Genomic DNA, 115,343 nt, shown 5'->3' with positions numbered 1-115,343 from the left:
ACTGGCTGTTCAGCAGTTCCGTTGACGGAGCGAATGCCAGCGCAGTGGTCTACACAATGGTTGAGATGGCAAAAGCACATGGGCCGAATATTTACGGATATCTTAAATTTCTGCTGGAGCACCGGCCAGATAAAGAGATGACCGATGAACAGCTGGCGGATCTGGCACCCTGGAGTGAAAAACTCCAATCTATCAAAGATCGCATGTGAATTATAGTGAATTACTCCAACTCGCAAGGGGCTGGGGTAATTTTAATTTATACCGCGGTATTATTTAGCGGTTACTTTCATTCACTGTGAATCCCCAATAAAAAAGTAGCCAATCCATAAGGTTAACTACTTGTAAATCCGTATTTTCTTGTTTGCCCCCTCAACGCCCAACATTACAGAGAATGCTGAATCCCAACCAAAGCCAACCAGCTTTTTTACCTTATGAAAAATGAAAATCCCCCATAAAATGGGGGATAAATCGGAGTGACGTGATTCGAACACGCGACCTCTACGTCCCGAACGTAGCGCTCTACCAAGCTGAGCCACACTCCGACATTTTATTTAGTTAACCGGATTCTCTGTAAAAGAGAAATCCGGCGCCCCTGCCAAGGAACTACGGATAGAGGATTTGAACCTCTACTAACAGAGTCAGAGTCTGCTGTGCTGCCATTACACCAATCCGCAATACAGCTCGTCATTTCTTTGACGGAACATGTATTATTATACCAAATCGAACACAAAAATCAAGCCTTTTTTACAACTTTTTAATTTTCTTTTTTCCAACCCTTTTTATAGCGTATAAACAGGCCAATAGTCAGGATGAACGTTAAGCATTCTGCCAAAGTCGGGCTCCACCATATGCCGCTTCCTCCAAACAGAGCAGTCAGCAGTCCAAGGCTCAGTACAAGCATGACGATGCTTCTGGCCACCGATATCACCATAGCTGATACCGGCTTCTCTACTGCTGTAAAATAACCGCCAATCACTATATTATAGCCAGCTACGAGGAAGGACAGCACGAATATGCACATCACATGTACGGAATAAGCACTCAGCTCCGTGAGTTCTTTTGCAACGAACATCCCTACTATCCCCTTGGCGCCGATGACGCTACCCGCCGTGAATACGACAGATACGACAACCGCCGCCGTTATTCCGTACCGCATCAGCTTCCGGCAGCGTTCGATTCGTTTCTGCCCGTAATAGTAGCTGATTAAAGGCTGGTAACCTTGTGCAATTCCGACCATGGACATGATAGCAATAGAATTTACGTATGATATAATCGTATAGCTTACGAGCGCGTCCTCATTCAGGTAACGTAGTATAGCCTGGTTAAACAGGAATATGATCAGCCCCGTCGACAGCTCAGTGATTCCGGACGGCAGACCGTTCTTGAACTCCCTCCAGACAAGCGGCAGATCCATCTTGAACTTCCGGAATTTGATGGTTCCTTTCCCCGCCAGAAAATGCATCAGATAAAGCCCGATGAGCGCTACATTAGACAAGCCCGTGGCAAGCGCGGCACCTTCGATTCCCATGTCCCATTCCATAACCATGAAGTAATCCAGCACAACGTTCATGAGCGACCCTGTCGTCACGATGATGGTCGCGCGCTTTGGATATCCGTCTGTCTTGATTAACGTCTCAAAGGAATATGCCAGGATAAACAGCCCGGAGAACGGTGCAAGCGTTCCGAGATAGTCCAGCACGTACTCCCGGTTGTGGGCCGTTGCCCCCAGGAAATCTGCGAACCGTTCCAGGTTCAGCATCACGACTACCGTTACAATGATAGAAAGGATACAGAGCAGTACGATATTCTGTGTAAACACCTCGTTAGCCCGCTTGATATTCTTCTCCCCGAGCATAATCGCTACCACTGTAGAAGTACCCACTGCGAATAAAATAGATATCGCATACAGCGCCATGACATAGGGCATAGATATATTTACTGCAGTCAGAGCCACCTCCGATACACCTCTTGCCACAAAGATACCGTCTACCATCGTATAAAGCGCAAAAACCCACTGCGCGACGATAGATGGTATGATAAATCTTATAAAATCACCTTTCAGCGATTTACCTTCCAATCTCATAATTAATCTCTCCTTAATTCTTTTACCTTGTAATTATAGATTAAACCTTGGTATAATACTAAGGTCAAGGGTTTTATTTGGGGACGTAACATAATTCAAAAGGATCACGTCCCAAATTAACAATTGCCCTGTACCCAAATTAACAATTGCCCTGTACCTAAATGAGGGGAAGGTCTTTATGAAGCATTATTATCGCATCGGCGAAATATCACAATTATACAATATCGGCCCAGATTCTCTGCGTTATTATGAGAAGCTTGGTATCTTAAAGCCGCACAGGGGGGAGAATGATTACCGCATGTATCATATCCATGACTTGTGGCGGCTGAATGTTATCCGGGATCTGCGGGAGCTTGGTTTTTCTATGGAGCGCATCCGGGAATACCTGGATAATCGAAGCCTGTCCAACACGGAAAATATGCTGCAGGAGGAACTGGATATCATCCGGGAGCGTATGAAGTCCCTGGAAACGCTGCAGTCGAATATCGAAGACCGTCTGGATATCATCCGGGACGCGATAAGGCAGCCAATCGGAGTGATTGAAGAGAAGACGCTGCCCGCACGACGGTGCCACACGATACACGCCGGCTACAGCCAGGACGAGGAGATGGATATGCTTATCAAGCAGCTCCTGAATAAGAACAAGGATAAGCTTTATATCATCGGGAATAACCGAATCGGTTCCGTCATCCCTGTAGACAGTGCCGCCGCGGGCGATTATAGGAACTATACCGATGTCTTTATCATTGACAAAAGCGGTGAAGATGTTATCGAACCAGGTAATTATCTCTCTGTCAGCTACCGGGGCGACTGTGCGCAGAATGCCGACTATATCCCGAAGCTTCTGGCATATGCCAAAGAGCACGGCTACAGCCTTCAAGGGCCATTCCTGGAGCTGCTCTGGACAGATATACATCAGGCTGTCGAGGAAAAGGAGCACATTACGGAGCTACAGATTAAGATAGGCCATGACTGACCGCAGACCATAGAAAAGCCGCCGGAGATGTAATCTTCTTCTGCCGGCGGCTTTATCTTATCCTTTCAGTATCCTTACCTTTCCAGGCTCTATATCTCCTGGATCCTCTTGATTGCTGCAACCGTATTCTCATAAGAGCCAAATGCCGTCAGCCGGAAGTACCCTTCACCGCTTGGCCCAAACCCGGAACCTGGCGTACCGACTACGCCTGCACGTTCCAGCAGATAGTCGAAAAATTCCCATGAAGTCATGCCTTTTGGTGTCTCCAGCCATATATACGGTGCATTTACGCCACCGGACACACTATATCCTGCGCTTTTCAATCCCTCATAGATAATTCCGGCATTTTTCATATAGTATGCTACCTGTTCTTTAAGCTGTGCCCGACCCGCATCTGAATAAACCGCCTCCCCTGCCCTCTGGACAATATATGGCGCTCCGTTGTATTTAGTCCCGTGCCGCCGTGCCCACAGCGAATGAAGCATGACATCCCCGCATTTCAAATCTTTTGGAACCACGGCGGCACCCAGGCGGACTCCTGTGAAACCGGCATTTTTAGAAAAGCTGCGCAGCTCTATGGCACACGTCCTGGCCCCTTCACATTCATAAATCGTGTGTGGCACATCCTTCTCTGAAATGTATGCTTCATACGCAGCATCGTAAATAATCACGGCCCCGTTCTTATTGGCATAATCTACCCATTCCTGAAGCTGAGGCTTCGTTATCGTGGCACCGGTCGGATTGTTCGGGAAGCATAGATAGATGATATCCGGCACCTCCTTTGGCAACTCAGGCGCGAAATTGGTCTCCTTCGTACATGGCATATAGATGACGCTGCTCCACGTCTCTGTACGTGCATCATAAGTCCCGGTACGGCCGGCCATCACATTCGTGTCCACATAAACCGGATAGACAGGGTCACACACCGCTATCCTGTTATCCTTGGCAAAGATTTCCTGGATATTCCCGGAGTCGCACTTTGCCCCGTCTGAGATAAATATCTCGTCCGCATTAATGTCGCACCCTTTGGCCACATAATCATTTAAAGCCATGGCGTTTCTCAAGAAATCGTATCCCAGATCTGGTGCATAACCGTGAAATGTCTCCGCATGCGCCATCTCGTCCACCGCACCGTGAAGCGCGTCGATGATAGACGGCGCCAGCGGCCGGGTCACGTCTCCGATTCCGAGCCGTATGATAGATGTATTCGGATGTTCTGCCTGGAAGGCCGCTACCTTCTTGCCGATAGTAGAGAACAGATAGCTGCCCGGCAGCTTCAAGTAGTCTTCATTTATTTTAAACATATACGTTCCTCCTCGTTATCTATAATTTAATGCTGGGGTCGAAATACCTTTTGACCCATGATACCTACGGATTGCTACGCACTTTGTGCTCATGCAATCATGAAACGCATGACCTTTTGACCCTGGTATCATAATATGTCTATATGTCAATCTCACCGTCATATACAACAGTGGCAGGCCCCGTCATATACACATTATCCGATTCACGGTCCCACCTGATAAGCAGGTCGCCGCCCAGCAGCTTTACAGTAACCTCGTCTTCCGTATAACCGTTCAGTATGCTCGCCACTGCCACCGCACATGCTCCGGTGCCGCACGCGAGGGTCTCGCCGGTACCGCGCTCCCACACGCGCATTTCCACTGTAGTCCTGTCAATCACATGAGCGAATTCCGTATTGATACGTTTCGGAAAGCGTTCATGGTTTTCAAACTTCGGACCTACCTCTTCCATATCGAGTCCGCCCAGATCATCCACATATATTACAGCGTGGGGGTTCCCCATAGATACGCCTGTCATCCGGTACTCTGTCCCGTCTACGACGACAGGCTCGTCGATAACGGCATCACCCCCGGATACGATTGGTATCTGTCCTGAATCAAGTATCGGCGTCCCCATATCCACTTTGACAAGTACGGCTTTCCCATCCTCTACGGTCAGATCCAGATATTTGATGCCTCCAAGCGTCTCTACAGAAATGCTCGTCTTATCTGTAAGCCCGTAGTCATACACGTATTTTGCAACGCACCGGATACCATTGCCGCACATCTCTCCCCGCGAACCATCGGCATTGTACATCTCCATCTCAAAGTCGGCGGCCTCTGACGGGTTAATCATTATAAGCCCGTCTGAGCCTACCCCGAAGTGCCGGTCGCTTACGTATCTGGCCGTTTCCGAAGGATTCGCGATTCTTTCTTCAAAACAGTTCACATACACGTAATCATTTCCAAGCCCATGCATTTTCGTAAATCTCATATCATTCCTCTCTTTCCACAACTGCTATTCAGCCATGATGCTCAATACCATCTCAGCCGTCTCCACCATATTCGTCCCGCTGTCCATGCTGTTTTTCTGCAGATATCTGTGTGCTTCCCCCTCTGACATGTTGTTGCGTTCCATCAGAAGCTGTTTTGCTTTTTGGATGGCCTGCTGCTGATCCGGGCTCCGTCCCTTTCTTTCCTGCCTCCTCTTCCTTCTCCTGCGGTTCATGTTCTGAAGCATCATCTCCACCGTATTCATCAGGTCGTAAACCTTAATCGGCATGTCCAGCCCCACTACCCCTTCCGCAAGTCCGCTGCTCCATTTGTCAGGAGACGCTATTAACAGCATCTCAAAATCAGCAGGAAGATATTCACGAAGTTCAGAATACAGCATATCTTTCAGCTTATACCCGCACACGACGATGCCTTCGTCAACCGTATCCGCATAGTTCATAGCCTGTGCACCTGTAGTGCATGCCCCGGTGACAGCCATGCCTTGGCGGGCTAACAGGTTACGGATATTGGCTGCATTGTCCCTATTCGGAAATACAACAATAATACCAACCAAACTGACACCTCCTGTAATGTGTTTCTACTGGTTATGACATGCTGGCGTCAGATTCTGTGCAGGTATTTTTCAATCTCCCACTCTGTGACCTGTCCACGGTAATCCCTGTACTCTTCTGTCTTTGCCTTGATGAGCTTTTCAGAAAGGTCTTCTCCAAGCACTCCTTTGATGAACGCATCTTCTTCAAATGCACGCACCGCTTCCAGAAGGCTTCCGGGCAGCGCATCGATACCGGCTTCCCTCCTGTGTTCCTCCGTCATCTTGTATATATTGCAGTCAACGCTCTGAGGCGGCATAATCTCGTTGTGGATGCCATCCATCCCTGCCGCCAGGCAGACGGACAGGGCAAGGTACGGATTAGCCGAAGGGTCAGGGCTTCTGAGTTCCACTCTCACATCGCCGTCCCGCGCCGCCGGTATGCGTATGAGCGGCGTACGGTTCTTCGTCGACCATGCGATATACGCCGGTGCCTCATAGCCTGGCACAAGTCTTTTAAAAGAATTGACGGAAGGGTTGGTAATAAAGCTGATTGCCTTTATGTGCTTTATGATGCCCCCTACAAAATGATACGCTTCCCTGCTCAGCCCCTTTTCATCCTCAGTGTCTGAAAACACATTGATACCGCCCTTGTCAAGCGACATGTTCAGATGCATGCCCGAACCGTTCGTACCGTATTTCGGCTTCGGCATAAACGTGGCATGCAGGCCATGGCGCTTTGCAATGGTCTTGACGACCAGCTTGAATGTCATGATATTATCTGCCGTCGTCAACGCTTCATCATATTTGAAATCTATCTCATGCTGTGCCGGGGCCATCTCATGGTGGGAGGCTTCTATCTCAAATCCCATATCCTCCAGCGTGAGCACCATGTCTCTGCGGGCATTTTCGCCCAGGTCAAGAGGGCCCAGGTCAAAGTAGCCGGCACATTCATGCGTGAGCGTAGTCGGCAGCCCGTCATCATCCGTGTGGAACAGGAAGAACTCACATTCGGGACCTACATTGAGCTCGTAGCCTTCCTCCCGGACCTGGCCCACTACCTGCTGCAATATGAAGCGCGGATCGCTTTCAAATGCAGTCCCGTCTGCCTTATATACATCACAGATTAGCCTTGCCACTTTACCTTGCTGGGGCCTCCAGGGAAATATGGCAAATGTGCTCAGGTCCGGACGCAGATACATATCTGAATCCTCCACATCTGCAAAGCCATCGATAGCCGAACCATCGAACATGCAGCCGCCGTCAAGCGCTTTTTCAAGCTGGCTTGCCGTAACCGCTACATTTTTCAATGTACCAAAGATATCGGTAAACTGAAGGCGTATAAATCCCACGTCCTCGTCGCGGACCATCTTCAAAATGTCTTCTCTCGTGTAATTATTCATCATCATTTCCCTCCTCATTACGGATATGCAGCATTTTTGTATGTTTAGTATGTATATTTATGCACTTTTATGTATAATCAAAGGCGTTCCCATATTCGTGAAAACGCCTTTGTCTTATACAATATAAAATTATAAATAGAAAATGGCGCTTTGTCAACGTACCAAAGTGCCGAACATTGCCAGAAATACGATTTAATCTTCGTCATCCAGCCAATAGTCATCGTCAAGCTCGTTATATACATTGCCATTATTATTGCCGCAGCTGATGCCTTTCTTGACAGGTGACAGCAAAAAGCCTTTCACGACGCCGATGAGGATACAGCATATTATGAGCAGCACCTTCTCCGTCGGCGTCCAGTCCCGCTTGAAAAATTCCCTGACCGCTTCCCAAATGTTTCTCATCCTTCTTCCTCCTTATATCATCTATACTCCAAGTGGTGATGTTCCCTGTTCCTATTATATGCCATTTACGTGCTATTCTCAAGCACGTAATCTAAAATATCTGAAGATTGAAAAAAGCACTCCGCTTTGTTACAATAAGCATATATCAAGTCTGATGATATTCTATTTCATGTACAGAAAGGTGTGGAGAGTTATGGGGATTGCTATACCAATCGAGACAAGTGCACGCCATATGCACATCAGCGAGGCAGATTTTAAAATTCTATTCGGAGAGGACAAGGCCCTGTCATATAAAGCTCCTTTAAGCCAGCCGGGGCAGTATGTATCCAATGAGCGGGTCACCGTCAAAGGCCCGAAAGGCAGTTTTGAAAATATTGCAGTGCTCGGGCCTTACCGCCGCGAGACACAGGTGGAAATCTCCATGACCGACTCCCGGAAGCTCGGCGTGCCTGGAATGATCCGGCAGTCCGGAGACACGCAGGGCACTCCCGGGTGTACGCTCATCGGTCCGAAGGGGACGCTGGAGCTCGGACACGGCGTCATAGTCGCCAAACGCCACATCCATATGACACCCGTCCAGGCCGGCCAGCTGAACGTCCAGGACAATGATGAGGTATTTGTCATCATGGAAAGCTATGAACGGTCACTCATCTTCGCGGATGTCGTCGTACGCGTAAGCCCTGACTTCGCGCTCGCCATGCACGTAGACACCGACGAGGCCAATGCCTTTGCCAATGCAAACAACCCAACCGGGGTCATCCTGAAGCTCTTCGGCGGCAGGACGTATAACCTGCAGAAATGGGCGGAAGAGCTCCAAAGCGGAATCAACCGGTTATAAAAGGGACGTAGGAAAACGAAAAAAGATCACGTCCCTGTTCACAATTTCGCTGTCAGCGTCTTGGCGGTAACGCCCGGCTGCATCCCGAGCTTGCCGGAGAGCGCGCTTGTCACATCGCCGGGGGCGTCCAGCACCACGCTGATGATGGACACGCCTCTGTCACGGTAAGGAATGCCCATCCGGCCCACGACATGCTCCCGGAATTCGTGCAGCAGCTCATTGATCGCTGTCACGGATTCTTCTTCTTTTATGATGATGCTGATTACGGATACTCTGTTGTCCATATGTCTTTTCCTCTGATTTTCTCTTGCCGGCCTTATGCCTACATTGCTTCCACAATTTTCCGGGCAAATGTTTCCAGGTCCTCTGCCCGATCTTCTCTAAGGACAGATTTGATAGACAGCTGCTCCAGGACGGTAATGTCTTTCATCTCTTCCAGCCGCTTCACAATCATCCTGCCTGCCGCCGGGGCCCATGTCCCGTTATCCATAAGCGCAACGGTACGCTTCTGTACGGATAGCGCCTTCATGTCGCTCAACAGGTTCTCTATCGGCGGGTAGATGCCTCCATTATACGTCGCGCAGGCAAGCACGACATGGCTGCATCGGAATATTTCTGCAATCAGGTCTGACACGTGGGTAGATGATGCGTCATATACCTTGATTCCCTTCACCCCCGCGTCTGCCAGACGGCATGCAAGCGAATTCACCGCCGCCTCGGTATGACCGTATATGGACCCGTAGATGAGGACGACGGAATCCTCTTCCGGTTCGTATCTGCTCCACTTGTCATACTTGTCAATGAAAAAGCCAAGGCTGGATCTCCACACCGGCCCGTGCAGGGGGCATATCATCGCCACGTCAAGTGCGGCAGCCTTCTTCAGCAGGCTCTGCACCTGTACGCCGTATTTTCCGACGATATTGGAATAATATCTTCTCGCCTCAGAAAGCCAGTCCTTTTCGAAGTCAATCTCATCGTTGAATATATTGCCGTCCAGCGCGCCAAATGTGCCAAAGGCATCCGCGGAAAATAGAATCTTGTCCTTTTCATCATAAGTCACCATGACCTCCGGCCAGTGGACCATAGGCGCCATCACGAAACGGAGCGTGTGCTCTCCCGTCGAAAGCGTGTCCCCTTCTTTGACAAGTGTAACCCTTCCGTCAGATTCAACGTCAAAAAACTGATGGATCATCTGCACCGTCTTTGTGTTCGCGACCACCTGCATGTCAGGATACCTCTTCATCAGCTCCTCGATATTGGCACAGTGGTCGGGCTCCATATGCTGTACGACAAGATAATCGATGCCACGTCCCGCAAGCACATATTCCAGGTTCTCCATAAACTGGCCCGTGACAGATGCGTCCACCGTGTCCATCAATGCCACCTTCTCGTCCATGATAAGGTAGGAATTATAGGAAACTCCCCTCGGTATCGGAAATAGATTTTCAAACAAAGCAAGCCGTCTGTCGTTGCAGCCGACCCATACGATATCATCCGTTACTTTTCTTGTACCCTGCATTTTTTGCATCCCTCCTGTAATCATTTCCACTCATCATTTTCCGAACTGGCATCCTCTATTCCTGAATACCAGCATAATAATGATACCAGGGTCAAAAGGCCACGCGTTTCATGCCTGCATGAAAAAGTGTGACTTTGGGACCCGTAAAACATGAGAAAGTAGCCCGATTAGGGCTGATTTCGATTGTTTTAGGATTGCGGGAGCATGAAAATGCGGAGCAATCCGTAGGTATCAAGGGGTCAAATAGATTTTGACCCCAACATCATAATTATAACACAAACACAAAATCAGGTATAAAAAAAATTACCCTGTCTTTGCATTTTTCCTCATACAATATGATATTCTCTTTCAATAATGTGCCGTCTTTTACAATCCAATGAACACTGCCGCTCCAAACAGATAGACAGCGCTGTAATACAGCAGCAGGATGGCGGCCCCGTATATAAGCTCATCCTTCCCCTTCGTAGTCCTGTACGCGATAATCCCGTCTGAGATGACGAAGCAGACCGCCCCTGCCGCAGCCATGGCCGACGCTTCTGTTCTATAAGAGATCCAAAGGGTAACGGCCGAGGCCGCCATATAACAGAGCACTGCCATGTATATGACTGCCGCGGCTTTCAGCTTACCAAGGTGTTTCAATTCATTTTTAAACAGGACGAATACCACCAGATACGCCAGCGACGCCCCTGCAAAGGTATACCATACCGGATGTGCCAGCCTGTTGTAGGATGCGATGAAGCATATATGCGCGGTCCCGAACAGCAGGATCCCCTTTACAAAGTCCAGTTCCAGCGCAACATCAGCGGCCATGCACAATACGAGCCCAAGCGACATGAAGGTGCCAGTCATGCCGCCGAACCTGATAGCCCCGTGCATGCCAAGATACACGGCCATAAATGTGGCAAGCGCTTTAAATGCAAGCGACCTGCACCCGATTCTTCCCCTCGATGCTCCATATATGATTGCAAATACCAGCATGAGAACTGCTGTGATAACCAATACCCTCATGTCTCCCTCTATGTTCTCCTTATCCCTCTCTAAAACGTACAAGTATATAATCCGAGTATAGCACAGTAGTTAAGGATTTAACAGGGCCATTTCAGTCTTTTATCTGCCGTCCGTTGACATCCATATGGTATCCGTCCTTATAGATGAGCTGTGAGACTGGCACAATCTCATATCCTTTCTTCTTAAGGCCTTCGATAAGCTGATCCAGCGCGTCTGCCGTGTATTTGGCGCCGTTATGGCAGAGGATGACAGAGCCGTTGCCAAGTTCCTGATTATCCAGCACCGTCGATAGTATGCTTTTCACACCATAGTCTTTCCAGTCCAAGCTGTCCACATTCCACTGGATCGTATAGTAGCCGTTTTCTTTGGCAGTCAGAATCACTGCATCGTCATAGTCTCCATAAGGCGCCCGGAACAAATACATGTCTGTTCCCGTAAGTGCCTTTACTTTCTTGTGCACGGACAGCAGTTCCTGCTTTTTCTCCTCATCGCTTAGCTGCGACATATTCTTATGGCTTTCGCTGTGGCTGCCCAGATCATGTCCTGCCTCATATATGGACTTCACGTCATCCGGATATTTGTCAACCCACCCGCCAGTCATGAAGAACGTTACATGGACGTCGTGTTTCTTTAATATGTCCAGTATCTTCTGCGTGTCTTCATTTCCCCACGCCGCGTCAAACGTGAGGGCCACCTTTTTCTCCTTTGTATCTACCGAGTATATCGGAAGCTCTCTGCCATTTACATTGCTTGATACCTTCACATACTGCGACACATACTTGTATGAACCGGCGATTGCAACAGCTGTTACAAGGACCAGCACCACGTAATTTTTAATCCTTTTGACTGTTTCCTGCTTCATAAGGCAATACTCCAGAATCGATGCACTTATTCCATTATATGCCTGTGACATTCGTCCTACATCCAGAATGAGGCAATAATTCTCACAATCTGTACGTTCGTCTTGCTGATTCTGCAGAAATTAAAAGCAGCTTTTACGGCTGCTTTTTCTTTCTTTTATTTATCCGCTCGCAGGCAGTCAGATACTTGGCGTCCGGCTTGCCGTGTTGCTCCCGGCAGGCGGCACATCTGCCATGCCGCTTACATTTTACCCTTTTGCAGGGACAGTCTTTATTGATTTCTTCCACAATCCACCTCTTTTCCCGGGACACGCCTGCTCACGGCTGTCCGTCCTATCTCCTATCCTTCGATGGCGATATATCTGCCTTCTTCTATCTTTGGCTCGTTCTCTTCCTTTGGTACAAGAACCGTCAGGGTTCCATCTTCAAACTTCGCTTTGATATCTTCCTCCCTGACAGATTCCCCGACATAGAAGCTCCTGCTGCATGAGCCGCTGTAGCGCTCCCTTCGGATATATCTGCCGTTCTCATCCTTCTTGTCATTGCTTCTGTCCGTGACGGCGCTAATGGTAAGATAACCGTCCTTCAATGAAGCTTTGATATCTTCCTTCCTGAATCCCGGAAGGTCCATCGCCAGCTCATACTTGCCGTCAGCCTCTTTTACATCTGTTCTCATCATGCTGTCAGACGCAAATCTTCTCATCGGGAAATCCCAGAAATCATCAAAGGTCCTTTCTCCAAAAATTCTCGGCATCAACATAGGTCATCTCTCCTTTTCTATGATAAATGTTTTATTTGTTCTATACGTAATATAACACATGCCATCAAAAAAGTCAACAGCCATGATAACTTTTTTACAGCACAGGCCGTAACATAACAGGCGGCGCCAAAGCCGGATCAGATAACCGTGCTTTGGCGCCGCATATTATTTGGAATTGATATTTAATATAAACAGAGTGGACAATACGAGTACAAAACCTGCTACATCTATCATGCGGAACGTGGTTCCCAGAAAAGCCGCAGCGAGCACGGTGGCGGCCACTGGTTCCACGCTCGAAAGCAGTCCCGCATACACGGACCCCACGCTTTTCAGCGAAGCCAGGTAAAAGCAGAACGGAAATATCGTTCCTAATATGACGATTGCTAAAAACGCGATTGCTACCGCCCAGTCGATATGTACGTAGAGTCTCCATGGCCTGGTCACTATGGTCAGTACAAGCCCGCCGATAATCATGGCCCAGGCACACACCATCTCTGCCGGATAATTCTTCAGCAATGGTCCCGGCAGGACACCGTAAAAGCAAGTCGTGAGCGCCACCAGAAGACCGAGCAGGATACCCTTGGGAGATACAGAAAGAGCATGGATATTCCCGTGGGTTACCACAAGAAAAATGCCTGCCAGCGAACATAATACTGCCGTTATCTCTTTTGCTTTTGGCATCACTTTATAGATGACGGCAAAATAGATGATAAGCATTGCAGGATTCAGGTACTGGAATATGGTAGCGGTCCCTGCGTTCGTCTCCTGCACTGCCGCGAAAAACGTATACTGCATCCCCATCATGCCCAGGATTGAGAATACGATCTGGCGGATACCGTCCTGCTTCTCTTTCCACACCACAGGGCTCTGCTTCTTGATAAGAACTGCATACAGGAATAATAGGATGCCAGCCATAACGAGGCGGTAAGGCACGAGCCATTCCGACGTCACTCCCTTGTCCTCGAACAAGAACTGCGCGATAGGGCTTGAAGCCCCCCATAGGAGCCCTGCCATAAAGGCGGCAAAAAAACCTCTTTTCCTCTGCCTGTCTTTCACTTTTCTTTCATCATCTTCAGACGGCTCTACTGTAACCGGCTCTTCTGTAACGGGCTCTTTTGCACCCAACTCTTCTTTGATTAATTCTTCTCCACTCATCTTCTTTCTTTCCTGATTGTCATCAATCGTTGGCATTCAGCCATTCTTTCATAAGCTCTACATATCTGTCATTGTCCTCGACAAAGCACATATGGCGGCAGAACTGGAACAGCTCCCACCTGGAGTTTGGAATCCGGTCGTACATGTACTTTGCAATGTACGGCGTGCACAGGTCGTTCCCTCCGTTGATGACGAGAGACGGCTCTTTGATATCTTTGAGCTGCTCCGTCACATCATAGTCTTTCAGCGTTCCCATCGGCGTAAATTCATTCGGTCCCCATCCGGTTACATATGCTTCTCCGCCTTTCTGCACCGGACGTCTCAGGCATTCCGGAGAATCATCTGTCACCGCACCTGCGGCATGGCGCAGCATGTATTCGGTCTCCGCTGCTGCATATACCGGATCGCTGTAGTCTCCTGACGTCGTCGCTTTCTCAATAGCGTCCTGCATCTCCTGCGGCAGCTCCTTGATCATCCGATGCTGCTCTACTCCCCACATCCAGGATGCCGGCAGCGTACTCGACAGGATAAGGCTCTTAAGGCCCGCAGGCTTATGGTTGCACACATAGTCCAGAAGAAGCATGCCTCCCCATGACTGGCCGAGCAGATGCATCTCGTCAAGTCCCAGATGCTCTCTGAGTGCTGCAAGCTCTTCAATCCAGGTCTTTGCCGTCCACAAGTCCGGGCGGTTCTCTACGTAAGACTCGCCGCAGCCGATCTGGTCATACATGACAAGCTCCCGACCGTCTTCTTCAGCGAGGCGGTCCAGCACTTCAAAATAATTATGTGTGGATCCGGGTCCGCCGTGGAGCAGAACCAGCGGTTTCTTTTTCCCTGTCTTCTTTCCTACAATCCGGTAATACGTCTTGTACTCTTTAAATGGCATATAGCCTTCTCTGATTTCCATCTCTAGAAAAACCTCCTTGCCGCTTGACGCGGATATTATTGTCATACCGCACACCCCTATGCGGATAACTGCATAATAATTATATCGAAATCACCGCCCATTGTACAGTGCTTATTGTACAATCCATGAATTCTTCCCTCTGCTTTTGGCCTCATACATGGCCTCATCCGCATGTTTCAGACATTCACGGAAGCTGCTGCCTTCCTCACAACTTACGATCCCTATGCTGCAGGTAAAGTGCAGGTCCGGCGCCTCCTCGAGCGTAATCTTTTCAACCGCTCTGATGACATCTGCCGCCCGTCCGTCTATAATATCCCGGCTCATCCTGCCCGGTACGAATGCAAAAAAATCAACCCCCCCGTAGCGTCCTATCACATCCCTCGCACTGAAGCAGGCCCGGAGCACCTCCCCGACCTTCCGGATGCTTTCATCTCCGGCAAGGTGTCCGTATCTGTCGTTGATATCTTTGAAATTATCCAAGTCTATCAAAAACAGGCAGCCTCCCTGGCTCTGCCTGATATATTCAGACACCTGATCCTTGAATGCCCCTCTGTTCAGCAGACCGGACAACGTATCCCTCTGTGCCTTCCGCATAAGCGCCATCTCCTTCTTCTTCTCACCGGAGATGTCCGTAACTTTAATTACCAGAATCCGTTTCCTTTTGCTTCCTATACTTACGATATCAAGCCTGCACCAGATATATGCATTCCCCTTTGCCTTAAGCCGTACTTCGTACTTTTCCGTCTCCCCTTCCTTCAGATGCCGCTTGATCATATCTTCCAGCACAAGATGGTCCTGAGGATGGACGAGCCCCGAATCAGCTATAAACTGCTTAAAATCAGTTATCTGCGTCTGCTCCACCGCCAACACCCTGGATATATTCGAGGTACATCTGAGCACATCTTTGTTCCTGTCGTATTCGCACAGGATCATATCGCTGAAATTAGTCAGAAGCGCTGTACGTATCCGTTCAAAACGGTGCTCCTTATTGCCGTGGTAGACGATGCCCGCCACAAGCAATACCGTAACTGCCGCCAGGCCGATCAACAGGGCGGTCATCTTTTTTCCGTTATCTTCCAGCGTCAAGACATACTTGTTCATCTCTTTGGAATGGAATACATTCAGGATAATCCAGTCATTGTAAGCTGTTTCTTTTCCGCGATATTTTCTTTCAAAGCTTCTACTTTGTCCTCATTGCTGCTCACCGCATCAAAATATTCTTCCAGACCTTCCGTACCTTCTCCTGCCTCTTCCCGCTGCCGTATCATCTCGGCTATCGTTTTCAACGTTGTCCTGACATTCTCTACCCTGGCTGTGACTTCCGTATTCTGGCTGTCGGAATATGCCTTTATATTCTCCGCTGCCAGCTCGTCGAAAGCCTGGTTGGTCCATGACTGATATCTTTCAAAGATAACAGTTACTCCCGTACAGCATAATAATGCACAGATTATACTGACCACTATATTTCTTCTACTCATTAAGACACTTCCCCAGGTACCCGTACATGTAAACGGTTTTTTATTATAAATCTTTAGCGCTGCCTGGCAAATACACTTTGCGCCAAAATGCATACCAGTATCGTCGCCGCTCCGATATACCCTTTTACAGTAAGCAGTTCGCCCAGTATGAGAAAGGAGAATACCGCAGTCGCGACAGGCTGTGATGTCTGGAGCATAGAGACCGTCTGTGAGGAAACCTAGGCAACTGCGGTATTCTGCAGCAGATAGGCGATGCATGTACAGCCGATTGCGAGATAGGCCACGACGCCCCATGCAGCCGGCGGCCATCCGCTGGCCAGTAACGCCACACAGCCGCCCTCGCCCTTGTTAAGTGAAGTAGATAGCGGACGGGGAGCTGGGTGGGAGATGCGCAGGTGTAAGCGTAAGAGGCGGAGAATCCGTCCCGGAATCCCTGGTTTGTGGGAGATGAGCTGCTATCAGCGACTCTGCCGCAAAGTTAGGAGGCCGTGGACTAGTCGAAGCCTCGTACGCATCGGAGCAGATGCCACCCGGCTCCCAGCCCGCAGCCACTTTGCTAACCCCCCAGTTACTCCGCAAACCTGATACGGTCTATAAGGCTCTGTTTCTTGAAGCTGTTGTTTACCATATAGGTTATCAATACCTGGACCACAAGGATAATGACTGCCAGTATTATGACCGGCACGGTCGGGTATTCATATGTCCTGATGGACATGATGCTCTCTGCTTTGGCCCAGAGGAAGCAGCCATATCCTGCGATGCTGCCGGCTCCAACGGATAGCAGTAGCGTACCTGCCGTGTAGAACAGCCCCTCCAGCTGCAGCATACGCACCGTCTGCCTTCCGGACAGTCCGATTGCCTGAAGGACTCCAAGCTCCCGGCGTCTTATATAGACACTGTTAATCATCGTATTGACAAGATTCAGTATGCTGACAAGGCCGAATACAAACAGCAGGCCGTAGCAGCCGTACAGCATATAGCCGATGTTCTTTTCCGACTGTTCATATGCATCCTTCCACGTGTTCATCGCAAGGAATTCCTGGCCTTCTACAATCGCTCTTATCTCCTTCGTCACCGCGTCTACCTTACTTTTTTCCGTAAATATAATAAAGTCATCTGTCACGTTATTTTTACAGAGGTCCTCCAGCACGGACGACGGCAGCGTAAAGCCGCTCCCGGCCAGGCCGTTCGGTGCATCCACGATAGCCGCTATCTTATATTCTTTTTTTATGATATCGTCGCCGTCTTTTATGTTCAGATGCACCTTATCACCTGCCTTCCAGTCGGCACCCGGATATGCTATTATATATGACCCGCTCAAGATGATGCCTGTGCCGTCCATCAGACTTTCGTCATCCAGAGACCCGTCCGTTACATAGCGTTCCAATTCTCCCATCGCCGCTTCGCTCAGTCCGCCCAGAGCTGTATCAAGGGGCCTTCCGTCATCTTCTTGGAGCTCTTCCAGGCTTGCGCTTACGCCTGTATAAGTTTCTACTCGTTCCACTCCATCCAATGTTTCAATCTGCTTTTTCAATTCTTCGGTAAGCGGATTATTTTTCTGGATATTCTTCCGTTCCCGCTCCGGGTGCATCTCATTGCCGCTCTCACTGTTAAGCGTAATCTCCACATCTCCGCGGATGGAGTCCATGGTCATTGACTTTGGATTCATACAGCTTAATATCGTCGCAACGACTACGAACAGGATTCCGGTTATGCCGAGCGTGACGATGGTAGCGGTCGTACGTTTCTTGTTTCTGCCCAGATTGGAGGACGTAAGCTTTCGGATATTCAGCTCTGCATAGCCTTTCCGGCGCTTTTTCTTATTCTTCTTATCCGTCCCCTGGAAACGGATTGCCTCGATGGCAGATATCTTGGCTGCCTTCCGCATCGGAAGAAGCAGGGAGATATAGACGGAGACAAGTGCGACGGCGGCGGCCAGAAGCAGTATCCATGGCTTGATAAGCGAGATATCCCCGGCCGCCATCACACGTTTCATCTCATTCGCCATCTCATTTTCAGACGCAAGTCCTGACCTGACCATTCCATGCACAAGAAGCATACCCGTCCCCAGGCCGAGTATCAGTCCCACGGGTATCGCTGCCGCTGCTACCGCAAAGCCCTCACGGAACACGAGCTGCCTGATCTGCCGTCTGGTGGAGCCAATTGCCTTTAATTTGCCATATTCCTGCACCTTGTTCATCATAGATACATAGTAGATGCTGCAAATCGTAAGAACCCCGGCCAGAACGATGACGGCCATCAGGATGATCATCCCCCCGTACATAGCGGGATCTACATAGTTGGCCATCAAGTATTCCGAATTGTCAACGATATCTTCTTTACCGATGCCATAGCTCTTTCCTACTTCCTCCATGCTGTCTTTTATGACATCCGTCGTCTTACCTTTTGCATCCGCGATGGAGAAATATACCCTGTACTCATGCTCTCCTTCGGAGATGATTTCTTCCGTAAATGCCCCTGAGACTAGCGAAGAATAGATATTTCTGCTCTCTGCCTCTTCCGAGTCTTTCGTCAGGCCTGTTATCGTAAACTCCTTTTTCATCGCCTGGCCAAGCCCTCCGGCTTTGACCGGCTGGAAAGGAACGGTAATCTTGTCCCCGATTCCTCCCGTCAATCCCATCACTTTTAATAGTCCTTCGGAAACGACTATCTCATCCGCCCTTTCCGGCATCTTTCCTTCTTCGAGCTTGAGCCGGTTCAGCTTAACCGTATTATCATCGCAGTAGACCATAGATATATTGGCATCCGTGCCGTCGCATATCATATATGCGGCGTCCTCCCTCAGCCCTGTATCGGTAAGCCGTGCATCATCAAGCATCTTGTCTGCCGACTTCTCGTCTACATTACGGAACATGCCGTGGAATGTCGGATATACATTATCCACAGCCGCAAACCGGAGGTCAATCGTACCGAATACGACAGTCGGTACGGTAGTGAGCAGCATGGCGGTCAGTGCGATAGCGACACCTATCAGTATGTTCCTGCTCCGGTTGCTCCTAAAATTGGCAAGTGCTGTCTTCGTAATAATGTTCATCTACTTCACCACCTTGCCGTCAGCGATAATGATTACCCGGTCCGCCATCTGGGCAATCGTCTCGTCATGGGTTATCATGACGAGTGTCTGTCCGTATTTATTGACACAGTTTTTCAGAATGGATATGACCTCCATCTCCGTCTTGGAATCCAGATTCCCCGTTGGTTCGTCTGCAAGGATGATGGCCGGCTTTGAAGCCAGCGCACGCGCAATGGCAACACGCTGCTTCTGTCCTCCTGACAGCGTGTTCGGAAGGGAATGAAGCTTATCTTCCATCCCTATGCTTTTGACGATATCCATCACGAAATCCTGGTTCACCTTCTTGCCGTCAAGACCGATGGGGAGCACGATATTCTCCCACACGTTCAGGGCCGGCATCAGATTATAGTCCTGGAATATGAATCCGATCTTTCTTCTTCTGAACACTGCAAGACGTTCATCCTTCAATGCAAAGATATCCCTGCCTTCGATATATACTTTTCCGGAATCCGGACGATCCAGGCCGCCGAGCATATGGAGGAGCGTACTCTTGCCGGAACCGGACCGTCCAACGATGGCCGTGAATTCTCCTCCCTGTACGCTAAGGCTCGTATGGTCGATTGCCCGGACCGTATTCTCACCTTCTCCATAATATTTTACCAGATCTACTGTCTCTAAGATTGCTCTCATAATATAACTCCTTCCTGCCTTATTATCAATGCCAGCCAGCTTCTGCGCTATCTGTTCTCTACACATCATAATACAGGAACCTTACGAGAACCTTTCAGAAAACATAACAGTTTTGTTATTCTTGCCGGTAAGTCTTCTTCGGCAGCGTCATCTGGAATATGGTCCCGCATGTCTTCCCCGCCATGGCTCTTATGCTTCCTCCCTGTTCTTCCAGAATCTGCCTTACAATATACAGGCCTACGCCTGCCCCTTCGCACGACTCCACTTCAGGCCTGCTGCCACGGTAGAACCTCTTGAAGATGTTCTGGTACTCTTCTTTTGGAATGCCGATACCTTCATCCTCTATCTCTACGAACACATAGGACAGCTGTGGATATACGCTGATTCGGACCTTCGTTCCGCCCGGTGAATACTTCACCGCGTTGTCCAGTACATTTGCAAATGCTTCCGCCGTCCATTTTGTATCGTGGGGAAGCTGCATGTCTTCAAAGTCTTCCATTTCTATCCCGATATCTTTTGTATTCGCTTTCAGATATACGCCGTTCACCGCGCGCACGAGCGTCTCTTTGAGGCTTGCCTGTGCCGGATGTATCTGTATCATGCCCGCCTCCATTCTGGAAAGGTTTGTCAGCGTTTCGGTCAGATACTTGAGCTTCTTAATCTCTCTGGAACCTCTTGACGAGAACTCCGCGCGCTCCTCGTCTGTAACATCTGAATCCTCCAGCAGCTCGAAGCACATGGAAAGCGCCGCTACCGGTGTCTTCAGCTGATGAGAGATATCCGTCACGAACGCCTTCGTATTTTCCTTTTCTTCTACTAGGCCGGACCTCAGCCTTCCAAATGCACTGCCCATCCGTTCCAGCTGCTCCGTAATCTGAGAATGGATTCCTGCTTTCATGTAATCCGTCTCTGTGCGGTACTCATAGTTCCCTTCTTCAAATTGTTCCAGATAACCGGCTATATGGATATAATTCAGGTATTCTTTTCTGTATTTGATATATTGCCATATTCCATTTGCCACGACGGCTCCGGTCAGGAACTGCCAGAAGTACCTGATCTGGGGGCTTAACATATACATCAATGCGAAGAACGCCAATAGGAGCAGCGTCGTTATCAGCATGTTGAGGCGAAGTTCCTTTTCCAGCCAGATATATCCTCTCTCTCTTCGTCCCATTACTTTTTCAATACGTCTGTCGTCCATAGGTATCCGATTCCCCTTATATTTTTGATATAGTCGTCACCGCCGTTTCCGGCAAGCTTCTTTTTCAGCCTGCTTATGTTGACCGGCACCGTATTGTCGTCTACGAACTGGCCGTCCACATCCCAGACGGCCTCCAGCAGCTGTTCTTTTGAGATAATCTGCTTCGGATGCTCCAGGAAATGTGCCAGAAGCTGCATCTCCTTTCTGCTCAGAGAAGCCTCCTGCCCCTCGACATACACCTTCATCTCCTTACAGTCTAAAGTGACGCCGCCGGCTGTCAATACGGTCCGCTCGGTATCTGTGCGCTCCTTCCTGCGCATAAAAGCGTGGACTTTTGAGATAAGCACCATCAGGCTGAACGGCTTGGTGATATAGTCATCCGCACCCGTATCATATCCGTTCACGATATCCACCTCCTGGTCCAGCGCAGTAAGAAAGAGAATGAATACATCGCTGACCCTGCGTATTTCCCGGCAGAAGTCAAGGCCGTTTCCATCCTCCAGCGTTATATCGCTGATGATAAGGTCTATCTCATTACCTGCAAACAGCTTGTGCGCTTCCCCTGCTCCGGAAGCGCACAGCACATGATATCCTTCTTTCTGAAGCTTTAAGCTGATGCCCCTGCTCAGGCTCTCATCATCTTCCAGCAGTAATATGTTACCCATTAGCAATACTCCTTCCCGTTGGCAGGGATGAACCGGGACTGTTAAAATGTCAGCTCCATCTTCGTCCCTTTTCCTGGCTCGCTCTCGACACGGATGCCGGCCTCATGTATCATTGCGCCATGCTTTACGATAGATAGGCCGAGACCGGTGCCTCCGCTCTCTTTGGAATGGCTTTTGTCCACTCTGTAGAACCGTTCAAATATACGTTCCTGCTCCTCTTTCGGAATGCCGATTCCGGTATCCGTCACTATGACTTTCTTTCCTTTCAGCGTGCTGCCGACCCACACGGCTACGGAGCCGCCCTCCCGGTTATATTTTACAGCATTCTCACATATGTTGTAAATCATTTCGTCGAGTATCTGGCGGATCCCCCGGCAGATGACCGGTTCACCGGTCACTTCTATATGGACATTCCGGGACGATGCCTGTGGAGAGAGCCTGCTGCAGATTTCCCTTGTGAGCTCATACAGGTTGACATCTTCCTTCTCTATCTCCACTTTGCCTTCATCCAGCCTGGACAGCTTGATGATATCTTCCACAAGCGTGATGAGCCTGCTTGCCTCATTATATATCCGTTCAGAAAAGACTCCGATGTCTTCCGGCTTTACCAGTCCGTTTTTCATAATCTCGGCGTAGCCGGATATGGACGTCAATGGTGTCTTCAGCTCATGGGACACATTAGCAGAAAACTCTTTGCGCATATTGGCGACGGCATCTTTTTCTTTGTTCTGTCTGTCAATGCTTTCAAGCAACGGTCTCAGCTCCTCATACACATCATTATCCAGCGGGTGTTCCAGATTCAGCTCGTTCACCGGGCGGATCAGCCTGTGCACCTGCCATCTGGACAGTCCCCAGGCAAAGAGCAGCATGGCAGCGGCAAGGCCTCCCATCACAGGCAGTACGTGGACTGCCATACGGAATGCATTGTCAATCGTCTTGGATACTCTGAGCACCGTACCGTCCGGCATCCGAAGGGCGTAGTAGAACATTTCCTTGCCGAGCGTATCCGACTGCCGGATATCCTGCCCGCTTCCATCACGAAGGGCTTCCTTTACCTCCGGCCTGTCCTTGTGGTTCTCAAGCGTGTACTCATCTTCCTTGGAATCGTAGAGCACATGCCCGTCGCCGCCTATGAGCGTCACGCGCGTATTCTTTCTGACGGCGTCCATCTCCTCGAGATATGCCGTGCCGGCAGTCTTGACCGCAGCCCGTATATAATCCGCTTCCTGCCTCGTCTCGTCCTCAAGGAGGTCCACCGTCTGCCGGTATACGACCGCGGTCATCACCGCATAGGATATGAGCAGCGTTGTGAATATCACCAGTATCATGCTCTTCTGTATTCGTCTTCTCATGCGCCCTTCTCCTGTTCACACATCCGGTACCCCACTCCACGCACGGTTTCTATCAGCTCGCCGCACGTTCCGAGCTTCTGGCGCAGCGTCCTCACATGCACATCCACGGTGCGTGTCTCGCCGTCGAAGTCATACCCCCATATGTCTTCCAGCAGCTGGTCTCTCGTCAGCACTATATTCGGGTTATGCATCAGCCGTTTCAGCAGTTCATATTCTTTCAACGTGAGGTTTACCGTATTGCCGTCAGAACGCACTTCATGCTTCTTAATGTCTATCTCAATATTGCCGAGGGCAATCTTGTCTTCCCTTTTATAGTCATATTTTGCTGTCCTTCTCAGGACCGCCTTGACTCTTGATACGAGCTCCATCATGCCGAATGGCTTCGTCACATAGTCGTCGGCTCCGGCGTCAAGCCCCATCACCTTGTCATATTCCGCCCCCTTGGCCGTTACCATGATAACGGGGATCTCCCTCGTCTTTACAGAGGATTTCAGCCTTCTGAGCAGTTCCATCCCATCTTCTCCCGGCAGCATGATATCAAGCAGAACAAGCTCCGGCGTCTCAAGCGCCAGAGCCTCCAGAAATTCTCTTCCATCTTCAAAACCGCGGGCCTTCATGCCCGTACTTTCCAGCGTATATACTACCAGCTCACGTATGTTGCTGTCATCTTCTACACAATATATCATCTTGACACTCCTTTGGCCTCTTATATCCTGCTCTCTTTGTGGATGCCCGTGATGGAAAATTCCACCCACTCGGCGATATTGGTCGCATGGTCTGCAATCCTCTCCAGATACTTCGCCACCATAATCAGGTCAATCGCCCTCTTTCCCTTGTCCCCTTTGTTTTCGGCTATGAAGTCTATCAGCTCCTGCTTGTTCTCTACAAACATCATGTCTACTTCATCATCGGACTCCATCACCTTGCGGGACAGTTCCAGATCTTTTTCCACATAAGCAGATACACTGTCTCTTACCATCCTGGCGGCGGCTTCTGACATCTGTCCGATCTTCGGAATCTCGGTGGCTTCCGACATTTTCTCGGATATGATTATCTCCGCGATATCCGATGCCTGGTCGCCGATACGTTCCATGTCTGTAATCATCTTCAGCGCTGCCGATATCTGCCTCAGATCCTTGGCCACCGGCTGCTGCTGAAGCAGGAGTTTCAGGCAGAGCCTTTCTATGTCCTTTTCCATCTGGTCGATCTCTTCATCTGCCCGGATGACATCTCTTGCTTTTGAGGTGCTCCCTTCCTGAAGCGCTGCTGTCGCCCTGTTGATTGCTATCTCGCACAATTCCCCCATATGGGTCAGCTGTTCCTTTAACATATCCAGCTGCATATCAAATTTATTCCGCATTCTATCCGAACCTCCCTGTTATATAGTCTTCCGTGCGTTTATCCGACGGTATGGAGAACAGCTTCTCCGTATCGTTGTACTCGATCACTTCTCCGAGCAGGAAAAACGCAGTATTGTCAGATACACGGACAGCCTGCTGCATATTGTGCGTCACCATGACAATAGTATAATCTTTTTTCAGTTCCGTCGCAAGGTCCTCTATCTTGGATGTAGAAATCGGATCAAGCGCGGAAGTCGGCTCATCCATCAGCAGCACTTCCGGCTGTACCGCCAGTGCCCGCGCGATGCACAGCCGCTGCTGCTGCCCTCCGGACATGCCGAGCGCACTCTTCTTCAGCCTGTCTTTGCATTCCTCCCAGATGGCAGCGTCGCGCAGCGACTTCTCCACGATATCATCCAGCTTCGCCTTTGACCGGATGCCATGTGTCCTCGGTCCGAACGCGATGTTGTCGTATATGCTCATCGGAAACGGATTCGGCTTCTGGAACACCATCCCGACCCGTTTTCTCAGCAGATTCACATCCATTCCATTAAAGATATTCTGTCCGTCCAGGAAGATGTCCCCCTCTATCCTGCACCCCTCGACGAGATCGTTCATCCTGTTGATGGACTTCAGAAGCGTAGACTTGCCACAGCCGGACGGACCGATAAACGCGGTGATCTTGTTCTTCTCAATATCCAGGTTCACATCTTTGAGCGCATGGAAACCATCATAGAACAGCTCCAGATTCTTAATACTTAATTTTTCCATTTTTATATACAATTCCTTTCTTTTTTGAAGGGGGTCTGACCCCCCTTTCAAAATTTACGCTTTTGTCAGTCTTTTTGCCACTATGCTTGACAATGTATTGATTCCCACCACGAGCACGAGCAGTATCACCGCTGTCGCGTATGCCTGGTTCATGTACAGGCCTTCGCTCGCCAGATTATACATGTGCACTGCCAGCGTCCTTCCTGACCCCATCACGCTCGACGGCACATCTGCCACGGATCCGGCCGTGTATATGAGGGCCGCCGTCTCTCCGACGATACGCCCTACCGCCAGGATAACACCCGCGAGTATGCCGGGCACCGCGGAAGGCAGCACGATACGGAATACGGTACGAAGCTTCCCGGCTCCAAGCCCGAAGCTTCCTTCTCTGTACGAGTCGGGGACAGACTTCAGCGCCTCCTCCGTCGTGCGCATGATGAGGGGCAGTATCATGATTGCAAGTGTGAATGCGCCTGCAAGCAGGGAAAAGCCCCATCCGCATGTCGTCACGAAAAAGAGCATTCCGAACAATCCATAGACGATGGACGGTATTCCGGACAATGTTTCTGTCGTCAGCCGGATGATTTCCACGAAGCGGTTGCCCCGGCCCGCATATTCCACAAGGAAGATGGCTGAAAAGATTCCGAACGGGACTGCGATGAGCAGCGACAGCAGCGTCATGACGACGGTATTGATAAGTGCCGGCATCAGGGACGCGTTTTCGGAAGTATATGTGAATGAAAATAATGACGGTGTTATATAGGGGACGCCCCGTATCAATATATAGGCGATCAAAAATATCAGCACCGTGAATGTCAGTATGGCGGAAAGCATGACAAGCAGCATGACGAGGAAGGAGCCTGGCGTTCTTCTGTATGCTTTAAGCTTCTGCTTGAATGTGACCTGATTGCTACTCATGGCTGGACCTCCTGTTCAGTAGTGCTACGCAGAAATTGATGAGCAGGATAAATACGAACAGAACCACACCGGTCGCGATGAGCGCCTCCCTGTGGAGATCTGCGGCATATCCCATCTCAAGGACGATATTGGCCGTCAGCGTGCGTATCCCCCGGAAGATACCGGACGGCATCCTGGCCTGGTTGCCTGCAACCATGATGACTGCCATCGTCTCACCGATCGCACGCCCGACACCGAGCACAACGCCGGCGACGACACCGGACTTTGCAGCCGGGAGGATGACCCGGAAGATTGCACGCTCATGCGTGGCTCCAAGTGCCACCGCGCCCTCGTAGTAATGGTCTGGTACAGCCCTGATGGCTGATTCTGTCACCCCGATAACCGTCGGGAGTATCATCATGCCGAGCAGCAGCGATGCCGTCAGTATGCCGTTTCCATTTCCGCTCGAGGAGATGAGCCCCATGCCCTTCAGCGTTCTCCCCAGTTCCCGTATCCATGGCACGAGGACAACGAGCCCGAAAAAGCCATATACGACGGATGGTATTCCCGCCAGCAGCTCTGTGGCAGACTTGAGAGGCTTATAGATTCTTTTCGGGCAGTATTTTGCCATGAACACCGATGTCAGTATTCCGATAGGGACACCGAACAATATGGCCCCGGCAGTGACATAGAGGCTTCCGATGATCATAGGGAATATTCCGTAGATGTTGTTCTTCGGCCTCCACATCTCGCCAGACAGAAATTTCATAAATCCGATTTCCTTCATTGCAGGGACGCCATTTGCAAACAGAAAGATGCAAATGAGAGCTACCGCCAGCACCGAAGCGCAGGCGGCAATGAAGAACACTCCCCGCATGAAATTTTCTTTCCATGCCTTTGCTTTCATCTATTCAATTACCTCATCCCATGTAAGCGCTTCGCCTGTGTAGATTGATTTCACCTGTTCGCTGCTTAGCTCATCAACTGTGCTGCTGTTGTTGACGATGACTGCAATACCATCTGTCGCGATAACCTGAGCTTTCAGGCCTTTTGAAATCTCCGTATCCTTCAGCTCTCTTGATGCCATACCGATATCGTAGCTTCCGTCTACCGCTGATGTCATGCCTGTGGTAGAATCTGTCGTCTGCAGTTCGATTTCCGCATTTGCATTGACTGCTTTATATGCCTCGATCAGCTTCTCCATCACCGGTGATATAGAAGATGAGCCGCCTACGACCGCTTTTCCGCTCGGAGAGGTCCCTTCATACAGCTTTACATCATCTGTTGCGATATATCCGTTATCTTCCACGACCTTCTGTCCTTCTTCGCTCAAAATGAAGTTGATGAAATCTGCTGCCACTTCATTGTCAAGGTCTTCTTTTGTCGCGATGTTAAAGGGCCTGGATACTTTATACTCTCCGCTCTTAACATTTTCAGCCGTTGCCTCCGCGCCGTCGATTTTGAGCGCTTTTACACTGTCGTCTAGCGAGCCGAGCGATACGTAGCCGATTGCATAGTCGTCTCCTGCAACTGTTGTGAGCATGACGGACGTACTGTTTGTTATCTGGGCCTCCTCTGTCGTCATATCTACCTTTTCACCGTCTTTTTCCTCTTCAATCCCAAAGAGTTCTATGAAAGCTCCTCTTGTACCGGAGCCGTCTTCTCTTGATACGATTGTAATATCTCCAGATGCATCCCAGTCGGAAGCCGCTTCTGTACTATTATCTGAATCTTTATTCGAATCTGTCTTCTCATCATTGCTGCCACATCCTGCCGCAAGTCCTGCAACCATCCCGACAACTGCCAATACTGCAATAAACTTTTTCATCTTCATAATCTCTTTCTCCTTTAATCCTTGCTAAAATCGTTTGTTTACTATGTTTTCTTCACAAGTGCAATCATAAAGGATGAATGTTAAATCTGAAATCAGTTCAATGTTAAATCTATGTAAAACCATTGAAACCGTAATTTATCAAGCTATATATCTACAATTTGCTTGACAAAACGACATGTATGTCGCATAATATTCAAAAAAGAGACACTCATGTCGCAAAGGAGGCAGGCAAAGATGAGCGCAAAGGGAGACAAGACGAAGAAGTTCATCTGTTCTGAGGCACATAAGCTTTTTGCCGAAAAAGGTTTCAAAAAGGTTACGATGCAGGATATATGCGAGAGGACAAGACTAAGCCGCGGAGGGCTTTACCGCCATTATGAAAACACTGCTCAGATCTTTTCTGCAATTGTATCCGCCATGCTGGCAGACCAGGAAGATGAGTTTTCAGAGAAAATACGTAACAATGTGCGTGCGTCAGAGATACTTGACGATGTCCTGAACCGGTACGAGGAGGAAATGATAGACAGCGGCAGCTCTTTGAGCGTCGCAATATATGAATACTTCAGCAGCCCGGACCTGTCACAAGGAGATGGTACTATCCTGCAGCAGTATCTGCATTCCAAGAAAATGTGGACGGAGCTCATAGAATGTGGAATGTGTACAAAGGAATTTAAAACCGTGGATCCAGCGGCCGTATTTGACCTGATCGTCTTCTCCTACCAGGGGGTACGGATGTACAGCAGGCTGATGCCAATCGGAAAAGATATCCCACGAAGAATAACAGGGCAGATTAGGCAATTATTATTGCCGGAAAGAGAGTGAAATTATATGAAAACAGTATTTTATGAAAGCAGAACATCTTCCCCCGCATATATCAATCCGACAGATTCTGTCAGTCCTGTCGAAGGTTTTCCGGAGATATGCATATCTACTTTCTCCAGGCAGATCATAGAAAGGATTGCGGCTTTGGACCATGTAGAAAAAATAGCTGATATGTACACCGCCAACGGAACGAATCCTATATACAAGATTATGTACAGAGGTAGGGAATTTGCCTTCTTCCTCTCTCTTGTCGGGGCGCCGGCCGCCGTCTGCTGCCTTGAAGAGATGATAGCGCTTGGGGCAAGAAAGTTCGTCTACTTCGGGTGCTGCGGCGTACTTGATGATGACAAGGCAGAAGGCCGCCTCATCATACCGACGGCAGCGATAAGAGAAGAAGGAACAAGCTACCATTATCTTCCCCCGGACATGGAGATTACGCCCGATTCCTGTGATACGGAACTTTTGAAAAGCTGTATGGAAACGTGCGGTTATCCGTATGTATGCGGAAAAATATGGACGACGGACGCCATATACCGGGAGACGAAAGATGCCATCCGCAGTTACAGGGAGCTTGGCTGTGTAGGGACTGATATGGAATATTCCGCACTGCTCGCGGCGGCCAGGTACAGAGGTGTGCGCTTTGTCCAGTTTCTATACGGGGCTGACAGCCTGTCCGGCGAGGAATGGCAGCAGCGGGACCTGACGGACTACGGCCTTGGCAGTTGTGACAGATATATGGCGCTGGCTCTGGAATGCGGGCTGGCAATGTAAGCAAAGCAGAACATGCGGCAGACTTGGGTACCAAGTCTGCCGCATGTTGCCGTCTTATAACATCATTCCCATCACATATATATCATAATATTTTCCATCCAGCAAAGTAGCGTTGCGCCTGCACCCTTCCACGATGAATCCCAGCTTCATGTACAGTTCTACAGCCTTGACGTTGTCCGCACGTGTGTCCAGGCTGATCCTTCTCGTAATGCCGTTTCCTTTTGCCCATTCGATGAGACGGCGTATCAATTCTGTGCCGATCCCCTGTCCCTGATATCTTTTCGCGACTACGATCCCAAGGCCCCCATCATGTCGGGCCTTGACCTTATGGGATGAACTGATTGTGGCTATCCCCGCAATCTCCTCCCCGTCCATCGCCATGAGCATGATATTCGTCTCGTTCCCTTCCAGACCTCTTATAGACTCTGCCTGGGCTTCCACGTCCATCGGATACTCATCCTTCTCAAAACTCAGGTAGCTCGTCTCTCCCCCTACATAATTGTAGAAGGCTACGATCTTTTCCGCATCACTTTCCTTCGCCGTGCAATAAGTAATCTGCCCCATAACCTGTCTCCTTTCTTTTTTCGTTGGGGACGGGGTTTTTTCAAAAAAACCCCGTCCCCGACAAGCTTTCAACGTGTCCCTTTTTACAGCCGCTTTTCAAAATTCCCTTCAACGGCGCATCCTTCTGTAAATATCATGAATGCATCCGGGTCTATGCCGTGTACGATTCTTTTTATCTGTCCGACTTCATATTTTGATATCATCACGAATAGTATGTAGGATGTCTTGTTCGTGTACGCGCCTTCTCCGTCCCAGTTCGTCACGCCGCGCCCGGTCTGTTCAATGATTGCCTTGGATATTCCGAGCTTCTTCGTAAATATCATGACACTCGTGTTGATATTCTGGATGTGCACACGGTCGAGCGCCATCGCCAGCACCGTCGTATATATCAGCGAATAGATTACTATCTCTATATTGAACATGAACAGGCAGATAACGTAGACAAGTATATTCATCATGATGTTAATTCTGCCCACGCTGAAATTAGGATATTTCTTGGCACAACACAGGCCGATGATATCCTGCCCGCCGCCTGAGCTCCTGCCACGCAGTACAAGTCCTGTCCCCGTTCCCGCTATCAGTCCGCCGATGATACATGACGTCAGTAAATCTTCAATGATGGGAGCCGCCGGAATAGGTACGACGACAAGAAATATACTCTGTATGGTGACCGTAATCAAGGTCTTCACGGCAAATTCCTTGCCCAGTATGCGAAGGCCCATATAGAACAGCGGAATATTGATGATAAAGTAAATGATACCAGACATATCTATCCCTGAAGGTATCGGAATCCGGCAGACCTCTACAAAAAAGGTACGCAGCAGCTGGGCGACACCCATAAAGCCTCCGTTATACAGGCCGAGCGGTACGATAATCAGGTTTACGCCTAATGCGAATAATAGGCTTCCCATGACAGCATAGACTGCCTGTATCAGTAATTCCTTCTTGTTCTCCTTAAACCCGCTCATGGCATGACCTCCTGCATATGACTGTAAATTCTCAAATGATCAAGACCCATTCTAGCACTTGCTTTAGCGATTTACAACAATAATCTAAAATATAACGAAAAAAGCCTGAGCAAAAGCTCAGGCCTGTATGATACTGCTGTTATTCCTGCTGATTCCGGCATCATTCTTTGTACGTTTATTAAACTCTTCCTGTTCTTCCAGACACGCCTGAATCGCTTCGTTCAGTGACAGCATCTTCTCGTCAAGAGTGGTTACCATCTCCGCACATTCCCGCAGTTCCCTGCTGATGTAATCAGGCGCGTTCCCTTCAAATTTATAATATATCTTATGTTCCAGACTCGCCCAGAAATCCATGGCAATCGTCCGTATCTGTATCTCTACTTTCGTATCCACCACACTGTCTGACAAGAAGATCGGAACCGATACAAGCATATGATAACTTTTATACCCGCTCTCCTTCGGATTCTTGATGTAATCCTTGATAGAAAGTACCTTAAGGTCACTCTGGTTCCCAATCATCTCTGCCAGCCTGTAGATGTCAGATGTAAAGGAACAGATCAGCCTGACCCCCGCAATGTCGTTCACATACTTTACCATATTCTCAATGGATGTCTCATATCCATATCTTCTTAACTTCTTAACTATGCTCTCCGGTGTCTTCACTCTGGTCTTGATATGTTCAATTGGGTTATACTGATGCACATGCTGAAATTCATCATTTAGGATCTCCAGCTTAGTACCAACTTCTTTTAACGCTGAAGTGTACAAAAACATAATTGTCTTCCAACTGTCAACATCCTCGTAGTTTTTAATCGTTGCCGTCATGCTACTCCTCTCCTCTCACTTGCGAAGAGTTATTTTCGTACACCGTTATTATATCATAATCTTTTTATATTGTCATAAACTTCACAGTTATTTAAGAAAGTACGCGTGAGGCATGCTAATATTCGATGCCCTCCCGGGCCATCTTGCCCTCATCATATGGATGCCGTATCTTACGCATCTCTGTCACATAATCCGCCAGCCCGAGCATGCGTTCAGATATTTCATGTCCAGTCATGACGATCTCGAGCCCCCTCGGCTTGTGTTCCAGAAAACGTATCAGCTTTTCTTCACTCAGCACTCCGAGCTGTACCGCGCACAATATCTCGTCAAGCACGAGCATATCAAAAGGGCTGCAGAACTTCACGATCTCATCCAGCGCTTTTGTATTGTAATGCCGCAGTTCGGCCTTCTCATCTCCATTCATCTGGCTGACGAACTTCACATGCTCTCTTCCCGGCAGACAGGTGATATTATCTATTTTCTCCAATATGTTCCTTTCATTGGAAGCGTTGTTTTTCAGGAACTGGAAAACGAGCACCTTAAGTCCACAGCCCGCAGCGCGCACAGCCAGCCCTATTGCTGCCGTCGTCTTTCCCTTGCCGTTTCCATGATAAATGTGTATTCTCCCCGTACCTGTCATAAGTCTCCCTCGCTCTTCTCTCATGTTTGTATTACAGCTGATACTTATATTATAATATCCGTTCGGGCAAATGTATAGCACGGTTTCAAACTATTTACCTCACCGCCCGCAGACACAGCAACGCTACGGGGATATACATTACTGACATGTCAATTACGACGACATACGGCCGCGAACCACAGACAAGTGGATCGCGGCCGTATGTATCTTCTATAGCTCCAGCTTCATGTCTCCAAATCTGATCCACTGCTTTTTCCGCATGAATTCAGAGACTGCCAGCGTGACTGCCGCCGGAAGGATAATCTGGATAATCAGAATTTTGATCAGGACGATGGATGCCGGTTCCGTCTCGATCATCGTCTGCCATGTCATAATCTGTCCTACAAGTCCTGCGGTTCCCATGCCCGATCCAGTCGCATTGCTTGTCATATGTAATACCATCGTACCTACCGGGCCAAGTATGGCGCTGGACACGATTGCAGGCAGCCATATGACCGGCCTGCGTACGATATTGGGTACCTGGAGCATGGAAGTCCCTATCCCCTGTGCCAGCAGGCCTCCGATTTTATTCTCCCGGTAGCTGGCGACGGCAAAGCCTACCATATTGCAGCAGCAGCCTACCGTAGCGGCCCCCGCAGCAAGTCCCGAAAGATTGAGTATGATTCCAATTGCCGCAGAGCTGATCGGCAGCGTAAGTATCATGCCCATCAGCACCGATACCACGATTCCCATCAGAAACGGCTGCTGTTCTGTCCCCCAGTTGATCAGGGAGCCGAGCCACGCCATAAATCCAGATATGGGCGGTCCGAGCACAAGGCCTACGGCCGAACCCGTACCTATCGCAACGATAGGAGTGACCAGTATATCCACCTTCGTCTTACCGGACACAAGATGTCCAAATATGATTCCTACATAAGCGGCTATAAATGCCCCGAGCGGCTCACCGGGCCCTGCGTATACCATAGCGCCGTCGACCAGCACCGCCCCGGCCAGAAGTTTGCTTGCAAATGCTCCGACCATACCGGCCGTCGCCGCAGATACGACCACGAGCGGTCCCTCCTTGAAACGATATGCTACTGCAGCGCCGATCCCCGCACCGGTCAATGATGCGGCCACCTTGCCGAGCGCATATATCATATCTCCCGCAGGCCCCCCGACAAGCGTACCAATCTGCTGAATAATCGTACCGATGATCAGGGTGGCAAAAAGCCCCTGAGCCATGGCGCTTAAGCCGTCAATAAATATCCGGTCCAGTATTTTCTTTAATCTTTCCATATGTAATCTCCCATTCCGCCCTCATTGCAATTACAACTGTCTTGTCACTTGCAAAGTCTATCACAATACTGTATTGAAATCAAGTATTGATTCCGTGGCTTGCAAGCCAGATGGTACATTGCAAATTTAATAATAGTTAATAATTATTTACTTTTTTTCTGCACCTTCTTCATGATATACTAAATTATATGTTGCTATTTCCAGCTGCCACAACATGGTACAGGCATCAGCCTGCAGCTGAAATACCGACAGGGAATGGAGGTGCACAGACTATATGAATTGGCAGGATGAATTAAGACAGAACATGACAACCCTGGATGAATTGGCCGCATGCATTCCCGGTATTGACACGAGCGACGATAATGCGCGCAGTATTCTGGAGAAATATCCTATGTCCGTCCCCAGATATTATTTGTCGTTAATTGATCCGGGTGATGAAAGCGACTGCATCCGCAAGATGAGTATTCCTTCTTTTTCAGAGATGGATATATCCGGTACCTTTGATACGAGCGGAGAATCTTCCAACACGAAGCTCAAAGGGCTGCAGCACAAGTATCCCCAGACCGTACTGCTGCTTTCCACAAACCGGTGTGCCATGTACTGCCGGTACTGTTTCCGAAAACGGATGGTCGGAAGCCATACGGAAGAGATCGTGGAAGACCTGGATCAAGTATTAGCTTATATTGAGGAGCACACGGAGATAAGCAATGTGCTCATCTCGGGAGGCGATTCCTTTCTTCTTGACAACTCTGCAATCGAACGGTATCTGTCCGCATTATGCTCCATCAGCCATATAGACTACATACGCTTCGGAACGAAGATACCTGTCGTCTTTCCTGAGAGGATTACAAGTGACGGGGAGCTTCAGGACATATTCCGGCAATACAGTTCAAAGAAGCAGATTTATATCATGACACAGTTCAATCATCCGTCCGAGCTTACCGCAGACTCTGTAAAAGCAGTCAGATGCCTGCAGAGCCTTGGCCTGATTGTCAAGAACCAGACGGTGCTTCTGAAAGGCATCAATGACAATCCGGATGTGCTTGCCGGTCTGATGAAAGGGTTTACAAAGGTGGGCATCATACCGTATTACGTATTCCAGTGCCGGCCGGTAACCGGTGTAAAGAACCAGTTCCAGGTACCTCTGCAGACCGGGTACGATATCGTAGAACAGGTGAAAAGGATGCAGAACGGCAACGGAAAGTGCTTCCGGTATGCCTTGTCTAATCCGGACGGCAAAGTAGAGATCCTCGGCAGATCAGACGACAGCCATATGGTATTCAAGTACCACCAGGCAAAGAATCCGGCAGATATCGGAAGAATCTTCGTAAAAGAAGTGCCCGCAGACGCCTGCTGGGTAGAAGAATAAAACAGACATGAAAAACGGCAGAAGCCGGAGCAACGGGCAGACATCAGTCAACCAGCACTCCGGCTTTTCTCAGCCTTTTTTCAGCCTCGTCCAGAACTTCCCTGTCCGGGGCCTCTATCGTATGATAATGAATATTGCCCGTCAGCTCTTTTAGCGGCTTGGCCGTATCCGAAAGAATCCTCTCCATGAATTCATCCACATCTTTCCTGCTGTTGATGCACAGATCCACAGCTATCTGGCCATATACTTCGTGCTCTACGATCACGTCCAGGACTTTGGCCCCTGCATCTACAATGCAGTATAGCTCTTCTGCCATCTTCCTGTTATCATGCTTGACCATGACCACCCGCTTATACGTGCCTGCCCCATCATCCCTGCCATACAGGATATATCCCTTATTCGTAGACAGTATATTCTTATTCGTGGCGCGCAGCAGGGCGATATCCTGCACGATAATCTGTCTGCTTACGCCCATCTGCCTCGCAAGAGCTGTACCGGAAAGAGGCTCCTCCTCTGTCTTGAGCAGCTCCAGTATTGCTTCTCTTCTTCTAGCTCCATCCATGCTTCTTATCCTTTCGCTGTCATCTGAACTTCCCCAAGCTGACAGGGGTATGTATATTTCATACACCAAACTGCCCTAAAATGCAAGTCCGGCTGCAGATTTTTTTATATTTACAATTGGTTTATATAGTTTATAAGTTTATAATCATATCTTCATCTTTTCTTTAGACAGCCGTCACATGTTAGACACAATTGTCTTATATACTTAAATCATCAAATGAAGCTGACGTTAGTACAGAGCAGATGATACTTGTATTTCCGCCAGCTTCGCCTAAAGACATTAAGTTCCATTTATGATAGATTGTTTTTTTCATTCCCTTTTCTCAAGGTGCAGCTTTTACCGGCTGCATCTTTTTTTGATGGCATCGGGCATTTACATCTTCCTTATCTGATGATATACTCAACTTTACCGGCACGGTACAGAGATATGATACAAAGGAGGGACGCGCCATGTTCCGATTATGGGGAAAGGAATTCAAAGATAACAAGATGCTCCGGGACACGGTCATCTGTGATGACAGTGACGATACCCGTACACATAAGATATTCAACGCTTTGGATGCCATCTGCTATGAATTCGACTTGAGCAAGCCGATATGGCTCGACGCTACGGTCCAGGAATTCAAACGACATGACAAAGCGAGGTTCTACCAGGACAATTTCGTTGATTCCATAGACTTTGATTATCTGGAAATCCATGTAATTGAAGAATAGAGGCAGGTGATAGTAGATATCACCTGCCCCTGTCCTGCATCATATATCCTGCTATTCGTTGCGTATCGCCGCCAGAGGGCTGAGGCGCATGGCCCTAAGCGAAGGAAAATATCCTGCCGCCACACCGACAAATACTGCAAATCCCATGGACAGAAGGACGAGCCACCACGGAATGAACGAGATGTTCCCGTCGATTCCCATCGCCGGACCGTTTCCGGTCAGGAAATTGATGATTCCCGACATGAGAAAGCTCAATAAATTTCCTGCCACTCCACCTATCAGTCCGATGAATGCCGCTTCCATCAGGAACATCTGCTTGATATTCTTCAGGCTGCATCCAAGGACCTTTATCACTCCTATCTCCTTCGTGCGCTCATAGATGGACATCATCATCGTGTTGGCTATCCCTATCGCTGTAACGAGAAGGGACACCGCACCGATTCCTCCAAGCACCGCCTGTACGATGGCGAACTGGCTTTTCATGCTTTCCAGATACTCTGCGTTCGTCTGCGTATTGTAGCCCATCTCGCGTAATCGCAATATGCACTGTAGGCGTTGGCATTATATTCATCCGGCCCGCCGGCAACGATGCCGCTGGCAGTCACCGCATGTTTCTTGACCGACTGTGATGACTGGCTTTCCCCCGGATTACCCGATCCGTCACCGTTGCCGGCTGCATTTCCGAAAGACTGCTCCTGGCTCTTATAATACCCTTCCTGGTCAAGGATAAGGAATACGGAGTCTTTCATCAGATTGATATCCGGTAGTTCCCCCGTCTCCCAATAGCTGCTCTGGGAATTCCTCTCTGTAAAGTTCGTTATTACTGCGTTGCCGTACAATATGTCCAGCTGGCTTCCTCCCTGCTTTGGAAAGCTCCCTTCCCCTAGTTCTATGTTCTTTGCCTTAAGCCCGTCTGGTGTCAGCGCGGTCAGCTGTACATATGCCTCATATTTGCCTTTCAGCATGATGACCGACATATCATACGCCGGAGCCGCCGTTTTGACATGCTCCAGTTCCGACAGCTTCTTTATCGTCTCGTCTGTCACATATTGGGTAGATTCTTCCGAGCTCTCCTGCCCGGAATACCCCATCATAGACTCTCCCGCCTCTTTGCCCGTTACCGTTATGGCCGTGAGCCCTCCGGACTGTTCAACTTCCTTATAGAGCGACTGCTGCATCCCCAGTCCAAGAGAAATCATTACTACGATGGATGCTGTACCGATGACGACTCCCAGAACCGTCAGATATGTCCTGAGTTTTCTTCTTTTGAGGTTACTCCCGCTCATCCTCAGCAGATCCATCCAATTCATTCAGCAATTCCTCCTCTTCATCTGCCATCTGCTTCTTCTTCTTTTTCTTTATAATGATAACCGCTGCAGCGGCCGCTGCAATGATGACGGCAATGACGATAACCGGGATGACAGGGAAGCCGCCTTGCTCCATCTCTTCCATCTCAGCCGCAGGCATATCACCCATCCCTTCCGGCCCCACCTCGAGCTGGAATTCCTTTGTCATGGATGAGACTTTGCCTGCCTCATCTTCATAGCTCAGCGTCATCGTCACTTTTTCACTCCCCGTGCTTTCTTTCGTTCCTTCCAGCGTGGCGTCGATAGAGGCCGTCGCGCCCGATTCGACATTTCCTATAAAGGTCTCTGCCTTTTTGACACACTTGCCTTCAAATGCAGCTTTCACGTTGTACAGCTTGATACGTCCGAGATTGTACAGGCTGCACATTACATTTGCCTCTTCTCCAACCGTTATGGCCTCCGGGCTTATTTCGAATTCACTGAATTCAAATCTGGCATCCTGCTTCACCGGTATGGATATGCTGGAGACCCCTTCTATCTGGGCCGCATCCGCATCTTCATATTTCATGCTCAAATCGATGCTGTACGGCTTCTGCAGCAGGTCTGCCTTGGCATTCAGCTGTATGGATATGTCTGCTGTGCCGTTCGCCTTGATACCATCTAGATAGATGGAACTGGAGCCGGATGCCGGCAGGAAAGCCGGTGCCGTCGTCTGCTCGTCAGAGCCTTCCGTCGGGGCGTTCAGATCAAAAAGCATATTGCCGACCCTGGTTGCTTTGGATGTGTTCTTCAGGTGAATGGTCAGCGTAAAGTTGCTGCCCGCCCGCATCTGCCGCTAACGGTATCGCATCTGCGCCGCCGGAACCACTGTCCTCCTGCTTCTTCGCCGGCTTGTTGCTCTCGTCCTGTCCGGACGCCTTCTTATCTGCGGGCTTCGCCGTCGTGAGCACATAAAAAGACTGGCTTCCAGTGATGCTTCCGCTTACGCCTCCGTCCCCCGTATACTTAAAAAGCAGCGTAAAACGGGTACTCGGCACATCGTCACGCTCGGTAAAGTTAAATTCCACCGGCTTCGTCTCACCCGCTGCCAGCGTATCTATCTTCGCCTCGTATTTCTGGTAATCCGTCTTAAATGGCCACTGGCTCACGTCGTCCTTCATATCCGGGGACACGACGATATTGCTAATATCATTCGTCGTATTATTCTTCACGTTCACCACGAACTTCTGCGGCTTCTGGTACTGGTACGTCAGCACCCCCGGAACCGATAATGTGATGTCCCCGTCTGCTGCTTTTGCCGGCATCGGCATGAAGGCAGCCGCCGTTACGGCGGATACGATCGGCACGGCCAGTAATCTCTTCATTGTCTTCATTGTGTTAATCCTCCCTCAACAGTTTCTTTTTCTCTGTTCTCTTCTATCTTTATGATATTGCCATCCCTTATGTGGAATATCCGGTCAGCGTATGTAGCCAGATGAGCGTCATGTGTAACCATCACAAGCGTCTTCTTCTGTTCCCGCACGACCTGCTGCATCAGCCCCATGACATCTTCCGATGTGTGGGAATCCAGGTTCCCTGTCGGCTCGTCGGCAAATATAATCTTTGGATCCACGACAAGCGCCCTCGCGACTCCGACCCGCTGCTGCTGCCCGCCGGACATCTGGTTCGGCCTGTGGTTCTTGTGCTTATTCAGATTCATAAGATCAAGCATCTCATCTGCCTTTTTCATCCTCTCCTCTTTCGGCATTCCGCGGAAACTTAGCGGAAGCGCCACGTTCTCCAGCGCATTCAATGTGCCAAGCAGATGAAACGACGGGATATGAACCCCACATTTTCACGACGGAACTTTACGAGCTGTTCTTCATTCAGCTTCTCTATGTGCCGGCCTCCTATGACCACGCAGCCCTTGGTGGGCTTCTCAAGTCCGGCCAGCATGTTAAGCAATGTGGACTTTCCAGAACCCGACGTGCCGACGATTGCACAGAACTCCCCTTCATAGATGCTGAAATCAAGGCCGTCAAGAGCCCGTACAACTTCATCTCCCACACGGTATAAGGAAAGACTTACCATATGAAATTATGATTTATTTCTTAATATGACTTAAAAACCAACGCTCATACGCTGTTTAAACAGCATGATCATATAAAATCTATATAATTATATACTTTTTCCTTATATATATGTTGACATTATATATTATATTGTATATAATATGCTTATCAAAAACATATAGAAAGGGTGAGGAAATGATATTCCCAATGAATACACCGATGTTTGATCTTCTTGTCCTCGCAGTGGTAGACAAGGAAGATTCCTACGGTTACCAGATAAGCCAGGTAATCAAGCAAGTATCGAACACGAAAGATTCTACGCTGTATCCGGTACTGCGAAGGCTGCAGGAACAGAATTACCTGACGGCATACGACCAGCCATATCAGGGGAGGAACCGAAAATATTACAGAATCACTGACGAAGGAAAACAGACTTTTGAAATGCTCAGCAGGGAATGGTCACTGTACAAAGATGCAGTAGACCAGGTTGTAAAGGGAGGTATGGACATTGAATAGGGCAGATTATATGAAAAGCCTGGAGCATGGGCTCAGACGGCTTCCGAAAGAAGACTATGACCGTGCTATCAGCTATTTTGAAGAATATTTTGAAGACGCCGGATCTGAAAATGAGGAGCAGGCAATTGAAGACTTAGGGTCTCCGGCACTCGCGGCGGACCAGATAATCCGCGATTTTGCGGTAGAAAACGCACAGAAACCTACTAAAAATATGAAAAGAAGCTTCTCCGCCGTATGGGTTGGCATCCTGGCTTTATTTGCAGCGCCGATAGGTCTGCCGCTTGCGTTTGCCGCCGCCGCGCTCGGACTTTCCTTTGTCCTCGTCATCGTATCGCTCATATTTGCCGTGTTCTGTACGGCTCTGGCATTTGCGGCATCCTCGGTGCCTGCTGTAGTAATCGGCATCTGGTTTCTGTTCACCTCGCCCGCTAACGGAATCGCCACGATAGGAGCCGGTCTTGTCGGTGCAGGAATCGCTATCTGGGTCGTCATGGGCTGCATAGCGCTCTGCAGATGGTTCTTGAACACTATGACGAAATTATTCGGAAGAATTGCCAAGGGGGGTAACAGACATGAAAAATAAGAAGAAAATATGGTTGATCTCTTTTATCTGTTTCGGAGCAGGAATTGTTATACTGATTCTCGGAATGCTCCTGGGGGGCCGCCCGGGATTCTACTTCGACAGTGACGGGTTGCACTCCGGTACCGATGATGCAGATCAGAAAAGCTATGTCCGTGGCGAAAGTGAACTTCAGGAATTTACCAGCATCGACATAGACCTGGACTACGCAGACCTTCAGATAATCCCGTCAGATTCTTTTCGGATCGAATACTGCCTGGAAGGTCCGAAGAAGCCTGTATGTACGGTAAAGGAGGGGCATCTGACGATAAGAGAGGCGGAATATAGGCGCTTCTTCAACTTTACCTTTATGATACCTCAGACCGGGGACTTTACAGATACCTATGTTAAGCTCTATATCCCGGAGAATACCGTGTTCAATACCGTTCATTTAGAGGCGCAAGACGGGGATATCAAGCTGCCGTCCCTGAAAGCCGACACTTTGGATATCAGGTCGGAGTATGGGGATGTCACTCTGAAAGATTTCGAGGGGACAGAGTTTGCCGCCTCACTTGACGACGGCTATTTTTCTGGTCAGAAGATCAAGTCTGAACGGATTGAGATGACGAATGAATATGGCGATATCTTGTGGAAAGAATTAGAAAGCAATACACTTGACGCTGAACTCAACGACGGCGACTTTACCGTGGAGCGTCTCATTACCGGCAGCGCGGAGATTGAGGATGAATACGGTGATGTTCATCTCGGAATGTCCGCCTCTTACAAAGATTATTCTTTGGACCTTGTCACAGAATATGGCAATATACAGATACCGGAATATGACGTTATATCTGGCGATGACGGCAGCCAATGCCGCGTGACGAGCACTTCCAGGAATATGGTAAAGGTCAGCTGCGAAGATGGGGATATCCGTATCTTTGATGCGAGGTGAGTCGAAAGTCCAGCGAAGCGTAATCCTGACGAAAAGTAATGTATAGGGTGGAAGAGCCGGAATCAGGACGAGGATGTTATGTAAAGCAACATCCCCGTTGCCTGATTCCGGCTCTTCTTGCTCAGACGGCTTCCACTCCTCGCTGCGATAGCTTCGCCACGTCCATATGCGCCAGCCCTCTGGTGCGAACCGCTTACAGCGGGTGCTGCCTCCAACGTGGTTATGCTATCTGTTCTAATACTTCTTCTGCAATATTCCTTGCATGGTCTGAGATACGTTCCAGGCAGACAAGTGTATCCAGGAACACGATACCTGCCTCCGTATTGCACTGGTTGTTTGTCAGACGCTTGATATGCTTGCTGCGAAGTGCAATCTCCAGATCATCAGCCTTTGTCTCTTTTTCAATCACCTTCAGTGCCATCTCCCTGCTGCCTTCATTGAAGGCTTTGAGCGCATATTTATAGCTGTCGATACATACGTCGAGCATCTCTTCCAGCTGTTCTTTTCCTACATCAGAGAATGTCACCTTTTTCTCGTACAACGTCTCCGCAAACTCGGAAATATTTTCACAGTAATCGCTGATCCTTTCTATATCTGACACCATCTGCAGCAGGTGCGCCACGTCCTGGTGTTCCCGTTCGCTTATCTGCAGGGAGCTCAGCTTGATGGAATATGCCGTGATGCCTGCACTAAGCCTGTCCACCGTGGACTCTTCATCCTTCAGGAACTGGATGTCGTCGCGGCTCTTGGTAAACAGGACATTCCTCGCGACCTCAAGGGAATCCTCTACAATTTGCCCCATACGGGCGACTTCCTTTACCGTTGACTGCAACGCCATTACCGGAGTCTCCAGAATACGGTCGTCCAGCAGCACCTTGCTCTTGTCCTGTTCTGCTTCTTCCACCCGGCCAATCTTTTTTGCCAGCCTGATTATCCAGTTGGACATAGGGAACAGAAGCACTGTGGTTCCAATGTTGAAGGCCGTATGAACCATACTTATCTGCGTCTGTGTTATCACTCCGGTACCGGCAAGCGGATTCAGCACTTCAAAGTACAAGATAGCAATCAGGCTGAATATCACCGTACCGATTATGTTAAACAGAAGATGCATGAGTGCCGCCGTCTTGGCATTCTTTTTGGCCCCCATACTGGACAGCATGGCAGTCACACATGTTCCAATGTTCTGCCCCATGATAATATAGATTGCCGCGCTAAACGGTACGAGGCCTGCAGCAGCAAGGCTCTGCAGTATACCGACAGACGCGGATGAACTCTGGATGATTGCCGTGACCAGTGCACCCGCAAGTATGCCGAGAAGCGGGCTGCCCCCCAATGTCACGAATATATTGCGAAATCCTTCGGAATCCTGTAACGGCGCGACCGCAGAGGACATCGTGGTGATACCGATGAACAGCAGACCGAAACCTACGATAATACTTGCTATTTCCTTTGAGGAACGTCTCTTTCCGATGAGCATGATGACGACACCGAGCATGACTGCAATCGGGGCAATCTTTGACGGGCTTAGAAATTCCGCCCACTCTACAGACGAGACGAGCCAGCCGGTCACCGTCGTACCGACATTGGCACCCATGATGACCCCCATTGCCTGGGTCAGATTCATGATGCCGGCATTTACAAAGCCTACGACCATGACTGTCGTAGCAGATGAGCTTTGGATTACTGCCGTAATCGCCGCACCGAGAAGCACGCCCATCAGCTTATTCTTCGTCAGCACTTCCAGCAGGGATTTCATCTTATTGCCTGCCGCGTTTTCCAGTCCCTGCGCCATAATCTGCATGCCGTAGATGAACATGCCGAGACCGCCGACAAAGGGAATTATAATATTTACGTAGTCCATTGATTTCCTCCTAATGTACTCATATCCTTCAAAACCATCATTTTTACAATACCATTATCATAAGGAGAAAACAACAAGATTTTTTATTTTTTCATTTTAGGTTCAAATATCAAAGATGCCAGATATCCAAAGATGAGAGCCGCAGAGATTCCCACTGCGCTGGCCTTGAATCCCCCCATGAAGATTCCGATGAATCCGTGACTGTCTACCGCTTCTTTAACGCCTTTCCACAACACATTGCCGAATCCCAGCAGCGGCACGCTTGCACCGGCACCGGCAAACTTAAGAAATGGCTCATATATCTGAAGTGCACCGAGCACCGCGCCGGAACATACGAGCAGTACCATAATGCGGCCCGGCATAAGCTTCGTCCTGTCCAGCAGTATCTGTACAAGTGCACAGATCAGTCCCCCAATCCAGAATGCATTAACATAATCCATATCCTACCTCCTTGTAAATTGGGGACGGGGGATTTTTAAAAAAACTCCGTCCCAAATTAAATTTTCCCTGTCCCTTTTTCGTTTTGCCGTGTCCCTTCTCAGCAGTGTTCGAGCACTATGCCGTGTGCAATACCCGGCACGCTTTCTCCTTCGTTGAAGCTGACGGTGGACATGAGGGCGCCCGTTGGCACGAAGAGTATCCGTTTCCACTCTCCCCGTTCCAGCTTGGGCAGTATATAAGACGAAAGTGTAACGGCCGCACACCCGCAGCCGCTCCCCCCGGCATGGGTGTCCTGTGTCTTCTGGTCATAAATCGTCATTCCGCAGTCCATATGATTTTTCTTTATATCAACGTTTTTTCCCCTCATCAGGTCGAACAGGATGCTTTGTCCGACGTATCCCAAGTCACCTGTCACGATACGGTTGTAGTCATCCGGCGTACGTCCGAAATCTTCCAGATTCCTCAATATCGTGTCGCAGGCAGCGGGTGCCATGCATGCTCCCATGTTCTGCGAATCTTTCAGTCCGTAATCTACAATCTTACCGACGGTGATGCCCGTCACACGTACATGGCTGCGCTTCGTTCCGACCACGAATGCTCCGCTGCCCGTCACAGTCCAGTGTGCGGAGAGCGGCCTCTGGTTCGCATATCCGAGCGGAAAACGGAATTCTTTTTCTGCACTTCCAAAATGGCTGGATGTAACTGCCAGCATGTTATCGCCATATCCCGCGGCTACGCTCATGGATGCCAGCGCGATAGCTTCTCCCGATGTAGAGCAGGCACCGTAAAGGCCGAACATCGGTATACTCAGCTCCTCGACGCCCATAGAAGTGGCTACCCCCTGCCTGAGAAGATCCCCGCCAAACAGATATCTTATATCCCGTACGTCCATATGTGCTTTGCCAAGGGCAAGTACGCACGCCTCTTTCTGCATGGTACTCTCTGCCGCCTCCCACGTCTCTTCGCCGAATAGGTCATTTTCTTCCACCATATCGAACATGCTTCCGAGCGGCCCTTCTCCTTCTTTTTTTCCAACAACGGATGCGCTGCCGACTATATAAGGTGAGTTTTCAAACGCAATGCTTTGTAATCCCTGAATCATCCTTGTTTCCCTTCCTATCTTACTATTCCTTAATAACATAAAAGAACCGATAGGATTACCTATCGATTCTTATGCTTTCCATTTTCACTTGATTGCATACATCCTTTTCCGGTTTTTGCAAAAACACCATAAGCTCATGGGCCAGTATAGGAAATGCAGCCAGTATCGTCAGCCGGATCCATTCATGGAGCTCGAGATGGACCGTGCCGAAAGCCTGGATGAGTACCGGAATCTCCGTCACAGATATCTGAAGCACAAATCCAAGTATAAAGGCTACAATCATCCATTTATTTTCCAGGTGGTTCATGCGGAACACCGACCTGTGGATATCCCGCATCCCAACCGCATGGAACAGCTGCGACATCCCCAATACCGTAAATGCGTATGTCTGGGCTCTCATGAGTATCTCTTCGCTCTGGAGCGCAAGCGCGATATTGGAAATCGAAAACGGGGCGCCTTTGCTCATGAGCAATTCATAAGGAACTGTAAAAAATGCAGTCAGGCTGATTCCCGCAATGAGCAGCCCGTAGAAACATGTACACGCCAGCCCTCCTCTCGCGAACAGGCTTTCCTTGGCTTTTCTCGGAGGTTCTTCCATCAGGCTGTCTCCGTCATTCTCATCCACACCAAGCGCCAGCGCCGGCAGGGAGTCTGTAATCAGGTTAATCCAAAGGATATGGCTTGATTTCAGCGGCGAAGCGATGTCACAGAGTACAGCGAGAAACATCGTCATAATCTCGCCAAGATTGGAGGACAGGAGAAATATTACCGTCTTTCTGATGTTCTCGTACACCCCTCTGCCTTCTTCAATCGCTTTCTCGATTGTTGCAAAATTATCGTCTGTCAATGTGATGTCCGATGCCTGCCTGGCTACATCGGTCCCTGTCATTCCCATCGCGATTCCCACATCTGCGGATTTAAGTGAAGGGGCATCATTTACACCGTCGCCCGTCATTGCAACTATATTTCCCCTTGTCTTAAATCCTTTTACAATACGTACCTTATGTTCCGGCGATACCCGGGCAAATACGCGGACATCGTCCAGCTTTTTCAAAAACTTCTCCTCCGGCAGGTTCTGTACCTCTTCCCCTGTCATGCACTGTTCCTGGCGTTCTACAATTCCGAGCTGCCTGGCTATTGCAAATGCAGTGTCAACATGGTCCCCGGTAATCATAACGGTGGTGACCCCTGCCTGCTTAAATCTGGCTACCGCACCTCTTGCCTCTGGCCGGGCCGGGTCTCTCATCCCCACCATTCCGATGAAGGTCAGTTCCCGCTCTACCGGTGCCGTGCCACCGACGCGCATAGCCACTGCCAGCGTTCTCAGCGCCTGCGAAGACATTTTCTCGATTGCTTCTTGAATCTGGCGGCGGTGCGTTTCCGTCATGGCCGTTACATTGCCTCGTATCAGTATGCGGCTGCATCTTTTGAGCACTACATCTGGAGCACCTTTTGTATACGTCACGTTAGAAGATCCGTTCTTGTGCATGGTGGACATCATCTTGCGCCCAGAGTCAAAGGGCAGTTCCTTTTTCCTCGGCATCTCCTTCTCCAGCGCCTCCCTTCGGATGCCATACTGTTCCGCAAGATTCAAAAGGGCCAGTTCTGTCGGGTCGCCGATGCTGCTTCCATCCTTCTGGACAGCGTCGTTACACAACGTCAATCCCTGAAGCAGTTCTTTATGTTCCCTTACGTCTAGTTCCTTCCTGTCTAAGATTCTCTGGTTGATATAGCAGCCTTCCACAGTCATCTTATTCTGTGTCAGCGTCCCCGTCTTGTCAGAGCAGACAACGCTTACTGCTCCGAGTGTTTCTACTGAGGGCAGCCTCCTCACTATCGTATGTACCTTCACCATCCGTGTCACGCTTAGTGCCAGACAGATCGTAACGACGGCCGGAAGCCCTTCCGGCACCGCTGCCACTGCCAGTGATATGGCCGTGATAAGCATCTCTGCCATGTTACGGTGCTGTAGTACCGCAATCACAAATAAGGCGGCGCACAGTCCAAGCGACAGTATGCTCAGCATCTTGCCAAGTTCTCCCAGGCGCTTCTGCAGTGGCGTTATCTCCTCCTGGCTGTCATTGATCAGTGCCGCTATCTTCCCGATTTCTGTATGCATCCCTGTGGCTGTCACGATTCCTAGCCCACGCCCGTTTGTCACTATTGTGGACATATAGGCCATGTTTCTGCGGTCTCCGAGTGGTACGGATGACGCTTTGTATCCTTGTCCCTTCCCTTTTCCGGCAATAAAGTCTACATTTTTTTCAATCGGCAGCGATTCTCCGGTCAGCGCAGATTCTTCTACCTTTAGATTATTTGCCTTGACAAGCCTCATATCGGCAGGTACCTGGCAGCCGGCGTCCAGACATACGATGTCACCTGGCACTAGCGAAGATGCCTGTACCTCCTGCTCTTTTCCTTCACGGATTACGATTGCCCTTGGGCTTGTCAGCTTCTTCAGGGAATCTAACGCTTTTTGCGCCTTTCCTTCTTGGATGATACCGACAAACGCGTTCATCAGCACTACGACAATTATAATGATGGCATCGCTGACTTCCTGTAACAGTATAGAAACCGCCGCCGCGGCAAGCAGGACATATATGAGCGGGTCATTAAGCTGCTCAAAGAACGACTCGATCTTCGTCTTCTTTCTGGCAGACTTGAGCTCATTTGCGCCATTCTCCTGCAGGCGCTGCGCTGCTTCCGTATAGGAAAGGCCATGCTCTGAATTGGTTTTCAATTCTTCGCATGCTTCCCTGACTGTCTTGTTCTCAAACATAATATTCCCTCTCCTTATCCGCATTAACCCCTTAAAATGGAATTCAACAGGCCTGTACTTCCTGTCCTAGTACAACCTTATGCGGTAAGAATCGGGAATATGTTGTCTATCGTAAAAATCTATTTGATGATGTCTGCAAGTTTCAGAATCCAATATCCGAGCCCTATGGCCCAGCTCGTGAAGATACCATACAGGATGACCGGGCCTGCGATTGTGAAAATCTTGCAGCCGATACCCATGACCTGGCCTTCCTTCTTATATTCTATAGCAGGCGCTGCCACAGAGTTAGCAAAACCGGTAATCGGCACAAGCGCACCGGCTCCGCCCCATTTGGCGATGCTCGGGTATACATTGATCCCAGTCAGCAGTACGCTGAGCAGGATAAGTATGAGAGAAGTCCATCCGGCGCTCGTATCCTTATCAAGACCCACCTTCTCACAATAGTTCAAAATTGCCTGTCCTATGACGCAGATGATGCCCCCGACAACGAAAGCCTTAGCCATATTTGCCGGAAGGTTGTGTACCGGCGTTTTTTGTTTTACGTAATTTTCATAAGCCTGCTGCTGTTTTTGCTTATCCACAATTATTCCTCCTTTTGGGGATAACTCGGGCGGGTGAGGTTGGGGACGGAGGTTTTTTAAAAAACCTCCGTCCCCAACCTCACTTTCCCCTGTCCCCGATTGATTTTGCCGTGTCCCTTTTTACCAACGGTTGAAAAAGAATATCAGTGAGCCGATTCCTTTGCCCAACGCCATCCCGGCGATTAGATAAGGGATATATCTCAATAGCTTTACCCGCCGGATAAAAATTGGAAATACGTTTAAGATTTCTGCCAGCGCCATGGACCAGCAGCCAACAAATATGCCTGCAAACAGCCCGAATATAGGCAGCAGGAAGCCGCCGTGCGGAATGGCAATCCTGTAGATAAAAAATATATTGCCAAGCATGCCGCCAAGTGCGACGCAGTCCTCATACAATAAGATGTGTTCTCCGGTGTGCGTACGGTCTGCAAAATCGGATACGACTCCAAGTCCGATGATAAAGGAAAACAGACCGCCTGCAACAACTACTCCGGCGCTAAGTCCGATGAGTGCCAGAAGGATTTGTGTTGCCCACATCCTGCTCTTTGCCCTTTCTGGAATATGTTTCTATCAATGTCGTCTGGATATCATTTTCATACAGACGCATCTCAACTTCCATTGGAGTCGGATCTACGGTGAATTTTTTCTTTCCAAAATGATTAAAGAATATGAGAATACCTATAATCAGCCCGATACAATACGTAAGCTCCAGAATCGTAAAGCCACTAGACTTCTGCCCTGTCACAAGCTTATATATCTGAGAGAACAGCTTGACCGTATCAACGTCATTGTTAAAGGCCATAATAGAAAATGCAGCACCTATGAACGTAATGACGATAACACATGATGCTTTCAGGGCATGTACAAGTCCACCGGCCGTCTGCTGCTGTTCGTATGTTACGATAAAGTCTTGCTCCCCCAGGTTCTGTATATCCATATTGGGAAACTGCTCGTGGATAATTTCTATCACTTTTAAGATGGATACTGCAACTCTGTTCTGGTTTTTCTTATCTGTGTGATGAAATTTCAGCAGCTTCAGTGTATTCAGTTTCGGAACGACCGACGGATTGGAACATTCCATCGTAAGCACGTCCCCTAACGTCACATCGGGCTTGGTGACCTCTACGTTCCTGTCCGCTTTTATATATACTGTCTCGCTGTTTGCCGCCATGCCTACACCCTGCTTTCCGTTCCAGTCATGATTAATGTTCCCTCGCTGATGTCGCTTTTGCTTCTTACATCATTAAAGTAGTAGATACAGCCGATTATCACGGCTGCCGCCACAACACAAATTAAGCATACCCGGAGTTTTTTCCTGGCCTCATCCATACTGACACCCTCCTTATACTTCTTTTGTGGGTTAGTATGGATATATTTCGGGAAAATATACACGGGTATGCTTTTTATATTCTTTCACGCAGACGTTTTAATATTTTCTTTTCCAGACGCGATACCTGAACCTGGGATATGCCCAGTTCCTGACCTACCTGCGACTGCGTCTGGTTGGCAAAATACCGCAGATAGATAAGCTGTCGTTCATCTTTGTTCAGATATTCCAGCAGCTGCTGGAGCAGCATATGGTTCAGGATTTTCTCCTCTCCGCCTTCTTTTTCCGGCAGCTTGTCCATAAGGCGGATTTCCTGTCCTTCCTTTTGATATATCGGTTTGTGCAGCGATTCGATATCACCGCTTGCATCCAGAGCCATCGTAAGCTCTTCCCGGTCGACCTCAAGATATTCTGCTATCTCCGTGATGGTCGGTTCCCGTCCAAGTGCCTCCTGAAGCCTTTCCTGACAGAGATATGCTTTATAGGCAAGCTCCTTTAACGAACGGCTTACCTTGATCATGCCGTCATCTCTCAGGAAACGTTTTATCTCTCCTGATATCATCGGAACAGCATAGGTCGAGAATTTCACTTCATACGACATGTCAAACTTGTCGATTGCCTTTAAAAGCCCGATATTCCCGACCTGGAACAAATCCTCAGCCTCAGCGCCCCGGTTATAAAAGCGTTTGACAATGCACCATACAAGTCCTGCATTTTCCTCCACTAACTGTGCTCTCGCTTCTTCATCCCCCTGGTGAGATTTTTGAATCAAAGCGATTGTGTGGTCCATAACTTACGTCCTTTACCAATAGTTTTTTCCATTTTTACGGTTGTTCCTTGTCCTGGTTCAGATTCAACTTCCAGATGGTCCATGAAAGCTTCCATGAACGAAAAGCCCATGCCGGAGCGGTCCAGTTCCGGCTTTGTCGTAAACAGCGGTTCCATAGCCTTTTTTACATCCGGAATCCCTTTTCCCTTGTCCTCAATCTCCAGGTACAATGTCTTTCCTTCTGTCCTGCAGCGGATATAGATATTATGTACTTCGTTCTCATATCCATGGATAATTGCGTTGGTGACCGCCTCTGATACGGCAGTCTTGACATCTGAGACTTCTTCCACCGTTGGATTCAGAGAGGTCATAAAAGCTGCCACCGTCACCCTGGCAAACGACTCATTCGATGATCGGCTGTCAAATATTAATTGCATTTCATTCGTATTTTCCATCTATTTATCCTCCTCATATATCTTCATAATTTTTGTTGCTCCTGACATCGTTAATATTTTCTTCATTCTCTCATTGGTGTGGACTGCACACACCTCTCCTCCTAACATATAGATTCGCTTGTAGCGTCCCATAATCACGCCAATCCCCGAACTGTCGCAGAAAACCGTATCCTCAAAATCAAAAATCACATATCGGATATGGTTCTTTTCAATGAGATGGTCAGCCTCTCGCCTGATGCTCTCTGCATTGTGATGGTCCAGTTCTGTCGGCAGGAATATGGTAAGACAATTCTCCTGCACTTCATACTTCATGTTACTCCTCCTCTTTTCTATGTTTTATATCGGGACAGGGCAAATTCAATTTGGGACAGGGATTTTTTAATTGGGGACGGAGGAAATCTAAAAAACCTCCGTCCCCAACCCCTTCTTCGTTGTCACCAAAAAAGGACATGCAATCTAATTGCATATCCTTTATCTTCTGTAACCCTGTTTAATTCCTTATTCAGTTTGATTGTCTGCGCTGCCATCGTCTTTGCTATCTCCGCCGGCCTTCTGTTCATCCAGCGCGCTTTGCGCCTCGGATGCCGCCTCGGTGTTCGGATAGTTCTCGATGATCTTCTGATACTCGATATTCGCCTTGTCCTGGTCGCCTTTCTTTTCATAAGACCGGGCAAGCAGCAGCTTGGCGCCGCCGTCAGAATATCCTTCGTCCATCTGCATTACTTTTTCAAGGTTGCTGATGGCCGTATCATAGTTGGCAACTTCAAAATTATTCTTAGATGTAGAGTACAGGTCCTCGCACATCCTAGGATAGAGCTCTCCGGTTATCTCGTCAAAGCGTTCCCGCCCAACGGTGCCAAGAGACTCGGCATTTACTTTCAGAAGTTCCTCCAGCATGGCATCGTTGCTCATATCTTTCGCATTGTAATGCTTGGAGATATTCATGACGATCTCGTAGCTTTCCTGGGTGGAAGTAGCCGTGGCTTTGGCATTCTCCGTCTCCTCGCTCGTGGAACGGTAATCCTCAAGTTCTTTCTTCAAAGCACTTATCTGTGCTTTCTGAGTTGCGATCTGGTCGCTGAACGCCACGGTCTGCTTGTTGAGCTTATCCTGCCTTGAAGCGTTAATCGCGGGCATGATCATAAACCACATGACCGCAACTCCGACAAGCACTCCGATTGCTATATTCACAATCGTATGCAGCCCTGTGTGTTCTTTATAGCTTGATGACACCGGCTGTATGATTGTTTCATTTCCAATATTATAAGTAACGGTCTGCTGCTGTTCCTCAGTATCCTTCTCCTTGATCCTGGCATTTTTAGATCTGCGCACCTGGTTCAGCTCATGCATATACCTGAGCGTGATGTCATCCGTCGTGTCCAGCTTGTGTGCTATCCTCAGGCACTGCCTCGCTTTAGAATACTGCTCCGTCTGTAGATATAAAAGTGCAAGAAGCTGATATGCTTTCACAAATGTCGGATGGGCAGCGACGACCTTCTTAAGCTGTATGATTGCCAGGTCCTCACCGTTCTGACGGGCATAGCCAAGAGCCTGGTTGAACTTCTTAATCGCCTGATTCAACGTATCAAGCTCTCCCGGCGTCTCCTGAAGCTTCTGGATGTAATAGTTGGATATGTTTTCATGAGACTGGAAATTCTTGCTGAGGATCCACTCTACCAGAGCCTCGCCGATATCCCCCCTGCCGTAATACGCAAGGCCAAGAAGGTTTCTGGCTGCAATGTTCGCTCTATTGTATTGTAAACTGCGCCTCAAGGATGTTATCGCACCGGATAAATCCCGGATATTGGCTTTCTTAAGTCCATCGTTATACCAATAATTGGACTGGTATAAGAGTTTCATTGAATAATCCATATATCGTCGTAACCCTTCTTCTACTTCGTCTGCTCTATCATTTCCTTGAGTATATCTGTCATATCAGTCAAATCCTCCTGATAGACCGCATCTTCTATATCTTCCACTTCCACACTGGGCTGGAATTTCTTTAATTCTTCTTCAAAATCAAGCATGTTCATCGCCTCCTGCCAACAGCTTCTTAACCATTCCCGCCAGATACAGAGAACCAAGACAGTATATCTCTGCCTCCCCCCTGATATCCCGGGCCGTGTCGAGTGCATCCCTCAACTCTTTTTTTACAATAACTCTTTTATCTGTATATCGCTCAAATACCTGTCCCAATTCCCGGGCCGGCAGTTTCCGTCTGTCATCAATCTCCGTGACAATATAGGCCGATGCCTCCAGGTTCCCGCACAGATAAGATATCATCTGTTCATAACTCTTATCCGCCACTGTGGAAAATATGATTACAGGCCTGGCAGCTTTACCTTCTTCCAATATCCGCACGGTCTCTGTAAATGCTTCCACCGCGCCAAGATTGTGGGCTCCGTCAATCGTCACATGAGGCGCCGCTTCTTCCATCCTGCCCTGCCACTTTACCGCAGCCAATGACTCATGCCACCGGCCTCTGTGGACGTGTTCGTCTGCGAGAAGGTAATCCGCAGCTTCCAGCGCAAGAACCGCATTCCTAACCTGATAGACGCCACAGACAGGCATCTGCCACGTAACATCTTTATCATACGCATTCACCCTGCAAAAAGCAATAGATTTACGTCCAACTTCCAGGATTTCGTACGCATTTTTCGAGATTTCTCTACAGGGAGCATCCTTCTCTTGTGCCGTCTTACGTATCACTTCCGCCGCAGGACGGCAGTTCCCGTCGAAGATCAGAGGCACCCCTGTCTTGATGATTCCTGCTTTTTCAGCAGCTATCTTCTCTATCGTATCTCCTAGTATGTCCATGTGATCCAGACTGATAGATGTTATGACAGTCAGGCACGGATGTTCCGCAGAATTCGTCGCATCAAGCCTTCCGCCCAGCCCGGTCTCCAGGATGATGTACTCGACGTCTGCCGCAGCAAACGCCTTCATCCCCATGCCATAGAGAAATTCAAAATATGACGGATGGGATATGCCATCCCTCCCCATCTCTTCAACTACTTCCATGACCTGGCAGAATACATCAAGAAATGTCTCATCATCCACCGGTATGTTATCAACCCGGATCCGTTCATTGATGGATATAAGATGAGGGGACGTAAAGAACCCCGTCCTTTTCCCCTCAGCCATCAGTATCGCTTGCATATATGCACATACCGAACCTTTACCGTTTGTCCCCGCCACGTGGATAATCTTCCGGTCTTCACCTGGATTTCCAAGCCGCCTTAAGAACTCCCTCGTATGGTCCAGCGTGTGCTTTTTCGTAAATTTGGGCAGCTCTTCAATATAGGCTGCAGCCTCATCATAATTCACTGCTCTCACCACTATTCTTCTGTAATATCGGTCTGTTCCGTCCATGATATGTCAGGGTCTGTTCCGGTTCCTTCCCGCACTGTCAGCATACCGTTCTGGTATACGTATTCATTTGAAGTCCGGAAGGTAGTATCGCTGGAGCCCATCTGGACGACCGTAATGACGTCTCCGTCTGACGGCGTAGTCTCCGGCAGGTCAATACGGGTATTATTCAGAAATGTACTCTTTTGTTTTTCCCCGTTTATAAATATCTTGCTATGCCTTGTAAAGTTCTCCCCGTACAGGCTGCAGCCCTCCTCAAGATGCTTCACTACATTCGTGAGCGTGACATCTTTGACTCCCATCTGCATATGGCCTTCCGTGATAGGCACGTTTCCGTTATAAACGTATTGCTTGCCGTACAGGATGTCATATTGCAGAAGCTCCAGATCTGACAGGTAATTCTTTGTCTTCCTGCGTTCCTGGTGATAGTTGAATACGGTTCCGGAATGGATATCAAGGCGGTCAAATACATCCGCCATGATCTGATAGGACGGAATGTTGCGGTCTTCCTTCTTCAGTCCAATATTGTCCCAGATAACATAGTTTGTATTATAGAGATAACGGCCCTTCAGGTCTTCCGCTTTCAGACCCATCGTCGGAAGATGGTCGCCGTAGAATACGACCACTGTCGGTTCCCCTCTCTCTTCGATGGCTTTAACGAGGTCCCCCGCAAACTGATCCATCTCATAGACCTGGTTCACATAGTATTCCCATTTATTTTTCTGGCCTTCATCTTCGATACCTTCCACCTTGATCTTCGGATTTTCAATAATCTGCTCTTCCGGATAATCTCCATGGCCCTGCACGCTTATTCCAAACACAAAGTCCTGCTGTTCTGTCGTATCCATGGCATCCATAATGTGCTGGATGAGGATATCGTCTTTTGCCCATCCGTTCTCCGTCATCTGCAGTATATTCATGAATTCTTTGCTTGTAAAGCTGTCGAATCCGATATTGTTAAATACATTCGCCCTGCTGTAGAAATTTCCACCGTTGTTGTGGAGCGCGTGAGAACCGTAACCGAGCGCAGCCAATGCAGTGGCGGCACTTTCAGCCTTCTGGTTCTTAAGCACTGTCTTATACGGATACTCGCCGGGGCCAAAATACCTCAGGTTCATGCCTGTCAGCACTTCAAATTCCGTATTTGCCGTGCCTGCGCCCACGGATGGCACTTTAAAGTAGCCGGAGGAATAGTTCTTGTACATTGCATGGAGGTTCGGGCTCGCGTCCTCAGATGTGGTAAAGAACTCTGCCTCTGCCACGTCAAAATAAGATTCCAGCTGTATAAAGATGATATTCGGCAGCTCCTCTTGCGTACGGCCGGTCTCGTTTTTAGTTATTTCTCCGTTATTGCTTATCTTTTCAATCGTCTTCTTATTGTAATCGTTCGGCTCATTGATGCCCGTATTGAACACGCTGGCCATAAAGCAGTATGGGAAACCATAATCTTCGTAAGCAAATGCTATATTTCCGAAATACGTAGATACGATTCTCTTCTCTACCGCAAGATTAGAGAAGAGCCCATATGCGGCAATGCACACGATTATGCCGAGCAATGCCCATACATGGTGTACCTTGCCCTCGAACTGTCCGCCGCGTTTCCACATGGATACGACCCAGATGACGACGGATATGATTCCGACGATCAGGACGACAAGCTCGAATCCGTTAAAATAATTATTGATAAGACTCAGACCATCCTTAGCCACTTTCAGATCCTGCGCGTTAAATGGCGTGACCCTCTTGAGCAGCATATAGCCGTTGGCTACTCCGAGGACAAGCCAGAACACGCTGATCAGAATCCTGACAAATACTCTCCTCCTGAACAGGTACACGATAGAAAACGTTATGAATATCATAAATGCATTGTAAAAAAATACCATAGGCGTGCCTGTCATATAATCCCATGCTTCAAACAGGGAATGCCTTGATATCGCTTCTATCACAAGGTTGAGGAAGCATGCAAGTATCACATGGAACAGAAGGGAGAAGCGGTTCATAAACTTATAAACCGGCTTCATCTTCCTTGCGAACGCGCTGTTCCGGCGCTGCTCGATAATCCTGGCACGCCTTTCCCTTCTGGCCTTCCAGTATGCTTTGGCGTCTTCCTTGTTCATATTTTTTAATTTATGAAAAGTACCCTTTATGTCAGGTCTTTTTATCTGAATCTTCATATTATCCCCTTATGGCTGTCTGGCTTTCAGTCCTTCCAGCCTTTCTTTTACCTGGTCTAACATCTGCTGATATTTTACAAGTTTGTCTTTTTCCTCCTGGACCTTTGCCTCCGGAGCCTTGCTCATGAACTTCTCATTGTTCAGCATCCCTGTGGCACGCGCGATTTCTTTTGTAAGCCGTGCCTCTTCTTTCGTCAGACGTTCTGTTTCCTGTTCAAAATCTACAAGCTCATTGAGCGGAACATAGGCAATTGCATCCGGCACAACGACAGACACCGCATCTTCTGCAATCCCTTCTTTATCACTCTGAACGATAAAATCGCTTGCGCTGGCCATTCTGATGACAGAATCTTTCAGTGCCGAAAGGCCTGCCCTCAATTTGTCATCTTCGCTTACGACATATATCTTCGTCTTTCTGGCCGCAGGCACATTCATCTCCGCACGGATGTTGCGCACTCCTGATATGATGGCTTTCAAGTGTTCCACCACTTCTTCTGCCTCTGCGAACGCCCTGTCTTCTCTATACTGCGGCCAGGATGACATCATCAGCGATGTCTCTTCCGGCACGAGCTTTACATATATCTCCTCGGACACGAAAGGCATGAACGGATGCAGAAGCTTCAGCGAATCCATAAGCACCGTCTTTAATACCCACAGGGCGGCATTGGCTGCCTCCGGTTCTTCCTGCGCACGGTAAATCCTCTGCTTGGCAAGCTCGATATACCAGTCACAGAATTCATCCCAGATAAAGTCATATACCTTCTGGAGCGCGATACCGAGTTCAAACTTATCCATATTCTCGGTGGCTTCTCGCACGAGCCTGTTGCATTTTGACAATATCCACTTGTCTGCATCCAGAAAATCGCCTGCCTCCGGCTCTGTTATCTCTTTTCCTTCGATGTTCATCAGAATAAAACGCGACGCATTCCATACCTTATTGGCAAAGTTACGGCTCGCTTCTACTCTTTCATTATAGAAACGCATATCGTTGCCCGGCGCATTTCCTGTCACCAGCGTCATGCGGAGCGCGTCTGCGCCATATTGGTCGATGATCTCCAGCGGGTCGATTCCATTACCAAGCGATTTGCTCATCTTACGTCCCAGGGAATCTCTCACAAGGCCGTGGATGAATACCGTATGGAATGGCGATTTGCCGGTATGCGCAAACCCGGAGAACACCATCCTGATAACCCAGAAGAAGATGATGTCATATGCTGTCACGAGCACGTCGGTAGGATAGAAGTAATCCAGGTCTTCATTCTTCTCCGGCCAGCCAAGCGTGGAAAATGGCCACAGCGCGGAACTGAACCATGTGTCAAGCGTATCCTCATCCTGTGTGAAATGAGCGTTTCCGCAATGCGGACATTCTTCCGGCCTCTGCCTTGCCACGACAACCTCACCACATTCGTCACAGTAATAGGCCGGAATCCGGTGCCCCCACCAAATCTGTCGGGAGATGCACCAGTCGCGTATACTTTCGAGCCAGTGCAGATAAATCTTGTCAAAACGTTCCGGAACAAATTTCAGCTCTCCCGTCTTGACCGCTTCAATGGCAGGTTTTGCCAGCTCTTCCATCCTTACGAACCACTGCTGCTTGATAAGCGGCTCTACTGTCGTATGGCAGCGGTCATGGGTTCCTACATTATGGGAATGGGGCGCAACTTTGACAAGGTAGCCCTGTTCCTCAAGGTCTTTTACGATTATCTTTCTAGCCTCATACCGTTCAAGGCCTGCATATCTGCCGCCATTTTCGTTGATGGCAGCGTCATCGTTCATGACATTGATTTCCGGAAGATTGTGGCGCTTGCCTACTTCAAAGTCGTTCGGGTCATGAGCCGGTGTAATCTTCACGGCACCTGTACCAAAATCCTTGTCTACATAGTAATCAGCAACAATCGGAATCTCCCTTTCTACAAGCGGGAGCAATGCCGTCTTGCCAACGATGTCTTTATAACGTTCGTCATCCGGATGTACCGCAATGGCGGTATCTCCGAGCATCGTCTCCGGTCGTGTGGTCGCTATTTCAAGGAATCTGTCCGTTCCGACAATCGGATACTTCACATGCCAGAAGGAACCGTCTTGCTCCTCATGTTCAACCTCTGCATCCGAAAGGGAAGTCTTGCAGACCGGGCACCAGTTGATAATTCTGGAACCTTTGTAAATATACCCTTCTTCATACAGTTTGATGAATACTTCCTCTACTGCTTTGGAACAGCCTTCGTCCATAGTAAACCGCTCTCTGTCCCAGTCACATGACACGCCGAGCTTCTTAAGCTGTCCTTCTATCGTCCCAGCATATTCTTCCTTCCACTGCCACGTACGCTCTAAGAACTTTTCTCTTCCCAGCTCTTTCTTATCAATGCCTTCTTCTTTCAGCTGGTTCGTAACTTTAACCTCCGTGGAAATGGCGGCATGGTCCGTCCCCGGAATCCAGAGCGCATTATATCCCTGCATCCTCTTATAACGGATGAGAATATCCTGCAGCGTGTTGTCAAGCGCATGTCCCATATGCAGCTTGCCGGTGATATTCGGCGGAGGCATAACCGTCGTAAATGGTTTCCTGCTTCGGTCCACTTCAGCATGAAAATACTTGTTTTCACACCATTTTTCATATAATTTCGGCTCAATCTCTTTCGGATTGTAAGTTGTTTCCAAGTTCTGACTCATAGTTTCCTCCTCATACTCCTTTGTAAATGTATAACACTTTTTTCACAATTCGGGGGTAGATCAAGGATGACAGGAACACCCTGTCAAATAAAAAATCACCCCTTACCAGCATGTAAAGGGCGAAATAAAATCCGCGGTACCACCTTCATTTGTACAGAAGGAACTGCTTCTATACATCTCATCATATTCGCTAACGGGAACGACTCCGGGATGGCCTACTTTTCTTTCAGCCAACCAGCTCCAAAGCTACCTTCCGTCACTCCTACTTGAAACCATCTTTCAGCCGTGGATGGTCCTCTCTTGCAAGGGTGGTGCCGTACTCTTCTTCTTCAACGCCTTTATCTTAATAAACTAATGAATATCATAGCCACCTAAGCCCTGTTTGTCAAGGTGTTTAGAGGATTTTCAGAATATCTTAAGGAGTTAAAATATATGGTTTTCAACTCCCCAAACTTGTGTTATAATCATGCCATGGGGTATTGGCGCAGTTGGGAGCGCGCTTGAATGGCATTCAAGAGGCCACGGGTTCAAGTCCCGTATACTCCACTGCCAGAAAAACGATTAGAGACCCGCCACACCTTGCAAACAAAGGGATGGCGGGTTTTCTATATGCAGAACTTATTTACTCTTTATGTCGTACAATAAGCAATTATGCAGCTCGGAGCAACACGAAACACAACACGGAACAGGCCTCCGGGCTTCTACACCAGAGGCTTTATCCGAGCCACTTCTGGATGTCCTTCAGCCATCCAATGGAAGCTGACTCCTGATATTGATTCTCCTTTGTGCTGGCGTGTATAAACATACGAGTATGAGGGTTTAATTGGTTGCACACTGCACAAGAATGCTATGTATGAAGATGAATAATACTCTGCCGTTGCCACTTGACATTGAAAATGTCATAACATTTCTGTTATTGTCGAATAATGTCGTTTATGACTATTTCTGCCCTGTTTACGACCGCCCCCATCCTTTATTTAAAGTATTCTATACAATATATCCGTAAGGTCGCAAGGAGGCATTATGGACAAAACAAGAGCCCTGTTATTAAGGCTCGGGATACGCTCCACACTGAAAGGATTCCACTTCCTTCTGTATGGCCTGAAGCTGTGCTTATCGAGTGAAGATTATCTGCTGTCGGTCTACAAAACGTTATATGTTGATATTGCAGACCATTTTGGTACATCCAGAGATAATGTGGAGCACTGTATCCGCACCGCCATTTCAAACTGCTGGTATAAGGGTAATCGGGAACTTCTGTATGAGATCGCCGGTTTCCACCTGAATCAGAGGCCAGCCAACGGAGAATTTATAGATATTCTCTACAATCACTTATGTCAGGAAGAGTAGCCCGCTTTGCGGGCCTCTTCCTCCCGGAATTTCTTTAAGCCCTCGTTCTGTCCATGGATTTGGACGGCAAACATAACCATGCGGGCAATCTGTTCTATATCTTGAAAATCTATAACAGCCTCTATATAATAATTGTAATCGGCGATACTGTGCCGTGGAAAAAATGAGCCATGTTTTATGGTATGGATCCGTCAAAATGAGGAAGGCATGTTTGAATTGGTACAGGCAGGAGAAAGGACTTATTATATACAAGCCCCTGCAAAAATCGGTATATACGAAGCAGGAGGCAATGACGTCTATCTGATAGACAGCGGTAATGACAAAGATGCGGGCCGCAAGGTACGCAAAGTGCTGGAGCAAAACAGCTGGAACCTGAAGGCCATCCTCAATAGCCACTCTAACGCAGACCATATCGGAGGCAAGCGCTACCTGCAGCAGCAGTACGGCTGCAAGATTTATGCACCCGAACCGCGCCAGGATTTCCACAGGAGATGGACATCATCCCTTTGCCAGGGCTTTCTTCGATATGGCAGGCTACCGGACGCTAGACGGAACAGTCTTTCTGGCGGACTGTCTGAGCAGCCTGCATGCTCTTGAAAAATACGGCTTTACCTTTTTGTATGATGTAGCTGCATATCTGGATACGCTGCACCGTGTCAGCGGCATGCAGGCGGAGCTTTTCGGCCCCTCCCACGAAAATGCAGCCAGAGATGTTCGGCCATTGGCCCGTTTGAATGAGGAAAAGGTACTGGAAATCGCACAGCAAATCAAGCATATATGCGAAGTCCCGCAGCCATTCGAGTCCTTACTGCAGAAGCTCTTTACCCAATATCAGCTTAACATGAACTTTGAGCAGTATGTCCTGATCGGCAGCACGGTGCGTTCTTACCTTGAATGGCTGAAGGAGCGTGGAGAAATATGTGGTTCCTTCAAAGATAACCAGCTGCTCTGGAAGACAGTGCTATAAGCAGTTCCCATGCAGTAAATAACAGTAAACCAACGGTCGAGTACGTTATTCAACCAGGAATCGGTTGCTTCTGCAAGCTCGATTCTCTTATAATGCTATTACCAGATGGCTGCTGTAGCAATAAAATCAGAGCTGTCCCGATATCTCCCTTTTGTTTCTATTGGCCAAAGCATTAGATGTGTCTACCAGCGAACTGCTCAACGGTGAAAGGAAAGAGGGCGCACAGCCAGAACATACCGAAGCCATGGTAGCGGAAGCGCTTCAGCATTCTAACCGGAGCACGAAGCTTAAGTTTGAAAAGTTCCGGCAGGTCTCGTTAATTGCATTGTCTGCCACCCTGCTTTTCAGCTGGGTCATGCTACTGCCCGCTCCGGCCTGAAAATTATGCGCGGCAGGGCTCTCTTTTCTGTTGTGCATCCCATTGATTATCGGGATAAACCGTATCATCCATATATTTAACCGGCAGCACGATCCGAGCCTCTCAGAAAATCTGGTGAACACCCTTTCGCTGTTTATCCTGGCGGCTATATGCTTCGGAGCCGATTATGTGGCTGCACACAGAAAAGGATGAGAAGCATGTAACCATATAGGGTATCAATCTGGGTGCTCCCGTTCAGACATGTATGTTCTAATTTCATCCGAAGTCAGCCGCCGTACTTCTGTTTTCGGATATTCCCGGAATTCTCCGGCAGTATAGAGGGGCTGCGTCTGCCTGGACATCTTATCCTTATTCTTCCTGAGATAAGCCTGCATATCCTCTGAGCAGGCAAAAATCTTATAAGATGCCCTTTCCAGACATTCCCGCGCACCGAGCAGGGGCGTTATCCTGCTGTCATCAGCATAGCATTCCTGACACATAGTTCTTACAGCCTCCTTCATGTCTTATTGATTTTTGCGTATGGCAAACATGATATCCACGGAAGGATTCCTTCCCATACTTTTCTCTGTATGATATTCATACTCGAGATTTAATGCTTCATACTTGCTGTCCGGGAGCCACTTCGTATAAAAATATGTTTTAGCTTCTCCGACGGCGGCTCCCCACAGCAATCCCAGTTTGGGCCTGACTGTAATGCTGGCATATTCCCCCGCCGGAATCACCTGGAACTCCAGCTTCTCATTTTTCAAAGTCCCGCCGATGAACAGCTCGAAGTCCCTGCTCTTCACATCATAATTCCTGGAGAGGACATAAAATGGGAGTACAGCATCAGGCTTATCCACAATAAAATGATACTTTTCTGAGATAGTCTTAATATCTGCCGATATCGTTTTGTCATTGGACATCTTACGCAAACCATATATCCTTGTTTCTTCCAGATTCGTTATCCCGACTTTTATATCTGACATATCTTGTCCTCCAATACTCATTGCAGTGCAATAGACATCTTTATTATAATTTTTTGTTGAGCGCATCCTGGAGAGACTCCGCGAGCCTGCCGATATGGAGTCCATCCACAAAGGAATGGTGTGCCTGGACCGAAAACGGCAGCAGCAGCCTTCCATCTCTTTCAAAATATTTTCCCCAGTCAAACAGTGGGGTCGCATTCTCTTTATTCCCGGAATTTGTATGGGAAATATGCGTGTACGATACCCAGGGGAACGGTGAAAACTGGAATACATCGTTGCCGAGCGGTCCTGTAAAATACTCTTTCTGCTCCCTGGCCGTTTTCAGTGCTGCCGCAACATACGATTCCATGGTCCTTTCCATGGGGACATTAACAACCTTGAACAATTCTGTCTCTTGGTCAAGATAGGTAAACGCTGTATCTATGCGTTCAAATAAGACTACCTGTCCTTCGACAAACCGGTAGCGGAATTCTTCGATTTCATTCGCGCATCTTGTCACGACGTAAATGAGTGACATGGTAAAAGAAAAACCTTTCGCTTTTACTTCCTTCAGAAAACAAGTAATATCCAGCTCAAAAGTCACGCAGAATGCGGGCTCTATGCTGTTTCTGAATATCTGGCAGTGCAGCTTCCGTTTCCAGTTCTGCTCATCGATCACTGTATATGCATTCGCCATAATAACATCTCCTTTCTTAATGTGTGCGTGCTACCCGAGTTTAACTCAATGTCTGTAGTTCATCAGCACTATTCCAGCGGCTGGCACACAGGGCAGTAGTAGACCGAACCGCCGAGGTACGCTGTCTTAACAATATCACCTCTACACACGGGGCATTTCTGCCTGTATGTGTTTTTAGACAATATCGTGTGATACTTGCCGGGGTTTCCCCATATATCCTTCTCCGTGTCCCGTCCCCCAAGCCGGGACATCTCTGCGAGCACTTCCTTGATGCTGCTGAACAGACGTATGGCTTCTTCCTCTGTCAGCTTTCCCATCTTTTGCTTTGGATGGATGCGGGCCTGAAAGAGAATATCCTGAAGCACTCCATTGCCTAGCCCCGGTATCCTCTGCTGCGTAGCCAGAAATGCTTTTGCGCTTATGCCGGGCTTCACACTTCCCAGAAGCTTTCGGAAATACGCTTCATTGAATCCGTCTGCCAGAGGGGACAGGCCCTCTTTGCTTATGATATAATATTCATTGTCATACGCATGCTCAAAGCTGATGATACCGCCGTACATGGCAACCGTAAACAGCAATACCCATCCATCCGTAAAGTCTATACGCAGCTGATACTTTACCGGTATACTGTCTGTTGGAGCAAACAGCCTGGCATTGACGCCGTCATTAAAGCAGAGGCTGATGCCGTCGCTAAGATGAAGCTCCACAAATATGTCAAACCCGGCCGTTCCCTCTATAATCCTTTACCTCCTATTGCCACAGTGTCCTGTCGTTATTATATTACAGGGAAACTGACACCTCCTGTCATATTTCATATGACTGTCTGATTTTCTCTGCTTCCTCGCGCATCTCCTGGCGTACCCACTCAGGCTCGATTACTCTTGCCAGAGCCCCGAATGACAGCAGGAAGCGCTTGATCCATATTCCTGGAGGAAATGCTGTATTTACAAGCATGGACCCGTCTTCTGCCATCTCTATGTCTTCCGGGGCAAAAAAGTCCATCACCTGGAAGGATGCTTCCCTGGCAAATGCTATCTTCATGGGAATCATCTCAAGGCCCGTCCCTCCATTCTCATCTTCTGCATATTCTCTCGGTATGAACATCTCCTCTTCCACCGTAAGCTTCCATATCCTGCTCAGGCGGAATAGCCGGAACCCCCGCCTTCTGCGGCAATACCCTGACACATACCAGTTCCCTCCCTTAAAGCACAGCTTCATAGGCTCTGCGGTACGCTCACACCAGTCGCCGGAAGAATTAAAATACTCAAAAGAAATAAGCCTGCAATTCAATATCGCCCGTCTGCACAGCTCAAAATATTCCTTTTCTTTCTTCATCGCTCCCCAGCTGTCAAAATCAACTTCCAGCCAATCCGCCGCTTTTCTGCCGAACAGGCCGGACAGCTGCGTAAGTAGACCGCTGCTGTCGATTGCCCCCACGGAATCCAGACTTTGCAGTGCCGTCAGAATCTGCTCCTGCTGCTCCTCACTGAGCAGGGAACGCTCTATCTTGAACCCTTCCATCAGACGGACTCCACCGCCCTGCCCCTTCTGTGCATACACCGGAATCCCCGCAGCCGAAAGCGCATCCAGGTCCCTGTAAACCGTCCTCACTGAAACCTCCAGCCGCTCTGCAAGCATTCCGGCCGTCAGGCTGCGATGCTCCATCAAAAGATATAAAATCTGAAATAGCCTGCTGCTTTTCATATAGGTACACCCCTTAATCCATTTTGGTACACCACAAAGTTCAATTAGGGACGTAACCCTTTTCAATTTTATTACGTCCTGAATTAACGTTCGTAGTGGCCTTTATTTTTTCTTTTTACTTCATACAGCGCTGCATCTGCCTGCTGGAGCAGCCGGGTCAAGCCTATCTTCCTGTCATTCGTGCATACATATCCCCCGGACGCGCTTATTATGCATTCTTCTCCTTCCGCAAGGCTGATGATCTTTGACTGCAGTGCTGTCCAGAATCTGTCCAACAGGGACCTTATCTCGTCCTCTCTCCTGTATCCATATGCAAAGATGCAGAATTCGTCTCCGGAACGTCTCGCCACGAGGCAGTGGTCTTTCGGAAGTTCTTTCATAATCTGGGCAAATTCCTGTAGGTATCTGTCACCCACATCATGTCCGTACGTATCATTTATATTTTTAAAGGCGTCCAGGTCCAACATGACACACGCACATATTTCGTCATCATTCAAACTGCCTAATATCTGCGACGCCTTCTGTTTAAAGTACGGATATCTGCTCAGTCCGGTCAGCTGGTCATGGTTATTCTCATACAGCATCTTCCGCTTATCCAGCATTTCCCTCGTGGCATCTGTAACCGCTCCATAATACCCTGTATCCTCTATGGTAAAATGAATGCGGACGTATCTCTGCGCGCCGGCATAGAACACATCGTTTTCATTTTCAACCGTACTCTCCATAAATACCCGGATCATATGTAAAAATGCCTCCGGATCTTTCGTATACCGGTCAAGCATATCAGCGTCCATGTCGAGCAGTTCACCGAGTTTGGAAGTAATGAATACATAATCCATATCATTCTGATACTCAAATGCCGCAAGCGGAATCTGTGACATGGCAATGATTTTGGAAATGCGGTCAGAGCTGCTCACGACACTTTTAACCATCCTGTAGATACCATTGCTTAAATCTTCAAATTCCGGAGCACCTCCTACTTCCACTTTTGTATCAAGCCCGCCTTTTGTTATCTCAGACAGAAGGTCTCGAATCTTATGGATGCCGCTTACGACTTTCTGTTTTACAAGATAATTCAGCAGCAGCACCGCAATCACCTCGACCGCCAGCAGATAGATGAATGTGAGCAGTATATTTTTCCAGAATGTATGATATAACGTAGCCTTATCCATGTACGCTCCTATGAGTACATCCTCATAGGCTCTTGTGGCTACATAACATTCCGTTCCGCCATCCATGGTCCTGTATGCTCCTGCCGTGCACTTTTCCAGGCTCTCCAGCCCATAGTTCTCCAGCTCATCCATATCCTCGCCCTTACCAGTATGTGCGACGACCTTGCCGCTGCCCACGTCCATGGCAAAAAATTCTTCCCCTACATCCGTAGGAAACCTGTCAAATATATAATCATAGGTGTTCCTTTCCTGGGCCTCCATCTGACGGACCGGTTCAAGTCCAACCTGCACAAGCCCCTTTACCCCTTTTCTTGAGACTCCCACATATTTCATCATCTTCGCCTCCGCAGTATTCGGCTGCGCTTCCTGGATGATATGCATATCTTCACTGTCGCTTTCCAGGATTGGAAGAAATCCCCGCATCTGCCTGCCATTGTGGAAATCCAGGCCGATATACTTTGGAACGGAAGAATATCGGATGATGCCGTCCGCCTCTGTAACATGCAATTCATCCACATCGAGCAGGGCAGCCAGATTCGTCAGCGCCTCCACGCTGTCCAGCACGCCGGGGTTCTTCTCCACCACATATGCAGCAGCTTTTGCACGGGTCAGATAATCTTCGTCCAGATTCCCTTTTATAGAAGCCAGTTCCTCCTGGTTATTCTCCATCGTATGGATGACCTGCTCTATCTTGGCATTAAATGTATCCAGCTGTCGTCCTCTCAATGAACCTGCAGAAAAGAAGTAGTTGACTACAAGTATTGACAATATGGCAGTCGACATAATGATAATGGTATATCTTTCAAATATCTTCTGCATAGGTCCCCTCTCATGTAAGCCAAAAGCTATTTGATTGTAATTATAACATTATCCTGCGGCTAATAGTAGTAAAATAGGTGTTTTGCGAAATTATCAGATGATAGGACAGCACTCAGATATGGCAAAAAGATTACAGGCCGGCCAGTGGGCCGGCCTGCTTCTGACCGTTACTTTTTCAATGTTGCCAATCTCCTGCACGCCTCTTCAACCGTATCCTGGTCAAAGGCATAGCACGCACGGAACCATCCGGGTCTATCACACCCGAACAGCTGCCCCGGCGATACATTGATCATGAGTTCATGATAGATCTTCTCCCACAGTACATGTTCCGCTTCAAATTCCTGCTTTTCCATATAAGCAGAAAAGTCTGCCATCACAAAGATGCCTGCCTGTGCCTTCATGGTGGGTACGCCGATTGCCGCGAGGCCCCCGGCAATGATGTGATATGCAGCGGCAAGGCGTTGTCTTGAAAGCTCCATGATTCCCGGAAGTTCCGGTGATTTCAGCAGCGCCGTCAGCAGCGACTGGGTATGTGAAGAGACTGACGCATAGTATATGATGGACGCAAAGCCCTGTATGATACAAGGATTGAATGATATGCACAAGCCAGTTCTAAAGCCGGACAAGACAAAATCTTTGGCAAAACTGCTCGTCACATGCACCCTGTGGCGGTATGAGGCCGGAACCAGCTTCATCGTGCTGGCAAACTCCGCTTCCGGATCAAACACCGTCTGCGCATAAATCTCATCTGATATCACGTCCAGATCATGATCCATGGCAAAATCAAGCAGGCCGCGTACTGCCTCTTCTTTATATACTGCGCCGATCGGGTTGTTGGGTGATGAGAACAGCACGGCCCTCACTCGTTTCCCTTCCTTCACCGTTTTTGCATAAGCTTCTTCAAAGGCATCCCTGTCCAGCGTTTCATCACATGGCACGCCGACAGGGATTACGCCCGCCCGCTCATTGATGTCATCCACAAAGCTGGAATAGTAAGGGGCCGGAATCAGGAATACATCCCCGGGCTCTGCAAGCAGCATCGCCAGCGTCTCAAGCGCGACCGTACAGCCCCATCGTAGCGTCAATATTGGCTCCATGCATCAGGGTCGATTCATCCCGCAGAAGTTCCCCGAGCCAGAAGGCAATTTCAGAAGGCTGGATCAGACGTTTCTTGGCCTGCGCCGCATCGAAGGCCGCCCGTTCTTCCGGTGTCATGCCTTTTAACGTACTGCTGTAGAACATCGGCGTCTCGATGGCTCCCGGGCTGATGCAGAATACGTCAATCGGAGTGTGGGTGTTTTCGGCCGCCAGCTGTCTTGCCAGATATGCCACCGCACATTTGCTCATACCATCGCTCAGGGTAAATTTGGGGAAGCATGCAATACCGCCCCCTACGGAGGAGATGAATATGAGCTTTGTCTTTTCCGTCTTGGCCTCTATTACGGGCTGTATCTTTTTGTAGATCCACAGAGGGCCCAGGGCATTCACGGTCATCATCGCCACATCATTCGCTGCCCTCAGCGGGTCGCCCTGCTCAGCATAGTCTTTGACAGTGCCTGAGCCAAGGGCAGCGTTGAATATCACGCCGTACCACTCATGTTCGGTCAGAAAATCGGCCTGTTCAATCTCTTCCAGCCTGCCCTGTTCCAGCAATCGTTTTACCGTCTCAAGCCCGACTCCCTGTGTCCCTCCGGTTACCAATACTTTTTTCATAATAATCCTCCTTTACATTTTTTTGATCAGAACATCTTCTTCATCAAAGTCTCCGGTGACCGTATAAGCCCCGTACATAAGTCCAGACAACGCCCAGTTGTTAAAATTGGTGTTCACCTGTACGGTCTTCAGGTTCTGGTCTGCCTGCGCGATGCCTTCCGGATTATTTACAATAGATAATATTCCGATAAACATCGTGACAACGAGAAGAACCGGCGCAATGTAACCTACGATCTTGACCAGCTTCTCAAGACCGAGCAGGACGGTTCCAAGCGAAGCGATAATCATGATTGCACGGCCGATATTGCCATTTACTCCGTAATATTCTTCAAATGTTGAGCCTGCGCCCGAAATCATCATGGAATATACGAAAAACAGCATGATCGGCGTGAACCATTCCAGTACAAATCCAAGATATTTGCCGAGGTAGAAATTAAACATCTTACCCGAATTATTTAGTTTGAGATACCTGCCGTCTTCCACGATCGTGCTTACGAACCATGCATATAGAATGAGTGCGATTGCTCCGGCGCCGACACTCCCCGCTACTTCGAAGCCGGTAAAATACTGCATGCATTCCTGCCCTGACGCAAAGCTGGAGCCGATGACAAATCCCATGAACGCTCCGCCTATGGCAATCACCTGTCCAATCTTCGCCTTGTTTTCTTCCATATCTGTTCCCCCTTTTCTAATGAGATATCGTGTTGCATTGCTGCTATGTCTACATTATAAAATCCTCTCAGCCTGTTTACACTTGAACAGATGTGAATAAATTGACAAATAGAAAAACGGACTTGAATTCAAAAAATTCAAGTCCGTTGGAATTCCCGCTTTACAGATAGCGGAGCACATCTTCTGCCGTCAGCCTGTTACAGAACGGCATCCGGAGCATTTTTTCAAAAAACTGCTCAAAAGCGCCCCGCATCCTCGGGGCCAAAGATATGTGGTAATTATCGTTTGGCTTCTTTTTAGAATTTTCAATATTCAGGGAATATGTATCTAAAAAGATGGACGGCGCTCTTCTCGGCTCTTCGCTCAGAACGACCGTGTCTCTGATTACATAAAGCCTGACATCCGGGTATTCCGACATCACCTGGCTCAGATGTGTGAGGTGGAGGCGTGTCTGCTCCGGGGTCAGATGATGGCTTACATTGCCGACGCTTATATTGCCGTTAGCAAGATATTCATTCAGCATGGAAGAATACAGCACGAGATCTATCCGTGCTTTGCAGGTGCGCTTCGCAAATACATTATTCAGCTTTACGAGATAGCGCGCGTAGCTTTCGTCTTCAGCATGCTCAATAAGTATATCCATGATTTCCCCCGGGAAAAGCATGGCGGGAGGTTCATTAAAGAACTGCCACTGGCGCCGGTCTGAATAGGAGTCGAGCTGTACGTTCGTCCGCCTGAGGCTTTCCGGCTCGGCCGGATCCAGTAATTTATCCCCCACCTCCATAACCTGCTGGCAGACCGAGGCAAACCGGCTTATGATCTTATGCTCCATAGAGAATACAGCGGATAGCTCCCCGCCAACGCTCCACAGGACCTGCAGGCAGAGCAGGTCATTGATAACCAGAATCGACGGCTGCTCCGGCCTCCTGCACACAATGGACATCTCGATATAATCAAAACTTCCTATCGTGCCTATAATGACGGCTGCATAATAATTATACTCTGTCGTCAGTCCTTCCGGCTCCAGCGCCAGGCTCAGCTCAACCTTTTTCACCCCGGTATCGTGCAGCTCCTTCATCAGGCCCCTGAATTCCTTGCCGTACAGGCGGAAAAGGTCAAATGTGGCCATAATGCCGATGCGCCCGTCATATAAATCCAACGCCTGCATGAAGGCTGCCCTTGTCAGCCGGACTAATGTCTGCCGGCTGTCCACAAAGGACATATCATTGTTATTATAATTCTGAAAGATAAGATAGCTCCTGTCGCTGGCGTAGGCCATCTTCAGCTCTGCCAGGCCTTGCTGCCTCTGTGCCGCTCTTTCCGCCTCCGGCACATTCGTATGGGCTGCGAAGCAATCCGCCATCTGGCCGATGATCCGTTCCGCATTCCGCTCTGACGGCAGTTTGCTTCCGTTAATCCATTTGCTGATATATGTGGCGTCATAGCTGAGAGCGTCTGCCAGTTCGCTTTCCTTAATCCCGGCTTTTTCCATCTGGGAGCGGAGTGATTTTCCAAACTGATTCTTCATGTCACACCTCTTTTCTGTAATCATTGTAAATGATTCATCCATGGGTGACAAACGGATTACAATAAAACATTACGAAGAAGCACGCCTCAGCACAGCTTATTGCCATTTGCCGTCAGCTTGAACTGGCAGCCGAACACTTCTGCCGCCCTGCGGCACATGATCATCCGTTCCATAAATATCTCGAAGTAATCCATCACCGAGCACATAGAGTCGTCCAGCTCAAGCGTCATGCGGATATTCTTTTTCTCTTTGTCCACATCGAGCACTGATGACAGCGCCGCATAATTTACCCGGTCATGGATATCAAAGTTCGCGATTACCTGGTTCTGCACCCTGTTGCGGCGGACGTCTGTCTTATCGGCAAGGATGAGCGCTGCGGAGACTACATCTACAGCAGTTCCCGTCGCCTCGTCATGATTCCCTATTGCGGTGGTCACGGTGAGCACATCGTTCAGCGGCATCCCCATATCCTTTAGTATTCCGTATGCAAGTACCGCACCAGTATGGGCATGGTCATGCCGGTTGACGCTGTTGCCTATGTCATGCATATACCCGGCGGCCTTGGCCAGCTCTATCTCGTGTTTCTTATACCCCAGCTCCTTCAGTATCTTTCCGGCGCATTGTGCCACCTTAGCGGCGTGCCTCCTGGAATGCTCGGTAAAGCCCAGCGCCTTCAGAACTGAATTTCCATTTTCAATCAGCAGCTGCAGCTCTTCATTATCTCTTATCTCTTTGAATGATATTCTTTTTTTCTCTTCTTTCATGTATGTCTTTCATCCTCTATCGTCTTATTATCGTGCCCCGGGCAAGGTTAACGGGCACATATATCTTTGTCATATGATACCCTCTTCTTTCCCGGATTATTTATCACTCGTTAAGTGTAACGTACAAGCAGCAGAACCGATACCCTGATAATGGAAAGGTTTTGTAAAAAGCACGTAAAACTTCATATCTTCCTGGCTGTTACGGCTGATTCATAAACTTGGAATCTGCCAGGGCCCTGTTTATAAAGTCATTAAATGGTTTGATCACCTTGCAGATTTCCAGTATGTTATCGACAAATCTGCCGGCGTCTGCCAGCAGTCCGTCCGCCAGCGGATATTCTACATACCAGCTTTTATATTTCAGATAGGCGGCCTGAGGGTGCTCCCTGTCATAACCTGCCGGCACATTTTTAAGGGAGGACCCTTTCGCCTCAAAAAGATCTTTGAATGTGCCGCCTTCCACTATGCCTTCCCACTCGTCGCCGTGCGTTGCGATATAGTCTCGCATCATCGCCGTCTCTTCTTTGAATATGTCCGCGAACAGGCCGCCTCCCAGGAAGGAGGCACCCGGTGTGATCATCAGATAATACCCGACCGGGACCGGCTGTTTTCCGCCCTCAGACAGATGTACACGGAACGCCGGATTGTACGGAGACTTGTCCTTGCTGAAGCGGGTGTCTCTGACAAGCTTGTATGTCAGCTTTTTCGGCTCATGCAGCAGTATGCCCGGCTCCATTTTCCCAAGTCCAATCATCAGCGTCTCAACCAGCTTCAGAAATTCTGATGCCGCCGCTTCGTACTCTGTCTTATGTTCCTGATACCACTCCCGGTTATTATTCTCTTTCAATCCCTTCAAATATTCCATTATCATCTGCAGATCCATATATGTCCCTCCTTATGCCTCTGTTATCGTACGGTATTCTTCCGAGTCGAAGAATCCCTGCAGCCATGCCTTCACCTCTCTGCCTCCGTGGTAGAAAGGCATGTCTGAAAAGACAAAGGACAGGTCGTCCACACGTTCCATCGCATTTTTAAATCCATGCATCAGCTCGTCGTTACCCGGTTCCATGGCGGTGTATTCCAGATTGTCCGGCTGAAGCCTCTGGCTTGCAACAGCGTAATTTATCCTCCTGCGGCAGCTGCACATGCCGCCTTCCAGCCCACAGTATGTCCCCATGAATTCTGCCATCCTGGCCCTTATACGGGACAGGCGCTTGCGGTACGCCTCCGGAGAGATTCCAAGAATGTCTCCTGCAATCCTGCTGTCTACTTTGAACATCGTACCAAGTATAAAGATGCATCTGCTCTCTTTGTCCAGGCACTGGAGCATCACGTTCGTACAGGACATCTTCAGCTCCTCTTCGAGGATTGCCTGCTCTACCCCCTGGGCCAGGTCCGGGATGTCTTTCTCTGCACCTCCTTCGATGTCTTCGCCATAGATCTCGAAGCTGAGCGGATATTTTGAAAACATGTTTTTCTTATAGTCCTTCAGATAATTTGATGCGATCCGGAATACCCACGTAGTGAACCTGCTCTCTGCCCGGAAGGATGACAGGTGTGTCATCACTTTGATCAGTATTTCCTGGGTGGCATCCTCTGCGTCTGGTATCGTTCCAAGCATCCGCAGGGAGAAGTTGAACACGAGGTCCTGTATCTCTGTGAGTATCTTTTCCACTGCGCTTTTGTCGCCTGCCACAGCCCGGCCGACCAGCCGTTCCATTTCTTTTTGTAATTTATCGTCCATATAATCTTACCTCCTGTTATATTAGACTCCGTTTCCTCCTTGCTGTGACATAAAAATGTAATTAATTTCTCAGCCGGAACGTCCTGGACGCGAAACGGTATACGAGCAGCGAAGCGATAAAGCTGTAAAGTACGCAGAACGCCGTAACCGCTATACCGAAGACAAACGTATCCATGCGCAGCTTCATGAACAGGAAGCATACGATGTACGTGCCGGACATTATGATCCTGTATGTGGCGCTTTTCAGCTCCGTATTGACGTTGTACGGCTGGAGCAGATAATAGCAGGTCAGATAGTGTACGGAAAAGAATATGCTCAGCACCAGTATGGATACGAACAGGACGACATAGTTCAGCGGGTTATCCGTACCGCCGGAAACATAGAGCATCAACGCCAGGCCCGCTCCGATGACGGCCGCCGGAAGCAGGTTGACTTTGATGATTTCCCTGAGCCTGATGCGGAACAGTCTGAGGATAAATTCCGGCTTTTTATAAAAGGCAAATGTGAGCATGCTGTGGTCACAGTTCATAAATAATACCTGGGTAAAGGACGTTCCCCGGTTGATTGCGTACATGATAAATACGAAATAAGGCAGAAAGATGAGCAGCAGCCTGTTCACCGCCTCCTTTACCTCTGCATTGATGTGCATCGCGGCCAGAAGCACGGTGATGAAAGCCGCCGCTATGCATGCGGTCCGCCGGGCCGGACGCCAGAGCGCCCTTCTATGTCTGCGGATGAACAGCTCGTTAAAGTATTCAAACCCTTTCTTCCTGCTTGTAAACGCCGTATCCTGGCTGATCATCTTCCGGCTCTGCTCTTCCGTCGCCTTCTTAACGATGTCGTTCATTTCTACCGAGTTTCTCTTATCTGCCAGGATAAGCTGGTACATCTCCCGATATTTTCCAAATCCTATAATCTTAACAAGGCTGTACAGGCCGGACACTACTGTCACAACAGCGATGACTGCGAATGCCCTTACCGGTACCACAATCCTGGCATAAGGAAGCCCGTAGGCTGCCACGAGCAGGATTCCGGTCAGAGGCCAGGCAAATTTGGGCGGAAGGTTCTCATTCATACACACGCCCTTCTTCTCATAGCGGAGCAAAAACAGCCATGCGGCAGTCATCTTCGCGCCCGTGACAAAGAAAGGAATCAAGATGCACAGGCCGATATTCATCTCCCACCCCCTGCCATAATAAATCGTAAACGGCAAAAAACCGGCTGCCACCTTCAGCGATGAATACAGGTAGTTAGAGAGTGTGTATTCCCTGGCATCCATGCGCATAAGAATCATTGCATAATACTTGTCATTCGTAGGATTGAACATATATGTATTCATAAACGTGCCTATGACCGTCAGAAACAGCAGGATATGCATGGCCGTGCCCTTGGCATCGCCCCCTTTATAGAAGCCTGCAGGCAGTGCCACGAGCAGCAGAAGATATAAATACTTTCCAAGAAATGTAGAGATAACCTCCCAGAGAGCCGCCAAGATATTTGCAAATATCTTCAGTCCCCTGCTGGCATACAGGTCATCCGTAAAAAGTCTTTTTATCACAGGTATCTGCTGGATAGAGTATATTATCCCGTTCACCCGGTATGTATTTTTCAAATCATACGATATGCCAAATGCCTTAATCATCATCTTCCTCCTTAAGTGCCCGGATAATCTTGTCTTTGAATTCCGTGTTGTCCAGATCGTACTTGTCCACCACCTCAAGTTCTCCGTGGTTCAATATGACGATCTCGTCACACAGATCCAGCGCAAGTTCCATGATATGTGTGGAGAAGATGATGATGCGGTCGGACTTGAGCCCGCGGAGCAGCTCTTTCATCTCCTCCGCGACTACCACGTCTAGGGAAGTCAGCGGCTCATCCAGCAGCAGGACCGGTGGTCTTGCAATAATATTCACCAGCATCTGCATCTTATTCTTCATGCCGTGGGAATAGTCTTTCAGCAGCCGGTCCCTGTCTCCTATTTCAATGTTCATCATCTCAAAGTATTCGTCTATTGGCCTTAAGCCCGTAATCGACTTTTCATTGATTTCTATAAAAAACTTGATAAACTCACGGCCTGTAAGGAACGCAGGTACGGTAGGAGTAGACAGGACATAGCCGATATCTTCCGGCTTTATCTCCTCTTTCTTCCCGTCGTCCAGGTAAAAGCTTCCGCTCTCTGACTTGATGTCCTTGTTGACGCAGTTGAACAGTGTCGTCTTTCCGGCCCCGTTCCTTCCCAGAAGCCCATATATCTTGCCGCTTTCAAACGTAAATGTTATATCCTTCAGCACCTCCTTTGTCCCAAAGCTTTTTGTCAGATTCTCAATAATAAATTCCATGCATTTCTCCTTCTGGCCCCTGCAGACCTCTGTCTGCAAAGACAGCTTCTTACTTCCTTGATTCCAAATATCAGTCGTTACAATACTTCCGCGCCAAACGGCATAAGTGCCAGCTGTGCCAGCTTAAAGTGCTGCAGACCGAACGGTATGCCGATGACAGTGATACAGAGCAGTACGCCAAATGCCGCATGCTCCAGTGCCAGGGGTACCCCTGATACGATAAGCCAGATAATATTCAGCAGGAGAGAACCTGCCCCACCGCCGTATCTGACTTCTTTCCCAAATGGAAAGAAACTCAGCGACGCGAACTTGAAGCACTGCATTCCTACCGGTATACCTACGATAGTGATACACCAGAGCAGACCTGCGAGGCACCAGCTCAGACCGCTGAATACGCCGCCAAATACGAACCATAACACATTTCCAAGACATCCCATAACTTTCACCTCCTTCTATACGGATACAGTGCCCACGACAGGCTCTAAAATCGTGTGTACTAAAAAAGACCTCTATCATGACATTGACATCCTTGACATCTGCCACAATAAAAGTCTCGCTATCTCATTTGATACGGATACCTTCCGGTATCGGCTGACGATTTCAAACCCACCTGATTCAGGCGTTCAGCTACTCCCTTTCAATTGCTTGAATAGAATATAGCACCTTGGCAACTCCTTGTCAATATGTATAACACAATTAAGATTCCTTGATCCATCTCCTGCAGCTCTCAAGCCTCGGTGCAGGGTCAAACCCCATGTCCTTCCCCATCTCTGCCTCCATTTTACACGGGAAATCCTCACACTCGCCGCAGTGATTCAGCCCTTTTCCCTCACAGCATACCTTCACTCCACAGTCGCCGCCCCAGAAAGGCATCTCCATATTCGTACATCCGGTACAGTTCACTTCCTCCTTACGCTCGCAGTCATTACAGCAAATGCCACATCTCGATTCGTACATCTTACCCTCCTTCGGAAAATCCATCGTATAAAACCATGTATCAACTACATTATATGATTAAAAAATATCAAAAACAATGATATTTTTTATAGTTGGGTACACCACAAAGTTCAATTGGGGACGTGATCCTTTTGAAAAATGTTACGTCCCAAATTGCTTTTTCCACCATCACCGCTTATACTTATGTTTGTAAAGGAGAGACTATCATTATGAGACGATTACTGAAATATCTGAAGAAGCATCCTGTGGTGACGGTGCTTGCGCCGCTTTTTAAGATGCTGGAGGCCAGCTTCGAGCTTTTTGTTCCTCTTGTCGTGGCCAGGATGGTTGATGTGGGAATCGGGCAGCAGCGGTCCGGCTCTCTCTGGCAGATGGGCGGTATCCTCATCCTGCTTGGCATTGTCGGTTTTGGCTTTTCTGTCACTGCGCAGTATTTTGCTGCCAAGTCAGCGGTGTCGGCGGGCATGGCTATGCGCAATGACCTGTTCGCCCACATTAATACGTTGTCATATAAGGAAATCGATACCGTCGGTACTTCTACGTTGATCAACCGCATGACCAATGATATCAACCAGGTACAGAATGGGATAAATATGTTCCTGCGCCTGTTCCTGCGCTCCCCTTTCGTCGTGTTCGGCGCCATGATCATGGCCTTTACCGTGAACGTCAGGGCCGCGCTTCCCTTTGCTGCAGCAATACCGCTTCTGCTTGTGGTCGTCTTTGCGATACTGCTCGTCAGCATGCCGCTGTACCGCAGGGTACAGAAGCAGGTTGACAAGGTGCTGCTGAGCACCCGGGAGAATCTTCTCGGCATCAGGGTCGTGAGGGCTTTCAACCATCAGGACAGCGAGATGAAACACTTCCGGCAGGAAAGCACCGATCTTTTTGAAAGGCAGATTCATGTAGGGAAGATATCCGCCCTGCTGAATCCGCTCACATATGTCATCATTAATCTGGGAATCATCACTATCCTCTGGTCGGGCGGCAGGCAGGTCTATATCGGCGGCCTCACCCAGGGACAGGTGATTGCCCTGATCAATTATATGTCGCAGATACTGGCAGAACTTATCAAGCTCGCTAACCTTATCATCCTTCTGTCAAAATCTATGGCGAGCCTGAACCGGGTAAACCAGGTCTTCGATATGCGCCCTTCCATCGATGGGGAAGGCCTTCCGTTAAAGAGAAGAGGAAAGGAAGGCACGCCTGCGGTCCAATTCAAAAATGTCTCCTTCCGCTACACGGATACCGGCAAAGAGACGCTTAGCTGCCTTAGCTTTAAGGCCATGCCCGGGCAGACGATAGGCATCATCGGCGGTACCGGCTCCGGCAAGACGAGCCTCGTCAGCCTCATCCCACGTTTTTACGATGTATCAGAAGGGGAAGTGCTCATCAACGGGCAGGATGTAAAGACATTAGCCCCCGCTTCCATCCGGAGCCACATCGGCCTTGTACCGCAAAAAGCCCAGCTTTTCAAAGGAACACTCCGGGAAAATATACGATGGGGCAAACCAGATGCCACGGACGAGGACATCTACCAGGCGCTCGGCACGGCACAGGCAAGTGACTTCGTGGACTCCAGGCGGGAAGGTCTGGAACTCATGATAGAGCAGGACGGCGGCAATCTGTCCGGCGGACAGAAGCAGCGGCTTACCATCGCCCGTGCGCTAGTGCGCAGGCCTGGCATCCTCATCCTGGATGACAGCGCCTCTGCACTTGACTTTGCCACAGACGCGAAGCTTCGGAAAGCAATCCGGCAGGACACGAAACAGATGACCGTCTTCCTCGTATCCCAACGCGTATCTGCCATCAAAAACGCAGACCAGATCATCGTACTCGATGACGGGCACATCGAAGGCATCGGCACGCACGACGTACTGCTTGCTTCCTGCCCAGTATATAAGGAAATATATGAATCCCAGGTATCCGGACAGGAGGTGGAACATCATGCAGACGCATAAGGACATACAGGAGAATAAGAAAAGCGGCCGCGAAGTGATGCGGCGTATCCTCGCTTGCATAAAGCCGCACCGCATGCTCGTCGTCCTGTCGCTGCTGCTGTCGGTCATCACCGTGGTGCTGACACTCTATATTCCCATCCTGACCGGCCATGGAGTGGACAAGATAGTAGGAAAAGAGAATGTAGACTTCAGCGGCCTTGTATCCATCATCACCACGATACTCCTATGCATCACAGTGACGGCTGTCTGCCAGTGGTTCATGAACCATATCAATAACAAGATAACCTACCGGGTTGTTAAGGACCTGCGCATCCGTGCTTTCAGCCATCTGCAGGTACTGCCCCTCTCCTACGTGGACAGTCATTCCTCCGGAGACCTGATCAGCCGCGTCATCACGGATATCGACCAGTTTTCCGACGGCCTGCTGCTCGGATTTACGCAGTTGTTTACCAGCGTCATAACTATACTTGGCACGATACTTTTTATGCTGAGCATCAATCCATACATCACGCTCGTAGTGGTCGTCTTAAGCCCGCTGTCTTTCCTGATTGCAAACTTTATATCCAGGCGCACCTTTACCATGTTCAAGATGCAGTCGGAAGCGAGAGGCGAACTGACCGGCTTCACAAATGAGATGCTCGGCGGTATCAAGGTCGTGCAGGCATTCGACCATCAGGCAGAAGCACAGGAGAGATTCAAAGAAATCAACGATAGGCTGTCAGGATATTCGCTGCGCGCAACGTTCTTTTCCTCCATCACCAACCCTGCCACCCGGTTCATGTATTCCGCCATATATGCCGGGGTAGCGATTGCAGGATGCTTCGCGGTCATCGGCGGCATGCTGTCAGTCGGCCAGCTCTCCAGCTTTCTGAGCTACACGAACCAGTATACGAAGCCTTTCAACGATATCACAGGCGTCATTACTGAATTCCAGAACTCGCTCGCATCTGCGGCCCGGGTGTTTGAGCTGATCGACCGGCCTTCCATCCCGGAAGATAAGGACGACGCGGTACAGCTCACTGATCCAGAGGGGCATGTTACCATGCAGGATGTCAGCTTTTCTTACGTACGTGACGTACCACTGATAGAACATCTGAACCTGGACGCCAGACCCGGACAGCGGATTGCCATCGTAGGACCGACAGGGTGCGGCAAGACGACGCTCATCAACCTGCTGATGCGCTTTTATGAAACCGGCTCCGGCGCCATCAAGATAGACGGAACAGACATCCGGGATATCACCACCCATTCCCTGCGGGCAGCTTATGGCATGGTGCTGCAGGAGACCTGGCTGAAAGCGGCTTCCATCCGGGACAATATCTCATACGGTAAGCCGGACGCCACAGAAGAAGAGATTGTCCGGGCCGCCAGAGAGGCCCACGCCCACAGCTTTATCATGCGGATGCCAGACGCCTATGATACGGTCATCGCAGAAGGCGGGAGCAACCTTTCCCAGGGGCAGAAGCAGCTGCTCTGCATCGCCAGGGTCATGCTCTGCCTGCCGCCGATGCTCATATTGGACGAGGCGACTTCATCTATCGATACCATGACGGAGGTCCGTATCCAGAGAGCCTTTGAAAAAATGATGAGAGGCCGCACGAGCTTCGTCGTCGCACACCGCCTGTCCACCATAAAAAGCGCGGATATGATCCTTGTGATGGATAAAGGGCATATTATCGAACAGGGCAGCCACGAAGAACTATTGAAAAAAGGCGGGTTCTATGCCCGCCTGTACAATAGCCAATTCGCACCCGTATAAAGTTTTCACGCAGAAAAAAGCCTTTGCAGACTTCTGTCATACAAAGGCTTTCCAGCGTGGGCGAGAGGATTCGAACCCCCGACCTTTTGGTCCGTAGCCAAACGCTCTATCCAGCTGAGCTACGCCCACATATTATATACATTGCTCATTAGCAACGTATATAATATTAACGCATCCAGCCTGTTTTGTCAATACGCCTGCCACACTTTTTTAGTTATTCGATTCTATCTCTCAAATACTGTCTGCTCCTCCACCGGTGTCATCAGAGCTTTCAATGCCCTCTCGACAAGCTCCCTTCTGCTTCTCCTGCTCTTGTCTTCCCCAAGGTTCGGGTCTCCGAGCGGATATGAGATACCGACCGCGGGCACGATCCAGTTCGCCCCGATTGTCAGTGAGATTGGAACGACAGTGGCGATATGCACGACAGGGATGCCCGCACGTTCGATCTCTTTTACAATCGTTGCGCCGCAACGCGTACAGGTAGCTCACGTAGAAGTCAGAAAGACAGCTCCGATATGGCCATCCAGCATCTTCTTGACAAAATCCCTGCCGAATCCCCTCGCATTCCCCGTCGATGTCCCTGTTCCTGTAGTCGTGATGAAATAATCTGCCAGGTCTCCGATAACGCCTTCCCTTTCCATCTCCCGCAGTACGTCAGGCGGGACGACCAGATCCGGATCTTCCGTGACAAACGCCCTGTCATATCCTCCATGGATTGTCATGAAGTCATCCTTATCCATATGGTCCATACCCTTGATGCTGTAGATGCCATACTTCGTGGCACTGGAGGATTCAATATGGTCCGAATTACCATGGGGGACGATTCCGCCTGATGTAACGATTGCAATCTTGATCTTACTCACGTCCTCGACCGGAGGCAGCGGCGGCACACGGTCAAAGACCGGCATCGGATATTCTGTCTTGCATTCCTCTCCCCGCATCTTCCTGACAAGCAGGTCTACCGCCCGCTCAGAACCTCTCTGCTCATGGAAATAGTTCACCCGTATTCCTCTCTCCAGATATCCTTCTTCCTCCGGCCCCAGGATCTCAGAGCCCTTGGCCAGCTTCTCTCCCACAGCCGCCATCTTCTTGACTGCCTTGCGCATTCCGGCGGCTGAATTTTTCGTCTTTATGATGATGAGATCCTTGCGGAACATATCGGCGCCCGGATTCTCTTCATACATGCCGGTCAGCACCGGTATATGAAATTGTTCTTCGACCGCACCGGCAATCGTGCCGCAGGCGACCCCATACCTTCCTGCATTAAATGCAGGACCGGCGATGAAGAGCTCAGGGCTGTACGGCCGGATCATCTCAAGGATCCTCTCTTTTGCCTCTTCCATATGTTCACCAAAGTAGTTGTCTCCACATATGACGGTAGCAGCTATCTCGTATTCCTCTCCAAAAGCTTCTGCAAGCGCAAGGCCCGGTCCCACAGCGCCTTCCCGAAGCTCAGGCTGCCTTCGTAACCGCCAATCATCGTCTCAACGAACTCCAGCGTACCTATCACTTTGTCCATCGGCTGGAAATGGATGATGACATTCCCCTGGCCACATGATACGACCGTGTCCGCCTCCGGCACCGCGTCCGCCAGAGACTGTGATTTAACGTCAAGGCCAAGGAATCCAACCAGCTTGCCAACCATATCGGAACAACGTTCCTTGTCCGCCAGAAAGACATTCTCATTCGTAAGGATGAGACCAAAGTTAAGATCCCTGCCATGCCTCTTATACAAGTCCTCGAACACCGGATTGTTCAGATGGTGGAATGTCATTACCTTGTCGCATGGCGCCACGCAGTTGCCACTTACGATTGCCCCGTCCATGATTTCTGTCGGATACATGAATGTCGGTATGAACTTTTTGGCATCCACTCCATAATAATATGTATCATGCAGAAGCCCCTGTGACTGGAGCATATGGATATAGCCTACCCGGGGAAGGTCCGGATATTGGGCGACCTGCTCCAGAAACGGCTTTGTCTCATATACGACGACTTCCTCCGGAGTAATGTCTCTTGCCGCTTCTCCAATATAAGCTGCCACCTTGAGACCCGCAAGGCGCCCTGCGGTCTCATGTTCATGCGGGTCTATCCCGTCTTTGGCATGGAATATGACACAGACATTGTTCGTCTTTGAAAACGGCGTATACCGAGCCGCCTCGCCGGACATGTCTATGATCCCTTCCTGAAAGCCGACTATCCTTCCCGACGTAACGACTGCCGCGCCCACGAGCGCATGTGTCCTGCCTTCACCCACCTGCTTCACCTTGCTTATGATACCAGGGAAGAGGCCGCCTCCGTCCACTTTCACACGAGGCTCGATGACATCTTTGACCGGTGCGATACGGACAGACTCCCCCGGCCTTGCAAGTTCCACCTCAGCCGACACGAGCCGGTCGTCCTCAAGTACCAGGTCGATAATTTCCTGTCTGCATATGTAGAGGGTGCCGTTCTCTGCATAGGTCCGTTCTGCAAACCGAACATCATGAATGAATAATTTTCCCAGTTCCAGCTTCACTTCTTTCCCTGCTTTTCAAAAAAGGGAACATCAAGAATAATGTCCCCTTAAGCCATGAATAAACTGCCGATTTCCTTATATTTCCATAATAGTCTAAAAATTATCAAATTGCAACACTCTTCCTTTATATTGGATTTCCTTCCGTTTTATACAATAGAAATAACATACAGACCTTTTCAAATATCGCCGGTTAGTGGTAAAATAACTTCATGACGTACCGCAGACGCTGCGGCACGCCGTCAGAAGAATTCAATAAGAAGGATAATTATATGACTAAGAAAATTGCGATAATCAATGACTTATCCGGATTCGGCCGCTGTTCCCTTACCGCGGCCATCTCCGTTACTGCTGCCATGGGCGTACAGCCCTGCCCGCTGCCTACCGCCGTCTTAAGCGCTCAGACAGGATATCCGAGCTACTACTGCGATGACTATACCGATAAGATGGAACACTTCCGACTGGAGTGGAAGAAGATGGACGCCCATTTTGACGGCATATATACCGGCTTTGTCGCAAGCGAGCGGCAGATACGGCATATCTTTGATTTTATAGATACTTTCTACAAAGAAGGGACCTTCCTCATAGTGGACCCCGTTATGGGAGACAACGGCAATACATATGCCATGTTTACAGAAGAGCTCCGCAGGCAGATGCGCAGGCTGACGCTTAAAGCTGATATCATCACCCCCAACCTCACCGAGCTGTGCCTGCTTGCAGATATAGACTATCATACGCTGGCACATATAGAAGACTGCAGCCGTCTGATAGATGCTGTCGGCCGGACGGGGAAAGAGCTGTGCAAAGAAGGGCCCGGGGAAATTATAGTTACCGGTATCCGTCATCATGATGAAAGCGGTATTGAAATGATGGGGAATCTTTATATCTCGGAGAAGGACTGCCACCTTGCCTCATTTCCATACATCGGAGGCAGCTATTCGGGAACAGGGGACCTGTTCGCCTCATGTCTCGCGGCCGGCATAGCAAGAGGGGACTCCATACCATCTATTATGAATATGGCAGGAGAATTTCTGGAACTGGCCCTTGCAGATTCAGTGAAAGAGCAGATACCCAGAAATGACGGGGTCAATTATGAAAAATACCTGCCTATGCTCTTCAGGCAGTCCTGAACTTAGCCATATCGGAATAAAAACAGCCTGCACTTCCGTAGAAGTGCAGGCCATAATCCTTTAATTATCAAAAATACAAATATTCAAATGAAAGTATAACTCTTCTGCTCTGAAACATATTTCTTAATAATTCTTATACTGGACTTAAATTATAGACTAAGCTGTGCAGACGTTAACTGCTTTCAGCTTGCTGCTGTCTTTCGGATCTGTCTCTGTGTCGAAAGTCACTTTCTGTCCTTCTTCCAGAGTCTTAAATCCGTTAGAAACGATTGCTGAAAAATGTACGAATACATCTCCGCCCTGGTCATCTGTAATAAATCCAAATCCTTTTTGTGAGTTAAACCACTTAACTGTACCGCTGTTCATTGTCAGTACCTCCATTTAATAATATTTGTATCTGAGATAATAAAAAAAGTACCTTATCTTGTAAATCATCCTGAAACGACTTACAAACATAGGTACGGTTCAAATCTCATTGATTACTTCTTTACCTTAACACATCTTCTACAATAAGTAAAGGATTATTTCTACTTTTTTCTTTCAAATAAACTGGACTGTTCAAATATGTCATATCTGGACTTTTTAATCCATCCACTTTGATGCTATCATTATCATCAGACATAGAAAGGACTGATGGAATATGAAACAATATGAACAACACGGGAAACAGGTTCCGCTTCTTACCGTCACCGGGCTTTTCGCAGCCATGGTTGCAATCATGACGGCCTACATTTTCCACATACCCTACGGAACGAACGGAGGCTATATACATTTCGGAGACGCGCTGATATACGTTGCTGCCGTCCTGCTGCCAAGACCTTATGCTCTGGCCGCGGCGGCAATCGGCGGGGGGCTTGCGGATATGCTCACCGCTCCTATGTGGGCACCGGCCACAATCCTTATAAAAATGCTGATCGTTCTTCCTTTTACGAGCCATAAGGGGCATATGCTCAGTCCGAGGAATGTGGCTGCCCCGTTTATCGCGGCGCTCATATCTGCCACCGGCTACTATCTGGCTGAGGGGATCTTATTCGGTTCCTTCCTCTCGCCGATAGCATCGCTCACCGGCAGCGCCATACAGTCAGGAGGAAGCGCCGTCATCTTCCTCGCGGCTGCCGCGGCACTTGACAAGATACACATTAAGAAACGCACCAACCAGCTGCTGTTCCAGTAACCGGACGACTATGATCATAGAAGAAGGAGATGGTAAGATGGCTGATATATTATACACTTACAAACATCAGGTATACGCCAATATCACGAACAAATGCGACTGCCGCTGCACGTTCTGCATACGGAGCCACGAAGACACTGTGGGCGACGCAGAGACGCTCTGGCATAAGACGGACCCCGCCCTGGAAGAGATTACCGGGGCCATGGATGCGTTTGACTTTACCGGCTTTGATGAACTTGTCTACTGCGGCTATGGGGAACCGACATGTGCGCTAGACAACCTCATCGCGTCGGCAAAATACGCCCGGCAGAAATATGGGGTGCGTATCCGGGTCAACACGAACGGCCTCGCCAACCTGTATCACCAGAAAGATATCATCCCACTGCTTTCTGAAGCCGTAGACGCGGTATCCATCAGCCTGAACGCCCCCACAGCGGAAGCGTACGACAAAGTGACACGGCCCCAGTTCGATGGCGCTTTTGACGCGCTGCTCCAATTTGCATCCCGCTGCGAAGAATACATTCCCGATGTCAGGCTCACTATCGTAGACGTCCTTCCTCCGGACGAGATAGACGCCTGCCAGAAGCTGGCCGATTCGCTTGGTGTCACATTAAGAATCCGGAAGTATGCATGACAGATGAATCTCTGCCCGGAGCCCATATAGGCTTCCGGGCAGACAGCCTAACGGCCGATGCACTCTTCTATCGTTGCCAATAATTTATCCATATCTATCGGCTTTGGCACATGGGCATTCATTCCTTCGTTCTGTGCCTTCCCTATGTCAGCGACAAACGCAATGGCTGTCAGAGTGATGATCGGAATATTCGTATCTACCTGCTACCGAATAGCCTTTAACGGCTTCGGATAATCCCCAGTACCCCCTCATCCTCTTCCGTGACGGCCGCCGCTATATGTACCCAGGCGGGGGAACCTCCCTTAGCCGGCATGCGGCAGATAAACCTGTGGCTACCTGTCAGGGCGTCGGGGGCGCCAAGCAACTCTTTTTCAATATGCTTATAATTCAATGCAAAAGACAGCACATCTGGCAACCCGGGATGACAAAGGATCTGCTTAATTATAGATTTGACCATTATACAGTGTTACACTATAATAAACAGCAAATATTGGGGGCGCTAACATCCTATTCCAGCCGGATAAGCCCACCAGGATAAAACGAACGAGGCAGAAAATGATATTGATAACGGAGCGTCTTGAACTAGTCCCATTACTTCCCTTTCAATTAAGATTATGGGTGGAGGACATGCCAAACCTTTTACTTATGGCATAGCTTTTGGATCCTAATCCGCAAAAGCGACCGGGCAGTCATTGGCTCTGCCGATTTCAAGGATATTCCGGATATGAATCAGGAAGTCGAAATCGGCTATGGACTGGGAAAAGAATTCGAGCACAGCGGGTACATGCCGGAAGCGGTGCAGGCCATGTGCAAGTGGGCTTTGGAACAAGAAAATGTGGCCCAGGATAAATTAGACAGTCTGGAAGATTACCGCTCCTATATAGAGGCAGAGGTAGATGCCATCTCCTTTAGAATGGGACTTTGCCGCAAGAAAGACTGGGCCGCGCTTTACACCGCTTCAATAGATTTTATAGATATTTACACCACAGCGGTGGCCAGATCGACCTGTTTAAGACTGTCAATAGGCCGGACCTGATTACATCCTATTCGCTTAAGTTTATCGCACAGTCTGCCCCATATCAGACCATAAGAACCGTCTACCACGAGCTGTTCCGGCAGCTGCTCTGGGGATACCCGATGAGAAGCAGGCTAGGGGACCAGGACGCAATCAGCTCCTACTATCTCCCCTATCTTGATGATATGGCCTTATGTCTGGAACGTTCCGATGCAGAAGGTTATGCTATCATATCAGAAGAGCTTCTTCAGCATCAGGCAGAAGTTATATTGGATGCGCTTATAGAACTGGGATATACGGAAGCTTGTACCCCTCTGACGTAATCCAGTGAAGATTTATTGATTTTGCATCATAGATAAGGTATAATGTGAACAGGGTATGCTGTTAGTACGCTTTGAATTTCACAGGCGGAAGACCCACGAATCAACACGCTGGCGGAGGTGGTTCCTATGGATGAGATGGAAAGGGCAATACAGAGGGCATTCATAAAAGAGGCAAAACAGATGGAACGGGAATTGAGCCGTACAGCATATGGTACGCCGTCCTCAAGGGTCATGGATAAAATGCGTAAAGCTGTAAGCAGAGATATCGAGGAATATGAGCACAGAAGAACCGGCAGATCTCCCGGCTATTAAGTACAGAATAAGAAGAGCTGGCGCACAAGCTGATTGTACGCGGCTCTTTTTTGTTACGCGCCGCATTTCTCTTTCCGCTGTAACGGTTATCACTTATGTAAGGTATGCTGCTGACGATAATCATAGTAAGAGACTAGATTCCGTTTATCCCGATAATGATGGGCATCGTTAACGCGATAATGTTGACCATAGCTACTCCTCCTATATGTCTGAAGCAAATATTTTCTTTTTTCCTGATTTTCGCGTTAAGCGGAAGCAAATATGTATCATGTTTAGTATCAAACCATATGGAAGTTCTCCACTCACTGGCACCAACCTTTACGTTTACTTTCATTCGCCCCCAGCCCTCTTCGAGCCATTTAAAGTTTTCTCTTATATCTATTGATATTGCTTTAGGCAGTAAAACAATCGTCCAGCCAATCATATCTGCTGATGTTGAATATTGAAAAGGCTTTGCAGTAAACTTAAAGTCATAAACAAAACCTTTCACACAGGTATCGCTGCAAGCATCAGAATCAGTCATATTATATTTTTTGATTCTATTATTCAACTTTTGAGAATATTCCATTATTCTTTCTACTTTCTTATCATTTATATCTCCATTTGCTATCTTCCGATTAACCTTGATTTCTTTATTATTATCCATGGTTCCCCTCCTACGCTAAATTATTTTAGTCTACCATGCAATTTTTTAAATAGCAACCAGATATTTGCTATACACCATATTCCAAAAGGTTCTATACCTATCAGATATTTTACAGAATACCCAATTAAAATCAATATTGTCAAAATATATAGAAATGATGTATGCGGCAATATCCAAAAAATTCGTAATTTCTGCATCCAAAATTTCATCATTCGCATATTTATCATTCATTACATCACATGCAAGGAAACCATAAATATACCTGTCGGATTTTTCTTTAGGCGAATAAATCATGGTTGTCATGCCATTTTTCGCTGTATCCATGATCTCTCATATCAGATTCTTGCTTCTTGATAGAATCTGTACCATCCAAAGAACGCTGTGTTAAATCATAAAGCCTATTTAAGAATTTTTGTAATGTACTAACCATATAATTACAATTAGCGCCTAAGAGAAGATACGCTCTCGTTTGCTCAGAATGATTTATCTCTAATTCTTCTAATTCATGCTTACATTTTAAAATATTATTGTCTTTCTCTTTTATTATCAATCTTTTATCGTAATAAGCAATTGCCATATAAATACCTAATCCTATTAATATAAGTGAATCAATAATAATAACCGTATAAACAACTTTTTTTTCAAAATCTGACTTGCTGACCAATCCAATAATTCCAACTACTAAGCCACCCACCGCAATAACCCATGATATGATATCTTTTATCCATCTTATTGCTACCTTGTCTTTATCCGTACTATCTTTTGTATTATCTGGTCTCATGCCTCCCCTCCGCACTCACATTTTCTCACATTGTTAAACCTGATTCCATAATATACCAATTACTGATAATTATCAACAAATGTATGCGCTATTTATGTGTATAAATTGGATATTTACAACAAAATCTATTAGTATCATTAAAAGCATCATACATTTTTATAGCTGCATTGAAATTATCTCTTAGATATCTTTCAAGATCCTTTTCCTTTTTTGAACATCCAATGGAAATGCTCATAGAAAGAATAATCAATATTACTATACTGGATAATCTTTTGTTTCTTCTCAAATTCAGTCCCCCTTTTCTATGGGTTTTATAGAGTGACATAAATCTCTGATTAGTCTAATGTAATCTCCATAACGGTTTCGTCTTCAAGTACTATATTTACCTTGATGCCTTCATAAGCCTTTCCTTTAAGAGGAACTTGACATTTTATATTTTTACACTTCTTGTCTATATCAATATATTTCACTTCAAGGGGATTTTCACAGACTATAATTGCTTGTCCTTTATACCCCCATGAATAAAATCAACGAAATCAAACTGGCAACAGCAGTATATTTTCCTATATTTATTATATTTTTCTTGTTCTTTTCAGCCAAATACTCTGTTGCATCTAGCTTCTCTAACGGTAGTAAAATTTCTTCTTTATTATTTTCCAAACAATAAACTTCTGTCAAAAATCTCTCCTTTTATTCATGTTTAATTTTGTACATTTTTCCTTCAAGCATTAAAGACAAAAACGAGCTAAATGTATATATCAAGAATACTATAGCACCAATAACGCCCAATATTTTATTGTCAACTAAATTAAATAGACTTATCATTATTATAATACAATAAATCCAAACCCCTTTCTCCCAGAGTTGCAATAGCAATAACTGATCCCCTTCTTTTAAGTCATCTGAGAAAACATGATCAACTTGATTATATTTTCCGTTTTCATCTACGAGAATGATATTATATTTGGTCCCTATGCTATTCTTCTCATACAAAGAGACGCTTTGTATTTTTCCCCTTTGTATTGCAAAATCTTTATTCATAAGGCATGGCACACTTGAAATAATATAATATGCACCACCAATAATAGCGAACGTATAGATAGAAACATAAAACAAAATCATTATTTTCTTGTTGATTATCTTCATTAGTTCCTTCAGTCGTTCATTAGGGAAAAAAACATCATCTCTTACGCCCTCCGTAAGTCTGATGCCTAATAACGTTGCCGAAAACAAAAGAAAGTAAAATAAAAGCTTTTGAAGAATCATGTTTTCCTCCCTTATTACAAAAGGGTTCAAAGAAAGAGCCGTATTCGGCCATGTCTTTGGACCCTTTTGTTTTGAAATCTAACACCTTCCGCTTAAGCGGTCCATTGCTTTTCTGCATGCATTTCTGCAGCGGCATCCAAGACCCTTACGGAAGATTCTGAATATTCCCCACATTCCGGACTCGATATCCCATTTCAGGCTGCCTGAACGATATAGATAATCTCCGGGGCAGGAAGCTCCTTCTTCCAGTTCCATATCAAACTTGTTGCCGATACTGATCCCTCCCTGAAGGGGAATCACTCTGGACTGGAAGTCATCCGGCTGTTCTTTCCACATATGCCCGTGGACTGCAAATCCTACATTTCTGGGCTTATCCGCGGGCATCATCGTCCGGAATATCACCCGGTCGCCTGAATATGCCTTGAAGACCGGTGTGGCCGGATCTCCATGAATTCTGCTGCTGAATACTCTGGCGATGCTTCTGTCTCTTCTCAAACGGTTTGCAAAACGTTCTGACCTGTAATTATAGCCTTTTTCGCCGGTATCTTCCGCATCCACCGGCTCCGCTTCATTCCCGCGCGCTGTCTGGATCAGATTGCCCTGTATATCCACCAGACGTATACCGTTCTGGATAAAAACGACGAATTCCCGGAACGTCTCAACTCCTGGTGCTGTAATGACTGCTTCCTCCTCATATTGCCCTTTCCGCATTGTAAAGTTCCGGTACCATTTCGCCAGAGGCGGCTCAATAATCACGGCACCAAACAATCCATGGTACCTGTGGTTTCTCAGATCTCCAAAAGACTGAAGGATACAGGCTCCGTACTCCTGGTCTGCATGCCACAGATACTTTTTGCTTTCCCCCGGCCCTACTGTCTGTTCTTTGTTATTGTATCCTACGTTGATACCGGAATCACTGATGGTATCATACTGCAGAAACTGCGGATTCAGCGATACCCTGTTTGACGGCCGGTGCTTCTGATCCAGGGGGACACGCGGATAGTCAAAATACGGGATTTCCGGCCCAAGTATATTGTGCAGCGTCACCTCAATCCAATCACCGGCATTGGCCCTCAGAATCAATGGTTTGGGCTGGTATTTTCCGCACAGCACCAGTTCCGCTTCCTCTGCGGGTACGAAAACCAGACCGTCAGGGTCGTGGTCACCGTACCGGTTATACTGTATGTCAGTCTGTACTGCCGTAATCTCATATTTCCTTATGACCGCATCTTTGCCCGGACATGGGGGAAGCGGGAAAATCCCCTGATTTACCCTGCACAAAGGTTTCAGGCATTCCTGTTCCTGCCCGTAGGCTCTGATGATTCCCCAAAGTCCCAGCCACGCATCATCAATGCCGCCGGAATAATATAGATAATCACCACATCCGTAATGATTCAGGATCCTCAGATTAAAAGCCTCGGAGATGCCGATTGACTGGGATGCGGCAATAGGGGAGTATACATCCTCTATCTCTCGTTTCCAGGACATACCAGTAATGTTCAAGGCATGCTGTTCTTCATGGGCCCCGTCCAGAAGGCGGATCAGCAGTTCATCTCCGGGATACGTCTCCAGAATCGGGGTTGCGGGGTCGCCGTGTACATGGGAGCTGAATATATATGCCGGATCTGACGCATCGCCAAGCCTCTCCCGCATCGGTTCACATCGGTAGTTGATTCCCATTACCCCCGGATCATCATGAGACCCGGGAACAGCCGGTGGATTCAGGGGATTGCCATCTTTGTCAAACAGCAGGGCAAAGTCATGGACAATCAAAGCAAACTCTCTGAACGAACTTCCGTCCCGTCTCCTGATTACAGCACGGGAACCAAATGCCAGCTCTTCCCCTGTTCTGATGTCGTGGAACGTGGCACCTGCCTCTTCAATAATAAGTGCCCCAAACACACCATGCTGCTGGTGTGTATTTGCAAACAGATGGTCATGGAAAAACACGGTCCTCAGTTCTGTGTTTGCGAAAAAACGCTCTATCAGAGTCTCGTACTTCCGGGCTCCTGCGATATTATTCCATCCATTGGCCGCGCCGTCTGAAACAATGGTGTCAAACTTTACCAGATGAATATGAAAGCCTACAATATCTGTGAGTGTCTTCATCTGAAACGGGCTTTCTTCTATATATTCCGGCAGCAGATTCGTCAGCCTGACTTCGATACAGTCCCCGGCATTGGCCCGGATGACCAGCGGCTCCACACAGATCTGCTGATTTTCTACTTTTTGGATATATGCATCCAGTCCCCCGTGCCTCTCCAGCTCTTCCTTCAGCACGAAAAACCGCCCCTGAGGGTCATGCCAGCCGTAACGGTTGTAAGTGACCCTTGCCTGCACTACCGCTATCTCAAAGACCTTTACTTTATCCTCCCGGCACCAGCATCTTTCGTCCGTATGGCAGGGGCAGGTATCGGTATAAAGGGCACCCCGCTCATATGCCTCTACGAAATTCGCCTGTTCCAGAGGCGTCGGGTTTATCTTGTTATTTCCTGCCGCATCCAGAATTCCAAGCGGCGGCTGTAAAGGACGTTCTCCCGGCTGTCCGTTGATAAACCGGGGATATCCCGGATGCATCATATCTTTAAACGGAGGGCGCACTCTGTCCTTCAGGGGCTGCAATGGCGGGACAGGCGTGCCGTCAGTCAGTGCTCCGGTTCCGTCTTCCAGACGGTCATAAATCCGCCATAGCGTCCACATCCCTTCATGAAAATGCGGATACAGATGGCAGTGGAATATCGCATCCCCTATCATACCGTTCAGACTTCCTGCACCATTCAGAATGTCCAGTGTATAGCACTCTTGAGGGCTCAGGGATATGGAATCCAGAATTGTAGAGTTGGGGTTCCCGCCCTCCAGCCTCCACTGGTGGTTGTGCAGGTGGAATACGTGTGTCTCTTTCACTCCGCCGTGGACCAGGCGGATTTTTGCCGGGTCCCCAACATATGCTTTCAGAATCGGCGGGGCCGGATCCCCATATACCCAGGAACTCATGGATATATCTTCTCCCGTATCAGCAGCATCCGCTGTCAGAGGATGCCTGTTTCTCATCGGTTCTGACCGGTAGCTGATACCTGTTGTGGCAGCCGGCAGATTGGTATGCGGATCAACCGGCTGATTACCGGCTTTATCTTTTATCTCCAATTCATCATGGAAAAACACCGCATATTCTCTGAACGCCTCATTCACCGGATGGTAAATATCTGCAAATAAGCCGCTTTCCAGCTCCTCTCCGGTCTCCGGATCAAGCCAGACTGATCCGGGAGCCTCAATAATTACAGCGCCAAACAGTCCATGGATGTTGGTCCCTTCTTCTCCGCTCCTGGTATCTCCCATGTCGTGGAACAGATACACTCCTTCTTTATCTGCATACCACGTATACACAATCTGGCTGTCAGTCGTACTGTCCTGATTAAAGCCTACACTTGCTCCGTCTGATGTCTGCACATTATATCCGAGTCCCTGTACATGGATGGACAGCTTCCTGTCAAGAGAATGCCGGAAATGCACATGAATCTCGTCACCAAGATTCGCCCGGATTACCAATGGCTTCACGCCTTCGTATGGCTGGGGGACCGGTTTCATAAAGTTCTGCAGTGCACCTGTCTGTATTCTGTCAGCATCCTGGCTAAGCACATACAGCAGCCCATCGGGATCATGATCACCATACTTGTTGTACACGATGGGAATCTGAATCGCCTCAATCTCAAACGTACGTATATAGGGTTTCTGAGTGTAATTACATAGTTCCACAACGTCCACCCGCCTTGTAATCCTCCTGCTCCAGTATCCTCAGATAATGATTTGCTTCCCGAAGAACATGGTCTGCCAGCAGCGGCAGAATAATAGAGGAAATCTTGCATTCTGTAATCCCCTTTGTTCCTGCTGCCTTGAAATCGCGGTATTTTTCTGTCTCTTTTAAAGCTTTCTGTGTCATCTCATCCATGGTCCTGCAATTCTGTGTTCTGGCATGGCAGAGCAGTTTCTTGTAGTCCTGTGCAAAACCATTGGCAGCCGCAATCAGCTCTTCCTCGGACGGATCCAGCAGCCCTCTGATGAACAGGGCATGCTCCATCATAATCTGATTCCAGAACTTCTCGGTGTCATAGATGCACTGATCGCTGATGGTTCCTTTCATGACCAGTTCTTTCAAAAATGTGCGGTATAATTTCGCCTCACGGAGAATATGCTTTATTAATAAGGGATAATTAGCGGTGAACAGTCTGCAGACTGACACATTTTCTAATATCTCTTCTTTGAATGCAATCAGCTGTTCAACCAGGGACAGAGCCCTTTGATTCAGCCATGATACAATCCGGTATTTCTGCCTGTTCCCGCTGACGCGGAAGGCTGGCGTCAGGCACATCTCTTTTTCGGTAATCCTGCTGTTGATGGGTATTCCGGTGAGAAGTTCAGTCTTGCATTCTGCCGGTCTTGTAAATTCAGTCACAATTTCACCGGACTCCAATACGGATGCACTGACAAAGCCATTTGCCATCTGTACGGCCTCCTCCAGTATTTTTTCAAACTGCTCACGGAACGATGCCGCTTTTTTTATAAAACAGGTATCTTTTGCCTGAAACCCTGCCTCCAGAAATAAAGAGTGCTCTTTCATAATTCTCGCAAAAAACAGATGGAGGTCCAGGGACATAACTGCATAATCTTTCATAATTTTATTAATTCTTTCTTTTTTTTTAATATATGCCGGCTAAACCCTGTCCTGTTACATCCTGTGGTGAAGTGCTATAATAAAGTTGTAACGATAGTGGCTAATAAGATAAAAACAATGAGAAAAGAGGTTCTTATCATGCCACAGAATTACACACCAGAGTTTAAAAAGAAGATTATCCGTCTCCACGAAGAAGAAGGACGCACTTACAAAAGTATCACATCTGTATATGGCGTCTCAAAAGCCAGTATCTCCAAGTGGTGCAGCCAATTACGCGAAGAATGCCAGACAAGCCCGGAAATAAAAGAAGAATACGATTATATGAAAGAAATGCTTAAGCTCCGCAGTTTCAATGGGTATCAAACACCTTATCAGGCTCGGATTGCGTAAAAAGATATTTTTAAGCCACAACTGTTACAAAAAGGTTTGACCACAACATTCAGCACTGCCTCGTTTCCTTGTACAATGGTTACTCCTTTCAGATCTTTTCATACAGACCTCCCTGGGTACCACACGTTTCTTTCTCTCCATCCATCTGCCACATTTACCATACATGATTCCATGTAGTTATCGGGATTCAACTTGTGTTGCAGTCTTACCCTCATGCATAGCCTGATGTGATTTCTGTCCGTCAGACCAGAGATTTGCCCACGGGTTAGTATGTTCTCCGCATCCGGCTTCCTTCAGATTCCACCTCACGATGGACACCCTTGCCTTCGGCTATATCCTTCCCACTACCGGGCGGATACCGGACTTGCACCGGTTAGAAACGTGCGCCGCCAGACGCACAACAAAAATAAAGGAAACGCTGTAATATCAACGTTTCCTCCACTTTTTACGAATGCCGCAGACCGGAATCGAACCCGAAAGGCTTATTTTTAATATTTGCACAAAACTCGCCGCCCCTTGTAAACAGAGGGATTGCGGGTTTTCTGTATGCAGAACGTATTTTCTGTTTTTGCCGTAAAATATGCAGTTATGCGACTCGATGCAACACGAAATGCAACACGGAAAAGCCACGGATTTGTTACGCTCCGAGTCCCTGCTTAAAACAATATTTCTCCTTTTATATACATGTTTATCGTAAATTTACATGTCCAACATATTTACAGACAAACCGCCTCATTATACAGACATTTGCGTACTTTTGTCAATAAATTGTATATGATAAGAAGCAACAAATTATACCACAGGAAGGGAGAAAAGTATATGAAAAAAAATGATGTTACAATTGACAAAAGGAACTCTAACATAGGTAAAAGAATCGCCGCCATACTATGTGCAATTGCGATAATGTTTACTTTAGGGTTCCAAGCAGTGCCAGCCAATGCAGCATCGTGCACCCATATCCCTTGCAATCATGTTAAGACCTACACATATACACATACAAACCCTATAAAAGGCTACGATTGTGTTATATATCAGGAAACACACCTTAAGTGTGCATGTTGCGGAAAAATAATTAAGAATAACGTTGAGCCCGCTAAATATTACAGAACTCACAAACATGGAGTAAATTAAAATCCCTGCAGACTAAAAGCAGAAGCTCTGAGCATAATAACCCAGGGCTTCTGCTTTTATATGTCAAGAAGATTATTATAATTGTCTATTAAGATAATAAGAGCAACTTGCTCCATGTCTTCTGACCGACAATATCGTCCTGCACAAGATTGTGTGCCCGCCGGAATGCCTTAATCGCTACCTGTGTCTTTGGCCCGTTTATGCCGTCAGCGGCTCCGCAATTGTAGCCGAGTGCGTTAAGACGCTCCTGGATAAGTGCTGTAATATTACCCTGGCTTGTCCGGCCAAGCTGCGGGCTTCCGGCCAGCGTGTTCGGCCCCTTTTCACCGTCTACAGCCTGATTGGAGTAACCTTGCCGGTTGCATTCCGCTTGAAGTCGGGCTATCCAGTTGCCGCCTCCAGCGCCGTGATTTTTATAAGATAAGCGTACTGCCTTTCTGAATGTACCGGTCGGGCAACAATAGTATATGCTTGCATTAATATCTCTTTCACTGTATAGCCCTCTCTTCCTTATTCTTCCGGACCGAGAACGTCCAACACCACGTCGCGCAGGTTGCTCAGCTCCGGCACCTGCTCCCTTGTATAAGACCCCTCTTTTACGTTCTTGACCCATACCTTTACAACTATACTGTTCTCGCTAAACATTACGCTACCCCCCCAGCCATCGCCATTGTCAATTCTGTTACAGCTGCGTTCAGATTCCCGGCAGTCTCTTCTGCCAGCGTTTTTGCTTCGAGGGCGGCCGCCTGCGCTGCTGTAATCCTCTCTGCCGTCACGTCAGGTTCTTTTGTAAGGATTGCCGTCTTAATCTGCCCGTTCAGCATCACGCCGCCGTATACCGTCCAGCCCGGCAATTCACCAAACTTGTCCCCCGCATCCGTCAACAGCTCAATTACTTGTAAGTTTTCCGGCGCCGAAAAGATTACCTGCACCTCTTCCGCCGTTTTGTCACAAAAGTCAATATCCAGACGTCCATTTGTTACCTCGCACGGTTCACCGTATAAACGGTTCCGTCAACCATTTTTGTTTTCATAGTTTTTATCATTCCTTTTGCTTCGCTCAAGGCACAAACAAGTGGGACTTTGAGCCCGGACTCTTATCATTGGTAATAAACCATGTTTATTCAGTCGCAGGATGACAGTCAATGTTGCTATTCCTTTTTTTTAAGGTGGTGATACTTATGATGAAGTTAAAATACTCCATCTGCTGTGGACTTGACGTCCACAAAAATGTTATCGTTGCAACCATCGTAATCACTAACAAGGACGGGATATCCCAATACAAACAAAAATCTTTTTCAACCATCAACTCGGATATCCAAAGGTTTCACAACTGGCTCATCGAGAATCATTGTTATCATGTTTGTATGGAATCCACCGGAAAGTATTGGATTCCTATTTTTAATTATCTCGAAGATGACATCGATGTCTGCCTTACACATCCCAAATATGTCAAAGCCATCAAAGGCAAGAAAACGGACAAAAAGGATTCCAAATGGATTGCCGACCTCTACAGATTTGACCTTGTCAGATGTTCCTTTATCCCTCCGAAAGATTTCCGCCAGCTCCGGGAACTTGCCAGATACCGCTTCAAGCTGATCTGTATGAAATCTTCTGAGAAGAACCGCATCCAAAACTGTATGACTGTTTCCAATGTCGGTATTGCCAGCGTGCTTTCTGACCCTTTCGGCAAGACAGCAGCTGAAATCATGTCTTATCTGCTGGAGCATACCGCTGATTCCATTGACGAAAAAGCTGTCCGGATTGCTAAAGCAGTCGATTACCTGAAACCGATGATGGTACAGAATGATGATGGTCTGCATTTACTATATGGTTTCCGAAAGGAAACCGTTTTGCCCTACTGACTATGAGGAACTGATGAACCCTCAAACCCATACAGAGCGTGTTGTTCTGAACGAAATCAATGTTTTTGCTTACCTTGAAAGTCTTGGTTATGATAGTTCTAAGTTAGTGAAACGCAACGATAACTAACATTTTTTCCGTTTTCTATACTTGTAAAAACGGGTTTTTATGAACACTTATATAAGTGCGCCCAAAAATCCACTTTATTTTTCACTCTTTGCTCCTCCTTCTCAAAGGAAGTTCCGCACATTTCAAGTCATCTTATTCTGCAGAGAGCGTCATGCAAATCAACGGCCATGTGTCCTCTTGCGGATGCGTCGATAATTCACGCACCTTGCAATAAATTGATTTATTTTGCATGATTTCATCTGTGGTAAGGCATAGTGTCTTTTGCTTCTCAACGAGCTCTTTCATATTTACGGTGCCAATCCAAGTATCTTTTTGAAACGGTAATGTCAGCATATGCGCTTCCAAAAAGTAATCTACCAGACGTACAAATTGACTTTTTGATTCTTCTTGCCACAGCGCAACGCATTCTTGATAATCTGCTATGCTGTTAATCTGGGATAGCCCCGGAATAATATACTGCTGCATATCATTTGCAATGATGGTTTGAATCTCCTCATAGGGGGTATCCATCGGCTTGTAGTTTTTGTAGCCGTCAATGACATAACCCCGTACATCACGGAGCGGGTGCAACCTGCCTTGATGTGGCAAAAAGCAAGACTCCGTAAAAGATTCATTGAAAAAAGCAACACCCTGCAGTTGTTCATCTGAAAGTTTAGGTGTATCTACTACGATATTCAGCCAGAAGGAAAACCCGGTAACATTGTTGTTAAATTGGGAATTTTGGATATTTATGGCGATTGTGCAGGATTCCTTATGACTGTAAAAAGCCTGTGTTCCTCGAAGGCTGTGAAAACCTGCTTCTTTGAGCGCCGGTTTGATAACTTGTTGAATTACTTTATTTTTCTTTTCTCGTGAAGTCATGTTCTTGTACCTCTCTTTCTGTCGGTTCTTTATTGCTATCTTTGTTGTTCCTGTACCTTATGCGCCGTGATGATCGTATAACTATAAGCGTTGACCGTTATGATACGCCCATCAACCGCTACATACCAGTTCTTTCCTTTTCTTGATATAGATGCCCTAACAGAAGATATCCTATTCCTGCACCACTCAACAACAGGAGCAGTATACAAAGCAATATTTCTCTTGATTCTTACTTCACCCATTCAGTCGTATGTAGCTAATCCAAATGATTCAGTAATTCGTTGTTCTGCATATTCTTCACTCACAAATCAGAAGTCATTTGGCTTGCTTTCTATAGTGTCTTTCTATACATTAACCATTTAAGGTCAATGCCATTTTGTAATTCAAGCATAATATCTTGATCTCCGACTCTCTCAAAGCCACGATGCTCATAAAACTGATAGATGCAGTTTGTGTCGGTGTAAAGGTAAATTTCCTTACCCTGCTCCCGTTTGGCAAGTTCATTGAGAAGAAAAGTACCAACACTGTTTACTTTGCTGTCTGGATTTGCTGCTAAAAAGCGAATCTCGCCATCCGGTGTGTACTGCTTAGTATATTTGGCATAAATTGCTTTATTTGCTTCGTTATATGGCATAACCCCGCAACCGAAGAAAAGATTTTGAACTACGTCAATCAACTAAGCATTTGAATAGCAGAAACGGCCTGCTCATAATCGGTACAGACTTGAGCTTTTAAAACATCCAAGTTTTCCGGCCGTTCCCCCGCCCGCAACGCTTCCGTGAGCACACTGCTGGATTTACAGAGATCTGACAGCCCCAGGTTTTCACAGACTCCTTTCAACGTATGGGCAGCCCGGAACGCTTCCGGATAATCCTCCTATGATAGCGTTTCTAACAAAAGACGGTAGGTTCCATCGCTTAAAAATTTCTTTAAAAATCACCTTACCATATCTTCACTGAATAGCCGGGCCAATACTTCTTCATAATCTCCGCCCAGCTTTACATAACATTCCTTCAGACTCATAAATACCTCCGCATCCTACTAATGTTTCTTTTTTACAAGTTCTGTGATCACCGCTTCCAGGTTCTTCATGTCAATCGGCTTTGCCACATGGGCGTCCATTCCGGCATCCATTGCTTCCTTGACATCCTCTGCGAACGCATTGGCTGTCATTGCTACTATCGGAATCACCATTCCACGGGTATGGCTGCCGGCACGGATGGCCCTAGCCGCAACATAGCCATTCATGACAGGCATCTGGATATCGGTCAAAATCAAATCATACTGACCCGGTTCGGATTTCTCGAATGCTTCCACCAGTTCCTTGCCGTTGCTGACGAGATCACATGCTACGTTGTTCATATTCAGCAGTTCCAGCAATATTTCTGCGTTCAGCTCATTATCTTCAGCGGCAAGTATTGTTATGCCTGCCAGTATATGATCCGAAGCCTCTGTCCCCGGCATTTTTTGTTCCTTTGCCTGGACCGTTACAATGGCCTGCTTAAAACTGGTCAGGAAAAACGGTTTTGCCAGGAAGCCATCAATGCCCGCCGCAAGAGCCTCTTCCTCAATCTCATCCCATTCGTATGCCGTAAGAAGGAGGATCGGAATATGTTCCGGCAGCATGGCCCTGATTTTTCTGGCCGTTTGGATACCGTCCATACCGGGCATTTTCCAATCCAGAAGCACAAGATCAAACGGGATCCCCTCCTGATGAGCTTTTCCAATCTGCCGGATAGCATTATCCCCGCCGAGTGCATACCGGACAGACACCCCAGTGTCTTCCATGACACGAATTACATTTATGCAGATGCTTTCATCATCATCCACAACCAGCACATGGGTAATCCCGTGGTTTTCCCAAAACTTTTCATCCACATTCTGTTCCTGAATGCGCAGCTCCAAATCGACAGTAAAAATACTTCCTTCGCCCTGCCTGCTCTTTACGTCAATGGTTCCGCCCATCAGCTCCACCAGATTTTTTGTAATAGGCATTCCAAGGCCGGTTCCCTGGATTTGGTTTGTCACACTGTTGATTTCACGGGCAAAGGGTTCAAAAATAACATGTAAGAACTCTTCCGACATGCCGATGCCATTATCCTGAACCTCAAACCGCAGCCGGACAAAATCTTTTGTTTTTTGCGGAAGCTGGGTTACGGTCATTTGGATCCTGCCGCCGACCGGGGTATATTTGACCGCATTGGACAGGATATTGATCAACACCTGATTGATTCGCATCCTGTCGCCGATTAAATGCTCCATTGTTACATCTGCCAGAAAAAGCTCAAATTCCTGCTGCTTTGCTTTGGCCTGCGGCCGGATCATGGTCCCCAGCTCGTCTATGAGCTCTGCCAGATTGATCTCCGTGACGTTCAACGTGGTTTTCCCACTCTCAATCTTGCTCATATCCAGCACATCATTGATCAGCCCCAGAAGGTACTGGCTGGAAGCAGTAATCTTTCGCGTATATTCTTTTACCCGTTCCGGGTCGCCGGCATCGTGATTCAGCAACACGGTAAGTCCCACGATTGCATTCATCGGCGTCCGGATATCATGACTGATATTATTTAGGAACGTGCTCTTGGCCTTATTGGCAGCATTCGCAGCGTTCAATGCCGTTTCCAGCGCAAACTTGTTCTGCCGTTCCTTGGTTCTGTCTGACAGCACAACGATAAATTTGTCTGATTGACCTTCACCCACCCGATATACTGTTTCGTAAAACCACCGTTTTTCACCTGTATTCCGATGAGTCCGCTCACTTTCCATAATGATAGACTGATCAGGTTTCATCAAAGCCAAATCCGAATAAGAAATGGTTTTTTCCTCAGTGTATGTGGCCTTTCCTAAAGATTCAAGACTCGCTGCCACCGCATCCGGAGAAATACCGAGCACGCGGTTTACATTGGGCGTCACATACTCTACCGCATAAGACTCGCTGTTCAACATCAAAAACACGTCGTCTATATTTTCCGAAAGAATACTAAATAACTGTTCACGGTATTGGATATCCTGTTCTTTCTTTTCAATGCGCTTTCGGCTCTGTCGTTCAAAAAGCAGGAATATAAGGCCAATAAGAAACACGATAAAAACCGCAAAAATAAATATCTGGGATGACTGCAGGATGTGGTCGGTATATTCCATGATGACGCTGCTTGGGATCACGGAAATGATATACCAGCCATCCATGACTTTTATCGGGGAAAAAGTGACAATGTTCTCTGCTCCATTGAAGGAGAATTGGATGACGCCAGAATGACCATTTGCCAAACTTTCCTTGAAAGTCCGAAGATTTTCCTCATCATTTTCTTCCGCGATCACATCAAAAAGATTAGAAAATGTTCGGTTACTGTTTTTATGGTATGGACGGATCAATACATCCCCATCCTGATTGGTGATATAGGAAAAACCGCTTTCATTATAAAAGGATATGGAGAATTCTTTTGAAAGCGCAGAAACCCTCTCTCCCTTTTGCATTAACCCGTGGGCGCCATCGGCAAACAAAAAACATTCATAGACTCCCATGGTATTTTGTCCATCATAGATATTCAGATAGTTTTCTCTGATGCCCTTACCGGAAAAGGTACGATAGAATTCCAGTTCCTCCATACTCAGTAAACGCCGCTCATCAAGACGGTTAGAGTATAATATTCCATTGTCCAGATCAACAACGGTATAATTAGATGTTTCGCCGCCCAGCAGGTTCAGATTATTTAATATTTTGACGTCTTCATGAGATTCGATTCCCGACATCTTATTGGCTAAACTATGTACCCGATCCTGTTCGATTGCAATATACGTCTCAAATGCGTGGCCGCCTTGACTTGTAATCTCCAGGGTCTGTTCCGCATTCTGCATCCATAGGGAAGTCTGGACGCTTTTCGTATAAGAATAACAGCCTAAAAGAATGCTGCTAAGAATGATTACGACCAGACAATTTACCCAGATTCGTTTTATTCTCATTTCGATCTCCTCCAGGAACTACTGTGCCAAAAGTTGGTTCAGCAAGGCAACAGCCTCATCTGAAGATATGCCATCTAACATCTGCTTTGTTATCTCAGACAGGGAATTGTCCAACGACAAACTCAGCCTATAATCAGAACCAATCACAATCCGGCCGCTTTCTAAATACTCAGAAGCAGGAAGAATTGTTTGATCAGTGGGCACTCTGTCATCTTTCAGCGGTGTATAGGAGTTTTGGCTATCGCAGTATTCCCAGATTGAATCCGGTTGGGTAATACATTCAACAAGCTCCATGACCTCCTCTATGTGTTCACTGCCGGCATTAACGCTGATACAGGTGTTCGCCTCAATTACAAGCACACTGCCATCATCCAGTATGGGAAAAGGATGCACGCCACAAGAAAAGCCAGGCTCCATATCGGCTACTCTGGAAGTCGCCCAGTTCCCGGTAATCATAAATGGACGGTCACCGCCAGCAAACAATCTGAGGTCATCAGAAGTCTGGTTGGTCACCGAAACCTCCTCGCAGTCGATCCATTTACGGTCGATCATTTCCTCAACCATTTCAATTCCCGGGCGCAGTGTATTTACCAGTTCTTCCGGGGCATGATTGAATGCTTCGATTGCCGCAGCGGAATCCTTCTGATAAACCGAGTATAGCGATTTACCAACAATCAGGTTTCTGAGGGAAGCATAGTTATTTGCAACAATAGGTGTAATCCCCTTACCCGCAAAATACTGACACACCTCCATGAACTCTGACCATTTTTCCGGAACTTTCTGCCCGTGTTCCTCCAGCAAATCGTAATTGATATACAATCCATAAGCAGAGATACATGTCGGCAGAAAATAGACTGAACCGTCTTCCCTGATAAACTGTTCTTTTATAATGTCCTGATACTTTTCAATCGTAGGCAGCCCGGATAAATCCGCCAGCTTTCCCTGTGCAGCCAATTCGATCTCCCGGTCATGATCCACCATAAACACATCGTCAAGTCCATTGGCTTGTACCCGTCTTTCAAAGGCATTCCAGTAATCTATCCCTTTCACTCCTTCGTAGGTCACGATAACTTCAGGGTTCTGTTCCATATACCGGTTCAATATGCTTTCAATGGCTGTCAGGTTATGTGCATCTGCTTTATATCCATAAACAGAAAGAAATATATGCTCCTGTTCCGCAAGCGGTTCGTTTTCAATCAGCATGACTTCACTGGAACGTTGGCTGCAGCCCGACATCAATGTTAAAACTAAAAAAGTGGATAGAATAATTTTATACAGCTTCATTCTCTTGTCCTTTCTTTCAATCGTGCAAAGCAATCTCCACCACATCTTGCCATGCGTCATTTTGCCAAGCACCATCTTCATAAATCACCTCACATTTCAGGCTTTTTCTCGAAGCGCTCCATTCTCACTCCTGCTTTCTCTCTCTTTGCCTGATATAATAGTTTGTCTGCTGCATTCATTAAATCGGAAGTCTTCCCCGGTCCATAAGTTCCACCTATGCTGATGAAAAAGCGCAGCTGTGGGTAATCGGGAAGAACGGTTTTCTCAACGCAGGATTTTATGGTTCCTAATTTTTTCTGCAGTACATGAAATGGTATATCCCGAAAAACAACAAGGAACTCATCGCCGCCTAATCGAATAACCAAGTCAGTTTTTCTTACGCTGTTTTTTATTGCGGAAAAAATTTGCTTCAGTGCCAGGTCCCCAACCGGATGGCCGTATGTATCATTAACAGCCTTAAAATCATCCATATCCAGCATTGCTACTGCAGAAACATGACACATATCACGTAGCTGCTCCTCATAGTAGCGCCGATTATAAGCCCCGGTCAGGATATCCTCATAAAGTCTACGGTTATGAGCTGTAATATACTTAATCACGTCTTCTTTTCCATGTCCGCCAAGCAATGTTTCCTCGGTAATCTTATCAATAATCTCAAGTGAGTATGGAATACCGTCAACCTCCACATAAGTCGCCCGAACATGATAGATACACTTATCTATAAACTTTAATTTAGTCAGGCTTCCTTTGCTTGACATACATTTCGCTGATATACAGTTTTCACACCGGTCTTCTGTGCTGTTTATAGAACAATATTCCGTTGGCCCTTTGGTGCATTTGCAGTCTGATAACGAATCCAAGAAGGGCCTTATCACAGTTTCGTTTCTAATTGCGGCCGGCATATATTTTTCATCAATATTCTTGAGCAGCCCTATGATACCGGCACTGCGTTTTCTGTTTCCGTTTGTCCAGACCACATGCCCAGTACAACGAAACCAATGATTTTCCTTCTTAATTGTAATCGGCACATCAATTTGGAAATCAGGTCGTGCCGGAGTGGCTTCCCGAACTTTCTTCGCAAATTGGTTCAGGGTATCACGAGTCACATATTTTAACAGCTTCTTAATCTCCAACGGATGAAACTCATCATTATCTATATTTAGCTTCTCCACTCCATATTTATTGAAGCTTAAAGCCGCAGGCTCAAAAGTGCAGTTAAAAAAAATCTCTTCCGTTTTATCGGATAGAAAGCGAAAATGCTGCTGCTCGTAGGACTGTTGGTGCAGCATATGTTCGGAATCGCCCAGGCCATAGCGGTTTAGCTGGTCAAAAATCATTCTTATTGCTGTGTCATGGGAATACGCCGACTTGTAACACCGTTCACTGGTGAGTGCATCATAAACATCCGCCAGAGCGACCACCTGCGCTGAGAGCGGAATAGCATCCCCCTTCAGGCCATCCGGATAGCCGCTGCCATCATAGCGCTCATGGTGCCACCGGCAGATTTCATATGCTGTTTTCAGCAAAGGCTCGTTCCGGTCGATGGGCAGGTCCATAAGTATCTCCGCACCCGCCATAGAATGACCCTTCATAATCTGGAATTCCTCTGCTGTAAGGCGGCCAGGCTTATTGAGAATCTCCTCCGGAATGGCGATCTTGCCGATATCGTGCAGTGCTGAAGCCATACTGACCAGAGAAATATCTTCATTTCTGATTTTATTGTTGCCGATTTTTAGCCTGTACTGCCGCATCAGAAGGTATGTAATGATATTGATATGTAATACATGAAGGCCACTTTCTCCATTGCGGAATTCCACGATATGGGACAGACGTTCAAATTTTTAATTTTCATTATGACCACCAACCTCTATGAGATGTCCATTCAGATCTCTGTTGTGTTGCTCACCGACAAACCTGAATCTATAACTTCTGTATTTCTTTCAATGCTTTTTGAATATCCTTATAAACTAACGGTTGCATACTGTCATCGTAAAAAGATATATCTGCCTTCTGTAATGCTGAAAGGATATCATTTTTTAGTTCCAGCTTATTCTCTGCGATGACCGGCAATAGCTTTATACACTGCCTTGCCGTGATCGGTTTCACATCTGTTATATGTTTCAAATAATCGTCAATCACTTCATCAATCTTATAGTCTTTATCCCATTTCGCATTATAAGCAATCAAGGTAAGGCCCCTTGTACGTATATAGGAATTATCGCTGTCAAGCATATCGCTCAATCTGTTCATATAAGGATAGACATGGTCTGTTTCCTCACTTTCTTTTTGCAATTCCTGTAACGCCTTGTATGCCACTTTATTATTTTTATCAAATAGCAATTCAAATGTTTCTGCTGTATTCATTGACATAGCAATGCCCATGCCTTTCGTTTTTTTGTTTTGGTCAATTTATAGACAAGCTGAAAGTTATCGCATTACACAAAGTGTTTTCGTACCATCGCCGAGTAATTGTCATATTGCTGAAAACCAAATTCCCGTTTGTTTATTTGACCACTGCACATTAACTATTCAGAAGTTTTGTTAAGTCATCAACAGAAGCGTCCATTTTTGCAGATACTTCTTCCATAGTCATTCCAGAAGCAAGGAAACGCTTGATCACCATTTTCATATCCTCGCCAACCTCTATGAGATGCCCGTCCAGATCGTAGAACCGGATCACACGCTGACCCCAGCTGTGCTCGATGACTTCTCCCAGATATTCAATATCCGGGTATTCTTTCAGCTTGTTCAGAAAACCGTCAAAGTCCTGTTCCTCAAAGACGACTTCTGCATTGTTGGATTTCTTCAATACCTTTTCTTTTGGTATACTTACCAGCCAGTCAAAATCCTGTTGTAATGCCAGACCACAGGTAAAAGCGATGTTCCGTCCGTAGTCTTGGTATACTTCTAATCCAAATAAATCCTCATAAAACTTTCTTGCAGCATTGATATCTGCTACAGATATAACCGTACATATGTACTTCATATGAATATTCCTTTCTATTTCATTTCTTGTGAAGCTTCAGGTCTTTGTGTTATCCTCAATAAAACGAAAGTTGTCAGATTGTCTTGTTTATCCTTTCAGGTTTCCCAAGGCTTCGGGACAATTTGAGATAATCTCTCCAACAGTCTGACAGCTTTCCATGTCCGGACAGTCACCGCATGTCATCACATCTTTTTTCAATGCACACTGACGAATTCCGCAAAGACTATCGCAGAATACAGTTTTAATTCCATCAACACGACATCCTTCACAATTGATATGTTCAGGCAAAATGGGAGCATTATTTAACTCGGCCCACCGTTTTGCAGTTTTCTCACGCAACACATGATCGTCATTGATTGTTGCAAGATATGCGTCGCATTTTCCACAATCCAGCCCACAGTATGCAATCATATTTCTCATAGTTATGTACCTCCTAAAATCCTAATTTTTTAATTTATTTTCTTAGATTTGTTATATACAGTAACGATTATTATTAAAAAAGAATCATTACAGCATTTGCGGCAATCGTTCCTGTCCACGTCATCATTATGGAGCCAAACAGAGAGGATGCAGCGTTGAACATGGTATGGAAAAGCACATACACAAACACATAGCCTTTTCCTGCTATTTTGTAGATTGCCCCTCTGAAAAAACTTAACGACATGGCTTGAACATTAAACATCCAGAAATTAATCAGCCCGTCACAGTGATTCGTTCCGGTGGTTCTGTTGGTGGTTATATGGTTAAAAAATTTTTCTTGACACTCACCTGATTATTACCCTTTATATCAACTTTAGCAGTTCTGTATGTATATATCCGTTTGTAGCTGCTACGCTGCTGCCCTTTTTCGGGTCAAGCGGTTTCCCCGTAAAATCAGTCACTTGACCGCCAGCCTCCTGAATCAACAGCATACCGGCAGCATAGTCCCAGGGATTCAGGTAAATCTCGAAATATCCCCCTTGTCTGCCACAGGCGGTATATGCCAGTTCCAGAGCGGCAGAACCAATCCTGCGGACATCCTGGCACTGACCGAACACCCTGCGGAACCGGGCAAAGTTTTCATCGGCCAGCTCTCTTTTTGCTGTTCCCAATCCTATCATCGTGTCGGATAGTTTTTCTGCGTTTGATACATGTATGGGCTGTCCATTTAAGAAGCTGCCCTTGCCTTTAACCGCTGAAAACACTTCTTCATGGAAGGGATCATACACGATCCCCATAACAATTTCCCCCTGGCGGCAAAGGGCTTAAGATACAGCACTGTGCTGATAATCGTGCATAAGGTTTGTAGTCCCGTCAACCGGGTACGGTTCTTCTTTTAGGTAATTTATCAATTCACGATATTTCATATTCTTATTCCTTCTCTTTATAACCATACTGCCCAATCCCCATAGTCAAATGTGCCGCTGCCGTGATGTAATTTACCATCTTCCCGAAGCTGCCTGAACGCATTTCTCATTCTGCTTAAAATCTCCGGCTGAATATCCAAATTATGATGCGCAGGAAAAACCTTCTTGACCGGAAGCTCCGAAATCTTTTCAAGAGAAGCAAGGTATGCGTCCGGGTCTGTTGACGGATAATAGGCAAATAAAGTATCCTTATAAACCAGGTCTCCGGTAAACAGATAGCCTCTGTCTGATTCCCAGAAACACATATGCCCCGGAGCATGGCCCGGGGTATGCAATACCTGTATATTCCGTCCACCTAATTCAATGTTCTCTCCATCCTCCAGCACCTTTGTTGGCGTCCCCTGGAAAAACTCATAAGTACCTGTATCGTAACCGTCTGGTAAATCGCAGCGGTCTGACACCATCCCTCTGATTGTTTCTATTGTCAGCGGAAACTCACCGTTCAGCCAGCTCAATTCTTCCGCATGGGCATAAAAGTCCGGAAAATATTTATGGCCGCCAATATGATCCCAATGAATATGGGTGGCAACGGCCGTAACAGGCTTATTTGTCAGCTTCATTACTTCATCATAAATATTGCAGATTCCCAGACCCGTATCAATCAATAAGCTGCGGCTGGAGCCATTTAACAGATAGCAATGCGTCTCCTCCCAATGCCGGTATTCGCTGATAATATATGTGCCTTCATCAATCTGGTCAATCGTGAACCATTTATCCATTTACAAGCATACCTCCATAATTAATATCTGATTCCCTTTGCAGAACATCACTTATTTTTCTGCAAAGGGACGTTTATTACTTTCATTTATCTATATTCTCTATCCTTTTCAATACTTTATTAAATGATTGCAGTATTGAAGTCCTCACTTTTTCTTTCGCAGCTTCAACTCAATATTGTTCTTTGCTGCCGCCGCCTTCAGCAATTCTGCAGCAAAAGTACTTTTTTCTTTGAGCGTCAGTGTATCCAAATCGGCTCTGTTCTCAATTTGCCTGAGTATTTCCTGCAACTTCTGCAGATCCAAAAGATTTACCGCCGTACAAAACAGTGTCTTTTTGCGCCCGTCATTAAAACCGGACAGAAGCATATCCAGTATTTTTGTCTTTTCCACCTGTTCCGCATTATAAGCGTCTATCCCGATTCGCTTAGCCTTTTCCATATCAGATTTTTTGTTTCGAGATGTTATAAAGACATCAAAGTCATCAATATGCTCATATTTTGGGCAAGGATATTCACTGCACTGAAAGCAGTATTCCACACCGTCATGCTCCATGCTGCACCTTGCAATTTTACAGGACTGATTTCCCTCGCCGCCCCCGCAGCCGGGGCAATATTTATTCAAAAACATGGGGCAAAGCCCACAGTTTAAGCCACAAAGGGAAAATAATTGATTTTTTCGGTTAAATCCTTTCATGATACCTCCTAACTAGCTTGTCCCCAGCCATTCCAGCTAAACTATGCTGTACATGATGCTTGTTTTCACAAGCTGACAAACTGGAGTTTGTCGCAGGTCTAATTTTTGAGTCAATAATTATCCAAATGCGTTTAGCATTCCATGAACAAGTATTCCTAAATAGCAGTTCTTTGTTTTATATCTTATTGCGCCTGTAATCAATCCAAATATTGCGCCAATCATTACTTTCATTATTATGAAATTCAATAGATTTCCGCCTTTCCAAAAATATATACCAATGGCATATCCAATATGCCAAAGTGCAAATAATAGAGTCACTGTCATATATGTTTTCCATTCCTTCGCAAAACAACTGTTTAGCCTGTTCCATATAAGACCTCTGAAAAGTGATTCCTCAAAAATTGGCGTTATAATACTCCCGTAAAGCAACATGAGGAAGCTTTGTATCGATAACCTTTTTACAAAAAATAAAGTTACCACATAAAAACTAACGGCAATTACTGTGACGATAATGTAAGGCGAACTAAACTTTGTTGGAAAAAATGACATTATCCGCTTGCTACGTTGACAATATAAAAATATAATTGCGAAAAGAATCATCATAGATACCATTGTAGTCATACTTCTGGTATAAAGCGTTTCATTCACAAAGCAAAATACAATTTGTTTCATTCCGAGGAGTAATCCTTGAATTAATAATAGCCACATTATAATAGAGCAAATTGTCTTTTTGCATTGAATTTTTTGGTTCATAGTAGTCACCTCAGCAAATTAAAATTTGTCAGTTCTCTTATCAATCTGCTTTCCGCTCTCCGGGATCCAGTCTGGTGTCAGGCGTTCTGCCAGTTCCACGGGATGCGTTGCCGTATAAATCTGCACATTTGAAGCAATCATGACGTTATTTCCGATTTTTATCTGATTGCAGTCGATAAAGGAGCAGTTCATATTGATCGACACATTGCTGCCGGTAATAATATTACACCCATAATCACACAGGAATGGCGCCCCTACCGACACATTCGTTCCAATCCCGCCGAACAGCTTATGTAAAATTTCCTTCTTTTCTTTTTTCTGGTCGTAGGTCAGTCTGTTATAAATGTCAAGCAGCTCTTTTGCCTGCTTCTTATATTGCAGAAAGATTTCATCATGACAATTATATAATTGCCGGCCATACATTTTTCTAACTCTGTCACAGAAACACCTCCTATTTAATTCTGCTATCTGTGTTTTTCAGTTATACAATAATTTCCATGCCATCATAGGCAAAGAAAATATTAGGGAAATTACAGCAACTACTATAAATACAATCCAGAATACTATGCCAGAAATTTGAATGCCGGTATACCATGGTGCAGATTGCATAGCAAACAACTCAGGATGATTTTTGTAGTCAAGATATCTGAATATGCTTCCTCCGATAAATGCACCAATGAAGCCTCCCATAAGTATGTTGATAAAGCTGTTTATCTTTTTAAGCATTTTCTTCACCTCACCCAATCATCCATCTTTAATTTCCACAGGCATCAGTTATCAGAGAAATCTATGTCATACCTCGTGCCATGAGAGAATAAAGTTCCTTCTGTTAATTGAATACATAAGATGATCGTATTTTCATCATCAAAATTGTTGTGCCCGTTATCAATCCATTCGCTGAATGCCTGTCTCAGCTTTTGGGCCATTTCATGATTTTCCTTTTTGCAGAACCACCCGAGGTTTATCCCCTTGCCATGCGCAGTAAACCATTCGCCGGCCACAGCCACTATGGGGTTATGGTCTATCTGTTTCATCTTGTTGGACGCAGCGTATGTGATGATATAAAAACAGCCATCCTCATAATAAGCATCACATATCCAAAGGCTGCCTATTCCTTTTTCCGTAGCGGCGAGAAGCATATTTTGTATGGAAGCACCTATGGACTGTATATTGCAGATCTCATAAACATGTTCTTCCGGCGTCATTTCTCCCATTTCATTTTTTCCTATTGAATTAACAACGAGAACGATTGTCGGTGCTGCTTCCATCAAATCAACAGTATGTTTCGCCGCGGCAATGTAGCGTTTGCTCTGAGGCAGCAACGCACACTCATTTTCTTCCCTTTCAATTCCCTGACGGAAACCCCTTAACATTTCTTCTTTCGCATCTCCCTGTACCACAATGTACTTCCAGGGCTGTCTGTTTTTAGATGAAGGCGGTTTCAGCTCCGCAAATGTTTTTTCCGATGGACTCAGCGAACATATCCATCCCCTCCAAGCATATACCGGGTGTGGCAGAATACAATCTGTTGATGAAAAATCATACTGCATACTGACCGTTTCACTCTTTCCCGACCGTTTGGGGATAGTATCGAACAGCTTGCTGAAAGTCGCTTTGCGGACCCCCAGATTCACACGGAATATTTCATTCCGATCCAAATTAGAACTGGAGTCATTTTCGCCGTCTTTTTCTTTTACCGTCAAGACTTTAGTTCCCCGATAACTGGAAGCTGACTAATTCTTTCTTGTATAGATAGTTCTTGTAAATTTAATGTCATCTCCACAAGTTTCATCGATAGCAACATTAAATTCATTTACATCAAATTCAGGAAAAAACACATCACCGTTATCAATAATCGTGTCCACCTCTGTAATATACATTTTATCAACTAATGGGATAGCTTCTTTAAATAAGCCGTATCCTCCTGCAATATAAATATTTGTATCACCAGAAAACGCAATTGCTTCTTGCAAAGAGGATACAGTAATCAAGTTTTCATCCATAAACTTCTTTGTTCTCGAAACTATTATGTTTTTTCGATTTAAAAGTGGATGACCAATTTCTTCATATGATTTTCTTCCCATCACTACAACATTTCCTACCGTAAGTTCTCTAAATTGCTTTTGTTCGCCTTGTATCTTCCATGGTATTTTGCCATTCTTACCAATTACATTATTCTTAGAACGTGCAACAATCAATCCTATCATTTTTTAGTCCTTCCGATAAATATTAAAATTTTTTTATTTCTCTATTACAATACGTCGATTTCATTTTGCAGGTTCGCCATCTCCCTTTGTTCTTTATAACTTTATCTGCGATAATAAATGACTTTTGCTACTCAACAAGATTGATTAATCATTTAACGAATAGTATTCTGTCAATATTCTTGCTAAGGTTTTTGGAGTTTCTTCGTTTACAACATGACCAGTGTTTTCAATAATTTTTAATTCTGCGCTTTTTATGTTTTTTGACAAGTAATATGCTGATTTTATGTTCGCACTGTCCTTCTTTCCGCAAATGATAAGAGCAGGGCACTTCACATTATTCACTCTGCCGGTGAAATCCAAATCCTTCATAGAGTTTCCTAAAGCGAACGTGCCCTTTTTATCGAATGCCATAGTTTCAAAAATAGATTTTGGCAAAAATCTGAATATTACATTTTGAATACCAAATGCTACCTTCGGAATCTTATGAGGCGTACCAATTAAAACTAAAGTCTTTACCTTTTGTGGAAAATCCAAAGCATAGTTCAACGCTAAAATGCCACCCAATGAAATGCCACACAGATGAATTTTACCTTCAATTCCGTCGCAATATTTTATAAATGAAGAGTATAAATTTGCATAAAATATTTCTTTTTCTTCAAGGATGGCAAATAGATCTGGACACATAACATCCTCATTGCTTGTCATATATGAGATAGTTTCATTCCAGCTTGTCGCTTTATGGCCTGAACCGTGAATCAGAATTTTTGTCATTATAAGTCTCTCCTTCAGATCAGGAAGTTATTGTTTGTTTTGGGTCTATCTTTTTTGCCATCTTCGCCTCCACGACCTTCTATTTCCTGTTTGGCCTTCTCTTAATGGCTAATAGCCGCATGAAATCTCCAAACAAAGATGTATCAACAGGCTCAAACATCAGCCATTTTCCATCATGATAGGTTTTTGATTCATCGTAAATCTTCTGGACGCTTTCCGAACACTCACTTCGACCGGATTCAAATATCGCCCGCTCGTCTTTTCCCAGTATTACCATAAAGCCAACGCAGTTCTCCCTTGCATATAGGGCGCAGAGTGTTTTTCCGGCTCTGCGGTATTTGTATTCATAGGCCCATGCTTTGCCGCCGCTGTTCCAAATGTGGTCCATATCGTACTTTTCATCAATCGTGGCGCATAGCTTTTGCCACACGTCATATAAAGACTGCCCAATCAAAGCGGTCATATCGTCCATATTTGGTATTTTATCAAGCATATCTGGTTTCCCTTCTTTCCCATATCTCTTTTACTAATCTGCAAACCCGCTCTTAGGGATTTGCCTATAGATTAACTCTTAATAATTTTATCTTATCATTGATTAGACTGCAACTCCGTTTCTACTATACACGATCACATCCAAGATTTATTCTTTTTTTGTCCAAGTTTAATCCTACCGGAATTTCACGCAGCTCTTTCTGAAGGCGGTGTGCAAAACGGATTGTTTTCACCGTACCGCCTTTCTCCCTCCCATCGTACACAGCAATCACGCGGTCTGAATGCTCGACCAAATACCGATTGCGCTGCAAATAGACGTTAGGCTGATATTCCTCTTAAATTACCAC

At 47.3% G+C, this 115,343-nt stretch carries 123 protein-coding genes, 4 tRNA genes, 10 pseudogenes and 1 other annotated feature (2 of these 138 cut by a window edge); of the genes and pseudogenes, 26 read left to right on the top strand and 111 right to left on the bottom strand.

Annotated features, from left to right (window positions below):
- A pseudogene (gene tnpC / locus E1963_RS04545) lies at positions 1-209 on the top strand (IS66 family transposase) (its annotated part extends 1,258 nt beyond the left edge of the window); the annotation flags it as partial.
- A 259-nt stretch (positions 210-468) separates the two neighbouring features.
- Here tnpC and E1963_RS04540 read toward each other — a convergent pair.
- From E1963_RS04540 to E1963_RS04530, 3 genes are all read right to left on the bottom strand, one after another.
- Positions 469-542, bottom strand: a tRNA-Pro gene (locus tag E1963_RS04540).
- 61 nt (positions 543-603) lie between these two features.
- Positions 604-674, bottom strand: a tRNA-Gln gene (locus E1963_RS04535).
- Between the two features lie 80 nt (positions 675-754).
- Complete coding sequence (locus tag E1963_RS04530) at positions 755-2,083, bottom strand: MATE family efflux transporter (RefSeq protein WP_132275783.1); 1,329 nt, start codon at positions 2,081-2,083, stop codon at positions 755-757.
- Positions 2,084-2,261: 178 nt separating this feature from the next.
- On the opposite strand from E1963_RS04530, the gene E1963_RS04525 reads away from it, so the two are divergent.
- A complete protein-coding gene (locus E1963_RS04525; RefSeq protein WP_132275780.1) occupies positions 2,262-3,059 on the top strand; it encodes a MerR family transcriptional regulator in 798 nt (265 codons plus the stop codon).
- 89 nt (positions 3,060-3,148) lie between these two features.
- On the opposite strand, the gene E1963_RS04520 is transcribed toward E1963_RS04525, so the two are convergent.
- The 5 genes from E1963_RS04520 to E1963_RS04500 all read right to left on the bottom strand — a co-directional run bounded on the left by E1963_RS04520 (position 3,149) and on the right by E1963_RS04500 (position 7,690).
- Positions 3,149-4,363: an LL-diaminopimelate aminotransferase gene (locus E1963_RS04520; RefSeq protein WP_132275777.1), complete on the bottom strand. Its 1,215-nt coding sequence runs from the start codon at positions 4,361-4,363 to the stop codon at positions 3,149-3,151.
- 139 nt (positions 4,364-4,502) lie between these two features.
- Complete coding sequence (dapF, locus tag E1963_RS04515; protein WP_132275774.1) at positions 4,503-5,336, bottom strand: diaminopimelate epimerase; 834 nt, start codon at positions 5,334-5,336, stop codon at positions 4,503-4,505.
- A 24-nt stretch (positions 5,337-5,360) separates the two neighbouring features.
- Positions 5,361-5,909: an ANTAR domain-containing response regulator gene (locus tag E1963_RS04510; protein ID WP_132275771.1), complete on the bottom strand. Its 549-nt coding sequence runs from the start codon at positions 5,907-5,909 to the stop codon at positions 5,361-5,363.
- A 47-nt stretch (positions 5,910-5,956) separates the two neighbouring features.
- Positions 5,957-7,288: a glutamine synthetase family protein gene (locus E1963_RS04505; protein ID WP_132276108.1), complete on the bottom strand. Its 1,332-nt coding sequence runs from the start codon at positions 7,286-7,288 to the stop codon at positions 5,957-5,959.
- 192 nt (positions 7,289-7,480) lie between these two features.
- Complete coding sequence (locus E1963_RS04500) at positions 7,481-7,690, bottom strand: hypothetical protein (protein WP_132275768.1); 210 nt, start codon at positions 7,688-7,690, stop codon at positions 7,481-7,483.
- Between the two features lie 193 nt (positions 7,691-7,883).
- Here E1963_RS04500 and pduL point away from each other — a divergent pair, with 193 nt between their 5' ends.
- Positions 7,884-8,528 (top strand): phosphate propanoyltransferase, encoded by a 645-nt coding sequence (gene pduL, locus E1963_RS04495; RefSeq protein ID WP_132275765.1) that lies wholly within the window; start codon positions 7,884-7,886, stop codon positions 8,526-8,528.
- Positions 8,529-8,566: 38 nt separating this feature from the next.
- On the opposite strand, the gene E1963_RS04490 is transcribed toward pduL, so the two are convergent.
- From E1963_RS04490 to E1963_RS04390, 23 genes and pseudogenes are all read right to left on the bottom strand, one after another.
- The gene (locus E1963_RS04490) at positions 8,567-8,812 is read right to left on the bottom strand and encodes a TM1266 family iron-only hydrogenase system putative regulator (RefSeq protein WP_066573347.1); all 246 of its coding nucleotides are present in this window, start codon (positions 8,810-8,812) and stop codon (positions 8,567-8,569) included.
- 38 nt (positions 8,813-8,850) lie between these two features.
- Positions 8,851-10,047, bottom strand: coding sequence for an FprA family A-type flavoprotein (locus E1963_RS04485; RefSeq protein ID WP_132275762.1), 1,197 nt, complete (start codon positions 10,045-10,047; stop codon positions 8,851-8,853).
- A gap of 366 nt (positions 10,048-10,413) precedes the next feature.
- Positions 10,414-11,055: a lysoplasmalogenase family protein gene (locus E1963_RS04480; RefSeq protein ID WP_132275759.1), complete on the bottom strand. Its 642-nt coding sequence runs from the start codon at positions 11,053-11,055 to the stop codon at positions 10,414-10,416.
- 91 nt (positions 11,056-11,146) lie between these two features.
- Entirely contained in the window at positions 11,147-11,917 is a 771-nt protein-coding gene (locus E1963_RS04475; RefSeq protein WP_132275756.1) for a polysaccharide deacetylase family protein, read from the bottom strand.
- 133 nt (positions 11,918-12,050) lie between these two features.
- The gene (locus E1963_RS19585) at positions 12,051-12,203 is read right to left on the bottom strand and encodes a hypothetical protein (protein WP_167482101.1); all 153 of its coding nucleotides are present in this window, start codon (positions 12,201-12,203) and stop codon (positions 12,051-12,053) included.
- Between the two features lie 52 nt (positions 12,204-12,255).
- A complete protein-coding gene (locus E1963_RS04470) occupies positions 12,256-12,675 on the bottom strand; it encodes an Hsp20/alpha crystallin family protein (RefSeq protein WP_132275753.1) in 420 nt (139 codons plus the stop codon).
- A 165-nt stretch (positions 12,676-12,840) separates the two neighbouring features.
- Entirely contained in the window at positions 12,841-13,830 is a 990-nt protein-coding gene (locus E1963_RS04465; protein ID WP_243117565.1) for a DMT family transporter, read from the bottom strand.
- 22 nt (positions 13,831-13,852) lie between these two features.
- A complete protein-coding gene (pepI, locus tag E1963_RS04460) occupies positions 13,853-14,737 on the bottom strand; it encodes a proline iminopeptidase (protein ID WP_132275750.1) in 885 nt (294 codons plus the stop codon).
- A gap of 111 nt (positions 14,738-14,848) precedes the next feature.
- Entirely contained in the window at positions 14,849-15,838 is a 990-nt protein-coding gene (locus E1963_RS04455) for a sensor domain-containing diguanylate cyclase (RefSeq protein WP_132275747.1), read from the bottom strand.
- Between the two features lie 20 nt (positions 15,839-15,858).
- Positions 15,859-16,215, bottom strand: a complete 357-nt coding sequence (locus E1963_RS04450) for a hypothetical protein (RefSeq protein ID WP_132275744.1) — start codon at positions 16,213-16,215, stop codon at positions 15,859-15,861.
- A 53-nt stretch (positions 16,216-16,268) separates the two neighbouring features.
- A pseudogene (locus E1963_RS04445) lies at positions 16,269-16,421 on the bottom strand (EamA/RhaT family transporter); the annotation flags it as partial.
- A 142-nt stretch (positions 16,422-16,563) separates the two neighbouring features.
- A complete protein-coding gene (locus tag E1963_RS19405) occupies positions 16,564-16,767 on the bottom strand; it encodes a hypothetical protein (RefSeq protein WP_145964160.1) in 204 nt (67 codons plus the stop codon).
- Between the two features lie 16 nt (positions 16,768-16,783).
- A complete protein-coding gene (locus tag E1963_RS04440; RefSeq protein WP_132275738.1) occupies positions 16,784-19,270 on the bottom strand; it encodes an ABC transporter permease in 2,487 nt (828 codons plus the stop codon).
- Positions 19,271-19,939 carry an ABC transporter ATP-binding protein gene (locus E1963_RS04435; RefSeq protein WP_066581254.1) on the bottom strand — a complete coding sequence of 223 codons (669 nt, stop codon included), beginning with the start codon at positions 19,937-19,939 and terminating at the stop codon, positions 19,271-19,273.
- Between the two features lie 115 nt (positions 19,940-20,054).
- Entirely contained in the window at positions 20,055-21,140 is a 1,086-nt protein-coding gene (locus tag E1963_RS04430; RefSeq protein WP_243117564.1) for a sensor histidine kinase, read from the bottom strand.
- The gene (locus E1963_RS04425) at positions 21,113-21,805 is read right to left on the bottom strand and encodes a response regulator transcription factor (protein WP_132275735.1); all 693 of its coding nucleotides are present in this window, start codon (positions 21,803-21,805) and stop codon (positions 21,113-21,115) included. The genes E1963_RS04430 and E1963_RS04425 overlap by 28 nt, the downstream gene beginning before the upstream one ends.
- Before the next feature lie 41 nt (positions 21,806-21,846).
- The gene (locus E1963_RS04420) at positions 21,847-23,157 is read right to left on the bottom strand and encodes a sensor histidine kinase (RefSeq protein ID WP_132275732.1); all 1,311 of its coding nucleotides are present in this window, start codon (positions 23,155-23,157) and stop codon (positions 21,847-21,849) included.
- Positions 23,154-23,843, bottom strand: coding sequence for a response regulator transcription factor (locus E1963_RS04415; RefSeq protein ID WP_132275729.1), 690 nt, complete (start codon positions 23,841-23,843; stop codon positions 23,154-23,156). The genes E1963_RS04420 and E1963_RS04415 overlap by 4 nt, the downstream gene beginning before the upstream one ends.
- Positions 23,844-23,863: 20 nt before the next feature.
- On the bottom strand, positions 23,864-24,517 hold the full coding sequence (gene phoU, locus E1963_RS04410) for a phosphate signaling complex protein PhoU (RefSeq protein ID WP_066573308.1): 654 nt from the start codon (positions 24,515-24,517) through the stop codon (positions 23,864-23,866).
- Position 24,518: 1 nt separating this feature from the next.
- Complete coding sequence (gene pstB, locus E1963_RS04405; protein WP_132275726.1) at positions 24,519-25,268, bottom strand: phosphate ABC transporter ATP-binding protein PstB; 750 nt, start codon at positions 25,266-25,268, stop codon at positions 24,519-24,521.
- Positions 25,269-25,322: 54 nt separating this feature from the next.
- Positions 25,323-26,186, bottom strand: coding sequence for a phosphate ABC transporter permease PstA (gene pstA / locus E1963_RS04400; RefSeq protein ID WP_132275723.1), 864 nt, complete (start codon positions 26,184-26,186; stop codon positions 25,323-25,325).
- Positions 26,179-27,072: a phosphate ABC transporter permease subunit PstC gene (gene pstC, locus E1963_RS04395; RefSeq protein WP_132275720.1), complete on the bottom strand. Its 894-nt coding sequence runs from the start codon at positions 27,070-27,072 to the stop codon at positions 26,179-26,181. The genes pstA and pstC overlap by 8 nt, the downstream gene beginning before the upstream one ends.
- Complete coding sequence (locus E1963_RS04390) at positions 27,073-27,999, bottom strand: substrate-binding domain-containing protein (RefSeq protein WP_132275718.1); 927 nt, start codon at positions 27,997-27,999, stop codon at positions 27,073-27,075.
- Between the two features lie 234 nt (positions 28,000-28,233).
- Here E1963_RS04390 and E1963_RS04385 point away from each other — a divergent pair, with 234 nt between their 5' ends.
- The gene (locus E1963_RS04385; RefSeq protein ID WP_132275715.1) at positions 28,234-28,821 is read left to right on the top strand and encodes a TetR/AcrR family transcriptional regulator; all 588 of its coding nucleotides are present in this window, start codon (positions 28,234-28,236) and stop codon (positions 28,819-28,821) included.
- A gap of 6 nt (positions 28,822-28,827) precedes the next feature.
- The gene (locus E1963_RS04380) at positions 28,828-29,592 is read left to right on the top strand and encodes a nucleoside phosphorylase (RefSeq protein WP_132275712.1); all 765 of its coding nucleotides are present in this window, start codon (positions 28,828-28,830) and stop codon (positions 29,590-29,592) included.
- 54 nt (positions 29,593-29,646) lie between these two features.
- Here the strand turns inward: E1963_RS04380 and E1963_RS04375 are convergent, their stop codons facing one another.
- The 5 genes from E1963_RS04375 to E1963_RS04355 all read right to left on the bottom strand — a co-directional run bounded on the left by E1963_RS04375 (position 29,647) and on the right by E1963_RS04355 (position 33,864).
- On the bottom strand, positions 29,647-30,156 hold the full coding sequence (locus tag E1963_RS04375) for a GNAT family N-acetyltransferase (protein WP_132275709.1): 510 nt from the start codon (positions 30,154-30,156) through the stop codon (positions 29,647-29,649).
- Positions 30,157-30,239: 83 nt separating this feature from the next.
- A complete protein-coding gene (locus tag E1963_RS04370) occupies positions 30,240-31,124 on the bottom strand; it encodes a YitT family protein (RefSeq protein ID WP_132275706.1) in 885 nt (294 codons plus the stop codon).
- A 117-nt stretch (positions 31,125-31,241) separates the two neighbouring features.
- Positions 31,242-31,949: a GTP pyrophosphokinase gene (locus E1963_RS04365; RefSeq protein ID WP_132275703.1), complete on the bottom strand. Its 708-nt coding sequence runs from the start codon at positions 31,947-31,949 to the stop codon at positions 31,242-31,244.
- A gap of 115 nt (positions 31,950-32,064) precedes the next feature.
- Positions 32,065-32,589 carry a cob(I)yrinic acid a,c-diamide adenosyltransferase gene (locus E1963_RS04360; RefSeq protein ID WP_132275700.1) on the bottom strand — a complete coding sequence of 175 codons (525 nt, stop codon included), beginning with the start codon at positions 32,587-32,589 and terminating at the stop codon, positions 32,065-32,067.
- Between the two features lie 210 nt (positions 32,590-32,799).
- Positions 32,800-33,864, bottom strand: coding sequence for a PTS sugar transporter subunit IIC (locus E1963_RS04355; RefSeq protein ID WP_132275697.1), 1,065 nt, complete (start codon positions 33,862-33,864; stop codon positions 32,800-32,802).
- 274 nt (positions 33,865-34,138) lie between these two features.
- Here E1963_RS04355 and E1963_RS04350 point away from each other — a divergent pair, with 274 nt between their 5' ends.
- Positions 34,139-35,233 carry a KamA family radical SAM protein gene (locus tag E1963_RS04350; RefSeq protein ID WP_132275694.1) on the top strand — a complete coding sequence of 365 codons (1,095 nt, stop codon included), beginning with the start codon at positions 34,139-34,141 and terminating at the stop codon, positions 35,231-35,233.
- A gap of 43 nt (positions 35,234-35,276) precedes the next feature.
- On the opposite strand, the gene E1963_RS04345 is transcribed toward E1963_RS04350, so the two are convergent.
- Complete coding sequence (locus E1963_RS04345; RefSeq protein WP_132275691.1) at positions 35,277-35,795, bottom strand: transcription repressor NadR; 519 nt, start codon at positions 35,793-35,795, stop codon at positions 35,277-35,279.
- A gap of 449 nt (positions 35,796-36,244) precedes the next feature.
- Between E1963_RS04345 and E1963_RS04340 the strand changes: the two genes are divergently transcribed.
- Positions 36,245-36,508, top strand: a complete 264-nt coding sequence (locus E1963_RS04340) for a hypothetical protein (RefSeq protein WP_132275688.1) — start codon at positions 36,245-36,247, stop codon at positions 36,506-36,508.
- Positions 36,509-36,559: 51 nt separating this feature from the next.
- Here the strand turns inward: E1963_RS04340 and E1963_RS04335 are convergent.
- The 4 genes and pseudogenes from E1963_RS04335 to E1963_RS22525 all read right to left on the bottom strand — a co-directional run bounded on the left by E1963_RS04335 (position 36,560) and on the right by E1963_RS22525 (position 39,885).
- A pseudogene (locus tag E1963_RS04335) lies at positions 36,560-37,818 on the bottom strand (ABC transporter permease).
- The gene (locus E1963_RS20420; RefSeq protein ID WP_243117563.1) at positions 37,781-38,644 is read right to left on the bottom strand and encodes a COG1361 S-layer family protein; all 864 of its coding nucleotides are present in this window, start codon (positions 38,642-38,644) and stop codon (positions 37,781-37,783) included. Before E1963_RS20420 ends, E1963_RS04335 begins: the two are co-directional and overlap by 38 nt.
- Positions 38,562-39,188 (bottom strand): hypothetical protein, encoded by a 627-nt coding sequence (locus E1963_RS20415; RefSeq protein ID WP_243117562.1) that lies wholly within the window; start codon positions 39,186-39,188, stop codon positions 38,562-38,564. Before E1963_RS20415 ends, E1963_RS20420 begins: the two co-directional genes overlap by 83 nt.
- A pseudogene (locus E1963_RS22525) lies at positions 39,185-39,885 on the bottom strand (ABC transporter ATP-binding protein). Before E1963_RS22525 ends, E1963_RS20415 begins: the two are co-directional and overlap by 4 nt.
- Positions 39,886-40,061: 176 nt before the next feature.
- Between E1963_RS22525 and E1963_RS04320 the strand changes: the two are divergent.
- From E1963_RS04320 to E1963_RS04310, 3 genes are read left to right on the top strand one after another with little or no spacing between them, the layout of a single operon-like run.
- A complete protein-coding gene (locus tag E1963_RS04320; protein WP_066573267.1) occupies positions 40,062-40,382 on the top strand; it encodes a PadR family transcriptional regulator in 321 nt (106 codons plus the stop codon).
- Positions 40,375-40,965, top strand: a complete 591-nt coding sequence (locus tag E1963_RS04315) for a DUF1700 domain-containing protein (RefSeq protein ID WP_243117561.1) — start codon at positions 40,375-40,377, stop codon at positions 40,963-40,965. Before E1963_RS04320 ends, E1963_RS04315 begins: the two co-directional genes overlap by 8 nt.
- Positions 40,955-41,893: a DUF4097 family beta strand repeat-containing protein gene (locus E1963_RS04310; protein WP_132275685.1), complete on the top strand. Its 939-nt coding sequence runs from the start codon at positions 40,955-40,957 to the stop codon at positions 41,891-41,893. The genes E1963_RS04315 and E1963_RS04310 overlap by 11 nt, the downstream gene beginning before the upstream one ends.
- 220 nt (positions 41,894-42,113) lie before the next feature.
- On the opposite strand, the gene E1963_RS04305 is transcribed toward E1963_RS04310, so the two are convergent.
- From E1963_RS04305 to E1963_RS04240, 16 genes are all read right to left on the bottom strand, one after another.
- Positions 42,114-43,754 carry a Na/Pi cotransporter family protein gene (locus E1963_RS04305; RefSeq protein ID WP_132275682.1) on the bottom strand — a complete coding sequence of 547 codons (1,641 nt, stop codon included), beginning with the start codon at positions 43,752-43,754 and terminating at the stop codon, positions 42,114-42,116.
- An 83-nt stretch (positions 43,755-43,837) separates the two neighbouring features.
- A complete protein-coding gene (gene spoVAE / locus E1963_RS04300) occupies positions 43,838-44,194 on the bottom strand; it encodes a stage V sporulation protein AE (protein ID WP_006442835.1) in 357 nt (118 codons plus the stop codon).
- A gap of 98 nt (positions 44,195-44,292) precedes the next feature.
- Positions 44,293-45,297: a stage V sporulation protein AD gene (locus E1963_RS04295; protein WP_132275679.1), complete on the bottom strand. Its 1,005-nt coding sequence runs from the start codon at positions 45,295-45,297 to the stop codon at positions 44,293-44,295.
- 55 nt (positions 45,298-45,352) lie between these two features.
- Entirely contained in the window at positions 45,353-48,076 is a 2,724-nt protein-coding gene (locus tag E1963_RS04290) for a cation-translocating P-type ATPase (protein ID WP_132275676.1), read from the bottom strand.
- A 119-nt stretch (positions 48,077-48,195) separates the two neighbouring features.
- Positions 48,196-48,657: a SpoVA/SpoVAEb family sporulation membrane protein gene (locus tag E1963_RS04285; protein WP_132275673.1), complete on the bottom strand. Its 462-nt coding sequence runs from the start codon at positions 48,655-48,657 to the stop codon at positions 48,196-48,198.
- A 120-nt stretch (positions 48,658-48,777) separates the two neighbouring features.
- A complete protein-coding gene (locus E1963_RS04280) occupies positions 48,778-49,194 on the bottom strand; it encodes a stage V sporulation protein AB (RefSeq protein WP_132275670.1) in 417 nt (138 codons plus the stop codon).
- Positions 49,154-49,828 (bottom strand): stage V sporulation protein AA, encoded by a 675-nt coding sequence (locus tag E1963_RS04275; protein WP_132275667.1) that lies wholly within the window; start codon positions 49,826-49,828, stop codon positions 49,154-49,156. The genes E1963_RS04280 and E1963_RS04275 overlap by 41 nt, the downstream gene beginning before the upstream one ends.
- A 2-nt stretch (positions 49,829-49,830) precedes the next feature.
- Complete coding sequence (locus E1963_RS19580) at positions 49,831-49,986, bottom strand: hypothetical protein (RefSeq protein ID WP_167482110.1); 156 nt, start codon at positions 49,984-49,986, stop codon at positions 49,831-49,833.
- A gap of 74 nt (positions 49,987-50,060) precedes the next feature.
- On the bottom strand, positions 50,061-50,774 hold the full coding sequence (locus tag E1963_RS04270; RefSeq protein WP_049729012.1) for a SigF/SigG family RNA polymerase sporulation sigma factor: 714 nt from the start codon (positions 50,772-50,774) through the stop codon (positions 50,061-50,063).
- Positions 50,753-51,208: an anti-sigma F factor gene (gene spoIIAB, locus E1963_RS04265; protein WP_132275664.1), complete on the bottom strand. Its 456-nt coding sequence runs from the start codon at positions 51,206-51,208 to the stop codon at positions 50,753-50,755. The genes E1963_RS04270 and spoIIAB overlap by 22 nt, the downstream gene beginning before the upstream one ends.
- The gene (locus E1963_RS04260) at positions 51,209-51,520 is read right to left on the bottom strand and encodes an STAS domain-containing protein (protein WP_066573237.1); all 312 of its coding nucleotides are present in this window, start codon (positions 51,518-51,520) and stop codon (positions 51,209-51,211) included.
- Between the two features lie 186 nt (positions 51,521-51,706).
- Positions 51,707-53,080, bottom strand: coding sequence for a tetratricopeptide repeat protein (locus E1963_RS04255; protein WP_132275661.1), 1,374 nt, complete (start codon positions 53,078-53,080; stop codon positions 51,707-51,709).
- Positions 53,081-53,100: 20 nt separating this feature from the next.
- Positions 53,101-53,235 carry a hypothetical protein gene (locus E1963_RS21230; RefSeq protein WP_006442847.1) on the bottom strand — a complete coding sequence of 45 codons (135 nt, stop codon included), beginning with the start codon at positions 53,233-53,235 and terminating at the stop codon, positions 53,101-53,103.
- Positions 53,228-54,580: a bifunctional folylpolyglutamate synthase/dihydrofolate synthase gene (locus E1963_RS04250; protein WP_243117560.1), complete on the bottom strand. Its 1,353-nt coding sequence runs from the start codon at positions 54,578-54,580 to the stop codon at positions 53,228-53,230. The genes E1963_RS21230 and E1963_RS04250 overlap by 8 nt, the downstream gene beginning before the upstream one ends.
- Positions 54,547-56,751 (bottom strand): LTA synthase family protein, encoded by a 2,205-nt coding sequence (locus E1963_RS04245; protein WP_132275658.1) that lies wholly within the window; start codon positions 56,749-56,751, stop codon positions 54,547-54,549. The genes E1963_RS04250 and E1963_RS04245 overlap by 34 nt, the downstream gene beginning before the upstream one ends.
- Positions 56,752-56,760: 9 nt before the next feature.
- Positions 56,761-59,418, bottom strand: coding sequence for a valine--tRNA ligase (locus tag E1963_RS04240; RefSeq protein WP_132275656.1), 2,658 nt, complete (start codon positions 59,416-59,418; stop codon positions 56,761-56,763).
- 112 nt (positions 59,419-59,530) lie between these two features.
- Positions 59,531-59,760, bottom strand: a binding site (T-box leader).
- Positions 59,761-59,891: 131 nt separating this feature from the next.
- On the opposite strand from E1963_RS04240, the gene E1963_RS04235 reads away from it, so the two are divergent.
- The 5 genes from E1963_RS04235 (at position 59,892) to E1963_RS04215 (ending at position 62,114) form a co-directional block, all read left to right on the top strand.
- Positions 59,892-59,964: transfer RNA gene (locus tag E1963_RS04235), tRNA-Ala, on the top strand.
- A gap of 477 nt (positions 59,965-60,441) precedes the next feature.
- Positions 60,442-60,768, top strand: coding sequence for a sporulation initiation factor Spo0A C-terminal domain-containing protein (locus E1963_RS04225; RefSeq protein ID WP_132275653.1), 327 nt, complete (start codon positions 60,442-60,444; stop codon positions 60,766-60,768).
- A gap of 207 nt (positions 60,769-60,975) precedes the next feature.
- Positions 60,976-61,365, top strand: coding sequence for an MBL fold metallo-hydrolase (locus E1963_RS23470; RefSeq protein ID WP_330570682.1), 390 nt, complete (start codon positions 60,976-60,978; stop codon positions 61,363-61,365).
- On the top strand, positions 61,295-61,735 hold the full coding sequence (locus E1963_RS23465) for an MBL fold metallo-hydrolase (protein ID WP_330570681.1): 441 nt from the start codon (positions 61,295-61,297) through the stop codon (positions 61,733-61,735). The genes E1963_RS23470 and E1963_RS23465 overlap by 71 nt, the downstream gene beginning before the upstream one ends.
- 160 nt (positions 61,736-61,895) lie before the next feature.
- Entirely contained in the window at positions 61,896-62,114 is a 219-nt protein-coding gene (locus E1963_RS04215) for a hypothetical protein (RefSeq protein ID WP_167482109.1), read from the top strand.
- A 215-nt stretch (positions 62,115-62,329) separates the two neighbouring features.
- On the opposite strand, the gene E1963_RS04210 is transcribed toward E1963_RS04215, so the two are convergent.
- The 17 genes from E1963_RS04210 to E1963_RS04130 all read right to left on the bottom strand — a co-directional run bounded on the left by E1963_RS04210 (position 62,330) and on the right by E1963_RS04130 (position 77,170).
- On the bottom strand, positions 62,330-62,593 hold the full coding sequence (locus E1963_RS04210) for a hypothetical protein (RefSeq protein WP_132275647.1): 264 nt from the start codon (positions 62,591-62,593) through the stop codon (positions 62,330-62,332).
- 24 nt (positions 62,594-62,617) lie between these two features.
- Positions 62,618-63,082 carry a GyrI-like domain-containing protein gene (locus tag E1963_RS04205; RefSeq protein WP_132275644.1) on the bottom strand — a complete coding sequence of 155 codons (465 nt, stop codon included), beginning with the start codon at positions 63,080-63,082 and terminating at the stop codon, positions 62,618-62,620.
- 43 nt (positions 63,083-63,125) lie between these two features.
- On the bottom strand, positions 63,126-63,758 hold the full coding sequence (locus E1963_RS04200; protein WP_132275641.1) for a chloramphenicol acetyltransferase: 633 nt from the start codon (positions 63,756-63,758) through the stop codon (positions 63,126-63,128).
- Between the two features lie 68 nt (positions 63,759-63,826).
- A complete protein-coding gene (locus E1963_RS04195) occupies positions 63,827-64,465 on the bottom strand; it encodes an Fpg/Nei family DNA glycosylase (RefSeq protein ID WP_243117559.1) in 639 nt (212 codons plus the stop codon).
- 97 nt (positions 64,466-64,562) lie between these two features.
- On the bottom strand, positions 64,563-65,462 hold the full coding sequence (locus tag E1963_RS04190) for a helix-turn-helix transcriptional regulator (RefSeq protein ID WP_132275636.1): 900 nt from the start codon (positions 65,460-65,462) through the stop codon (positions 64,563-64,565).
- Positions 65,463-65,545: 83 nt separating this feature from the next.
- Entirely contained in the window at positions 65,546-67,453 is a 1,908-nt protein-coding gene (locus E1963_RS04185; RefSeq protein ID WP_132275633.1) for a GGDEF domain-containing protein, read from the bottom strand.
- Positions 67,454-67,620: 167 nt separating this feature from the next.
- On the bottom strand, positions 67,621-68,538 hold the full coding sequence (locus E1963_RS04180; protein ID WP_243117557.1) for an aminotransferase class I/II-fold pyridoxal phosphate-dependent enzyme: 918 nt from the start codon (positions 68,536-68,538) through the stop codon (positions 67,621-67,623).
- Positions 68,504-69,166: an SDR family oxidoreductase gene (locus E1963_RS04175; protein ID WP_132275630.1), complete on the bottom strand. Its 663-nt coding sequence runs from the start codon at positions 69,164-69,166 to the stop codon at positions 68,504-68,506. The genes E1963_RS04180 and E1963_RS04175 overlap by 35 nt, the downstream gene beginning before the upstream one ends.
- Before the next feature lie 12 nt (positions 69,167-69,178).
- Positions 69,179-69,838, bottom strand: a complete 660-nt coding sequence (locus tag E1963_RS04170) for a hypothetical protein (protein ID WP_132275627.1) — start codon at positions 69,836-69,838, stop codon at positions 69,179-69,181.
- A gap of 160 nt (positions 69,839-69,998) precedes the next feature.
- Entirely contained in the window at positions 69,999-71,366 is a 1,368-nt protein-coding gene (locus tag E1963_RS04165) for a helix-turn-helix domain-containing protein (RefSeq protein ID WP_167482108.1), read from the bottom strand.
- An 86-nt stretch (positions 71,367-71,452) separates the two neighbouring features.
- Positions 71,453-72,130 carry an HD domain-containing protein gene (locus tag E1963_RS04160; protein ID WP_132275621.1) on the bottom strand — a complete coding sequence of 226 codons (678 nt, stop codon included), beginning with the start codon at positions 72,128-72,130 and terminating at the stop codon, positions 71,453-71,455.
- A 199-nt stretch (positions 72,131-72,329) separates the two neighbouring features.
- Positions 72,330-73,013, bottom strand: a complete 684-nt coding sequence (locus tag E1963_RS04155; protein WP_132275618.1) for a DUF2461 domain-containing protein — start codon at positions 73,011-73,013, stop codon at positions 72,330-72,332.
- A gap of 12 nt (positions 73,014-73,025) precedes the next feature.
- Positions 73,026-73,874: an RNA polymerase sigma factor gene (locus E1963_RS04150; RefSeq protein ID WP_132275614.1), complete on the bottom strand. Its 849-nt coding sequence runs from the start codon at positions 73,872-73,874 to the stop codon at positions 73,026-73,028.
- 61 nt (positions 73,875-73,935) lie between these two features.
- The gene (locus E1963_RS04145; RefSeq protein ID WP_132275611.1) at positions 73,936-75,516 is read right to left on the bottom strand and encodes a hypothetical protein; all 1,581 of its coding nucleotides are present in this window, start codon (positions 75,514-75,516) and stop codon (positions 73,936-73,938) included.
- Positions 75,509-76,213, bottom strand: a complete 705-nt coding sequence (locus E1963_RS04140; RefSeq protein ID WP_132275608.1) for an ABC transporter ATP-binding protein — start codon at positions 76,211-76,213, stop codon at positions 75,509-75,511. The genes E1963_RS04145 and E1963_RS04140 overlap by 8 nt, the downstream gene beginning before the upstream one ends.
- A 77-nt stretch (positions 76,214-76,290) precedes the next feature.
- Positions 76,291-76,650 carry a YccF domain-containing protein gene (locus E1963_RS04135; RefSeq protein WP_132275605.1) on the bottom strand — a complete coding sequence of 120 codons (360 nt, stop codon included), beginning with the start codon at positions 76,648-76,650 and terminating at the stop codon, positions 76,291-76,293.
- A gap of 259 nt (positions 76,651-76,909) precedes the next feature.
- Positions 76,910-77,170, bottom strand: a complete 261-nt coding sequence (locus tag E1963_RS04130; protein ID WP_132275602.1) for a DUF3795 domain-containing protein — start codon at positions 77,168-77,170, stop codon at positions 76,910-76,912.
- 209 nt (positions 77,171-77,379) lie between these two features.
- Between E1963_RS04130 and E1963_RS04125 the strand changes: the two genes are divergently transcribed.
- Complete coding sequence (locus E1963_RS04125; protein WP_132275599.1) at positions 77,380-79,128, top strand: ABC transporter ATP-binding protein; 1,749 nt, start codon at positions 77,380-77,382, stop codon at positions 79,126-79,128.
- Complete coding sequence (locus E1963_RS04120; protein ID WP_132275596.1) at positions 79,115-80,887, top strand: ABC transporter ATP-binding protein; 1,773 nt, start codon at positions 79,115-79,117, stop codon at positions 80,885-80,887. The genes E1963_RS04125 and E1963_RS04120 overlap by 14 nt, the downstream gene beginning before the upstream one ends.
- 55 nt (positions 80,888-80,942) lie before the next feature.
- On the opposite strand, the gene E1963_RS04115 is transcribed toward E1963_RS04120, so the two are convergent.
- From E1963_RS04115 to E1963_RS04105, 3 genes are all read right to left on the bottom strand, one after another.
- Positions 80,943-81,016 (bottom strand) — tRNA-Arg (locus E1963_RS04115).
- Between the two features lie 95 nt (positions 81,017-81,111).
- Positions 81,112-82,323: a glycine/betaine/sarcosine/D-proline family reductase selenoprotein B gene (locus E1963_RS04110; RefSeq protein ID WP_132275593.1), complete on the bottom strand. Its 1,212-nt coding sequence runs from the start codon at positions 82,321-82,323 to the stop codon at positions 81,112-81,114.
- Positions 82,272-83,405, bottom strand: coding sequence for a glycine/sarcosine/betaine reductase component B subunit (locus tag E1963_RS04105; protein WP_132275590.1), 1,134 nt, complete (start codon positions 83,403-83,405; stop codon positions 82,272-82,274). The genes E1963_RS04110 and E1963_RS04105 overlap by 52 nt, the downstream gene beginning before the upstream one ends.
- A 269-nt stretch (positions 83,406-83,674) precedes the next feature.
- Here E1963_RS04105 and E1963_RS04100 point away from each other — a divergent pair, with 269 nt between their 5' ends.
- Positions 83,675-84,532, top strand: a complete 858-nt coding sequence (locus E1963_RS04100) for a pyridoxamine kinase (RefSeq protein ID WP_132275587.1) — start codon at positions 83,675-83,677, stop codon at positions 84,530-84,532.
- Between the two features lie 156 nt (positions 84,533-84,688).
- Here the strand turns inward: E1963_RS04100 and E1963_RS04095 are convergent, their stop codons facing one another.
- Positions 84,689-84,898 (bottom strand): cold-shock protein, encoded by a 210-nt coding sequence (locus E1963_RS04095; RefSeq protein ID WP_049730072.1) that lies wholly within the window; start codon positions 84,896-84,898, stop codon positions 84,689-84,691.
- Positions 84,899-85,172: 274 nt separating this feature from the next.
- Here E1963_RS04095 and E1963_RS04090 point away from each other — a divergent pair, with 274 nt between their 5' ends.
- Together E1963_RS04090 and E1963_RS04085 are read left to right on the top strand one after the other, a co-directional pair.
- On the top strand, positions 85,173-85,706 hold the full coding sequence (locus E1963_RS04090) for a TIGR04002 family protein (protein ID WP_132275584.1): 534 nt from the start codon (positions 85,173-85,175) through the stop codon (positions 85,704-85,706).
- A 37-nt stretch (positions 85,707-85,743) separates the two neighbouring features.
- Entirely contained in the window at positions 85,744-86,340 is a 597-nt protein-coding gene (locus tag E1963_RS04085; protein WP_132275581.1) for a TIGR04100 family radical SAM protein, read from the top strand.
- Between the two features lie 217 nt (positions 86,341-86,557).
- On the opposite strand, the gene E1963_RS19575 is transcribed toward E1963_RS04085, so the two are convergent.
- The gene (locus E1963_RS19575) at positions 86,558-86,731 is read right to left on the bottom strand and encodes a hypothetical protein (protein WP_167482107.1); all 174 of its coding nucleotides are present in this window, start codon (positions 86,729-86,731) and stop codon (positions 86,558-86,560) included.
- A 270-nt stretch (positions 86,732-87,001) separates the two neighbouring features.
- Here E1963_RS19575 and E1963_RS20410 point away from each other — a divergent pair, with 270 nt between their 5' ends.
- From E1963_RS20410 to E1963_RS04060, 3 genes are all read left to right on the top strand, one after another.
- Positions 87,002-87,376 carry a GNAT family N-acetyltransferase gene (locus E1963_RS20410; RefSeq protein ID WP_330570705.1) on the top strand — a complete coding sequence of 125 codons (375 nt, stop codon included), beginning with the start codon at positions 87,002-87,004 and terminating at the stop codon, positions 87,374-87,376.
- Positions 87,377-87,477: 101 nt separating this feature from the next.
- Positions 87,478-87,678: a hypothetical protein gene (locus E1963_RS04065; RefSeq protein WP_132275575.1), complete on the top strand. Its 201-nt coding sequence runs from the start codon at positions 87,478-87,480 to the stop codon at positions 87,676-87,678.
- Between the two features lie 126 nt (positions 87,679-87,804).
- Positions 87,805-87,990, top strand: a complete 186-nt coding sequence (locus tag E1963_RS04060) for a hypothetical protein (protein WP_132275572.1) — start codon at positions 87,805-87,807, stop codon at positions 87,988-87,990.
- Positions 87,991-88,123: 133 nt separating this feature from the next.
- Here the strand turns inward: E1963_RS04060 and E1963_RS04055 are convergent, their stop codons facing one another.
- The 8 genes from E1963_RS04055 to E1963_RS04030 form a co-directional block, all read right to left on the bottom strand.
- Positions 88,124-88,636, bottom strand: coding sequence for a DUF1905 domain-containing protein (locus E1963_RS04055; RefSeq protein ID WP_201271988.1), 513 nt, complete (start codon positions 88,634-88,636; stop codon positions 88,124-88,126).
- Between the two features lie 45 nt (positions 88,637-88,681).
- Positions 88,682-88,960: a hypothetical protein gene (locus E1963_RS19400; RefSeq protein WP_145964158.1), complete on the bottom strand. Its 279-nt coding sequence runs from the start codon at positions 88,958-88,960 to the stop codon at positions 88,682-88,684.
- Positions 88,914-89,417, bottom strand: coding sequence for a hypothetical protein (locus E1963_RS04050; RefSeq protein WP_132275570.1), 504 nt, complete (start codon positions 89,415-89,417; stop codon positions 88,914-88,916). The genes E1963_RS19400 and E1963_RS04050 overlap by 47 nt, the downstream gene beginning before the upstream one ends.
- A gap of 88 nt (positions 89,418-89,505) precedes the next feature.
- Positions 89,506-89,703, bottom strand: a complete 198-nt coding sequence (locus E1963_RS04045) for a hypothetical protein (RefSeq protein WP_132275567.1) — start codon at positions 89,701-89,703, stop codon at positions 89,506-89,508.
- Positions 89,704-89,924: 221 nt separating this feature from the next.
- Complete coding sequence (locus tag E1963_RS19570; protein ID WP_167482106.1) at positions 89,925-90,095, bottom strand: hypothetical protein; 171 nt, start codon at positions 90,093-90,095, stop codon at positions 89,925-89,927.
- A gap of 12 nt (positions 90,096-90,107) precedes the next feature.
- Entirely contained in the window at positions 90,108-90,563 is a 456-nt protein-coding gene (locus E1963_RS04040; RefSeq protein ID WP_207669401.1) for a hypothetical protein, read from the bottom strand.
- 198 nt (positions 90,564-90,761) lie between these two features.
- Positions 90,762-94,436: a multicopper oxidase domain-containing protein gene (locus E1963_RS04035; RefSeq protein ID WP_132275561.1), complete on the bottom strand. Its 3,675-nt coding sequence runs from the start codon at positions 94,434-94,436 to the stop codon at positions 90,762-90,764.
- Positions 94,423-95,352 carry a DUF2935 domain-containing protein gene (locus E1963_RS04030; protein WP_132275558.1) on the bottom strand — a complete coding sequence of 310 codons (930 nt, stop codon included), beginning with the start codon at positions 95,350-95,352 and terminating at the stop codon, positions 94,423-94,425. The genes E1963_RS04035 and E1963_RS04030 overlap by 14 nt, the downstream gene beginning before the upstream one ends.
- 117 nt (positions 95,353-95,469) lie before the next feature.
- Here E1963_RS04030 and E1963_RS19565 point away from each other — a divergent pair.
- Both E1963_RS19565 and E1963_RS04010 read left to right on the top strand, forming a co-directional pair.
- Positions 95,470-95,697 (top strand): annotated as a pseudogene (locus E1963_RS19565) (transposase); the annotation flags it as partial.
- A gap of 864 nt (positions 95,698-96,561) precedes the next feature.
- Positions 96,562-96,873 (top strand): hypothetical protein, encoded by a 312-nt coding sequence (locus E1963_RS04010; protein ID WP_132275549.1) that lies wholly within the window; start codon positions 96,562-96,564, stop codon positions 96,871-96,873.
- 88 nt (positions 96,874-96,961) lie between these two features.
- Here E1963_RS04010 and E1963_RS04005 read toward each other — a convergent pair whose 3' ends face one another.
- Together E1963_RS04005 and E1963_RS04000 are read right to left on the bottom strand one after the other, a co-directional pair.
- Complete coding sequence (locus E1963_RS04005; protein ID WP_132275546.1) at positions 96,962-97,486, bottom strand: peptidoglycan-binding domain-containing protein; 525 nt, start codon at positions 97,484-97,486, stop codon at positions 96,962-96,964.
- 31 nt (positions 97,487-97,517) lie between these two features.
- Positions 97,518-97,805, bottom strand: coding sequence for a hypothetical protein (locus tag E1963_RS04000; RefSeq protein WP_132275543.1), 288 nt, complete (start codon positions 97,803-97,805; stop codon positions 97,518-97,520).
- Positions 97,806-98,053: 248 nt separating this feature from the next.
- On the opposite strand from E1963_RS04000, the gene E1963_RS03995 reads away from it, so the two are divergent.
- Positions 98,054-98,737, top strand: coding sequence for an IS110 family transposase (locus tag E1963_RS03995; RefSeq protein ID WP_243117556.1), 684 nt, complete (start codon positions 98,054-98,056; stop codon positions 98,735-98,737).
- A 259-nt stretch (positions 98,738-98,996) separates the two neighbouring features.
- Here the strand turns inward: E1963_RS03995 and E1963_RS03990 are convergent, their stop codons facing one another.
- From E1963_RS03990 to E1963_RS23460, 22 genes and pseudogenes are all read right to left on the bottom strand, one after another.
- The gene (locus E1963_RS03990) at positions 98,997-99,725 is read right to left on the bottom strand and encodes a DUF4304 domain-containing protein (RefSeq protein ID WP_132275541.1); all 729 of its coding nucleotides are present in this window, start codon (positions 99,723-99,725) and stop codon (positions 98,997-98,999) included.
- Positions 99,726-99,760: 35 nt separating this feature from the next.
- Entirely contained in the window at positions 99,761-99,967 is a 207-nt protein-coding gene (locus tag E1963_RS03985) for a DUF3781 domain-containing protein (protein WP_330570680.1), read from the bottom strand.
- An 89-nt stretch (positions 99,968-100,056) separates the two neighbouring features.
- On the bottom strand, positions 100,057-100,401 hold the full coding sequence (locus tag E1963_RS03980; RefSeq protein WP_145964157.1) for a GNAT family N-acetyltransferase: 345 nt from the start codon (positions 100,399-100,401) through the stop codon (positions 100,057-100,059).
- Positions 100,398-100,589: pseudogene (locus tag E1963_RS22520) on the bottom strand (Hpt domain-containing protein); the annotation flags it as partial. The gene E1963_RS03980 and the pseudogene E1963_RS22520, both read right to left, overlap by 4 nt.
- Positions 100,590-100,766: 177 nt before the next feature.
- Entirely contained in the window at positions 100,767-103,685 is a 2,919-nt protein-coding gene (locus E1963_RS03970) for a response regulator (protein WP_132275535.1), read from the bottom strand.
- Between the two features lie 18 nt (positions 103,686-103,703).
- On the bottom strand, positions 103,704-105,050 hold the full coding sequence (locus E1963_RS03965) for an ABC transporter substrate-binding protein (RefSeq protein WP_243117554.1): 1,347 nt from the start codon (positions 105,048-105,050) through the stop codon (positions 103,704-103,706).
- Between the two features lie 8 nt (positions 105,051-105,058).
- Positions 105,059-106,798: pseudogene (locus E1963_RS03960) on the bottom strand (diguanylate cyclase); the annotation flags it as partial.
- Positions 106,799-106,889: 91 nt separating this feature from the next.
- A complete protein-coding gene (locus tag E1963_RS03955; protein WP_132275526.1) occupies positions 106,890-107,339 on the bottom strand; it encodes a SufBD protein in 450 nt (149 codons plus the stop codon).
- Between the two features lie 151 nt (positions 107,340-107,490).
- Complete coding sequence (locus E1963_RS03950; protein WP_132275523.1) at positions 107,491-107,955, bottom strand: VOC family protein; 465 nt, start codon at positions 107,953-107,955, stop codon at positions 107,491-107,493.
- An 87-nt stretch (positions 107,956-108,042) separates the two neighbouring features.
- The gene (locus E1963_RS03945; RefSeq protein ID WP_132275520.1) at positions 108,043-108,375 is read right to left on the bottom strand and encodes a DUF3795 domain-containing protein; all 333 of its coding nucleotides are present in this window, start codon (positions 108,373-108,375) and stop codon (positions 108,043-108,045) included.
- A 362-nt stretch (positions 108,376-108,737) separates the two neighbouring features.
- Positions 108,738-109,256: pseudogene (locus E1963_RS03935) on the bottom strand (inositol monophosphatase family protein); the annotation flags it as partial.
- Between the two features lie 62 nt (positions 109,257-109,318).
- Complete coding sequence (locus tag E1963_RS03930) at positions 109,319-110,080, bottom strand: MBL fold metallo-hydrolase (RefSeq protein WP_132275517.1); 762 nt, start codon at positions 110,078-110,080, stop codon at positions 109,319-109,321.
- Positions 110,081-110,224: 144 nt separating this feature from the next.
- Positions 110,225-110,773 carry a DUF3795 domain-containing protein gene (locus E1963_RS22515; RefSeq protein ID WP_132275514.1) on the bottom strand — a complete coding sequence of 183 codons (549 nt, stop codon included), beginning with the start codon at positions 110,771-110,773 and terminating at the stop codon, positions 110,225-110,227.
- A gap of 117 nt (positions 110,774-110,890) precedes the next feature.
- Complete coding sequence (locus E1963_RS03920; RefSeq protein ID WP_243117589.1) at positions 110,891-111,205, bottom strand: CPBP family intramembrane glutamic endopeptidase; 315 nt, start codon at positions 111,203-111,205, stop codon at positions 110,891-110,893.
- Between the two features lie 339 nt (positions 111,206-111,544).
- Positions 111,545-111,949, bottom strand: coding sequence for a maltose acetyltransferase domain-containing protein (locus tag E1963_RS03915; RefSeq protein ID WP_132275508.1), 405 nt, complete (start codon positions 111,947-111,949; stop codon positions 111,545-111,547).
- Between the two features lie 54 nt (positions 111,950-112,003).
- On the bottom strand, positions 112,004-112,252 hold the full coding sequence (locus tag E1963_RS03910; RefSeq protein ID WP_132275505.1) for a hypothetical protein: 249 nt from the start codon (positions 112,250-112,252) through the stop codon (positions 112,004-112,006).
- A 44-nt stretch (positions 112,253-112,296) separates the two neighbouring features.
- Positions 112,297-112,953 (bottom strand): annotated as a pseudogene (locus E1963_RS03905) (nitroreductase family protein); the annotation flags it as partial.
- Between the two features lie 24 nt (positions 112,954-112,977).
- Positions 112,978-113,232: pseudogene (locus E1963_RS21225) on the bottom strand (DUF6194 family protein); the annotation flags it as partial.
- 27 nt (positions 113,233-113,259) lie between these two features.
- A complete protein-coding gene (locus E1963_RS03900) occupies positions 113,260-113,733 on the bottom strand; it encodes a dihydrofolate reductase (RefSeq protein ID WP_132275502.1) in 474 nt (157 codons plus the stop codon).
- A gap of 144 nt (positions 113,734-113,877) precedes the next feature.
- Positions 113,878-114,504, bottom strand: coding sequence for an alpha/beta fold hydrolase (locus tag E1963_RS03895; protein ID WP_243117552.1), 627 nt, complete (start codon positions 114,502-114,504; stop codon positions 113,878-113,880).
- A gap of 79 nt (positions 114,505-114,583) precedes the next feature.
- Positions 114,584-114,997, bottom strand: a complete 414-nt coding sequence (locus tag E1963_RS03890; RefSeq protein ID WP_132275496.1) for a DUF3788 domain-containing protein — start codon at positions 114,995-114,997, stop codon at positions 114,584-114,586.
- Positions 114,998-115,331: 334 nt separating this feature from the next.
- Positions 115,332-115,343, bottom strand: partial view of an SLOG family protein gene (locus tag E1963_RS23460; protein ID WP_330570676.1) — the final stretch only. 294 nt of this gene lie beyond the right edge of the window; the window shows 12 of its 306 coding nt (coding positions 295-306); the start codon falls outside the window, past its right edge — the gene reads right to left on this strand; its stop codon occupies positions 115,332-115,334.

Origin of the sequence: Extibacter muris, assembly GCF_004345005.1 — a bacterium.
Classification (GTDB): Bacteria; Bacillota; Clostridia; order Lachnospirales; family Lachnospiraceae; genus Extibacter; species Extibacter muris.
This window is presented reverse-complemented; position numbering and strand designations above follow the sequence as displayed.

Coding starts and splice junctions, on each gene's coding strand:
- E1963_RS04530 (WP_132275783.1), bottom strand. CDS start 2,083: ATGAGATTGGAAGGTAAATCGCTGAAAGGTGATTTTATAAGATTTATC.
- E1963_RS04525 (WP_132275780.1), top strand. CDS start 2,262: ATGAAGCATTATTATCGCATCGGCGAAATATCACAATTATACAATATC.
- E1963_RS04520 (WP_132275777.1), bottom strand. CDS start 4,363: ATGTTTAAAATAAATGAAGACTACTTGAAGCTGCCGGGCAGCTATCTG.
- dapF (WP_132275774.1), bottom strand. CDS start 5,336: ATGAGATTTACGAAAATGCATGGGCTTGGAAATGATTACGTGTATGTG.
- E1963_RS04505 (WP_132276108.1), bottom strand. CDS start 7,288: ATGAATAATTACACGAGAGAAGACATTTTGAAGATGGTCCGCGACGAG.
- E1963_RS04500 (WP_132275768.1), bottom strand. CDS start 7,690: ATGAGAAACATTTGGGAAGCGGTCAGGGAATTTTTCAAGCGGGACTGG.
- pduL (WP_132275765.1), top strand. CDS start 7,884: ATGGGGATTGCTATACCAATCGAGACAAGTGCACGCCATATGCACATC.
- E1963_RS04490 (WP_066573347.1), bottom strand. CDS start 8,812: ATGGACAACAGAGTATCCGTAATCAGCATCATCATAAAAGAAGAAGAA.
- E1963_RS04485 (WP_132275762.1), bottom strand. CDS start 10,047: ATGCAGGGTACAAGAAAAGTAACGGATGATATCGTATGGGTCGGCTGC.
- E1963_RS04480 (WP_132275759.1), bottom strand. CDS start 11,055: ATGAGGGTATTGGTTATCACAGCAGTTCTCATGCTGGTATTTGCAATC.
- E1963_RS04475 (WP_132275756.1), bottom strand. CDS start 11,917: ATGAAGCAGGAAACAGTCAAAAGGATTAAAAATTACGTGGTGCTGGTC.
- E1963_RS04470 (WP_132275753.1), bottom strand. CDS start 12,675: ATGTTGATGCCGAGAATTTTTGGAGAAAGGACCTTTGATGATTTCTGG.
- E1963_RS04465 (WP_243117565.1), bottom strand. CDS start 13,830: ATGAGTGGAGAAGAATTAATCAAAGAAGAGTTGGGTGCAAAAGAGCCC.
- pepI (WP_132275750.1), bottom strand. CDS start 14,737: ATGGAAATCAGAGAAGGCTATATGCCATTTAAAGAGTACAAGACGTAT.
- E1963_RS04455 (WP_132275747.1), bottom strand. CDS start 15,838: ATGAACAAGTATGTCTTGACGCTGGAAGATAACGGAAAAAAGATGACC.
- E1963_RS04450 (WP_132275744.1), bottom strand. CDS start 16,215: ATGAGTAGAAGAAATATAGTGGTCAGTATAATCTGTGCATTATTATGC.
- E1963_RS04440 (WP_132275738.1), bottom strand. CDS start 19,270: ATGAACATTATTACGAAGACAGCACTTGCCAATTTTAGGAGCAACCGG.
- E1963_RS04435 (WP_066581254.1), bottom strand. CDS start 19,939: ATGAGAGCAATCTTAGAGACAGTAGATCTGGTAAAATATTATGGAGAA.
- E1963_RS04430 (WP_243117564.1), bottom strand. CDS start 21,140: ATGGACGACAGACGTATTGAAAAAGTAATGGGACGAAGAGAGAGAGGA.
- E1963_RS04425 (WP_132275735.1), bottom strand. CDS start 21,805: ATGGGTAACATATTACTGCTGGAAGATGATGAGAGCCTGAGCAGGGGC.
- E1963_RS04420 (WP_132275732.1), bottom strand. CDS start 23,157: ATGAGAAGACGAATACAGAAGAGCATGATACTGGTGATATTCACAACG.
- E1963_RS04415 (WP_132275729.1), bottom strand. CDS start 23,843: ATGATATATTGTGTAGAAGATGACAGCAACATACGTGAGCTGGTAGTA.
- phoU (WP_066573308.1), bottom strand. CDS start 24,517: ATGCGGAATAAATTTGATATGCAGCTGGATATGTTAAAGGAACAGCTG.
- pstB (WP_132275726.1), bottom strand. CDS start 25,268: ATGGAAAAATTAAGTATTAAGAATCTGGAGCTGTTCTATGATGGTTTC.
- pstA (WP_132275723.1), bottom strand. CDS start 26,186: ATGAGTAGCAATCAGGTCACATTCAAGCAGAAGCTTAAAGCATACAGA.
- pstC (WP_132275720.1), bottom strand. CDS start 27,072: ATGAAAGCAAAGGCATGGAAAGAAAATTTCATGCGGGGAGTGTTCTTC.
- E1963_RS04390 (WP_132275718.1), bottom strand. CDS start 27,999: ATGAAGATGAAAAAGTTTATTGCAGTATTGGCAGTTGTCGGGATGGTT.
- E1963_RS04385 (WP_132275715.1), top strand. CDS start 28,234: ATGAGCGCAAAGGGAGACAAGACGAAGAAGTTCATCTGTTCTGAGGCA.
- E1963_RS04380 (WP_132275712.1), top strand. CDS start 28,828: ATGAAAACAGTATTTTATGAAAGCAGAACATCTTCCCCCGCATATATC.
- E1963_RS04375 (WP_132275709.1), bottom strand. CDS start 30,156: ATGGGGCAGATTACTTATTGCACGGCGAAGGAAAGTGATGCGGAAAAG.
- E1963_RS04370 (WP_132275706.1), bottom strand. CDS start 31,124: ATGAGCGGGTTTAAGGAGAACAAGAAGGAATTACTGATACAGGCAGTC.
- E1963_RS04365 (WP_132275703.1), bottom strand. CDS start 31,949: ATGACGGCAACGATTAAAAACTACGAGGATGTTGACAGTTGGAAGACA.
- E1963_RS04360 (WP_132275700.1), bottom strand. CDS start 32,589: ATGACAGGTACGGGGAGAATACACATTTATCATGGAAACGGCAAGGGA.
- E1963_RS04355 (WP_132275697.1), bottom strand. CDS start 33,864: ATGGAAAGATTAAAGAAAATACTGGACCGGATATTTATTGACGGCTTA.
- E1963_RS04350 (WP_132275694.1), top strand. CDS start 34,139: ATGAATTGGCAGGATGAATTAAGACAGAACATGACAACCCTGGATGAA.
- E1963_RS04345 (WP_132275691.1), bottom strand. CDS start 35,795: ATGGATGGAGCTAGAAGAAGAGAAGCAATACTGGAGCTGCTCAAGACA.
- E1963_RS04340 (WP_132275688.1), top strand. CDS start 36,245: ATGTTCCGATTATGGGGAAAGGAATTCAAAGATAACAAGATGCTCCGG.
- E1963_RS20420 (WP_243117563.1), bottom strand. CDS start 38,644: ATGCGGGCGGGCAGCAACTTTACGCTGACCATTCACCTGAAGAACACA.
- E1963_RS20415 (WP_243117562.1), bottom strand. CDS start 39,188: ATGAAGACAATGAAGAGATTACTGGCCGTGCCGATCGTATCCGCCGTA.
- E1963_RS04320 (WP_066573267.1), top strand. CDS start 40,062: ATGATATTCCCAATGAATACACCGATGTTTGATCTTCTTGTCCTCGCA.
- E1963_RS04310 (WP_132275685.1), top strand. CDS start 40,955: ATGAAAAATAAGAAGAAAATATGGTTGATCTCTTTTATCTGTTTCGGA.
- E1963_RS04305 (WP_132275682.1), bottom strand. CDS start 43,754: ATGGACTACGTAAATATTATAATTCCCTTTGTCGGCGGTCTCGGCATG.
- spoVAE (WP_006442835.1), bottom strand. CDS start 44,194: ATGGATTATGTTAATGCATTCTGGATTGGGGGACTGATCTGTGCACTT.
- E1963_RS04295 (WP_132275679.1), bottom strand. CDS start 45,297: ATGATTCAGGGATTACAAAGCATTGCGTTTGAAAACTCACCTTATATA.
- E1963_RS04290 (WP_132275676.1), bottom strand. CDS start 48,076: ATGTTTGAGAACAAGACAGTCAGGGAAGCATGCGAAGAATTGAAAACC.
- E1963_RS04280 (WP_132275670.1), bottom strand. CDS start 49,194: ATGTGGGCAACACAAATCCTTCTGGCACTCATCGGACTTAGCGCCGGA.
- E1963_RS04275 (WP_132275667.1), bottom strand. CDS start 49,828: ATGGCGGCAAACAGCGAGACAGTATATATAAAAGCGGACAGGAACGTA.
- E1963_RS19580 (WP_167482110.1), bottom strand. CDS start 49,986: ATGGATGAGGCCAGGAAAAAACTCCGGGTATGCTTAATTTGTGTTGTG.
- E1963_RS04270 (WP_049729012.1), bottom strand. CDS start 50,774: ATGGACCACACAATCGCTTTGATTCAAAAATCTCACCAGGGGGATGAA.
- spoIIAB (WP_132275664.1), bottom strand. CDS start 51,208: ATGGAAAATACGAATGAAATGCAATTAATATTTGACAGCCGATCATCG.
- E1963_RS04260 (WP_066573237.1), bottom strand. CDS start 51,520: ATGAAGTATGAAGTGCAGGAGAATTGTCTTACCATATTCCTGCCGACA.
- E1963_RS04255 (WP_132275661.1), bottom strand. CDS start 53,080: ATGGATTATTCAATGAAACTCTTATACCAGTCCAATTATTGGTATAAC.
- E1963_RS21230 (WP_006442847.1), bottom strand. CDS start 53,235: ATGCTTGATTTTGAAGAAGAATTAAAGAAATTCCAGCCCAGTGTGGAA.
- E1963_RS04250 (WP_243117560.1), bottom strand. CDS start 54,580: ATGGACGGAACAGACCGATATTACAGAAGAATAGTGGTGAGAGCAGTG.
- E1963_RS04245 (WP_132275658.1), bottom strand. CDS start 56,751: ATGAAGATTCAGATAAAAAGACCTGACATAAAGGGTACTTTTCATAAA.
- E1963_RS04240 (WP_132275656.1), bottom strand. CDS start 59,418: ATGAGTCAGAACTTGGAAACAACTTACAATCCGAAAGAGATTGAGCCG.
- E1963_RS04225 (WP_132275653.1), top strand. CDS start 60,442: ATGGACAAAACAAGAGCCCTGTTATTAAGGCTCGGGATACGCTCCACA.
- E1963_RS23470 (WP_330570682.1), top strand. CDS start 60,976: ATGTTTGAATTGGTACAGGCAGGAGAAAGGACTTATTATATACAAGCC.
- E1963_RS23465 (WP_330570681.1), top strand. CDS start 61,295: ATGGCAGGCTACCGGACGCTAGACGGAACAGTCTTTCTGGCGGACTGT.
- E1963_RS04210 (WP_132275647.1), bottom strand. CDS start 62,593: ATGTGTCAGGAATGCTATGCTGATGACAGCAGGATAACGCCCCTGCTC.
- E1963_RS04205 (WP_132275644.1), bottom strand. CDS start 63,082: ATGTCAGATATAAAAGTCGGGATAACGAATCTGGAAGAAACAAGGATA.
- E1963_RS04200 (WP_132275641.1), bottom strand. CDS start 63,758: ATGGCGAATGCATATACAGTGATCGATGAGCAGAACTGGAAACGGAAG.
- E1963_RS04190 (WP_132275636.1), bottom strand. CDS start 65,462: ATGAAAAGCAGCAGGCTATTTCAGATTTTATATCTTTTGATGGAGCAT.
- E1963_RS04185 (WP_132275633.1), bottom strand. CDS start 67,453: ATGCAGAAGATATTTGAAAGATATACCATTATCATTATGTCGACTGCC.
- E1963_RS04175 (WP_132275630.1), bottom strand. CDS start 69,166: ATGAAAAAAGTATTGGTAACCGGAGGGACACAGGGAGTCGGGCTTGAG.
- E1963_RS04170 (WP_132275627.1), bottom strand. CDS start 69,838: ATGGAAGAAAACAAGGCGAAGATTGGACAGGTGATTGCCATAGGCGGA.
- E1963_RS04165 (WP_167482108.1), bottom strand. CDS start 71,366: ATGAAGAATCAGTTTGGAAAATCACTCCGCTCCCAGATGGAAAAAGCC.
- E1963_RS04160 (WP_132275621.1), bottom strand. CDS start 72,130: ATGAAAGAAGAGAAAAAAAGAATATCATTCAAAGAGATAAGAGATAAT.
- E1963_RS04155 (WP_132275618.1), bottom strand. CDS start 73,013: ATGGATCTGCAGATGATAATGGAATATTTGAAGGGATTGAAAGAGAAT.
- E1963_RS04150 (WP_132275614.1), bottom strand. CDS start 73,874: ATGGACGATAAATTACAAAAAGAAATGGAACGGCTGGTCGGCCGGGCT.
- E1963_RS04145 (WP_132275611.1), bottom strand. CDS start 75,516: ATGATTAAGGCATTTGGCATATCGTATGATTTGAAAAATACATACCGG.
- E1963_RS04140 (WP_132275608.1), bottom strand. CDS start 76,213: ATGGAATTTATTATTGAGAATCTGACAAAAAGCTTTGGGACAAAGGAG.
- E1963_RS04135 (WP_132275605.1), bottom strand. CDS start 76,650: ATGGGATGTCTTGGAAATGTGTTATGGTTCGTATTTGGCGGCGTATTC.
- E1963_RS04130 (WP_132275602.1), bottom strand. CDS start 77,170: ATGTACGAATCGAGATGTGGCATTTGCTGTAATGACTGCGAGCGTAAG.
- E1963_RS04125 (WP_132275599.1), top strand. CDS start 77,380: ATGAGACGATTACTGAAATATCTGAAGAAGCATCCTGTGGTGACGGTG.
- E1963_RS04120 (WP_132275596.1), top strand. CDS start 79,115: ATGCAGACGCATAAGGACATACAGGAGAATAAGAAAAGCGGCCGCGAA.
- E1963_RS04100 (WP_132275587.1), top strand. CDS start 83,675: ATGACTAAGAAAATTGCGATAATCAATGACTTATCCGGATTCGGCCGC.
- E1963_RS04095 (WP_049730072.1), bottom strand. CDS start 84,898: ATGAACAGCGGTACAGTTAAGTGGTTTAACTCACAAAAAGGATTTGGA.
- E1963_RS04090 (WP_132275584.1), top strand. CDS start 85,173: ATGAAACAATATGAACAACACGGGAAACAGGTTCCGCTTCTTACCGTC.
- E1963_RS04085 (WP_132275581.1), top strand. CDS start 85,744: ATGGCTGATATATTATACACTTACAAACATCAGGTATACGCCAATATC.
- E1963_RS04065 (WP_132275575.1), top strand. CDS start 87,478: ATGAGAAGCAGGCTAGGGGACCAGGACGCAATCAGCTCCTACTATCTC.
- E1963_RS04060 (WP_132275572.1), top strand. CDS start 87,805: ATGGATGAGATGGAAAGGGCAATACAGAGGGCATTCATAAAAGAGGCA.
- E1963_RS04055 (WP_201271988.1), bottom strand. CDS start 88,636: ATGGATAATAATAAAGAAATCAAGGTTAATCGGAAGATAGCAAATGGA.
- E1963_RS19400 (WP_145964158.1), bottom strand. CDS start 88,960: ATGGATACAGCGAAAAATGGCATGACAACCATGATTTATTCGCCTAAA.
- E1963_RS04050 (WP_132275570.1), bottom strand. CDS start 89,417: ATGAGACCAGATAATACAAAAGATAGTACGGATAAAGACAAGGTAGCA.
- E1963_RS04040 (WP_207669401.1), bottom strand. CDS start 90,563: ATGAAGATAATCAACAAGAAAATAATGATTTTGTTTTATGTTTCTATC.
- E1963_RS04030 (WP_132275558.1), bottom strand. CDS start 95,352: ATGAAAGATTATGCAGTTATGTCCCTGGACCTCCATCTGTTTTTTGCG.
- E1963_RS04010 (WP_132275549.1), top strand. CDS start 96,562: ATGAAAAAAAATGATGTTACAATTGACAAAAGGAACTCTAACATAGGT.
- E1963_RS04005 (WP_132275546.1), bottom strand. CDS start 97,486: ATGGGTCAAGAACGTAAAAGAGGGGTCTTATACAAGGGAGCAGGTGCC.
- E1963_RS03995 (WP_243117556.1), top strand. CDS start 98,054: ATGATGAAGTTAAAATACTCCATCTGCTGTGGACTTGACGTCCACAAA.
- E1963_RS03990 (WP_132275541.1), bottom strand. CDS start 99,725: ATGACTTCACGAGAAAAGAAAAATAAAGTAATTCAACAAGTTATCAAA.
- E1963_RS03985 (WP_330570680.1), bottom strand. CDS start 99,967: ATGGGTGAAGTAAGAATCAAGAGAAATATTGCTTTGTATACTGCTCCT.
- E1963_RS03970 (WP_132275535.1), bottom strand. CDS start 103,685: ATGAGAATAAAACGAATCTGGGTAAATTGTCTGGTCGTAATCATTCTT.
- E1963_RS03965 (WP_243117554.1), bottom strand. CDS start 105,050: ATGAAGATGGTGCTTGGCAAAATGACGCATGGCAAGATGTGGTGGAGA.
- E1963_RS03955 (WP_132275526.1), bottom strand. CDS start 107,339: ATGTCAATGAATACAGCAGAAACATTTGAATTGCTATTTGATAAAAAT.
- E1963_RS03950 (WP_132275523.1), bottom strand. CDS start 107,955: ATGAAGTACATATGTACGGTTATATCTGTAGCAGATATCAATGCTGCA.
- E1963_RS03945 (WP_132275520.1), bottom strand. CDS start 108,375: ATGAGAAATATGATTGCATACTGTGGGCTGGATTGTGGAAAATGCGAC.
- E1963_RS03930 (WP_132275517.1), bottom strand. CDS start 110,080: ATGGATAAATGGTTCACGATTGACCAGATTGATGAAGGCACATATATT.
- E1963_RS22515 (WP_132275514.1), bottom strand. CDS start 110,773: ATGAAAGGATTTAACCGAAAAAATCAATTATTTTCCCTTTGTGGCTTA.
- E1963_RS03920 (WP_243117589.1), bottom strand. CDS start 111,205: ATGTTGCTTTACGGGAGTATTATAACGCCAATTTTTGAGGAATCACTT.
- E1963_RS03915 (WP_132275508.1), bottom strand. CDS start 111,949: ATGTATGGCCGGCAATTATATAATTGTCATGATGAAATCTTTCTGCAA.
- E1963_RS03910 (WP_132275505.1), bottom strand. CDS start 112,252: ATGCTTAAAAAGATAAACAGCTTTATCAACATACTTATGGGAGGCTTC.
- E1963_RS03900 (WP_132275502.1), bottom strand. CDS start 113,733: ATGATAGGATTGATTGTTGCACGTTCTAAGAATAATGTAATTGGTAAG.
- E1963_RS03895 (WP_243117552.1), bottom strand. CDS start 114,504: ATGACAAAAATTCTGATTCACGGTTCAGGCCATAAAGCGACAAGCTGG.
- E1963_RS03890 (WP_132275496.1), bottom strand. CDS start 114,997: ATGCTTGATAAAATACCAAATATGGACGATATGACCGCTTTGATTGGG.